Annotated in this window: 105 protein-coding genes and 1 CRISPR repeat array (2 of these 106 running past the window's edge); of the genes, 75 read left to right on the top strand and 30 right to left on the bottom strand. The window is 49.9% G+C overall.

The annotated features are described in order from the left end of the window. A protein-coding gene (locus tag V7051_RS00955; protein ID WP_333873006.1) for a TolC family protein crosses the window boundary here: on the top strand, positions 1-566 show its 3' end. It extends 1,018 nt beyond the left edge of the window; the window shows 566 of its 1,584 coding nt (coding positions 1,019-1,584); its start codon lies beyond the left edge, outside the window; it ends in the stop codon at positions 564-566. Between the two features lie 86 nt (positions 567-652). Here the strand turns inward: V7051_RS00955 and V7051_RS00950 are convergent, their stop codons facing one another. From V7051_RS00950 to V7051_RS00940, 3 genes are read right to left on the bottom strand one after another with little or no spacing between them, the layout of a single operon-like run. Beyond that, positions 653-814 carry a hypothetical protein gene (locus tag V7051_RS00950; protein ID WP_333873005.1) on the bottom strand — a complete coding sequence of 54 codons (162 nt, stop codon included), beginning with the start codon at positions 812-814 and terminating at the stop codon, positions 653-655. Positions 815-818: 4 nt separating this feature from the next. Further along, a complete protein-coding gene (locus V7051_RS00945; RefSeq protein ID WP_333873004.1) occupies positions 819-2,006 on the bottom strand; it encodes an ABC transporter substrate-binding protein in 1,188 nt (395 codons plus the stop codon). Positions 2,007-2,011: 5 nt separating this feature from the next. Next, the gene (locus V7051_RS00940; RefSeq protein ID WP_333873003.1) at positions 2,012-2,866 is read right to left on the bottom strand and encodes a prohibitin family protein; all 855 of its coding nucleotides are present in this window, start codon (positions 2,864-2,866) and stop codon (positions 2,012-2,014) included. A gap of 645 nt (positions 2,867-3,511) precedes the next feature. On the opposite strand from V7051_RS00940, the gene V7051_RS00935 reads away from it, so the two are divergent. The 17 genes from V7051_RS00935 (at position 3,512) to cas2e (ending at position 16,037) form a co-directional block, all read left to right on the top strand. Then, complete coding sequence (locus tag V7051_RS00935) at positions 3,512-4,489, top strand: helix-turn-helix transcriptional regulator (protein ID WP_333873002.1); 978 nt, start codon at positions 3,512-3,514, stop codon at positions 4,487-4,489. A gap of 69 nt (positions 4,490-4,558) precedes the next feature. Then, positions 4,559-7,252 (top strand): CRISPR-associated helicase Cas3', encoded by a 2,694-nt coding sequence (cas3, locus tag V7051_RS00930; RefSeq protein WP_333873001.1) that lies wholly within the window; start codon positions 4,559-4,561, stop codon positions 7,250-7,252. Positions 7,253-7,638: 386 nt separating this feature from the next. Beyond that, the gene (locus V7051_RS00925) at positions 7,639-7,842 is read left to right on the top strand and encodes a type II toxin-antitoxin system HicB family antitoxin (RefSeq protein WP_333873000.1); all 204 of its coding nucleotides are present in this window, start codon (positions 7,639-7,641) and stop codon (positions 7,840-7,842) included. Next, positions 7,839-8,045, top strand: a complete 207-nt coding sequence (locus V7051_RS00920) for a type II toxin-antitoxin system HicA family toxin (RefSeq protein ID WP_333872999.1) — start codon at positions 7,839-7,841, stop codon at positions 8,043-8,045. The genes V7051_RS00925 and V7051_RS00920 overlap by 4 nt, the downstream gene beginning before the upstream one ends. Positions 8,046-8,075: 30 nt before the next feature. After that, a complete protein-coding gene (gene casA / locus V7051_RS00915) occupies positions 8,076-9,653 on the top strand; it encodes a type I-E CRISPR-associated protein Cse1/CasA (RefSeq protein ID WP_333872998.1) in 1,578 nt (525 codons plus the stop codon). Beyond that, positions 9,650-10,252, top strand: coding sequence for a type I-E CRISPR-associated protein Cse2/CasB (gene casB, locus V7051_RS00910; protein WP_333872997.1), 603 nt, complete (start codon positions 9,650-9,652; stop codon positions 10,250-10,252). The genes casA and casB overlap by 4 nt, the downstream gene beginning before the upstream one ends. An 11-nt stretch (positions 10,253-10,263) precedes the next feature. After that, the gene (gene cas7e / locus V7051_RS00905) at positions 10,264-11,328 is read left to right on the top strand and encodes a type I-E CRISPR-associated protein Cas7/Cse4/CasC (protein WP_333872996.1); all 1,065 of its coding nucleotides are present in this window, start codon (positions 10,264-10,266) and stop codon (positions 11,326-11,328) included. Positions 11,329-11,339: 11 nt separating this feature from the next. After that, complete coding sequence (cas5e, locus tag V7051_RS00900) at positions 11,340-12,119, top strand: type I-E CRISPR-associated protein Cas5/CasD (protein ID WP_333872995.1); 780 nt, start codon at positions 11,340-11,342, stop codon at positions 12,117-12,119. Further along, the gene (cas6e, locus tag V7051_RS00895) at positions 12,119-12,997 is read left to right on the top strand and encodes a type I-E CRISPR-associated protein Cas6/Cse3/CasE (protein ID WP_333872994.1); all 879 of its coding nucleotides are present in this window, start codon (positions 12,119-12,121) and stop codon (positions 12,995-12,997) included. The genes cas5e and cas6e overlap by 1 nt, the downstream gene beginning before the upstream one ends. 53 nt (positions 12,998-13,050) lie before the next feature. Then, entirely contained in the window at positions 13,051-13,287 is a 237-nt protein-coding gene (locus V7051_RS00890; RefSeq protein ID WP_333872993.1) for a DUF2442 domain-containing protein, read from the top strand. Between the two features lie 15 nt (positions 13,288-13,302). Further along, entirely contained in the window at positions 13,303-13,377 is a 75-nt protein-coding gene (locus tag V7051_RS00885) for a type I-E CRISPR-associated protein Cas6/Cse3/CasE (RefSeq protein ID WP_333873015.1), read from the top strand. 53 nt (positions 13,378-13,430) lie between these two features. Further along, positions 13,431-13,706, top strand: a complete 276-nt coding sequence (locus tag V7051_RS00880) for a type II toxin-antitoxin system Phd/YefM family antitoxin (protein ID WP_333872992.1) — start codon at positions 13,431-13,433, stop codon at positions 13,704-13,706. Continuing rightward, the gene (locus V7051_RS00875) at positions 13,703-14,029 is read left to right on the top strand and encodes a type II toxin-antitoxin system RelE/ParE family toxin (protein ID WP_333872991.1); all 327 of its coding nucleotides are present in this window, start codon (positions 13,703-13,705) and stop codon (positions 14,027-14,029) included. The genes V7051_RS00880 and V7051_RS00875 overlap by 4 nt, the downstream gene beginning before the upstream one ends. Before the next feature lie 45 nt (positions 14,030-14,074). Further along, a complete protein-coding gene (locus tag V7051_RS00870) occupies positions 14,075-14,431 on the top strand; it encodes a hypothetical protein (protein WP_333872990.1) in 357 nt (118 codons plus the stop codon). Next, a complete protein-coding gene (locus tag V7051_RS00865) occupies positions 14,418-14,837 on the top strand; it encodes a type II toxin-antitoxin system VapC family toxin (protein ID WP_333872989.1) in 420 nt (139 codons plus the stop codon). The genes V7051_RS00870 and V7051_RS00865 overlap by 14 nt, the downstream gene beginning before the upstream one ends. Positions 14,838-14,839: 2 nt before the next feature. After that, positions 14,840-15,751: a type I-E CRISPR-associated endonuclease Cas1e gene (cas1e, locus tag V7051_RS00860; RefSeq protein WP_333872988.1), complete on the top strand. Its 912-nt coding sequence runs from the start codon at positions 14,840-14,842 to the stop codon at positions 15,749-15,751. Then, positions 15,732-16,037: a type I-E CRISPR-associated endoribonuclease Cas2e gene (cas2e, locus tag V7051_RS00855; protein WP_333872987.1), complete on the top strand. Its 306-nt coding sequence runs from the start codon at positions 15,732-15,734 to the stop codon at positions 16,035-16,037. The genes cas1e and cas2e overlap by 20 nt, the downstream gene beginning before the upstream one ends. Before the next feature lie 85 nt (positions 16,038-16,122). After that, positions 16,123-20,849: a CRISPR direct-repeat array (repeat unit 29 nt; unit sequence GTGTTCCCCACAGCCGTGGGGATGAACCG). 47 nt (positions 20,850-20,896) lie between these two features. On the opposite strand, the gene V7051_RS00850 is transcribed toward cas2e, so the two are convergent. Both V7051_RS00850 and V7051_RS00845 read right to left on the bottom strand, forming a co-directional pair. Next, positions 20,897-22,201, bottom strand: a complete 1,305-nt coding sequence (locus V7051_RS00850; protein WP_333872986.1) for a DUF3422 family protein — start codon at positions 22,199-22,201, stop codon at positions 20,897-20,899. Between the two features lie 164 nt (positions 22,202-22,365). After that, the gene (locus tag V7051_RS00845) at positions 22,366-23,058 is read right to left on the bottom strand and encodes a J domain-containing protein (RefSeq protein WP_333872985.1); all 693 of its coding nucleotides are present in this window, start codon (positions 23,056-23,058) and stop codon (positions 22,366-22,368) included. A gap of 957 nt (positions 23,059-24,015) precedes the next feature. On the opposite strand from V7051_RS00845, the gene V7051_RS00840 reads away from it, so the two are divergent. From V7051_RS00840 to V7051_RS00665, 36 genes are all read left to right on the top strand, one after another. Further along, positions 24,016-24,432, top strand: coding sequence for a hypothetical protein (locus V7051_RS00840; protein ID WP_333872984.1), 417 nt, complete (start codon positions 24,016-24,018; stop codon positions 24,430-24,432). An 11-nt stretch (positions 24,433-24,443) separates the two neighbouring features. Next, a complete protein-coding gene (locus tag V7051_RS00835) occupies positions 24,444-25,001 on the top strand; it encodes a glycine zipper family protein (RefSeq protein ID WP_333872983.1) in 558 nt (185 codons plus the stop codon). A 7-nt stretch (positions 25,002-25,008) separates the two neighbouring features. Further along, positions 25,009-26,316 (top strand): hypothetical protein, encoded by a 1,308-nt coding sequence (locus V7051_RS00830; protein ID WP_333872982.1) that lies wholly within the window; start codon positions 25,009-25,011, stop codon positions 26,314-26,316. A gap of 79 nt (positions 26,317-26,395) precedes the next feature. Further along, complete coding sequence (locus V7051_RS00825; RefSeq protein WP_333873014.1) at positions 26,396-27,250, top strand: alpha/beta fold hydrolase; 855 nt, start codon at positions 26,396-26,398, stop codon at positions 27,248-27,250. Positions 27,251-27,280: 30 nt separating this feature from the next. Next, positions 27,281-28,642 carry a virulence factor family protein gene (locus V7051_RS00820; RefSeq protein ID WP_333872981.1) on the top strand — a complete coding sequence of 454 codons (1,362 nt, stop codon included), beginning with the start codon at positions 27,281-27,283 and terminating at the stop codon, positions 28,640-28,642. Positions 28,643-28,826: 184 nt separating this feature from the next. Continuing rightward, positions 28,827-31,409 (top strand): bifunctional lysylphosphatidylglycerol flippase/synthetase MprF, encoded by a 2,583-nt coding sequence (gene mprF / locus V7051_RS00815; RefSeq protein ID WP_333872980.1) that lies wholly within the window; start codon positions 28,827-28,829, stop codon positions 31,407-31,409. Between the two features lie 128 nt (positions 31,410-31,537). After that, positions 31,538-32,311: an SPFH domain-containing protein gene (locus tag V7051_RS00810; protein WP_333872979.1), complete on the top strand. Its 774-nt coding sequence runs from the start codon at positions 31,538-31,540 to the stop codon at positions 32,309-32,311. 675 nt (positions 32,312-32,986) lie between these two features. Then, positions 32,987-33,460 carry a hypothetical protein gene (locus V7051_RS00805; RefSeq protein WP_333872978.1) on the top strand — a complete coding sequence of 158 codons (474 nt, stop codon included), beginning with the start codon at positions 32,987-32,989 and terminating at the stop codon, positions 33,458-33,460. Between the two features lie 454 nt (positions 33,461-33,914). Continuing rightward, positions 33,915-34,277 (top strand): hypothetical protein, encoded by a 363-nt coding sequence (locus V7051_RS00800; protein ID WP_334168710.1) that lies wholly within the window; start codon positions 33,915-33,917, stop codon positions 34,275-34,277. Between the two features lie 94 nt (positions 34,278-34,371). Further along, positions 34,372-36,051: a WD40 repeat domain-containing protein gene (locus V7051_RS00795; protein WP_333872976.1), complete on the top strand. Its 1,680-nt coding sequence runs from the start codon at positions 34,372-34,374 to the stop codon at positions 36,049-36,051. Between the two features lie 19 nt (positions 36,052-36,070). Next, on the top strand, positions 36,071-36,661 hold the full coding sequence (locus V7051_RS00790) for an NADPH-dependent FMN reductase (protein ID WP_333872975.1): 591 nt from the start codon (positions 36,071-36,073) through the stop codon (positions 36,659-36,661). Positions 36,662-36,709: 48 nt separating this feature from the next. Beyond that, on the top strand, positions 36,710-37,726 hold the full coding sequence (locus tag V7051_RS00785) for a formylglycine-generating enzyme family protein (RefSeq protein ID WP_333872974.1): 1,017 nt from the start codon (positions 36,710-36,712) through the stop codon (positions 37,724-37,726). A gap of 35 nt (positions 37,727-37,761) precedes the next feature. Beyond that, complete coding sequence (locus V7051_RS00780) at positions 37,762-39,012, top strand: ATP-grasp domain-containing protein (protein WP_333872973.1); 1,251 nt, start codon at positions 37,762-37,764, stop codon at positions 39,010-39,012. 504 nt (positions 39,013-39,516) lie between these two features. Then, the gene (locus tag V7051_RS00775; RefSeq protein WP_333872972.1) at positions 39,517-39,702 is read left to right on the top strand and encodes a hypothetical protein; all 186 of its coding nucleotides are present in this window, start codon (positions 39,517-39,519) and stop codon (positions 39,700-39,702) included. Further along, positions 39,699-41,465: a thiamine pyrophosphate-requiring protein gene (locus V7051_RS00770; protein ID WP_333872971.1), complete on the top strand. Its 1,767-nt coding sequence runs from the start codon at positions 39,699-39,701 to the stop codon at positions 41,463-41,465. Before V7051_RS00775 ends, V7051_RS00770 begins: the two co-directional genes overlap by 4 nt. 45 nt (positions 41,466-41,510) lie before the next feature. After that, positions 41,511-41,708, top strand: coding sequence for a hypothetical protein (locus V7051_RS00765; protein WP_333872970.1), 198 nt, complete (start codon positions 41,511-41,513; stop codon positions 41,706-41,708). A gap of 494 nt (positions 41,709-42,202) precedes the next feature. Beyond that, complete coding sequence (locus V7051_RS00760; RefSeq protein WP_333872969.1) at positions 42,203-42,925, top strand: Crp/Fnr family transcriptional regulator; 723 nt, start codon at positions 42,203-42,205, stop codon at positions 42,923-42,925. Positions 42,926-43,189: 264 nt separating this feature from the next. After that, a complete protein-coding gene (locus V7051_RS00755; protein ID WP_334181104.1) occupies positions 43,190-46,714 on the top strand; it encodes a PAS domain S-box protein in 3,525 nt (1,174 codons plus the stop codon). Then, a complete protein-coding gene (locus V7051_RS00750; protein ID WP_334181103.1) occupies positions 46,711-47,550 on the top strand; it encodes a response regulator in 840 nt (279 codons plus the stop codon). The genes V7051_RS00755 and V7051_RS00750 overlap by 4 nt, the downstream gene beginning before the upstream one ends. Before the next feature lie 171 nt (positions 47,551-47,721). Next, positions 47,722-49,311, top strand: a complete 1,590-nt coding sequence (locus V7051_RS00745) for a putative bifunctional diguanylate cyclase/phosphodiesterase (protein ID WP_333872966.1) — start codon at positions 47,722-47,724, stop codon at positions 49,309-49,311. A 37-nt stretch (positions 49,312-49,348) separates the two neighbouring features. Then, on the top strand, positions 49,349-50,074 hold the full coding sequence (locus V7051_RS00740; protein WP_333872965.1) for a Crp/Fnr family transcriptional regulator: 726 nt from the start codon (positions 49,349-49,351) through the stop codon (positions 50,072-50,074). A gap of 190 nt (positions 50,075-50,264) precedes the next feature. Next, positions 50,265-50,687 (top strand): hypothetical protein, encoded by a 423-nt coding sequence (locus V7051_RS00735; protein ID WP_333872964.1) that lies wholly within the window; start codon positions 50,265-50,267, stop codon positions 50,685-50,687. Continuing rightward, positions 50,680-52,143, top strand: a complete 1,464-nt coding sequence (locus tag V7051_RS00730) for an ATPase domain-containing protein (RefSeq protein ID WP_333872963.1) — start codon at positions 50,680-50,682, stop codon at positions 52,141-52,143. The genes V7051_RS00735 and V7051_RS00730 overlap by 8 nt, the downstream gene beginning before the upstream one ends. Before the next feature lie 108 nt (positions 52,144-52,251). Then, positions 52,252-53,817, top strand: a complete 1,566-nt coding sequence (locus tag V7051_RS00725) for a hybrid sensor histidine kinase/response regulator (protein WP_334181102.1) — start codon at positions 52,252-52,254, stop codon at positions 53,815-53,817. Beyond that, the gene (locus V7051_RS00720) at positions 53,814-54,656 is read left to right on the top strand and encodes a response regulator (RefSeq protein WP_334181101.1); all 843 of its coding nucleotides are present in this window, start codon (positions 53,814-53,816) and stop codon (positions 54,654-54,656) included. The genes V7051_RS00725 and V7051_RS00720 overlap by 4 nt, the downstream gene beginning before the upstream one ends. 207 nt (positions 54,657-54,863) lie before the next feature. Further along, on the top strand, positions 54,864-55,040 hold the full coding sequence (locus V7051_RS00715) for a CsbD family protein (RefSeq protein WP_333872960.1): 177 nt from the start codon (positions 54,864-54,866) through the stop codon (positions 55,038-55,040). Between the two features lie 190 nt (positions 55,041-55,230). Next, a complete protein-coding gene (locus tag V7051_RS00710) occupies positions 55,231-55,380 on the top strand; it encodes a lmo0937 family membrane protein (RefSeq protein ID WP_333872959.1) in 150 nt (49 codons plus the stop codon). Between the two features lie 115 nt (positions 55,381-55,495). Next, positions 55,496-55,717 (top strand): hypothetical protein, encoded by a 222-nt coding sequence (locus tag V7051_RS00705; RefSeq protein ID WP_333872958.1) that lies wholly within the window; start codon positions 55,496-55,498, stop codon positions 55,715-55,717. A gap of 582 nt (positions 55,718-56,299) precedes the next feature. Continuing rightward, positions 56,300-57,385, top strand: a complete 1,086-nt coding sequence (locus V7051_RS00700; protein ID WP_442919609.1) for an OmpA family protein — start codon at positions 56,300-56,302, stop codon at positions 57,383-57,385. Between the two features lie 308 nt (positions 57,386-57,693). Beyond that, entirely contained in the window at positions 57,694-58,308 is a 615-nt protein-coding gene (locus tag V7051_RS00695; RefSeq protein ID WP_333872957.1) for a BON domain-containing protein, read from the top strand. After that, positions 58,305-59,423, top strand: a complete 1,119-nt coding sequence (locus tag V7051_RS00690) for a DUF1207 domain-containing protein (RefSeq protein ID WP_333872956.1) — start codon at positions 58,305-58,307, stop codon at positions 59,421-59,423. The genes V7051_RS00695 and V7051_RS00690 overlap by 4 nt, the downstream gene beginning before the upstream one ends. Before the next feature lie 347 nt (positions 59,424-59,770). Then, positions 59,771-60,157, top strand: a complete 387-nt coding sequence (locus tag V7051_RS00685) for a DUF4398 domain-containing protein (protein ID WP_333872955.1) — start codon at positions 59,771-59,773, stop codon at positions 60,155-60,157. Between the two features lie 18 nt (positions 60,158-60,175). Next, complete coding sequence (locus V7051_RS00680) at positions 60,176-60,979, top strand: OmpA family protein (RefSeq protein ID WP_333872954.1); 804 nt, start codon at positions 60,176-60,178, stop codon at positions 60,977-60,979. A gap of 87 nt (positions 60,980-61,066) precedes the next feature. Then, complete coding sequence (locus V7051_RS00675) at positions 61,067-61,354, top strand: hypothetical protein (protein WP_333872953.1); 288 nt, start codon at positions 61,067-61,069, stop codon at positions 61,352-61,354. A gap of 133 nt (positions 61,355-61,487) precedes the next feature. Beyond that, positions 61,488-61,634 carry a DUF3309 family protein gene (locus V7051_RS00670; protein WP_333872952.1) on the top strand — a complete coding sequence of 49 codons (147 nt, stop codon included), beginning with the start codon at positions 61,488-61,490 and terminating at the stop codon, positions 61,632-61,634. A gap of 265 nt (positions 61,635-61,899) precedes the next feature. Further along, the gene (locus V7051_RS00665; protein WP_333872951.1) at positions 61,900-70,590 is read left to right on the top strand and encodes a GH36-type glycosyl hydrolase domain-containing protein; all 8,691 of its coding nucleotides are present in this window, start codon (positions 61,900-61,902) and stop codon (positions 70,588-70,590) included. A 149-nt stretch (positions 70,591-70,739) separates the two neighbouring features. On the opposite strand, the gene V7051_RS00660 is transcribed toward V7051_RS00665, so the two are convergent. Both V7051_RS00660 and glgX read right to left on the bottom strand, forming a co-directional pair. Then, positions 70,740-71,366, bottom strand: coding sequence for a septal ring lytic transglycosylase RlpA family protein (locus V7051_RS00660; protein WP_333872950.1), 627 nt, complete (start codon positions 71,364-71,366; stop codon positions 70,740-70,742). A 320-nt stretch (positions 71,367-71,686) separates the two neighbouring features. Next, positions 71,687-73,810: a glycogen debranching protein GlgX gene (glgX, locus tag V7051_RS00655; protein ID WP_333872949.1), complete on the bottom strand. Its 2,124-nt coding sequence runs from the start codon at positions 73,808-73,810 to the stop codon at positions 71,687-71,689. A gap of 274 nt (positions 73,811-74,084) precedes the next feature. Here glgX and V7051_RS00650 point away from each other — a divergent pair, with 274 nt between their 5' ends. Then, the gene (locus V7051_RS00650) at positions 74,085-74,477 is read left to right on the top strand and encodes a hypothetical protein (RefSeq protein ID WP_333872948.1); all 393 of its coding nucleotides are present in this window, start codon (positions 74,085-74,087) and stop codon (positions 74,475-74,477) included. A 335-nt stretch (positions 74,478-74,812) separates the two neighbouring features. On the opposite strand, the gene V7051_RS00645 is transcribed toward V7051_RS00650, so the two are convergent. After that, entirely contained in the window at positions 74,813-75,631 is an 819-nt protein-coding gene (locus V7051_RS00645) for a Crp/Fnr family transcriptional regulator (protein WP_333873012.1), read from the bottom strand. Between the two features lie 842 nt (positions 75,632-76,473). Here V7051_RS00645 and shc point away from each other — a divergent pair. After that, positions 76,474-78,480 carry a squalene--hopene cyclase gene (gene shc / locus V7051_RS00640; protein ID WP_333872947.1) on the top strand — a complete coding sequence of 669 codons (2,007 nt, stop codon included), beginning with the start codon at positions 76,474-76,476 and terminating at the stop codon, positions 78,478-78,480. An 18-nt stretch (positions 78,481-78,498) separates the two neighbouring features. Here shc and V7051_RS00635 read toward each other — a convergent pair whose 3' ends face one another. Continuing rightward, positions 78,499-80,028, bottom strand: coding sequence for a sensor histidine kinase (locus tag V7051_RS00635; RefSeq protein WP_333872946.1), 1,530 nt, complete (start codon positions 80,026-80,028; stop codon positions 78,499-78,501). Between the two features lie 198 nt (positions 80,029-80,226). Between V7051_RS00635 and V7051_RS00630 the strand changes: the two genes are divergently transcribed. Further along, entirely contained in the window at positions 80,227-80,406 is a 180-nt protein-coding gene (locus V7051_RS00630; protein WP_334181100.1) for a hypothetical protein, read from the top strand. A 177-nt stretch (positions 80,407-80,583) separates the two neighbouring features. Here the strand turns inward: V7051_RS00630 and V7051_RS00625 are convergent, their stop codons facing one another. Then, entirely contained in the window at positions 80,584-81,051 is a 468-nt protein-coding gene (locus V7051_RS00625) for a Spy/CpxP family protein refolding chaperone (RefSeq protein WP_333872944.1), read from the bottom strand. 688 nt (positions 81,052-81,739) lie between these two features. On the opposite strand from V7051_RS00625, the gene V7051_RS00620 reads away from it, so the two are divergent. From V7051_RS00620 to V7051_RS00595, 6 genes are all read left to right on the top strand, one after another. Next, entirely contained in the window at positions 81,740-81,892 is a 153-nt protein-coding gene (locus V7051_RS00620; RefSeq protein ID WP_334181099.1) for a hypothetical protein, read from the top strand. 223 nt (positions 81,893-82,115) lie between these two features. Further along, positions 82,116-82,265: a lmo0937 family membrane protein gene (locus V7051_RS00615; RefSeq protein WP_333872943.1), complete on the top strand. Its 150-nt coding sequence runs from the start codon at positions 82,116-82,118 to the stop codon at positions 82,263-82,265. Positions 82,266-82,333: 68 nt separating this feature from the next. Continuing rightward, positions 82,334-82,564 carry a hypothetical protein gene (locus V7051_RS00610; RefSeq protein WP_333872942.1) on the top strand — a complete coding sequence of 77 codons (231 nt, stop codon included), beginning with the start codon at positions 82,334-82,336 and terminating at the stop codon, positions 82,562-82,564. A 155-nt stretch (positions 82,565-82,719) separates the two neighbouring features. Next, positions 82,720-82,908: a CsbD family protein gene (locus tag V7051_RS00605; protein WP_333872941.1), complete on the top strand. Its 189-nt coding sequence runs from the start codon at positions 82,720-82,722 to the stop codon at positions 82,906-82,908. 102 nt (positions 82,909-83,010) lie between these two features. Continuing rightward, positions 83,011-83,328, top strand: coding sequence for a small metal-binding protein SmbP (gene smbP / locus V7051_RS00600; RefSeq protein WP_333872940.1), 318 nt, complete (start codon positions 83,011-83,013; stop codon positions 83,326-83,328). 251 nt (positions 83,329-83,579) lie between these two features. Next, entirely contained in the window at positions 83,580-84,674 is a 1,095-nt protein-coding gene (locus V7051_RS00595; RefSeq protein ID WP_333872939.1) for an L-dopachrome tautomerase-related protein, read from the top strand. A gap of 96 nt (positions 84,675-84,770) precedes the next feature. On the opposite strand, the gene V7051_RS00590 is transcribed toward V7051_RS00595, so the two are convergent. Beyond that, positions 84,771-85,700, bottom strand: coding sequence for a LysR family transcriptional regulator (locus V7051_RS00590; RefSeq protein WP_333872938.1), 930 nt, complete (start codon positions 85,698-85,700; stop codon positions 84,771-84,773). A 260-nt stretch (positions 85,701-85,960) separates the two neighbouring features. Here V7051_RS00590 and amoA point away from each other — a divergent pair, with 260 nt between their 5' ends. The 5 genes from amoA to V7051_RS00565 all read left to right on the top strand — a co-directional run bounded on the left by amoA (position 85,961) and on the right by V7051_RS00565 (position 90,715). Then, positions 85,961-86,713 carry a bacterial ammonia monooxygenase, subunit AmoA gene (gene amoA / locus V7051_RS00585; protein WP_333872937.1) on the top strand — a complete coding sequence of 251 codons (753 nt, stop codon included), beginning with the start codon at positions 85,961-85,963 and terminating at the stop codon, positions 86,711-86,713. A gap of 14 nt (positions 86,714-86,727) precedes the next feature. Further along, the gene (gene amoB, locus V7051_RS00580; protein WP_333872936.1) at positions 86,728-87,969 is read left to right on the top strand and encodes a bacterial ammonia monooxygenase, subunit AmoB; all 1,242 of its coding nucleotides are present in this window, start codon (positions 86,728-86,730) and stop codon (positions 87,967-87,969) included. A gap of 20 nt (positions 87,970-87,989) precedes the next feature. Then, entirely contained in the window at positions 87,990-88,763 is a 774-nt protein-coding gene (gene amoC, locus V7051_RS00575) for a bacterial ammonia monooxygenase, subunit AmoC (RefSeq protein WP_333872935.1), read from the top strand. Positions 88,764-89,041: 278 nt separating this feature from the next. After that, a complete protein-coding gene (locus tag V7051_RS00570; RefSeq protein WP_333872934.1) occupies positions 89,042-90,298 on the top strand; it encodes an MFS transporter in 1,257 nt (418 codons plus the stop codon). 33 nt (positions 90,299-90,331) lie between these two features. Beyond that, positions 90,332-90,715 (top strand): tautomerase family protein, encoded by a 384-nt coding sequence (locus V7051_RS00565; protein ID WP_333872933.1) that lies wholly within the window; start codon positions 90,332-90,334, stop codon positions 90,713-90,715. Between the two features lie 31 nt (positions 90,716-90,746). Here the strand turns inward: V7051_RS00565 and V7051_RS00560 are convergent, their stop codons facing one another. From V7051_RS00560 to V7051_RS00480, 17 genes are all read right to left on the bottom strand, one after another. Continuing rightward, positions 90,747-91,220 carry a hypothetical protein gene (locus V7051_RS00560; RefSeq protein ID WP_333872932.1) on the bottom strand — a complete coding sequence of 158 codons (474 nt, stop codon included), beginning with the start codon at positions 91,218-91,220 and terminating at the stop codon, positions 90,747-90,749. Between the two features lie 2 nt (positions 91,221-91,222). Then, on the bottom strand, positions 91,223-91,666 hold the full coding sequence (locus V7051_RS00555) for a phage holin family protein (protein ID WP_333872931.1): 444 nt from the start codon (positions 91,664-91,666) through the stop codon (positions 91,223-91,225). Positions 91,667-91,676: 10 nt separating this feature from the next. Next, positions 91,677-91,898, bottom strand: a complete 222-nt coding sequence (locus V7051_RS00550; RefSeq protein ID WP_333872930.1) for a DUF883 C-terminal domain-containing protein — start codon at positions 91,896-91,898, stop codon at positions 91,677-91,679. Between the two features lie 13 nt (positions 91,899-91,911). Next, positions 91,912-92,226 carry a BON domain-containing protein gene (locus tag V7051_RS00545; RefSeq protein ID WP_333872929.1) on the bottom strand — a complete coding sequence of 105 codons (315 nt, stop codon included), beginning with the start codon at positions 92,224-92,226 and terminating at the stop codon, positions 91,912-91,914. A gap of 710 nt (positions 92,227-92,936) precedes the next feature. Further along, entirely contained in the window at positions 92,937-93,959 is a 1,023-nt protein-coding gene (locus V7051_RS00540) for a class I fructose-bisphosphate aldolase (protein WP_333872928.1), read from the bottom strand. Beyond that, positions 93,956-96,325 carry a phosphoketolase family protein gene (locus tag V7051_RS00535; protein WP_333872927.1) on the bottom strand — a complete coding sequence of 790 codons (2,370 nt, stop codon included), beginning with the start codon at positions 96,323-96,325 and terminating at the stop codon, positions 93,956-93,958. The genes V7051_RS00540 and V7051_RS00535 overlap by 4 nt, the downstream gene beginning before the upstream one ends. Before the next feature lie 274 nt (positions 96,326-96,599). Further along, positions 96,600-97,238 (bottom strand): HAD family hydrolase, encoded by a 639-nt coding sequence (locus V7051_RS00530; protein WP_333872926.1) that lies wholly within the window; start codon positions 97,236-97,238, stop codon positions 96,600-96,602. Positions 97,239-97,403: 165 nt separating this feature from the next. Then, complete coding sequence (glgP, locus tag V7051_RS00525) at positions 97,404-99,950, bottom strand: alpha-glucan family phosphorylase (protein WP_333872925.1); 2,547 nt, start codon at positions 99,948-99,950, stop codon at positions 97,404-97,406. A gap of 401 nt (positions 99,951-100,351) precedes the next feature. Next, complete coding sequence (locus tag V7051_RS00520) at positions 100,352-100,984, bottom strand: DUF502 domain-containing protein (RefSeq protein WP_333872924.1); 633 nt, start codon at positions 100,982-100,984, stop codon at positions 100,352-100,354. 207 nt (positions 100,985-101,191) lie between these two features. Then, positions 101,192-101,683 (bottom strand): hemerythrin domain-containing protein, encoded by a 492-nt coding sequence (locus tag V7051_RS00515; protein WP_333872923.1) that lies wholly within the window; start codon positions 101,681-101,683, stop codon positions 101,192-101,194. A gap of 154 nt (positions 101,684-101,837) precedes the next feature. Next, positions 101,838-102,842: a hypothetical protein gene (locus V7051_RS00510; protein WP_333872922.1), complete on the bottom strand. Its 1,005-nt coding sequence runs from the start codon at positions 102,840-102,842 to the stop codon at positions 101,838-101,840. 451 nt (positions 102,843-103,293) lie between these two features. Next, a complete protein-coding gene (locus V7051_RS00505; protein WP_333872921.1) occupies positions 103,294-103,524 on the bottom strand; it encodes a DUF883 domain-containing protein in 231 nt (76 codons plus the stop codon). A gap of 60 nt (positions 103,525-103,584) precedes the next feature. Continuing rightward, positions 103,585-103,887: a DUF883 family protein gene (locus V7051_RS00500; protein ID WP_333872920.1), complete on the bottom strand. Its 303-nt coding sequence runs from the start codon at positions 103,885-103,887 to the stop codon at positions 103,585-103,587. A 151-nt stretch (positions 103,888-104,038) separates the two neighbouring features. Beyond that, a complete protein-coding gene (locus V7051_RS00495) occupies positions 104,039-104,560 on the bottom strand; it encodes a hypothetical protein (protein WP_333872919.1) in 522 nt (173 codons plus the stop codon). A 622-nt stretch (positions 104,561-105,182) separates the two neighbouring features. Continuing rightward, complete coding sequence (locus V7051_RS00490; RefSeq protein WP_333872918.1) at positions 105,183-105,665, bottom strand: PRC-barrel domain-containing protein; 483 nt, start codon at positions 105,663-105,665, stop codon at positions 105,183-105,185. A gap of 381 nt (positions 105,666-106,046) precedes the next feature. Beyond that, positions 106,047-106,469, bottom strand: coding sequence for a KGG domain-containing protein (locus V7051_RS00485; RefSeq protein WP_333872917.1), 423 nt, complete (start codon positions 106,467-106,469; stop codon positions 106,047-106,049). 380 nt (positions 106,470-106,849) lie between these two features. Beyond that, a complete protein-coding gene (locus V7051_RS00480) occupies positions 106,850-107,062 on the bottom strand; it encodes a ChaB family protein (protein WP_333872916.1) in 213 nt (70 codons plus the stop codon). 481 nt (positions 107,063-107,543) lie between these two features. Between V7051_RS00480 and V7051_RS00475 the strand changes: the two genes are divergently transcribed. Beyond that, the gene (locus V7051_RS00475) at positions 107,544-108,413 is read left to right on the top strand and encodes an SDR family oxidoreductase (protein WP_333872915.1); all 870 of its coding nucleotides are present in this window, start codon (positions 107,544-107,546) and stop codon (positions 108,411-108,413) included. 52 nt (positions 108,414-108,465) lie between these two features. Then, positions 108,466-109,056, top strand: a complete 591-nt coding sequence (locus tag V7051_RS00470) for a YcbK family protein (protein WP_333872914.1) — start codon at positions 108,466-108,468, stop codon at positions 109,054-109,056. Between the two features lie 3 nt (positions 109,057-109,059). Here the strand turns inward: V7051_RS00470 and V7051_RS00465 are convergent, their stop codons facing one another. Together V7051_RS00465 and V7051_RS00460 are read right to left on the bottom strand one after the other, a co-directional pair. Beyond that, complete coding sequence (locus tag V7051_RS00465) at positions 109,060-110,391, bottom strand: PQQ-dependent sugar dehydrogenase (protein WP_333872913.1); 1,332 nt, start codon at positions 110,389-110,391, stop codon at positions 109,060-109,062. Between the two features lie 24 nt (positions 110,392-110,415). After that, positions 110,416-110,817 carry a four-helix bundle copper-binding protein gene (locus V7051_RS00460; protein ID WP_333872912.1) on the bottom strand — a complete coding sequence of 134 codons (402 nt, stop codon included), beginning with the start codon at positions 110,815-110,817 and terminating at the stop codon, positions 110,416-110,418. Positions 110,818-111,373: 556 nt separating this feature from the next. On the opposite strand from V7051_RS00460, the gene V7051_RS00455 reads away from it, so the two are divergent. The 5 genes from V7051_RS00455 to V7051_RS00435 form a co-directional block, all read left to right on the top strand. Then, entirely contained in the window at positions 111,374-112,438 is a 1,065-nt protein-coding gene (locus V7051_RS00455; protein WP_333872911.1) for an OmpA family protein, read from the top strand. Between the two features lie 273 nt (positions 112,439-112,711). Then, positions 112,712-113,179: a BON domain-containing protein gene (locus tag V7051_RS00450; protein ID WP_333872910.1), complete on the top strand. Its 468-nt coding sequence runs from the start codon at positions 112,712-112,714 to the stop codon at positions 113,177-113,179. Positions 113,180-113,181: 2 nt separating this feature from the next. Beyond that, complete coding sequence (locus tag V7051_RS00445; protein ID WP_333872909.1) at positions 113,182-114,312, top strand: DUF1207 domain-containing protein; 1,131 nt, start codon at positions 113,182-113,184, stop codon at positions 114,310-114,312. Between the two features lie 177 nt (positions 114,313-114,489). After that, entirely contained in the window at positions 114,490-115,077 is a 588-nt protein-coding gene (locus V7051_RS00440; RefSeq protein ID WP_333872908.1) for a transglutaminase-like domain-containing protein, read from the top strand. A 100-nt stretch (positions 115,078-115,177) separates the two neighbouring features. Further along, positions 115,178-115,343, top strand: the beginning of a protein-coding gene (locus tag V7051_RS00435; RefSeq protein WP_333872907.1) for a hypothetical protein. It continues 866 nt past the right edge of the window; 166 of the gene's 1,032 nt are visible here — the first part of the coding sequence; the start codon lies at positions 115,178-115,180; the stop codon falls past the right edge of the window.

Genomic DNA, 115,343 nt, shown 5'->3' with positions numbered 1-115,343 from the left:
TGGTCAAGAAATATACCCGCGATTTAATGCCGCAATTGGATGTTTCCCTGAATGCCGGTTATCAAGGTTTAAGCGAGGGAGCAAGCGCGAGTACGTTCGGCGACGCGGTGTACCGGAATGTACCGGGGCCGAACTTAGGGGGACAGTTATCTTTCGCCTACCCATTGGAAAATAATGTGCAGGAAGGCTTGCTGGCGCGTCAAAAAGCGCTTTCCCGGAGTACTGAAATCGGTATGGGGCAGTTGGAAAGAACGATCAGCGCACTGGTTGATGTCGATGTGTCGCTTTTAACGAGGCGCATGACTGAAAAAAATATGGCTGAAAAAGCGGTGGCCTTTTATCAGCCGGCTGTCAATGAATTGGCTGAACGAGCTTTGAAAAATGCTCCGACGATGCTGAACTTATTAGAATACGAAGATCGTCTGGTGGGGGCGAAAATCAGTCGCCTTCAAGTGGAAAGCGCTTTAGCTAAGCTCATTGCGGAAGTACGTTTCCAAACCGGTACGCTGATTATCAGTAATGATGAAAATCATGTGGTCGATATCAAGAGCCTAAACGCGTTTTAATATTGGAACAGAATGCTTTGGTGGGTATCTACAAAATATAAAGATTTGGAAGATAGTAGATACCTATATGTTTAAGACTTATATTTTTAGGTATTTCTGGCTTTTGTATCAGATGCGGCAATTAAAATAATACCCATTAAAGGGGTTAATAATAAAGAAGCAAAAAAATATCCCCAAAATCCAAACTTTCTCCTGATTCCTAAACAGGCAATTAGAACACAAATCAAGATATAACCTAAACTAAACATTTTACTACTCCGGTTTTAAAACGTTATAAAACTCGCCGTTTTTCATTTCTTTGATGAATAATTTCTTGTTTGCAATACGTCCTAAATTATCAAAATAGTTATTGCCAAGTTCATTTTTAAAGTTGTATTTTAAGGTCCCAGCTATATCAATCGGTACGATAGAGTTACTTTTTCTTATGGCGGCTGCAATAATTTTTAATCCATCATAACCTTGTCTTGCAGCAAAATTAGGCGGATAACCATATTTCTTATAGAATTTTCTATAAGCATCGGATTTTCTATCCTCACTTTTTTCAGTATCATCGTATATAGATGCGACAAAAACATTATTAGATCTTTTACCGGAGAGTTCCCATAAAGCCGTATCATCCATACTGATACCGCTGAACAAAGGCTTATTAACGCCCATTTCTCGTAATTGATTAATTACCCTTCCGGCAATTTCTCCTTTTGCCCCCAGTAAAATAGCATCAAAGGGATGCTGCTGTAAATCATAGATTAATTGCCGGTAATCCTTTTGCTTCGGGTCTAACGAATGTGAAAAAATAACGTTAGTATCTTTATTTTTTAATAAACCGCTAAAGTTAATTGCGAGATTAAGTCCGCCCATTCCTTGTCTTGAATATAGTACCGCAATATTTTTATACCCTTTAATATCACAAAAATTTACCAAGGCTTGGGCATATTCCCTGGAAGTCGGGAGTATACTGAATACGTATTTAAAACCATGATTCGTTAAATGCTGATCGGTTGCAAATGTCGATATGGATAAAATACCATGTTGTTCATAGCTGACCGAAGAAGAAATAGCCTGGTTCGATTCTGATATGCTGAGCACGGCAATAATATTCGGATCACTGACAATATCTTCTGTCATACGGTTATTATCGTTTGAAACATCATAAAACTCATGCAAAACCATTTTCTTTTGTATCAGAACGTCATCTTTTGTAAAGGTAAATCCACGCTCATTTTCTTCTTCTAAAGCTAATTCAGCTCCTCGCTTAAAATTAGCTCCCAAAAAAGGTAGATTCCATGTAACTGCAATATTAATATCGCCGGTATCCTTTCGTGCTAATTCTTCTCTTTTATGAAGCGAATATTGATAACTTGAAAGATAACCGAATAAAAAACGTGCAGGTAAAGTTCCAGCGATTATGATGAGCAGCAATGGGAGCGCATATTTTTTCATCTTGATTAGCGTTTCGGCGCGTCCGATTCGCCGCCTAAAATAATCGGCATTTCTTTTGAACTATTACCAAGCACAATGACTTTCGAATTATTTGAATTCGAAAGAGCAACAGTAGCTTGAATACCCTGCCATTTTAATATGTCCGATGTCATCGATTTACTGATGGTTTCGTTATAAGCCCTAATGCCATCCGCTTCGATCAATTTCCGTTTGGCTTCCAGTTTTTCTCCTTCTATTCGATATTGATAGGCTTCAGCCAGTTCTTTATATTCAATTTTCTTTTCCATTACAGTTTCAATTGACTTTGGCAATGTAATTCGGGTAATGACGACATCTTGAATCGTAATATAGTTTTTTTCCAGTTGATCCATGGTATCGTTTACCATAACCTGAAGAAGCGCCGGGTCAGGTGAATACATACTGTTAATATCTAAATGACCGACTTGAACCCTAATATCGGATTCTACTTCTGGAACGACTACTTTATATAGATAATCAGGACCAATGCGCTGATGCAATATTCCTATAGTTTCTAATTCAGGATAATAACGAATAGATATTTCAAGCTCGACTTTTAATCCTTCTTTAGTTAAGGCTACCATACTATGTTGATACTGCTGTATTCGAGTATCATAGATATACATGATATTCCATGGAAGTATCAACGTTATACCTTCCTGGTAAGTTTTGTCAGTAACTGTTCCTTGTCCGAATCGTCTATATAATATGCCGACTTCTCCTGATTTTATTGTTATAAAAACATATGACCAGAAAAATGCTAGAAAAAGCGCTGTGATCATAACTAAGGTTATAATAGTCGGCAAATTTCGTGTTATTAGTGACTCTGATGAATTGCTCATAGGATATTCAGGTATTATGTGGTTTTATATTATTAATCAACCGACAGGCTATCTTTATTTTAAATATCGGACGCTCACTTTAATAAATATTTTTAACAAGCTTTTTTTAAGTTAATCAGGGGTTCTCTGCAGCTCATTGGTAATTTATAAAATAATCGCTCAAAAAGGATATGCGGCACCAAGTTAGATCAATAAATTAACAGATGGTAACATGCTGCTGAAAGACATGGAAAATTTTTTTCCTTAAGTTTTCGATATTCATTTTAGGCTTTATATTCATTATTCGTTTTTTAGGATAGTCCGATAAAGTTATGTTTTATGCAGATAAAAACAAAGCAGAAATACCAGCTTTCAGTTCCAAAAATCATTGTTCTCGGATATAGAATGTAAAGCTTCTAATATCAAATCGTAATTGGATAATGGCTTGCTTTATGTAAAACGAAGGTGCCCTAAATTTTATCAACCGTTGAACCTAAATAAAGGTAGATAAAAGAGTGAGCACAACTGCATGGCTGCGACCGCTTCCGGCCGTTAATCTTGTCGTAGCCGCTAAGGGTGTGTGCTTAGATGTCTTTGTACGTCTTAAATCAGCATTATTGAGGTCGGAAAGGTCGTCCTTATTCAAATCAAGCAGGAGTAAATAAAATGAACCGTTTCGACAGAATATATCAATTACATAAACTATTGACTAACCGCCGCAACCCGATACCGTTAACAGACATCATGAAAGAACTGGAATGCGCGAAGGCAACCGCGGCGCGTTACATTGAAGACATGCGCACTTACCTTGATGCGCCGCTGGAGTATGACAGGAAACTCAACGGCTATTACTATGACCTGCAACAGGCAGACAAGCCCTACCAACTGCCCGGACTCTGGTTTAGTGCCGAAGAACTGAACGGCCTGCTGATCTGTCATCAAATCTTGCAAAACATCAGCCCCGGCATACTCAGCCAGCAGATAAGCCAACTGCAACAAAGAATCAACCAGCTGTTCAAGCTACAACCGCACACCCCGGCCGATATTTCACAGAAAATAAAAATCCTATCCATCGGTCGGCGCTTAAAAGACGACGCCCAGTTCAAAAAAATAGCCACCGCCCTGTTCAATGGCAAACGAATCGACATCCACTACACCGCCAGAGGTGAAAATGCTGCACAAAGCCAAAGAACAATCTCGCCGCAACAACTGATTTATTATCGCGACAACTGGTATATAGCCGCCCACTGCCATCACCGGGATCAACTGCGGGTATTCGCCGTAGACAACATCGGCTCAGCAAAAATACTAGATCAAATTGCCTTGTCGACCGACCCAAAACAGCTGGAGCAATTCCTCACTTCGTCCTACGGCATTTTCAGCGGGGATGCGGAACATATCGCCATGCTGGAATTTACCAAAGCCCGAGCCCAATGGGTCGCCGATGAGAACTGGCATCCCAACCAACAGGGGCAATGGCTGGACAACGGCAAGTACCAGCTGAGCATCCCGTTCAACGACAGCCGTGAATTGATCATGGACATCCTCAGACACGGCGCCGAAGTGGAAGTTAAATCGCCGCAGTTTTTGGTTGATAGTGTTAGGACGCAAATAGAGGCTATGCAAAAAATTTATAAAAAATAAAGAACAACCTCACGGAATGAGGTTGTAAGTGTGGATAATGGGAATTAAAGCAAGCGTTAGGAAGGAAACATGACAAAAAGGCTGTATTACAAATATTGGGGCAAGGCTGGTTCGGATGACAGGCGGGGTAATAACTATCACCTGTTGCCGTATCATTGTTTGGATGTGGCGGCGGTGGGCTGGCAATTATTGACGCCCGGCAAACCGCTTTGCAAACAATTAGCAAAGCAATTGGACGTAGAGCCCGAATGGCTAAGAACATTATTTGTTTTCTGTCTGGCGCTACATGATCTGGGTAAATTTGCCCGAGCTTTTCAGGGTTTGAAGCAGGATTTGTCAGTCGATTTGGTAAAAGCTAATCCCAGAATGTCTTATTCTGAACGACACGACAGTTTGGGCTTTTGTCTTTGGCAAGAAACACTGCAAACCAAACTGTTTGAGCAACCGCCAAGCAATGAGTCAGCAGGTAACGAATGGCTATTTCATTTAGAGCCTTGGCTGGAAATAGTCACCGGCCATCATGGCATGCCGCCCAAAACAAACTTACGAACGCGGAATTTCTTTGAAGTTGAAGATGAGCAAGCGGCAATGGCATTTGTACAGGATGCTATTGCACTTTTTCTTGGCGATTTCGATTTCAAACCGTTACTGGATAAGGCGCTTAAGAAACGGCTGAAACCCGTATCCTGGCAATTGGCAGGGGTCGCGGTATTGGCCGATTGGTTAGGCTCGAATCAGGATCATTTTAAATACTGCGATAAACCAAAAGATTTGGATGTGTATTGGCGTGAGATAGCTTTAAAGAAAGCGGTAGATGCCGTTAATGCTTTACCGAAAACGCCTGAAGTTACTGCATTTCAAAGTGTCAAAAGTTTATTTGATTTTATCCAAGAACCTACACCATTACAAAAATACGCAATCGCTGAACCGCTCACGGAACAACCGCAACTCTTTATTCTGGAGGATGTCACCGGCGCCGGAAAAACCGAAGCTGCCTTGATTTTGACCCAGCGCTTGATGGCGCAAGGCTTGGCGGATGGTTTATATATTGCCTTGCCCACCATGGCGACAGCCAATGCCATGTATAAAAGACTGGGCGATGTTTATCGCAAGTTTTATCAATCGGGCAGTGAACCGTCGCTGATTTTGGCTCACGGTGCCCGAGAGTTATCACAGGATTTTCAGGATTCCGTTGTTTTAGCCAAGCAGCCGATAACAGACGGCGATTATCTGAATGGAAAGAACGAGGAAGATCAGGAATTAAGCGCCACCGCTTACTGCAATGCATGGCTGGCCGACAGCCGTAAAAAAGCGCTACTGGCCGATGTCGGCGTCGGCACATTGGATCAAGCTTTGTTAGCGGTTTTGCCAGCGCGCCATCAGTCGCTACGCTTGTTGGGATTGGGCCGAAAGGTATTGTTGGTCGACGAAGTCCATGCTTATGACAGCTACATGCAAAAATTGCTGGATGCTTTGCTGGAAGCCCATGCCCGGCAAGGCGGCAGCGTGATTTTGTTATCGGCAACCTTGCCGCAAACTATGCGCGAAACCTTGGTCAATGCCTTTCATAAAGGCCTGGGGCAAACTGCTCCAACGCTGAGCGATCCGGCTGAATATCCTTTAGCCACGCATACCCCGGCAGCAACCGTTGAACAACAGATCGATACCCGTGAAGCCGTAAAACGCACCGTCAACATTCAACGCCTGAACAGCGAAGACGAAGTGATGGCGAAAATTCGGCTAGCCGTTGCTGCCGGACAATGCGTGTGCTGGATACGTAACACGGTAAAAGCCGCCAGACAGTCTTATCAAGATTTAATGGATGCCGGTACTGATGCAAATCGGTTAAGTTTGTTTCACAGCCGCTTTGCGATGATCGACCGCCAAGAAATTGAAAACCGCACGCTGCAATATTTTGGTGATGGCTCGACCCCTGAACATAGAAAAGGTCAGGTATTGATGGCCACGCAAGTGGTTGAGCAATCTCTGGATTTGGATTTCGACGTGATGATTACTGATTTGGCCCCTATCGATTTGATCATTCAGCGGGCGGGAAGATTGATGCGCCATGTCCGGGATGCGCAAGGCAACCGGATCAGACAGGAAGGCGCAAAAGACCAGCGAGGCACACCAACGCTTTACCTGTTTTCACCACACCCGATAGAAGATGCGGATGCAAATTGGCTGAAACCGGATCATGCCGGAACGCAGGCGATTTACCCGCATATCGGACAACTTTGGTTGACGGCGAAACATTTGCTTGAGCGCGGGCAATTCACCATGCCCGATGATGCGAGAGATTTAATTGAAGGCGTGTATTCGTTTGATGCCGAAGCGGACATACCGGATGTGCTGTTGGATGGTTCTATACAGGCGACAAGCAAAACCATGGTGCAAAAAAGCATGGCCGATTTGAACGTGCTCAAGCTCAATAAAGGCTATACCCGTTCCAGCGGCGACTGGGATGAGGAAACCAGAATCCCGACCCGTTTAACTGAAGAAGAAACCGTCTCTGTAGTACTGGCGATTGTAGAAAACGGCCAACTAAAACCATACGCTAAAGCGGAACCTTATGCCTGGGCGTTGAGCACCGTCAAATTACCGGAATACGAATGGAAAAAAGCGCAACAGCAGATCCCGGAAAATCTGAAAAGTTTGATCGAAACCTTGAAAGCCGAGCAAAAAGCATTGCGTTGGGTTGAGATATTGCCGTTGCAGGAGGGGCAAGTCATCTACAGTCCGCAACATGGGTTTATAGGGTAAATCCCCACGGGTGTGGGGAACGAATTAATTTATTCTATCAAGAAAGAGATAGAATCGGTTCATCCCCACGGGTGTGGGGAATGTATAGTTTAAGTGATTTTAAATTTTTTAGAAAGAGATAGAATCTTATCTTTATCGTTTACTTATTTTTGATTTGAAATTATCATTGTCCTGTCAAAACAGCAATGAGGATTTAACGTGGATCAAATTAAGGGGATTATCGATGCAATTAACTCTTTTTCGCCGGCACCGTTAGCTGTTATCGGTTTGGCACTAGTGTTAGCAATTATTCTGGCACTGAAAATGTAAATTGTTAAGAAAACTTAGGAGCTGGTAACACGAATTTGGTGGAAATGAATTGATGTATTTAGATATAGGAACCAACAATGAAACTTAAAGTAATCGTACACGAAGCAGAAGAAGGCGGTTTTTGGGCGGAAGTGCCGTCAATACCCGGATGCGTAACGCAAGGCGATACCTTCGATGAATTGCTGGGCAATATTTACGAAGCGGTAGAAGGTTGCTTGGCCGTTGATATTGATGAAGCAACTATAACCGGAAACGACCGAATCATGGAGATAGCCGTGTGAAGTCGGTCAGCGGCAAAAGGCTTTGTCGACTGTTGGAAATCAGAGGCTGGGAATTAAAGCGCATCAACGGCAGCCATCATATTTACGCCAAATCAGATTGCAATCTTCGCATTTCCGTCCCGGTACATGGCGACAATGCATTAAAAATCGGTTTGCAGAAGCAGATTATGAAAATGGCCGACATCGACGAATCCGAATTGTAATAGACGGCTTGCGAAAGCCAAGGAGAAGACATGAATTTAATCACCGATCGCTGGATACCGGTCATTCGTCAAAATGGACTACCGGACACTATCGTTCCCTGGCAAATTGTTGACGCGGATAATCCTGTTATTGAAATCAATGCGCCAAGACCGGATTTCCAGGGCGCTTTGTACCAGTTGTTAATCGGTTTGCTGCAAACTTGTTTTTCACCGGAAGATGAGGAGCAATGGTTGGAGCATTGGCAGGAAATACCAGAGCCTGAAGCATTGCAGGCAGGTTTTGAGAAAGTGGCGTTTGCGTTCGAGTTAGATGCTATCGACGGCCCTGCATTTTTGCAGGATTTCGATTTGCCCGATGGAGAAACCAAAGCGATTTCGGCATTATTGATCGAATCACCGGGCGGAAAAACACTTAAAGATAATCTCGATCACTTCGTCAAACGCGATAGGGCGAATCAGCTTTGCCCTAGTTGTACCGCAACAGCTTTATTTACATTGCAAACCAACGCGCCTTCCGGCGGCGTTGGTCATCGTGTCGGACTTCGCGGCGGCGGGCCGCTGACAACCTTGATATTTCCAAAAGCCCCATCGACTACTTTATGGCAAAAGCTTTGGCTGAATGTCTTGAATCAAGAAGAATTTGAGCCTGCTGAAAAAATTGATTCGAGCATCTTGCCTTGGCTAGGTAAAACCCGTGTTTCCGACAAAGGACAAATAACCTCGCCTAGCGAAGTTCATCCGTTACATGCTTACTGGGGTATGCCTCGTCGTATCCGTTTGACGACAAAAATAGAGGATGCCAATTGCGATCTATGCGGCAACCATGCAGAACTTTTATATCAGGCCTACCGAACCAAAAATTACGGCACCAACTACGAAGGCGCTTGGGTGCATCCTTTAACACCTTATCGTTTCGACCCGAAAAAGGTCAATCCGCCATTATCCTTGAAAGGTCAGCAAGGTGGCCTAGGTTATCGGCATTGGCTTGGGCTTACCCTGCAAGACAATGATAATGGCGATAAAGCATCAAAAATCGTGCAGCTCTATAACGAAGAGCGCGGCAAAAACTTACGGGACAATAGCGGGGCTTCGCTTTGGTGTTTCGGCTACGACATGGACAACATGAAAGCACGGTGTTGGTATGAATCGAGATTCCCCATCTATTACCTTAGCGAAATGCAACGCAACAATCTGACGGATTGGGCTGCTGAGTTCGTTAATGCCGCCAAAGAAACCGTCAAAATGCTGCGTGAAGAAGTGAAATCTGCCTGGTTTAATCGCCCGAAAGACGCCAAGGGCGATATGAGCCAAATCGACGCGCAATTTTGGCAAGCCACAGAAACAGGTTTTTATCGGTTACTGGAACAACTTGCGATGCTACCCGAGGATGCGCGGATGGCACCGAGTGAAATTTACGCAAGCTGGTTTGAAACCCTTAGGAAACAGATGTTTCAGATTTTTGAAGCGGCAACCTTGGCATCAACACCGGAAGACCTAAATTTAAAGCGGATTGTGAATGCGAAAAACGCCTTACGCATTAAGTTTTACGGCAATAAAACACTCAAAGCACTTAAAGCAAAAGCCAAACCAGAGGAGGCGGCCGGATGAGCGAAGACTACTATTTTTTAAATGCAGCGGAAAGAAAAGCGTTACAAAGTTGGCATGTATGGCTGGACGATAACCGCGGCGACCGTGCTCGGTTACGCCGAGCAGAAAGTCCGGAAGATATTTTATTAACAGATGCGTTTTTTCATTTTTTAGACAAGATGAATAAAGCGTCACCACAGTGGTCGCAAAACAAACCGATGTTGACCAGTGCCAGCATCGCTGGTGCGCTGTCCCATGTTAAAACTGACAAACAAACGCCCAGCAAGCTATACAACAGCAAAGCCACCGATGCGCCGAAGAAATCGGCTAGTTTCGCCGAACAACTGGCAACACCGTCGGAAGGCAAAAGCAAGGCTCCGATGAGCGAATTACGTTTTCAGCAATTACAAAAAAGCCCAACAACCGATGATTTTTATCGCCGGATTATCAGAGCCATAGGATTGTTGGGCGGTAACGTCAATATTATCTCGTTAGCCAACGACATTATTCATTGGCATCGTGAGTTTGAGCGCCAAGTCGACCACCGACAGCCTGCCAACCGCTTAGCTGTGCGTTGGGCTACCGATTATTTCACTGCTTTACCTAAAAATTCTGACTAAGGAGAGACTGTATGAGCCGCTTTATCCAATTACATTTATTAACCGCTTATCCGCCTGCCAATTTGAATCGTGACGATCAAGGTAGCCCAAAAACAGCCAAGATGGGCGGTTATGACCGCTTGCGAGTTTCTTCACAATGTTTGAAAAGAACATGGCGCACTTCGGATTTATTTCAAGCTGCAATGAGTGACCATTTAGGCATACGCACCAAATTATTAGGAATCGATATTTATAACCAGTTAATCGCTGGAGGGATAAAAGAAAAAGACGCCAAAGATTGGACGAAAGCCATAGCGGGGGTATTTGGCGCTTTAAAAAAAGCGGAAAAAGACAAACCGTTGGCAGATATTGAGATTGAGCAATTGGTCCATGTCAGCCCTGCCGAACAACAGACGATGAAAACGCTGACTGAAAAACTCATTGCCGAACAGCGAGCGCCGGACGTTGATGAGCTTAAGCTGCTTCGCTTGAATGAACAGGCAGTGGATATTGCCCTGTTCGGCCGTATGTTAGCTTCCAGCCCCGCTTTTAATATTGAAGCCGCTTGCCAAGTGGCTCACGCCATAAGCGTCCATCCGGTAGTCATCGAAGACGATTACTTCACCGCTGTCGATGATCTTAATAAAGGCTTGGAAGATATGGGCGCGGCTCACATTGGCGAAACCCGCTTTGCGGCAGGTTTGTTCTATTCCTACATCTGCATTAACCGAGAATTGCTGCTTAAAAATCTGGACGGCAATGAAGAATTGGCAAATAAAGCTATTCGCGCCTTGACCGAAGCGGCAGTTAAAGTCGCTCCCGAAGGCAAGCAAAACAGCTTTGCGTCCCGCGCTTATGCCTCGTATGTATTGGCGGAAAAGGGCGACCAGCAACCTCGCTCGTTGTCAGTCGCCTACCTCAAGCCGATCAACCATCGTGAAAATGAAGATTTTATCGCCGATTCGATCACGGCCATCATTAAACAAAAAGACAGCTTCGATAAGGTCTACGGTGCCTGTGCGGATACGCGCTATGAACTGAATGCGCCCAAAGAACAGGGGACGTTGGTTGAACTGCTCGATTTCGTCGGTCAATAAAAGGGTAAATTATGGACATTCTGGTATTCCGTTTATACGGACCTATGGCAAGCTGGGGTGAAATTGCCGTCGGTGAAAGTCGCCACACCGCCAGTTATCCCAGTAAATCCGCTATTATCGGCTTGCTGGGAGCCGCGTTGGGCATTGCGCGCAACGAGGAAGAAAAGCAGCAGCAACTGCAACAAGGCTATGCGTTGGCAGTGGAGCTATTGACTGCCGGACATTTGCTACGCGATTACCACACCACTCAAGTACCTGACTCAGTGGGCAAGTTTACTTATCGCACCCGACGGGATGAACTGATTTTAGGCAAAGAACGTTTGGGCACGATTTTATCCAGCCGCGAATATCGCACTGACGCTTTGGCGCTGGTTGCAGTTCGTGTTTTAGTTGATGCACCGTTTACCTTGGCTGAAATTCAGGCGGCTTTGTTACAACCCAAATATCACCTGTATCTGGGACGTAAATCCTGTCCTTTGGCAGCGCCCTTGCAACCCCAGCTAATAACCGATCAGCTGAACTATTATGACGCGTTTAAAGCCTATCAACATAAACCGATGTTGCCGACGTCGATAGCAAGCAATGGCACATTGGCTAAACGTGATTATGACTGGTTGGGTCGGCCGAATGACCGCCATTACTATTGGGAGGGGCAACCGGAAGATTTTTCCGATACCTTGGATTTAACCCTGAGGCAAACGCGCACCCGGCATGATCAGCCGTTATCTCGCAAACGCTGGCAGTTTATGCCGCGCCAAGAGCATTATCTATTCTGTTCGGGAGACGCGTAATGTATTTTTCCAGAGTGCGTATTCGTCCCACTATTTTTAAATCATCGCAATTAGGGCGAGTACTGGAAGGCAATGTTTACGGTATTCATCGTCTGTTATGGGACTTGTTTCCTGATGAAAAGCAAAGAACTTTTTTATACCGCGAAGAAATCGCACGAGAGCAGTTGGGCGCGTTGCCTGCTGTACACGGCGAACCGATTTATTATCTGGTGTCGCAAACCAAACCGATCGAAACTGATGACTCATTATTCAACGTTGATTCGAAAGACTATCAACCGCAATTGAAAACCGGGCAACGCTTTACATTTGAACTGCGAGCCAATCCTGTCGTGACAAGATTAGGCAAAAAACATGATGTAGTCATGGATGCGCAGCAGCAGCTTTTACAATTGTTGGTTAAGGAGTTAAATCTTGAAACCGAGTTGTCGGCCAAACAGGAAAAGAGCGCTTACAAAAGATTACTGCTAGAAAAGGGAGGAGAAGCATTCAGCCAACAGCTTACCGAAATACTGAAAATTAATCCTCTTTATGCTGAACGTTTACAACAGGGAGGGCTGCTTTCTGACCATTTGGAATGGGCGCTAAAAGCCGGTGTCGATAGAACTCTTGAACACTGGTTCATTAAGCAGGGCGAACGTCTGGGATTCAAGCTGGTAGCTGATGACAACAATTTAAGCAAGCTGCAAAACAGTGCTTATCAATGGCATGGTTTGTCAGCAAAAGGGGGTAAAGGCGATAAAGCAGGTTTCAGCTCGGTCGATTTTACCGGGGAACTGCAAATAACCGATATGGAGAAATTCAAGGAAGCTTTGTTTGCCGGTATTGGGCGATCAAAGGCCTTTGGCTGTGGTTTACTGTTGATACGGCGATGCGGATAAATGCGTCCAACTCCCAAGCGTTAATTTCTGGATTGTTTTCGTTGGGTATTTGAATGATTTTACAGGTAACAAGTGTTAAATATTTGCATGATTATCAATTGTGGCTAAGGTTCAAAGATGATTCGGAAGGCGTCGTCAATTTAGACGGCGAACTGTGCGGAGCTTTGTTTGATCCACTTAGGGACCTGACTTTATTCAGCCAGGCTAAATTGGATAAAGAATTGGCTACCGTGGTCTGGCCTAACGGAGCGGATTTGGCCCCTGAGTTTTTACATGCGTTATTAAAGTGATAGTCAGATGAGTTTATTGAGCAAGTCAAATACGGCATAGGCCCTGCCAAAGCCTTCGGTTGCGGCCTGCTTTCTTTAGCAAGGATTTAAATTAAACCGAATTTGGTTTATATTTAGGTTTTTGTAAAATGCGCGAGAATACTATGAATCTATCAAAAAACATTAAACCGATTAGCTATCTCAAGGCTAATGCCGCGCAGGTTGCTTTGGAATTAAAAGATTCCGGCCAAGCGATGATTATTACTCAAAACGGCGAAGCCACTATGGTGGTTCAGTCCGTTGCCGAGTATGAGCGCATGCAGGAAACCTTGGCATTGTTGAAAATGCTGGCGCAAAGCCAGCAAGCGGTCGGTTTAGGAAAAACCGTCTCCAGTGCGGATGCGTTTAGCCAATTGCGGGCGCGGCGCGGTTTGGCATGACGCTGGAGGTTGTTCTCTCGGAACCGGCGCTGGCTGATTTGCTGGATATTAATGATTATTACCTTGTGGAAGTCAGTGATCGCGTTGCGAGCAAGATCATCGATAGTTTGGAGACAGCGATAAACAACTTAGCTGAGTTTCCCGATAGAGGCAGCATCCCCAAGGAATTGTTGTCTCTGGGGATTCGGCAGTATCGGCAGGTGATTGAAAAGCTTTACCGGATTATTTACGAAACATTTGCCGATAAGATCGTGGTTCATGCAATACTCGATGGACGGCGCGATATGCAAACCCTGCTTATGCAGCGTATTTTGCGTGTTTGAGTTTGGGGCTGTTTTGAGACTGGGAAGTCGAGTCGAGTATGGGCTTTGAACATAAAGCCTTCAGCTGCGGGTTGTTATCGTTGGTCAGAGTGTGGTGCTATAGTGTGTATGACAAGTCATACAAGAGGTGATGTTATGAGAATTAATGCACGGCTCGATGAGCATAGCGAAAAAAATTTAGAGTTTATTAAGCAGGTTACAGGCGAAAACGTTACCCAGATTATTAAAGATTTGCTGGAAGAACGCGCCCAACAATTAAGGCAACAAAATAAACCGGGAAGCAAGTTAAAAGCATTGCTTGAAAGCGATTTTGTTGGCTGTGCCGAAGGACCGGAAGATTTGTCTGCCAACTATAAAGATTATCTGTATCAGGGATTAAAGGAAAAACATGGTCTTGATTGATACAGGATATTGGTGTGCTTTGGCTAACCCCAAAGATAAATACCATCAACAGGCAGTCAGTGTAGGCAAATCGCTTACAGAAGACCCGATCACCACTTGGCCGGTGATTACAGAAACATGCCATCTGCTACAAAGGGAGCTGGGGGCTACCTCTGCAAGTCATTTTATTAAAATGCTGCAAGATAATGAGATTGCTATTTTTGCCATCGAAACCCTGCATTTACCCCTGGTTCAACGGTTAATGCACAAATACGCCGATCTCCCTATGGACTTGGCCGATGCCTCATTAGTCATTCTGGCCGAAAAGTTAGGCCACGGCCGCATACTCTCAACCGATCAACGCGATTTCAAAACCTATCGCTGGAAAAACCATAAACCATTCCAAAATCTGTTATTGCCGGAATAATCATGCTTCCACCCTTAAAACCCATCACCATGAAAGAACGCGTCTCCATGGTCTTTATCGAAAAAGGCCAAGTCGATGTTAAAGACGGCGCTTTCGTCGTCATCGACGAAACCGGCATCCGCACCCATATTCCGGTCGGCAGCATCGCCTGCATCATGCTGGAGCCGGGCACCCGCGTTTCCCATCACGCCGTAGCATTGGCGGCAAGGGCGGGGACCTTGCTGGTTTGGGTCGGAGAAGCCGGAGTGCGGGTCTATGCGTCCGGCCAGCCGGGCGGGGCGCGTTCGGACCGCTTGTTGTATCAGGCCAAATTGGCATTGGACGATGCGGCGCGCTTAAAAGTGGTGCGCAAAATGTACGAAATCCGTTTCGGCGAAAAGCCGCCGGAACGGCGTAGCGTCGAACAATTGCGCGGTATAGAAGGCGCTCGGGTGAAAAAAATCTACCAGCTATTAGCCAAACAGGCCGGTGTGGAATGGAAAGGCCGTAGATACGACCAAACCGACTGGGATAACGGCGATATGCCGAACCGCTGCATCAGTTCGGCGACGGCCTGCTTGTACGGCATCAGCGAAGCGGCGGTGCTGGCGGCAGGCTACGCGCCGGCCATCGGCTTTATTCATACCGGTAAACCTTTATCGTTCGTCTACGACATCGCCGATTTGTTCAAGTTTGACGACATCATTCCTCATGCTTTTAAAATCGCCGCCAAAAACTACCACAACCCGGAACGGGAAGTGCGCCTGATGTGCCGCGATATTTTCCGGCAAACTAAAATACTCAAAAAAATCATCCCTACGATAGAAGAAGTCCTGGCCGCCGGTGAGCTTGAACTGCCGACGCCTGCCGAAGAGAATATCGCACCGGCCATTCCCAATCCTGAGAGTATCGGCGATGTTGGTCATCGTAGTTGAAAACGTCCCGCACCGGTTAAGAGGGCGATTGGCCGTTTGGCTGATTGAGATTCGGGCGGGCGTTTATGTCGGCGATTTATCGGCCAAAGTCAGGGAGATGATCTGGGCGCAAATTGTAGACGGTATTGAAGAAGGCAATGCAATTATGACCTGGAGCACCAATACCGAATCGGGATTTGATTTTCTGACGCTAGGCGAAAATCGCCGTTTGCCGGTCGAGTTTGACGGACTCAAACTGGTTTCTTTTTATCCGGTTGAAGACCAAAAGGATAAAGAAGCTCTTTAACAATTTAATGGTAAAAAACGGCTGTTTTTTCGGTGGAAAAACGGAAGTGATTATTTCGCTTTAGTAACAGTATGTTATGATCAGTGTGTTCCCCACAGCCGTGGGGATGAACCGCCCTCTAACGTGAACGTTTAAATCAAAAGCGGGTGTTCCCCACAGCCGTGGGGATGAACCGTCGCCGTGCTCGCCCGGCTAAAGCTGCCTGTAGTGTTCCCCACAGCCGTGGGGATGAACCGCGCAACTCAATCACGGAAATGACGGGGAACGGGTGTTCCCCACAGCCGTGGGGATGAACCGGCAAACTTCGCGCTGAATTGCGCATCTTTTCGTGTTCCCCACAGCCGTGGGGATGAACCGGCTTTGTCGTTGATACCCCAGCCGGGGACGGTGTGTTCCCCACAGCCGTGGGGATGAACCGCAATATTTATTAATGATGAACGCCCGTTTCCGGTGTTCCCCACAGCCGTGGGGATGAACCGGCGAGCGGCAAAACTGGCGATCACAGCGGCGGGTGTTCCCCACAGCCGTGGGGATGAACCGCCGCCATTTTTTATCAAAGAAGCGGCATAAATGTGTTCCCCACAGCCGTGGGGATGAACCGGCAGTGATGTTTTTCTGAGACAAATTTATAAAGTGTTCCCCACAGCCGTGGGGATGAACCGCTGAGGGGTGACCACTTGGATGTTGTCAATGGGTGTTCCCCACAGCCGTGGGGATGAACCGCATTACCGGAAAAACAGCACCGATAGAAATCAGTGTTCCCCACAGCCGTGGGGATGAACCGCAACATCACGAGGATAAACGGCAACCAATTTAGTGTTCCCCACAGCCGTGGGGATGAACCGCGGATTAACAGTAAACGGGGTTAAACAGCCGAGTGTTCCCCACAGCCGTGGGGATGAACCGCCTCTCTCGAATTCGATAGAGTTTGGAGTGGTGTGTTCCCCACAGCCGTGGGGATGAACCGCTCCTACGGATTAGTACAGGCATCAACCAGGGGTGTTCCCCACAGCCGTGGGGATGAACCGTTTTTCCAAAGAAAGCGGGTTACCCGTTCCATGTGTTCCCCACAGCCGTGGGGATGAACCGTCCACGACCTAAAGCCGCAAGCCAGATCACTAGTGTTCCCCACAGCCGTGGGGATGAACCGAATATTTGCAGATGATATTTCAATTTCAAGCCGTGTTCCCCACAGCCGTGGGGATGAACCGCCTCTCTCGAATTCGATAGAGTTTGGAGTGGTGTGTTCCCCACAGCCGTGGGGATGAACCGTTTTGGGATAAGGGCAAGCAGTTAGAGTTAGCGTGTTCCCCACAGCCGTGGGGATGAACCGTATCGGGCTGTATTTTACTGGTGGGACGACGAGTGTTCCCCACAGCCGTGGGGATGAACCGCTTATGACGATGCGGCGAAGTGCGCAATAAAGGTGTTCCCCACAGCCGTGGGGATGAACCGCTCAATTACTTTGGGAGGGCCTGCATTAACACGTGTTCCCCACAGCCGTGGGGATGAACCGGCACTTGGTGGGGCCAAATGGATACGCACAAAGTGTTCCCCACAGCCGTGGGGATGAACCGCGAGCGATCATGTACCAGTCTCCTGATGATGTGTGTTCCCCACAGCCGTGGGGATGAACCGGCACTTGGTGGGGCCAAATGGATACGCACAAAGTGTTCCCCACAGCCGTGGGGATGAACCGCAATAGTCGAGGATGATGATTTAGGCGTAATTGTGTTCCCCACAGCCGTGGGGATGAACCGCTTGAGGCGAGTTTACCGAGTCTTTCTTGATGGTGTTCCCCACAGCCGTGGGGATGAACCGCTTCTTAATGTCGTTTATTTCTAGCCATTTCAGTGTTCCCCACAGCCGTGGGGATGAACCGGGAATGTTTTTCTTTTGATGTTTCAAATTTCCGTGTTCCCCACAGCCGTGGGGATGAACCGCCGAATTATGCAGAAACGAAACAGCGGATGATGTGTTCCCCACAGCCGTGGGGATGAACCACCCTGAAATGCGTCGGCGGTTCGCCCGGTTGCGTGTTCCCCACAGCCGTGGGGATGAACCGTTAGGGTGCGCGTCCTTGCGCTGAGAAATGTTGTGTTCCCCACAGCCGTGGGGATGAACCGTAGGTGCCGACGAGCAAGCCTGTAAAACTTATGTGTTCCCCACAGCCGTGGGGATGAACCGCCTCTTAATTTTGCCTCGCTAATTCCGAGTCCGTGTTCCCCACAGCCGTGGGGATGAACCGTGCGCCGAGAAAAAATTGATGTTGACGATAAGGTGTTCCCCACAGCCGTGGGGATGAACCGGTATACGCTGCTTGTTACGCCGCGTGGCAAAAGTGTTCCCCACAGCCGTGGGGATGAACCGCATATCGTCATGCGCTGGAACAGGGAACGCGAGTGTTCCCCACAGCCGTGGGGATGAACCGCAACTGAGCTTTTAAACCAGCAATTGCAGCGCGTGTTCCCCACAGCCGTGGGGATGAACCGACCAAGGCAGTTATGTATTTAGTTGCCAATTTGTGTTCCCCACAGCCGTGGGGATGAACCGTTGTGATTGCTCCAGTTTCAAAACAAACAACCGTGTTCCCCACAGCCGTGGGGATGAACCGTGCATAGGTTCTTTCTTTATCATCCCTATTAAGTGTTCCCCACAGCCGTGGGGATGAACCGAGCTTATCATAATCGGGCAATTCGCACCTAAAGTGTTCCCCACAGCCGTGGGGATGAACCGGCCTTTCAGCACTTTGTCGCCACACTTATTCCGTGTTCCCCACAGCCGTGGGGATGAACCGCTTATTTCTTGCAGCTCGACGGTGACAGCCTCGTGTTCCCCACAGCCGTGGGGATGAACCGGAAATTAACTAATGAATAAACCAATACAACACGTGTTCCCCACAGCCGTGGGGATGAACCGCGACAAGCAGGCGCATAACGCTGAACTAAGGCGTGTTCCCCACAGCCGTGGGGATGAACCGATGATGTCAATCCGCCAAAAGTGCGAAGATGCGTGTTCCCCACAGCCGTGGGGATGAACCGGCTAAACTAACTTCTTCCGGTCCTGATTTTTCGTGTTCCCCACAGCCGTGGGGATGAACCGCCATTGAAAAATTCGTGGTTGATTGGCCGGGCGTGTTCCCCACAGCCGTGGGGATGAACCGGTTGTTGCACCAGAGCAGCACGGATAATCGGTGTGTTCCCCACAGCCGTGGGGATGAACCGGACAACGCGCGCGTCGCGGGTCAGACCAACATGTGTTCCCCACAGCCGTGGGGATGAACCAGGTGTTCCTGACGAAGCGTTTGCCGGGGATTTGTGTTCCCCACAGCCGTGGGGATGAACCGGCCCAGCGTGGCAATAACTCCGCGCAATCCACGTGTTCCCCACAGCCGTGGGGATGAACCGCATAGCTACGGCAAGGTGCACAGTGGATTTGAGTGTTCCCCACAGCCGTGGGGATGAACCGCCTATTTTTTGCAGCTCAACGGTGATAGCTTAGTGTTCCCCACAGCCGTGGGGATGAACCGCCGGTTAGCGTCCAGAACACGCCCTTGCATAGGTGTTCCCCACAGCCGTGGGGATGAACCGCAGCTCAGCGAAGCAAGCGCAACAATACGCCAGTGTTCCCCACAGCCGTGGGGATGAACCGATTCCGCTCAGTCGATCAAAGACACTCTAGATGTGTTCCCCACAGCCGTGGGGATGAACCGCCTTATATCGTAATACAGGCATCTGATATTGGGTGTTCCCCACAGCCGTGGGGATGAACCGCCAAGGGCGATGAGCGCGACATAATTACCGGTGTGTTCCCCACAGCCGTGGGGATGAACCGGCCCAGCATAGTACTCCCCATGCTTTTAAATACGTGTTCCCCACAGCCGTGGGGATGAACCGTACCGAGGCGGAGCCTGTAGAGTCTCAGCACTGTGTTCCCCACAGCCGTGGGGATGAACCGGTACGCGCACTGATTTGCGAACCAATTGGAAGGTGTTCCCCACAGCCGTGGGGATGAACCGGGTTCGCAATGAGATTACTGCCAATATTAATAGTGTTCCCCACAGCCGTGGGGATGAACCGCACTGTTGCCAATGCGTTTAAGAAATATCCATGTGTTCCCCACAGCCGTGGGGATGAACCGCGGCTGCTCAACACCTGAGCTGGACGACGGCTGTGTTCCCCACAGCCGTGGGGATGAACCGCTGATTCATTGCCTCCTGAGCGGACAAGGTCGGTGTTCCCCACAGCCGTGGGGATGAACCGGTCATCGATAGCACAGTGCCGTCGGCATCGTTGTGTTCCCCACAGCCGTGGGGATGAACCGTCAGATCCGCCACTGACGACTACACCGAGCTGGTGTTCCCCACAGCCGTGGGGATGAACCGGCGACAGAGCAACCTATCGACACGCACAGTGCGTGTTCCCCACAGCCGTGGGGATGAACCGTTTGACAACGACCCAGCCGTAAGGATGCTCCAGTGTTCCCCACAGCCGTGGGGATGAACCGCCGATATTGCCTTCTTTGGGCGTTCCAAGCACAGTGTTCCCCACAGCCGTGGGGATGAACCGGATTACTACTTAACAGAGTTTTCAATAAAACTGTGTTCCCCACAGCCGTGGGGATGAACCGCAAGAGTCCGCCCATCTTTCGATCAGTCCAGTGTGTTCCCCACACCCGTGGGGATGAACCGTACAAATGGCAGGTAGATTAGAGGTAAGTACAGTGTTCCCCATAGCCGTGGGGATGAACCGTTGGATCGATTAGGGCGGAGTTTGCACCACCTGTGTTCCCCACACCTGTGGGGATAAACCGCCGCCATCAATGGCATTAAGATTTTTTCAACAAGCTTCCTACACGCGTTATTCGGTCGTATTAGCAATGATTTTATGAATCCGTTTAATGCTAATTGCGATAATTATCAAAATAAACGGAATGGAGATACCTTCAATGATTTCCGGGTTAACTTTCCAGCCGATAACATGCAGCGCTTCGGCTATTTTGCCGATAAGGCTGGCCGCATAATAGGTAATGGCGACCATCGAGATGCCTTCGACCATTTGTTGCATACGCAATTGCATTTTTGCGCGTAAGTCCATTGACGTGAGCAAGCCCTGGTTTTGCCGCTCAATAATAATGTCAACACGCGTGCGTAGTAATTGGCTGGCGTTACTGACGCGCTCGGAAAGCAGGGTAAAACGATGAGAGATTGAGTCGCAGGTATTAATCGCCGGTTCCAGCCGTCGTTTAATAAATTCACCCAAAGTTTGAATGCCCTGGATTCGAACTTCGCGTAAATCGTTTACCCGTTGTTCGACCAATTGATAATAGGCGCTGGCGGCCGCAAAGCGAAAGTGGTTGCTGGAGATGTAATTTTCGACTTCAGCGGCCAGTGTGGTTAGCTCATCCAATAATTCGCCGTCATTATGGCCCGGCAGCGTCATTGCGTTGGTGATGCTATACAGTTGCCGGTCGGACTTATTGAGCGCCGGATACAGTTTGCGCGCGATCGGAAACGCCAGCAACGCCAAGATCCGGTACACTTCAATCTCAAACAGCCGTTGCAATAGGCGTCCGGCCTGTTCCTTTCTTAAACCATGGTTAATGATTAAAAAACGGCTGAAACCATCAACATGAATGCGAAAATCGGTAAAGACCGAGGCGGCGCCGCCGGTTACTTTGGAGCCGATGACTGCGTTGTTGGCAAAGTAAGTCGAGAGCGCGGCCAGGTCGGCATTCTCGTCATAATTAATATCGGCAGCGGAGACGATGGTGGCGTGGGCCGCAACTATGAGCTGGCCGGTTAATTGCGCCATCCAATCCACCGGCACTTTTTTCAGCACGGAATCTGCAAAAGGATCTTTCGGCGTATCCTGTACATAAAAGCTGTAGGTACTGAATTCGCCGTGTTGTTCCCAACGTATCTGAAAGGAATTAAAGGTGGCGCTAAAGTGATCCGCGTCTTTTTCAGGCGGGGCGACACCGAATCTTTCGCAAAGCGTTGCCAAGTGTTTGCGCTCCTGCAATTTTTCATCGGTCGTCAGCAATAACGCAAGATGGCTGGCTCTAACAGGCAAATTGAGAACAAACGGAGCCCGGGCGTGGACTTCGTTGTGAAGTACAAATCGTTGCGAGTGGTTTTCGGGGATGGGAAATAAAGTTGTCACAGGTATTTTTTTGCTAATGATGAGTTGAGCCAATTTAACCTAAAAAGCGCTGTTGCGCTTGGCTATTATCGGCGCTTTGATGGTCTCGCTTATTTTCATTCTTTCTAAAGAAACTCGATTACCTTGAAAATAAGCGATGGCGCGAAATTATTTACAGACCGGTATTATCTGGCATTACCTTCTTCTGCCGCTTTCCGGTACCAATAAGCCGCTTTGGCATCATCCTGCGCTACGCCTTGACCGATTTTATATTTAAGAGCCAAATTGTATTGCGCATTTGCATTGCCTTGTTCCGCCGCTTTTTGATACCAGGAAACGGCTTGAGCGTAGTTTTGGGTTACATGTTGACCTTGGTCATACATGACGCCTAGATTGAACTGGGCTTTTGCGTGACCTTGACCGGCCAATTGTTGGTAAATTGAAAAAGCTTCTGCATGGCGGCCTTGATCGTTCAAGTCATATGCGCGTTGAAACGTAGCTTCGCTATGGGTGTTTGACGGAGGCGGTTCCTGCTGTTGTTGCTGTTGCGTCTGTTCGCGTTGCGTCTCTTGCTTTTGGTCGGGTCGTTGCTCGGGCGCTTTGTCCGTTTCGTTGAAATGTGCCTTTTCACTATGCTGCCTGGCTTTAGCTTCTTGTTCCCGAATCCATGCATTATGTCCGGCGCGCTTAACCGGGTCTATTAATACGGCATAGGAAGCATTCACCAGCTTTATGACTCTTTCCGCTTCTTCGGTGCTACCCTGGAATTTGTCTGGGTGAAAAGTTTGGCAAAGGGCTTTATAGGCCGCTCTGATGACACTGGCGGGGGCGTCTCTTGTAACCTTTAGGTTATCGTAATGGGTACGTATGTTAGCCATAGAACTTAAGTTTTTGTTGTTTTACGTGAACGAAAATCGTGGCAATTATAACCGGTTCTGTCGAATTAACCGCAAAAACGCATGCTTTAGATGGATAAAGATGACAGTGTTAAACCGCCCGGATTGATTCACTCAGCGCATGAAATCAGCATCTGGTCTATCTGTAATGTGCATATTGAATCACTGCCATTAAGTTAAGCACAATGATTCGGTAGGAGCGGGCCATGCCCGCGAAACTTGAACGACAATTACTGAGTTGCGCTCTCTCATCGCGGGCATGGCCCGCTCCTACAACGCTTAACTTAATGGCAGTGGCATGTTGAATAGGTTCTGGGAAATAGAGACGGCGTATTTTTATTTGAAATTCTTTGCTTACGCTTTGCTATTTAAATCGATTATTGTCTGGGAGACTCTTAACCGGTTTTCCTGTTTAGAGCATCCAATAGTCAAATCGGGTCGGTACATTTCATGGTGATTGCTACCGGATGACTTGATTTTTTGGGATATGAAAGCATTAAGTAGTTGAAAAGAACCTTATTAGCAGGCTTATTTGAACCTTTAACCGCTTGCATATTTGCTTTAGATTGTTCTTGTTGAGTCGTTAGGATTGATATTGTTCATGTTATTTTGCATATTAATTTATGGCACGGAAATAGCTTGGTTCTGTAAATGTTATAAAGTTAATTGAATTCTAATTGGGAAATAATATGAACAATCGCATCATAGAAATATTCCCGATACACGGCTGTTTAGCCGGTTCCAAAAGCCATTTTTCTTGTTGAATACGGCTATTTTAAAGAAGCGATTAAGGAACAAATAATACCGGGATTGCCTTGTTGCCGCTTGCCGTTGCAAGCGCGGAGGCAAACCGGAACAGGCCGGCTGAACCGGCTTTCCGGCGTTATTTTGCCGGATTAAATTTTTAAAGAATCCCGTCAATGCGGGATGGAGACTTTTATGAAACAGATCACGTTCGCATGTTTAATCATTGTCCTGGCCGGATCACTGACCAGCAACGCTGTCTGGGCGAGAGGAGGCCATGGTGGCGGATTCGGAGGCGGACATCATGGCGGCGGCGGTTGGGGCTATGGTCATGGAGGCTACTATAGCGGCATTGGTTTAGGGTTGGGCCTAGGCTACGGTTTAGGCTATTACGGCGCGCCTTACTACTCCCCTTATTATGGCTATCCGCCCGCGGTAGTTACCGTACCGGCGGCACCGCCGGTCTACATTCAGCAAACCCCGCCGGTTATCCAGCAAAATCCGCCCGGTTACTGGTATTACTGCAATGACCCTGAAGGTTATTACCCCTATATCAAGGAATGTTTCAATAGGTGGCAGCAAGTTGAGCCTATACCGTCCGCACCTCGTTAAGGAGTTCAAGTATGTCGCGTTTTTTCATAGTATTTTTGAGCTCAGTTATGCTGGTGGTAACCGGTTGCGTCAGCTTGCCCAGCGGACCCGATGTGATGGTGCTGCCGGGTACCGGCCTGTCTTTCGAACAATTTCGTAACGACGATGCTGTCTGCCAGCAATTCGCTAGCTACCGGATTGGCGGCACTACAGCCAACCAAGCGGGGGTGAATAGCGGCGTTACCAGCGCCGCAGTGGGCACGGCGCTGGGTGCGGCAGCCGGAGCAGCAATCGGGGGAGGGAGTGGCGCGGCCATCGGCGCCGGCAGCGGTTTGGTGGGAGGCAGTCTCGTTGGTGCCGGTGCCGCGAATAGCTCGATGTATGAGACACAACAACGCTACGATACGGCTTATATTCAATGTATGTATGCCAAGGGCCATCAGGTTCCTGTATCGGGTCAATTCTCGGGTGCAACATCCCATCAAGTTGCGCCGTCCTCCCATATACCTCCACCACCGCCCGGTTCGTCACCGCCTCCGCATATTCCGCCGCCACCGCCCGGACAGCCGCCGGCGCCACCGCCACAATAACAGCGCCATGAACAAAATTTACCGAACTCAGGCGGGTTTTCTGGCGCTTATCTTCTATGCGCTTGTTCTGACCGGTTGTTCTTTTGGCCCGTCTTTGCCGACGCCGGAAGAGCAGGCTGAAAAGGTCGAACGGTTTATGACTGAAGGCGGTTACTCCGTTTCACGTGATTATCCGATCGATTCGGTCCATGAAACGTGGCGGCATGACGGTCAAGCCGTTGAAGTTTCAATGCTTGCACCGAAGGCTCCCGGTGTTTATCCGTTGATTATTTATCTGCCGGGCTTGGGCGAATCTGCCGAGGGTGGGCGGCTTTGGCGTAAAACTTGGGCCAAGGCCGGTTACGCGGTTTTCAGCATACAACCGGCCGAGATCAGTTCGGCGCTTAAAGAACTAACGCCGATGCCGGGAAAACCGGGTGATGACAAGCCCTCAGAGGACGAGGATGACTCGGATGACAGCGATAAATCCAGGCCGTCGAAGGCGGTCAGAAACAGCGAGCTGCACTATGTAGGGCATGAGTATTTCTCGCCGGCATCGCTGAAAAAACGTATCAACCACGTACTCTGGGCTTATGCACAGCTCAAACTGCGGGTTAAAGCCGGTCAGGCCCTGTTTAAATCGGCCGATGTGTCGAGAGTGATCATTGCCGGTTACGATATCGGGGCACAAACAACAGAGGAAATAATCGGCGAGAAATTTGGCGCCGATTTTCCGCAAGCTCAAGACTTCAGTCCGATTGCCGCTATGTTATTCAGCCCGTCTGTGGATATGGCGCTCGGGAACTTAACCAACCGCTACAAAAATATTGCTATCCCGTTGTTGGTCGTCACCGGCAGCGAGGACGACGATCCTTACGGGATCAGTTCGCCCTATGTGCGCACCGCAATTTGGGAGTATGCGCCGCCCGGCAATAAGTATTTGCTGGTATTGAATAAAGGCGGGCATCAATTATTGGCGGGATCTAATTTGGCGCATCGGCAAAAGTCCGATCCGGCTCAGGAATCCGAAGAAAAAACCGGACCAAGCGAGCCCATGCAGCGCTTTGGCATGGGCAATGCCGTGCGCGGCGGGGGCAGGAGAGGAGGAGGCGGTGGCGGTGGCGGTTCGTCCGCAGGGCCTTTCGGCGGCATGGGCAGGCCGTCGCACGGCGGTCGACAAAATGGCGAACAGGATGCCAGGCATATCGCGGCGGTATTCAGCGTATCGACCGCATTTTTGGACACTGTCTGTAAGTCAGACAAGTTTGCCCAATCGTGGATATCCGGAAAAGCCGGTCTATGGCTGAATAAGTCGGCAAGCCTGAAAATCAAGTAGACGGCTGAAAATCAAAGTTTAGGATTTTTTCATAACGGACTTGCTTACTATAATGAAGCGATTATTTCATATAAGTTGGATGCTTTTATTGGCAATCATTCTGTCGCTTTTTGTCTGGTTAAGGCCGGTTTCGGTTAATGCGCTAAATTACCTGATTTGGAAATGCACAACGACTACGCAGACCGAAACCGGTAATATTGTTTACCAAGGCGCTCATATCCATTATGTCTCATACGGCCATGGTGATCCCGTATTGTTATTGCATGGCGGGCTAAGCAATAAACTCAGTTGGTTTTCCCAGATACCCTGGCTGGTTGCTTCCGGGCGTCGAGTCGTGCTGATTGATACCCGCGGTCACGGCGATTCGACAGCCGGTAATTCCAAGCTCAGCTACTCAATTTTTGCAGAAGACACGCTGCTGGTGCTCGACCGGCTGGGTATCCGGCGCACCGACATCGTCGGTTGGAGCGACGGCGGGATTATTGCGTTATTGCTGGGGCTCGAAGCGCCGCAACGCGTGGGGCGAATCGTTGCAATCAGCGCTAATTTCGAACCTTCCGGAGTGATTCCTGAGACCGACCGGCCCCATGATGAAGCTCGTAACAGCTTACTGAACAAAATGATCGATTGGCTGCGTAGCTTATGGTCCGGAGCAGGAGAAAGACATGCCGTTCTGGAAGCGGAGATCAAGGAATTATGGCGAACAGCGCCGCAACTCGATCATGCTGATTTGCAGGTCATTACAGCGCCAACAATGGTGATTACAGGAGAAAACGACATTATCGATTTACGCCATTCCAGTGAATTGGCTCAAATGTTGGCAAACGGAAAGATTGAAATTGTGCCGGATGCGGGACATGCCGCACCTATTACTCATGCCGGGCAGATCAATCAATTAATCGCATCGTTCCTCAATATCGAACCGGCCATGTAACATACCGGTTCCTTGAAAATAGTTCAGCCCATGAAAATAAAAAAAACTCTGCTTGCGTGCCTGTTGCTGACTTTAACCGTGCTTGGCATTATTTGGGCAAAACATGCCCATCCGCCAATTCTGCAAGAGTCGATACACAGTGAAAACTTTGGCGATATAGCTGTTGCCCAGCCGCTATGGGGCTCTCAGGGCTTGGCGCTGGTGTTTGCCGATACGCAGAAATTTCCGGCAACCGCTTTGGGCCAGCGTCTGGCTGCAACCGGAATGACTGCGGCAGTTGTTGATCCGGGGCGGTTTTTTCAAGGCTTTAATGCCGAAAGCGGACAATGTCTTGATGATCAGCGTGTCGCTACATCTATCGACGCCCTGCTAAAAGAGTTGCCGGTCTCTTCGGTAAATCATCTGCTTGTTGCCGGTATCGCCGAAGGTGCCCTGATACCGTTTATTAACGCCCAATCCCCATCTAAAACTGAGGTCACCAATCTTTCTATTGGCTTTTCGGTCGCGCTGCCTAATGAGCTGGTCTTGTGTCCTCCGTTGCTCAGCCACTATCAGAATCAAAAACACAGTCTGGTCTCGTCTCCCAGCCTGGAAGGCAACTGGCGTTCGGTTTGGACTGATCAGCCTCCTGACGAGACTGCGGTTTTTATTAAAGCTTTGGGAAATGTCGATACCTGGATTGCGGCTTACGATACGCCGCTTGATGCGTTACTGATTGATGAAGTGAATACAGCTCTTGGCAAAAGCCATCAATTTTCTCCACCGATGCCGGTAGTCGAGGTACCTGTTACCAAGCCCGGAGATAACGTTACGATTTTTTATTCCGGCGACGGCGGCTGGCGCGACCTGGATAGAACCGTAGCCGGGGAAATGGCTGCCATAAATTATCCGGTGGTCGGCGTGGATGTGTTACGTTATTTCTGGGAGCGCAAAACCCCGGAGCAAGCGGCAGCCGATCTGGCGACAACCATGGCGTATTACCGGAAAAATTGGGCGGTAAAGTCATTTGTGTTGGCCGGTTATTCGTTCGGCGCCGATATATTGCCTGCTATTTACAATCGCCTGCCGCAGCAAGATAAGGACAGCATTAGGCTTTTGGTGTTGATAGCATTGGCGAATAGCGCTGATTTTGAAATTCATGTTTCAGGCTGGCTAGGACAAATTTCGAGTGGACGTTCCCTGGCTCCGGAACTGGCGCAGATACCCAGAAACAAGATTTTATGTATCTACGGCAAGGAAGAGAAAGCCGAAACAGCCTGCACCAAGCTGCTAAATAGCGAGGCCAATATTCTGGAATTGCCCGGCGGCCATCATTTCGACCAGGATTATCCGAAACTGACCAAGCAAATACTCGATGTATACCGGCAGCACGGCATTGGCGATGTTCGATAAAGGATCTGTTCTAGATATTTGAGTCTGTTATTCACCACGAAGGCACGAAGAGCACGAAGAAAGACATAAACTTCGTGTCCTTCGTGTCTTCGTGGTGAATAAAATGCTTAATAAAGAATGTACTTTTGCGGAAATGGCCTAACTGAGTTAAGTCTTTTTCTATCACACTTTAAATAACAAGCGCATGACCAAAGAAACATTAAGCCGATTGACTCAAAAAATCGCTCATTTATTACCGTTGGCTTTGTTTGCCTGTGCGCTTTACATCGTTCATAACGAAATCAAAGTCCACGACTTGAACGACATCCTGTCATCGTTACAAACCATGCCGATGCGGATTATGTTCGCCGCTTTTGCGTTAACCGTGATCAATTACCTGATCTTGGCGGGTTATGACTGGCTGGCATTACGTTTCACCGGGTATACCCAAATTCCTCTATCGAAAATGATTCCGGCAGCCTTATTAGGTTATGCGATCAGCAATAACACCGGTCATGCCTGGGCTGCCGGAGGTTCTATTCGTTACCGGTTTTACTCGAAATGGGGCGTGCCGGGCTGGGACATTATAAAAATTTCCTTGTTCCAAACGATCACTTATCTATTAGGCGCGCTGAGTTTGGGTTGGGTCGGCAGCTTGTTATTGCCGCACTATTTATCAAACACTGTGCAGGAGCCGCAAGCCATTCATTGGGTCAGCCTGATTTGTGCGCTTGCTTTGCTGGTCTATTGGGCCGCCGTTTTATTATGGCGCAAGCCGTTGCTGATTAAAGGTTTCGAATTAGTTTTGCCATCGCCGCGTATCGCCGTTTGGCAAACGCTGGTGTCCGGTATCGACATCGTACTGTCGTCATTGGTGTTGTGGGTACTATTGCTCGGCAAGGTCGATATTGATTTTGGCGCATTCGTCGTGGTGTTTGTGGTGGCGCAGGTCGTCGGCGTTATCAGCCAGGTACCGGGCGGTATCGGGGTGTTTGAAAGCGCATTTTTATGGCTGATGTCGGATATTGAGGTAACGGATCAGCATTTGGTTTTGATTGGCGCTTTGCTGCTGTACCGGGTCATTTATTATTTCCTGCCGTTATTGCTGGCCGGAGCCGGGCTGTTGAGCTATGAAATATACAGTCGCCGGGCGTTGTTAGCCGAAAGCAGTAGTGCTGTGAGCCGGATTTTATCCGCTGTCGTGCCGCAACTGTATTCGCTGTTATTGCTGTTTGCCGGTGGCATTTTGCTGGTTTCCGGCTCCATTCCCGCTAACTCCGAAGCTTTGGATTGGCTACGCGACCTGGTGCCTCTGCCTATCGTTGAATTATCGCATCTGGCGGGCAGCCTGATCGGTTTGCTGCTGTTGTTTTTGGCGCGGGGAATCCGTCTCAAGATCGATGCGGCTTGGTATAGCAGCCTGTTTTTGCTGGGATTGGGCATTATTACTTCATTGCTCAAGGGATTCGACTGGCGCGAAGCCTTGGTATTATTGATGATACTGACGCTGATGTTGCCCACTCGCAGCCACTTTCAACGCCGGTCGTCGTTACTGCGCATGTCTGTTTCCAGATCCTGGTGGGCAACGATTGCGATGGTGCTGGTGGGTTCGATCTGGCTGGGTTTTTTCGCTTATCGGGACGTCGAATACGTACACGAATTGTGGTGGCAGTTTTCCTATGAAGGCAATGCATCGAGATTTTTACGGACATTATTGCTGATCGGTGTCGTTATATTGTTCTATGGATTATCGCGATTATGGAGTGTCGCTCCACCGCAATTTTTGGAAAAACCCACAGCAAACGAACTTGGCGAGGCGCAACGCTTGGTGCTTCAATGCTCTGATACCCAGGGTTATTTGGCGTTGTTGGGTGATAAATACCTGCTGTGGAACACTGAGCGCAACGCCTTTATCATGTTTGCGATAACGCCCCATTTCTGGGTTGCAATGGGTGATCCCGTCGGTGATCAAGCGGCGGTTGAAAATCTGCTTTGGCAATTTCAGGAACAGGCTGACCGCTATGGTGCAAAAGCCGTGTTTTACCAGGTTGGCGCGGAATTGTTGCCGTATTATCTCGATCAGGGCTTGTCGTTATTTAAACTCGGCGAAGAAGCCCGAGTGGATTTATTAAATTTCAGTTTACAAGGCAAGCTGCGCGAGACGCAGCGAACTGCCCGCAACAAGTTCGGAAAACTGGATTATCGCTTTGAAATATTGTCGGGACCATCGGTTGATGCGGTGTTGCCGATCTTGCGACGGATTTCCGAGGCTTGGCTATCGAATAAAAACACACGGGAAAAAGGATTCTCGCTGGGTTTTTTCGATGAAGATTATTTGCGCCGTACCGATGTGGCTGTGATAAAAGACGATTCGGGACAAATCAGGGCTTTTGCCAATCTCTGGCAGACCGCTGACCGGCAGGAGCTTTCCCTCGACTTGATGCGTTACGATCCGGACAGTCCGAAAGGTATCATGGATTTCTTGTTTACCGAGCTGATGATGTGGGGCAAGGCGGAGAATTACCGATGGTTTTCGTTAGGCATGGCGCCTTTGGCCGGACTGGAACGGCGTCCTTTGGCGCCGCTGTGGCATAAAGTCGGCACGGCCATTTTCGATATGGGCGATCAATTTTATAATTTTGAAGGACTTTACGAATACAAGGCCAAATTTGCGCCACAATGGCAACCGCGCTATCTGGCTGCACCGGCGGGTTTATCGGTGCCTTTTATCCTGATGGTCATCACCCGTTTGATTTCCGGAAGCTGGCAAGGCGTTTTCAGCAAATAGCGATAATGGGGAATTACAGCAGGAATGCAAAGGGGTAGCTTGACTGAGGTACAGGCGGCCACTATAGTCCCAAACATAGCATTGGTTTTCCTGTTTTTCGATTCCGGTCAACAACAAAGGAGTAACGCATGTCTTTAGTCAGTTTCGTTATTATCATCGTCGCGCTTTTAATTGCGATGTCACTCCGGGTCGTGAAAGAGTACGACCGCGGTGTTATTTTCTTTCTCGGTAAAGTCACCGGCGTGCGCGGCCCCGGCCTGATCATTTTGATACCGTTCATTGAGCTGATGACCAAAGTCACTCTTCGCACGATTACCATGAATATCCCTTCTCAGAAGATCATCACCAAGGACAACGTGTCGATCGATATCGCGGCCGTCGCCTATTACAAGATCGTTGATCCCCAAAAGTCGGTCGTCGCGATCGAGGACATCACCAGTGCCGTGAACCAAATCAGTCAAACCACGGTACGCAACGTTGTCGGCCAGTTCTCGCTGGACCAGTTGCTTTCCCGGACCAGCGACATTAACCTGCAAATCAAGAATGTGATCGATACCCATACCGAGCCTTGGGGCGCAGAAGTGACGGCTGTCGAGATTAAGGACATCACGCTTCCCGAAAATATGCAGCGTGCGATGGCGAAAGAGGCGGAGGCCGAGCGCGAGCGGCGCGCCAAGATAGTCGCTGCTGAAGGCGAGTTTCAGGCGGCGGTGAAACTCGGCGAGGCCGCGGATATTATTGCACTGCACCCGGTCGCATTACAGCTTCGCACACTCCAGACCATGGCCGAGATTGCGACAGAGAAAAACTCAACGATTATCTTCCCGGCGCAGTTCATGACCACCGTGCAGGAGGCAATTTCGACGATCAAACAAGACTCAAGCCATAAGTCATTGCCGTAACTGAAAATCCTCAAAACAGCCGGCTGTTTGCGCTCGTTCCGAGCGCTGCGGTCGGCGAAAAGCCCCGTCCTGTCTATCCCGCTAAGATATGGATGCCCGACATGAATCCTCCACTTTATTGCTGATGCAATACTATCGATTGTTTTGCTCAAGTTTATCTTTGGAATGAGCTGCATTGCTTCAGAAAATTGCATTGCTGTTTGGTTGAAATAAACCTTTTCTACGGTTTTTTTCAACCTTTATTCATTTTATTAGTTTATTTCGACTCGCTCCTATTAGGGAATCAGGATTGATTCTTATCAGTTTATTCGATATGCACCAGTATGTGGCATGGAAATGGCTTAAAGCTATGGAGTATTCAATATTCTGCATGCTTACAGAATCCCTGGAATAAACATTTAACTGACCTTTTGAGGAATCGCGATGATATTAGATATTCTACTAATGAGTGTTTTTGGTGTAGCTGTTTTCTATGCTCATCTTTTCATCAAAGAAATAATGACTGAAGAATCAAATTCATAATTATGCAACGCCCGGCATTACGAGAAGCATTCGAAAGGCTACGAAAAACAGCGGAGCGAGGACATCCCGACTCGGCCGATCTTGGGTTGATCTACCTTCGCGGTGAAGGCGGGACAATGTCATTCGGTCTTACATTAATGATCAGGAAATAAAATGCGTCAATTAGTAACTACAGCGTTGGGCACTCTCTTGTTATCGGCGATAGCTGTAACAGTGAATGCTCAGCAATCAACAAAAGCCGGTGTTCCTGAAAAAGTGAAAGCGGATATCCTGAAAAGACATCCCACAGCTCAGGATTTGCAAGCCAGCCATGAGGTTCATTTCGGCCAGGATTTATTAGAAGTAGCATTTAAAGAAGAGGGTAAAGAGCCCAAGCTCGAACTGTTTAAAACCAATGGCAATTTGTTTACCGATGAATTGCTGTTAGAAGATTTGAATGAAGCGCCACCAGCAGTTAAAGAAGTTTTAGAAAAAAGCTTTCCCGGATATGAGCTTAAAAAAGCAGAGTTGATTGCCAATCCTAATGGAGCAGGTGAAGAGTACGAAATGTATTTAGTTGTCGGGGACGTTAATTGGAAAGTTTCGATTAATGAAAAAGGCAATATTGAAGGAAAAGACAGTTATTAATGACAGCATGAAATGTCAGTGCAATTGCATTTATTTTTTAAAACCAAGTGCGCATCACCTATGAATTTTAGGAATCTAAGTCTGCTGAAAAAAGCCATTTAATATTTCAGGTTATTTTTGAAATTCACTAAAAGTTGGCGCAATAACTGCTTATAAATCAAAGACAAGTGTTATTTTGCCGCTATGTGCTATCTATTGTGGCCGGTGAGTCACAGCTCATTATGATTTCGATTTTTTCGGCTAAATAACTAAATGGAGCTGCGGTTTCGCTGCTGATTTCGGGGTATCAATAAATTGATAACGGCAAACTATTGCCGTTTTTGCGTTATTTAATATCTGTTTCTAAATCGCAACGGCGGCTGTCGATTAAAAGGATGGAAGAGCCTGAATAAATACAACAGGCCCCTGAGCAATTAAATATTATCAATAACTTAATTTGGAGGTTTTTATGGGGATGAGCGTTTCATCATCAGCTATGTCCAGTGTCAGCGGCGCCGGCAAATGGCAACAGCAGCGACAGGATTTTAATCAACTGTCTCAAGCTTTAAAGTCCGGCAACTTGGACGCGGCTAAACAAGCTTTTTCTTCACTTTCCGCTAAATCGCCCACTGCGGCAGCCGATCCTAACAGCCCGTTGGGTAAATTAGGCCAGGCCTTGCAGTCAGGCGACATAGGCGCTGCGCAACAAGCTTTTTCTTCGCTAAGGTCAGGGCATCATCATCATGGTGCGACAAGCCAAAGTGCGACTGCTACTGCGGCGGCTCCTACGTTGGCAACATCGGGTTCCGTAGGAACTAATGTTAATACGATAGCGTAACTGCGGTTTTTTTTGCTCGTCAAATCCCTGGCGAAAGTTGCCAGGGATTTTAAGACAGCAGTCATACTGATTTTGCTTATTTAAATGCCAAGATATGAAACACTTAGGTCCCATTAGTAGTGTTGCAACATATGGTCCTTATGTTGCAACCGGCGGTTATGATAATCGGGTCATTTTGTGGGACTCAGCAACACGCAAAGCCTTGGCCCGAGGCATGCACGACCATTTGGTCAATCATTGCGCCTTTAATTCTAACGGCAAATGGTTGGTCAGCGCCGGTAGCGATTATTCGGCCCGGATTTGGGAAATCCCCACCTTACGTCTTCAGGCTGTCCTGACTGATCATGCCGACGACGTGGATATGGCCGTTTTTGCGCCGGACAATGCTTCCGTAGCTACCTGCGCCTTGGATAGAGCGGTGCGCCTATTCGATTTAACCGGTCGCTGCATCAAAACTTTCTGGGGGCATACCGGAAACATCATCTCACTGCTTTGGAGTCAGGACGGAAAACGCCTGGTTTCATCAAGTGTCGACGGAACAGTCAGGGAATGGGATATAGAGAAAGGCATTCAAGTGTCTTGCTATGATCTTGATGGCGTACGCACCGATACCATTGCAATGGATACGCAAGGACGAATCATTGCCGGTGACGACCGCGGCCGGATCGCAATCATTACAGAAGGCGAGCTTCACTATCATGCTGCGCATCAAGCAGGCATCAAGAAGATCGTTTTCTGCGAAGAGCGGCAACTTCTTGCCTCACTCAGTTATGATCGTACACTCGCCCTCTGGCATATCAGCGAGACCGGAGAACTCACGGAGCGGCAACGCACCCTCATGCCGGATATTATTTGGCCGAGAGCCGCCGCGATACTGGGTAACGATAAATTGGTTGCCGGTACCTTCGGCACGACCTACGCTGTTTATGATTGGTGCCAAGATAGCTGGAGTATCGATGGTATCGAAGCTGGGAGCGGTATCAACGCTATTGCGCTGCACCAGCAAAGTACCTACACCGTTGGCGATTCCGGCACGGTATACAAGGACGGCAAAGCTTTTTCCCATTTAGGGAGTTTATGTAATTTTTTATTACCTGCCGGTGATCATTTATTCGCAGGCGGGCAACTCGGTCAACTTTTCGATGTCAACAGCGGCAGAATTGTTTATCAACACCATTCGCCATTAAATTGCGGCGCGCTTTTTTATCGTGCCGGATCTCCCCACATCGCGATCGGCAGTTACACAGGCGAAATGATTGTATTTTCCTTGCAAGCGGACACATCTATCAGGCTGGAAAAAGAAATCCAGGTCTATGAAAATGCCATCAAGGGAATAGTCGCTAATCAGGATCAACTGTTTTCTGTTTGCGCCTCAACGGATATCGCTTGGCATAGCTGCAATGACTTAAGCCTTGTCCAAAAGATAGCTAAAGCTCATGAAAAAATTACTAACGCCTGCTGCAAAGTCGGACGGAACGGGTTTGCCAGTGTAGCGCGCGATAAGACCTTGCGCATTTGGATCGACGGCGCTGATGAAGTTTACCAAACGCCTCATGCCCATTCGGTGAAATGCATCTGCGTCAGTGCCGACGGCCAGTCATTGATGACAGGAAGCTATGGCGGCACTGTAGCGGCTTTCGACTTTCCGACAAGAACCTGGACAGCTTTCGAACGCCCGACCACAGCCGGTATCTCTTCAATAAGTTACGATCCTGTGCAACATTATTTCCTTGCTGCGTCCTATGATGGCGAAGTCTATCCACTGGCGCATTGAGCGGCCGAACGAGTTCCTTTTGAAAAAAATATTAATCTTCCCCGGCAGCCAACGAAAACAATCGTTAAATCGTCGCTTGGCTGCACATTTCGAGTCTTTATTAAAACAAGAGTTTTACGTCGAGATTCTTGAATCCGATACCGTCGATTTACCTTTGTTCAACCAGGACCTGGAAAACGATAGTCTCGTTATCGACAAAGTTAAGCAGGTTTATCAGCGTTTTTTCAACGCGGACGGTCTGATTGTGGTCAGTCCGGAATATAACGGCTCCGTCAGTCCTTACTTGAAAAACACCGTCGACTGGATATCCAGATTGCCGCGAATCATTGCGGAACAAGGCTACATTAACCCCTTTCATGGCAAACCGATGTTACTTGCAAGCGCCACTCCGGGCCAGAGCGGTGGCGTTTTAGGGCTGCAAAGCGCGCGCAACGTGTTCTCTTACCTGGGCGGCCTGATTCTGGCGGAGCAGGTAGCATTGCCATACGCTACAGACGCTTGGAAAGACGACGGATCTTTAATTGACCCCTATCTTAATGCTTACCTGCAACAAACGCTGAAACGATTCGAGGTCGTTGTCAAAAGCCTATCCATCTCTCCGCAGCAATAACCGCCAGTCAAGACAGGCTTGCTCTTTCAAATTTAACGAGAATTATCAATGATGATTGAAACCTTAAAAAAACAACACTGGCCTGAGTTTGAGACTATTTTATGCGGCGAAATGACCGATCGGGAGCGCCTGGGCTTGCCCGATTACTACGTTACCGACAGACTCACCGGACGGACTCACGCGCTATACAACGAACTGCGTTTGCTAAAAAACGACGAACTACTGGATATTGTACAAGGACGCGATCTTCCTTTGGAGGCAAGGCTGGTGGCGGGAAATCTGCTGGCTTTGATAGGGGATCCCAGAATTGAAACAACAAATCCTGCGATGATAGATATTCCCGGCGGCGCAGTCGTCATCGGGTTGGAGGATTCGGCAGTCGATGACGTGTTGGCGCGATTCGGCAAATTAGGTTTGGATGGTGCATGGATACGTAAGGAATGTCCACAGCATGAAGTCAGGCTTCAGGATTACCGGATTGGAAAATTCCCGATCACCAACCAGGAATACCGTGATTTCCTGGTCGATACGGATTATCGCGAAATACCGACGAGCTGGCTATTTAGACGGTTTCCGATCGAACGCGCCAACCATCCTGTCTATACCCTATCGGCCGAGGCTTGCGATGCGTACGCTCAGTGGTTGTCGGCTCAAACCGGCCGACGCTTTCGCTTGCCGACCGAGAGCGAATGGGAGTTTGCGGCAGCAGGGCCTGAACGTCGTGAGTTTCCATGGGGTGATGAATTCAATGAAGACTTGGCGAACACCTGCGAAACGGGGCTATTTGATACTTCGCCGGTGGGCATTTTTCATGGCGGGGAATCGTACTTTTCTGTGTATGACATGGCGGGTAATGTCGAGGAATATGTAGCCGATAATTACCAACCTTACCCCGGCGGTCCAGTGATTGACGATCATCTGAGCCAGATTCATGGTGCTTACCGCATTGCCCGCGGCGGAAGTTTTGCACGGTTTCGGGACTTGGCGAGAACACGAAGACGCCATGGACATAACCCCCGGTCTGTCACTTACGCGATGGGCTTCAGGCTCGCCGAAAGCATTTAATTCAAGCTTGATTTTATTTCCAGGAAAAAATACAAATGGCACATTTACTTTTAATCGAAGCGCCGGGCGGCAACGATTTTGATCTCTTTGAGAGCGCTTTGATGCAAGGTCATCAAGTAACATTCTTTACGGCTGATGGTGCGCATTACGCCCAAAATGGGACTTTGTCTGAATATCTTACCTTTGCAAAACGCATAGTCGAAATCAACCCTTTTGATTATGACGAATTCGAAAAACAAGCCGTTGAAATTCACGAACAAGATCCGTTCGATGCACTCCTGTGCTTGATTGATATCCGCATCACGGAAGCCGCCAGATTAGCCGAGCGGCTCAATCTCCGCTTCCTCAACCCGAAAACGGCAGTTGCCATGCGCGACAAATTTACCGTGCGGACCCTTCTGGCCGAAAAAGGGATTCGCCAACCCGAATTTGCGCTTGCCACAAATAATCAGCAACTCAGGGCCGCGATTGAAAACATGGGTTTCCCGGTTTTGGTCAAGCCGTCCGATGGTTACGGCTCGCAAAACATTGCAGCTTTCTTAACGGAAGACGATTTGAATCCTCTGCTGGATCCGTTGGATAACTATTTGCCTTGCCGTACCGATTACGGATTTGGCGTTAAAGCGAATGACCGATTGCTGGTTGAGCGGTATATTTCCGGCCAACTGGTCGGCTGCGATACGCTGACCCAGAACGGCAAACATATAATGCTGGGCATTAATGAGAAATTGATGTATCCGCAACCTTCCAGCGCGATCAAAGGGAGCTGTTTTCCGTCGGACCGGTATGAAATCAGCAAGATTGAAGACTATGTCTTTTCAATCCTGGACGCACTCGAATTTAATGATGGCGTAACGCACACGGAGATTTTGCTTTCCGAAGAAGGCCCGTTTCTGGTCGAGGTCAATCCGCGACTGGTAGGCGCCAAAATTCCCCGGTTATTGAATCTTGCATTGGGTCGGTCCATCCACGCAGACGTTATCGACCTGCATCTTGGCAAACCGTTATCGAAACTGGCCTATCGAGCGGGATACGGATATGCGGTGTCGCGATGGATCATCACTGACATTACCGGGAGCTTGGAAGAGGTCATCATTCCGCCGATATCAAGCCCAGGCATCCGACACATCGAAGTCTTGAAAAAACCGGGTGATCCGGTTTCATACCCGTATCAGAACAGTGACCGTATCGGCTATGTGATGACCTTAGGCGACACGCGGGAACAGGCTGAGCGATTAGCCGACGACTATATAGCCCAAGTGCAGGTAAAGGTATCTCCGCTGTGATTAATTGATGTTATGCATACCGGCTAAAAACTTATCAACATTCGGTAGGGTGTCAAAAGGTTTCGAAAACTCACTAATTTTTTTCAAATAAAGAGCGTCTAGAATAATAAGGCGCTTTAATTCCCGCTCAAGAAGTTCACTCAGCTATAAAATTCCATCGTCGTAATATTGAATAAGACATTATTCAATGACGAGCTTCAGGATTCAAAGCATCCGATGACTTTAAATACGTCGTCCAACACAGAAAAATTATTTTGAAAGTTACTTAGCGTACATAAGTTCAGAGAAGTTTCGCGTATATATTTTAAAAATAATTAGCAGCCCGCAGTGTTAACACATTTAGCCTGGGTCTAAAGAGGCCGGGATGAGCAAGGCTGGGTCCTGTTTCCAGCTGCTTATTAGATCGAAAGTGAATGCGCAGAGTATGTCTTTGCCAATTTTCAGGGCAGGAGATAAATAACGTACCTGTTTTTTAGTCATTAGAAATTTTTCCCGGAGAAGATTATGACAACAGTAACGAGCAACCTGAATGATCAAAATAAGCCAACCTATTGCGCTAATCCCGGCTGTCACTGCGAAGTACAGGAGGGGGAGAAATACTGTAGCGCCAGCTGTGAGAATCAGTTGGACGGTAATCTATGCTCCTGCGAACACGCAAACTGCCAAGCTGCGCAAAAGGAATTAACATGAGTAAAAACGTTAGCGATTTTTTAGTGGAGCGTTTATACGAGTGGGGGGTGAAACGCATTTTCGGCTACCCCGGAGACGGCATTAACGGCATTATGGGCGCATTAAACCGTAATCCCGATAAGCTTGAGTTTATTCAGGTAAGGCATGAAGAGATGGCGGCTTTCATGGCTTGCGCACATGCCAAATTTACCGGCGAAGTCGGTGTTTGTCTGGCTACCTCCGGCCCCGGTGCGATTCATTTACTGAACGGGTTGTATGATGCAAAACTCGATCATCAACCGGTTGTCGCTATCGTAGGACAACAGAAGCGGGCCGCATTGGGCGGCAATTATCAACAGGAAGTCGATTTGGTCTCTCTGTTTAAAGACGTCGCGCATGAATATGTGCAGATGGCGTCTACTCCGGCGCAAATGCGCCATTTGCTTGACCGGGCGATGCGCATTGCGCAATCCGAACGCACCGTGTGCTGTATCATTATTCCTAACGATATTCAGGAAATGGAGGCTCAGACACCTTCTCACGAACATGGCACTATACATTCAGGGATGGGCTTCCAGGCGCCTCGCACGGTGCCCCATAGCGAAGATTTGCAGCGTGCCGCCGATGTGCTCAACGCGGGAGACAAAGTCGCCATGCTGGTCGGTGCCGGGGCGCTGCATGCTACGGCCGAGATACTGGAAATCGCCGAGCTGCTCGGAGCCGGTATTGCCAAAGCATTGCTGGGTAAAGCCGCGGTGGCCGATGATATCCCTTATGTAACCGGCTCTATCGGGCTGCTGGGCACCAAGCCCAGCTACGACATGATGATGAATTGCGACACGCTGCTGATGGTCGGTTCCAGCTTTCCCTATTCCGAATTTTTACCGGAAGAAGGCCATGCACGTGGCGTGCAAATCGATATCAATGGCCGGATGATCGGTATTCGCTATCCGATGGAAGTGAATTTGATCGGCGACAGCGCACAAACATTAAGGTCCCTGATCCCGTTACTGCATAAAAAAGAAGATCGCCGTTGGCGGCATCGCATTGAAACGCAAGTGGCCGAGTGGTGGGAAACCTTGGAAGCGCGGGCTATGACACCGGCTCATCCGATTAATCCCCAGCGCGTGTTTTGGGAACTTTCCCCGCGTCTGCCGGATAATTGCATTATTACCTGCGATTCCGGCTCTGCGGCAAACTGGTATGCGCGCGACGTAAAAATCCGTCCCGGCATGATGGCGTCATTATCGGGCGGACTGGCCACGATGGGGCCGGGTGTGCCTTATGCGATTGCGGCAAAATTTGCCTATCCGGAGCGAGTGGCTATTGCCTTGGTCGGCGATGGCGCGATGCAAATGAACGGCATCAATGAACTGATCACGATAGGCAAATATTGGCAGCGCTGGAGCGACCCGCGTCTGGTCATTATGGTCCTGAACAACCGGGACCTGAATCAGGTTACCTGGGAACAGCGCGCGATTGAAGGCGATCCGAAATTTGAGGCCTCGCAAGATTTACCTGACTTCCCGTACGCACAGTTTGCAGAATTGATCGGCTTGGGCGGCTTTCGCATCGATCAGCCGGAGCAGCTCGGTAATGCCTGGGATCGCGCGCTCAGTGCCGATCGGCCGGTCGTGCTGGAAATCTATACCGACCCTGATGTGCCGCCGCTGCCGCCGCATATCACGTTCGCTCAGGCAAGAGCCTATGCATCGGCGATTTTGCAAGGCGATCCGGATTCGGCCGCTATCATCAAGGCATCTTTTAAACAGCTTTTTGCCTAACGCCGCAGACGATAATAATCCAAATACGCGTAGCGATTGCTATCTATGGATGTTGCTGCCGCTGATGTGCAATATATGCTTGGGTTTTATCGTGGGAAATTACCGGCGACGCCTACGGATAAAGTCATAAAATTATCATTCCAAGTCGAAAGAATATCGTTACAACTAGCCATAGCACTGGCATTTGCCACTGACAGTGCAACGCTGCCTAAAATGACTGATTTTTTTGGATTTTATTCATAATCTACGCCTAAAAAATGATCTGTTAAAAATTGCATTTTGTTATGAATTCAACCTTGAATAAGCAATCTGCCCCATTCCAGGAAATAATGTAATTTTCCAGGAATCGATTATGAAACTCTTAAAGTAATGATCAATAAATAAGTATTTGTTCGTGTTTTTATAAAACAATTAAATTTCTATCTAAAAGAAAGATATGAGATTGGAATACGGCTTTGATCATCGTAAGCCAGAAAATTTCAGAGTAATCAGATCCAGCAAACTAAAACCCACGCTCTGCCAATCGGATTGGCTTTGACAATTTTGAAATTCGGCCTGAAGAAATTGATCTCTACATTTTTGTGTCATTCGATTCAAACGTCTAAACCTTATCTACTCTACTTGGTATATTGTGTTATAAGGAAGAGCGCAATATAACTTTATAAAGTTTTGCCATTTGCTGTTTCGCTGTTTTTTTGATTTTCGCCTTCATTGCTTACTCGCTCAGAGACAAAAAAATGGTCGCCCTTATTTCCGCTCGGCATGTTCCCCATCAAAACCATCTTCTCTCCGCTCTGCCTGCGGAAATATTCGAGCGCCTTTCACCTCATCTGGAACTGATCCCGATGCCTCTCGGGGAAGTCCTCTATGAATCCGGCGGCCAATTGCAACATGTTTATTTCCCGACGACCGCTATCGTGTCCCTGCACTACGTCATGGAAAATGGCGCATCGGCCGAAGTCGCAGGCGTTGGCAATGAAGGCATGCTCGGAATTTCGCTTTTCATGGGCGGTAATACCACGCCCAGCTGCGCTACCGTACAGACCGGGGGCTACGGTTACCGATTGAAAGGACGGTTAATGATGGAGGAATTCGATCACGCAGGGCCGATGATGCGTTTGATGCTGCGCTACACTCAGGCATTGATGACACAGATGTCCCAAACTGCGGTCTGCAATCGGCATCATACGGTAGAGCAGCAATTGTGCCGCTGGTTGTTGTTAACGCTCGATCGATTGTACTCACATGAATTGACCATGACACAGGAACTGATTGCCTGCATGCTCGGCGTGCGTCGCGAAGGCATTACCGAAGCCGCCGGGAATTTGCAGCGCGCAGATTTGATCAGTTACCGCCGAGGCCATATCACGGTACTTGACCGGTTGGGATTGGAGTCGCGCTCTTGCGAATGTTACAACGTAGTCAAAAAAGAATTCCATCGTTTGCTCTACGATGAATAAACCGCTAATAGTCTTTCCAATTAATCATAAAGTTGGGTTGATCCCGGACACTAAGATTAATGATATGTTTGTTTGCGGCAGGATTAGCGTATAAGACATATAGATTGAGTTATGTGATAAAGCTTGGCCCAAACTATATGACTCCCACGGAGCGATCCGTCTCCAGATCACGTTACGATTTACATAAAGGTAAACCATGTCCGAAAAATTTTCGATTCCGCCATTATCCATTACGACGCCGACACGGCGCCGGGTGAACCTTCCTTGAAAGCAACATATAAAATTATTGCTTCGCTTGCTGGAGCGGCCCTGCTGGTTGCATTGGTGGCGGTATCGCTCGGTTTTTTCAGGCAAGCAGAGGATGCCGCCGAGGCGCGAAAGCAGACCAACGCTTTAATCATCCGTGCAAACGCCTTGCTGTCTGAATTGAGAGATGCCGAGACCGCTGAGAGCGGCTATTCGCTAACCGGTGACGAGGCATTTTTGGAACCGTACTTGGCGGTGCGCGATAGTATTCGCGGCGATCTGGAAGCATTGCGCCAACTTACCTTGGACAGTGCCGCCCGGAAACATCTGGATGCATTGGCTCCATTGGTGGATGCCAAATTGGCGGAAATGTCGCAAGTCATTGAGTTGCGCCGCCACCATGACATGACTGCGGTACTGGGGGTTGTAGGCGGCCAGGGCAGGCACTTGATGGATTCGATGCGTACCGAAATCGGTAACTTCGTCCGGATGGAAGAAGATGCGCTGGCGCTGCACGATGCAGCGTTTCAATCGAACATGCGCCATTTATTTATCATCATCGTTGCCTCCAGCTTGTTTACGCTGCTGTTGGTATTTTTGTTCGCTTATGTTTTCTATCGGAAAACACAACAGCGGATCAAGAGTTTAGTTAATCTCGAAACACAGCATTTGTTCGATATTCAAGATGAGTCGAATAAACAGCTACAGCAAGCCAACATCACCTTACAGCTCAGCGAGGAAAGGCTTGCCGTTACATTAAACTCCATCGGCGATGCAGTGATAGCCACGGATGCCGAAGCGCATGTGACGCTGATGAATCCCCTTGCCGAACAGCTCACCGGTTGGACGCAGGCTGAAGCCGCCGGTCGTTCGGTGGACGAGATTTTTCACATCATCAATCAGGAAACCCGTCAACTTGCCATCATTCCGGTCATGGACACTTTGGCGCATGGCACGATACAAGGCCTGGCCAATCATACTGTGCTGATTGCTCGCGACGGTAACGAGAGCGATATTGCCGACAGTTGCGCACCGATTCGCGACCGCGACGGCCGGGTGATCGGCGCAGTGCTGGTGTTCCGCGATGTCACCGAAGAATATGCGGCGCAGCGAGCCCTGAGCGATAGCGCCGCGCTGATCCAAACAATTCTGAATACCGTTGTGGACGGCATTATCACCCTGCATGCCCGTGGCGGCATTGTCGAGACGGTAAACCCGGCCGCCGAACAAATGTTCGGCTATAGCGCCGCAGAACTTATCGGACAAAATTTCAGCATGCTGATACCTGAGCTTGATCGGGATAAACGCAATGGTTCCCTTGAGTATTACAGTGCAAGCGATGAGGCGCGCGCCATCGGGCTTGGCCGCGAGGTTGTGGGCAAGCGCAAGGATGGCAGCACTTTCCCGATGGAAATGGCGGTAAGCGAGATGCGGCTGGGCGGGCAGCGTTACTTCACCGGTATTTTACGCGATATCACCGCGCGCAAGCAGGCGGAAGAGGCGCTACTCAAGGCAGGTGCCTTGCAGAATGCAATTTTCAACAGCGCTAATTTCTCAAGCATCGCCACCGACGCCAAGGGCGTCATCCAGATCTTCAACGTCGGAGCGGAACGCATGTTGGGCTATGCGGCCGCCGACGTGCTGAACAAGATTACGCCGGCCGATATTTCCGATTCGCGGGAAGTGATCGTACGTGCCAAGGCGTTGAGCGAGGAGCTGTCCACGCCGATTTCGCCGGGCTTCGAGGCATTGGCGTTCAAGGCCTCACGTGGCATTGAAGATATTTACGAGCTGACCTATATCCGTAAAGACGGCAGCCGGTTCCCTGCGGTCGTGTCGGTCACCGCGCTACGCGATGCTCAAAAAGCAATTATCGGCTACCTGTTGATCGGCACCGACAATACCATTCGCAAGCAGATCGAAGCAGAGCAGATGCTGCTCGACCAGCGTCTGCGGGATCAGCAGTTCTATACCCGGTCACTGATTGAGTCCAATATCGACGCGCTGATGACGACCGATCCACTCGGTATCATCACTGACGTCAACAAGCAGATGATGGCGCTCACCGGTTGCCTGCGTGACGAGTTAATCGGCGCACCGTTCAAGGATTTCTTTACCGATCCGGAGCGGGCCGAGGCGAGCATCAAGCTGGTGTTAAGTGAAAAAAAGGTCACCAACTACGAACTCACCGTGCGCGCTCGTGACGGCAAGGAAACGGTGGTGTCTTACAATGCGACCACTTTCTACGACCGGGATAGGAATCTGCAAGGCGTGGTTGCCTCTGCGCGCGATATCACCGAGCGTAATCGCCTGGATCAAGTGTTGAAAGAAAAAAATGCCGAACTGGAGAACGCCAAGTCAGTGGCTGAAAAAGCCAATCTCGCCAAATCGGATTTCCTGTCCAGGATGAGCCACGAGCTGCGCACCCCGCTCAATGCGATCCTCGGCTTCGCTCAATTGTTGGAGTCAGGTCCGCCGCCGCCATCGGCGGCCCAGATTTTAAGGCTTCAGCAGATTATCAAAGCCGGCTGGTACCTGCTGGAACTGATCAACGAGATACTCGATCTTGCGGTGATCGAGTCCGGCAAGCTCTCGCTGTCGCGAGAAGCGGTGTCGCTGATCGATGTCGTCCATGAATGTCAGGCCATGGTCGAAGCGCAGGCGCAACAGCATGACATCCGCTTGACCTTTCATCCCTTCGACCCCGGCTGGTTTGCCAACGCCGATCGGACCAGGGTCAAGCAGGTCCTGATCAACCTGCTGTCCAATGCGATCAAATACAACCGCGAGCATGGCACGGTCGACGTGTATTGCATCGAGAGCGCCCCGGACTGTCTACGCATCCGCATCAAAGACAGCGGCGCGGGATTGACGCCGGAACAGCTGGTGCAGCTGTTTCAGCCGTTCAATCGTCTCGGCCAGGAGACCGGCGCCGTGGAAGGCACCGGCATCGGCCTGGTGGTCACCAAACAGCTGGTCGAACTGATGGGCGGCGCCATCGGCGTTGACAGCACCGTCGGCGTCGGCAGCGAATTCTGGATCGACCTGGTCAAAGACGTTACCCCGCAACTGGATGCCGGCCATGCGCTGTCTTCGGACCTTGCGGCGCATGCCCAGGGCAATCCGGCACAGCGTACCCTGCTTTATGTGGAAGACAATCCGGCCAATCTGATGCTGGTCGAGCAAATCATTGCGGGCCATCCCCATGTGCGCATGCTGAGCGCGCGCGACGGCCATCTCGGCATCGCGCTGGCCCGCGCCCATCGCCCCGACGTGATCCTGATGGACATCAACCTGCCCGGCATCAGCGGCCTGCAAACCCTGAAAATCCTGCGCCAGGATCCTGCCGTCGCGCATATCCCGGTCATCGCCCTCAGCGCCAATGCGATGTTCCGCGATATTGAAAAAGGACTGGCGGCGGGATTCTTCCGCTACCTGACCAAGCCCATCAAAATAAACGAATTCATGAGCGCGTTTGACGACGCCCTGAAATTCTCTGAAACGGAATTGCCCCACGCCAATGAAACCGGACCCCTACGATGATTAGCGAACACGACATCCTGAACGCCGGCATCCTGATCGTTGACGATCAGCAATCCAACGTGCTTTTGCTGGGAGAAATGCTGCGTGATGCCGGTTATACCTGCATTACTGCGACCATCGATCCCCATGCGGTGTGCGAGCTGCATCGACAAAATCGCTACGACCTGATCCTGCTCGACCTGCAAATGCCCGATAGAGACGGATTCCAAGTCATGGAAGACCTTAAAGCCATCGAAACCGACGGTTACCTGCCGGTACTGGTGATCACCGCCCAGCCGAGCCACAAGCTGCGAGCGCTGGCCGCCGGCGCGAAAGACTTTGTCAGCAAACCGTTTAACCTGGTCGAAGTGCGGACGCGCATCCATAACCTGCTGGAAGTGCGGCTGCTGTACCGGGAACTTGAGCATTACAACAAACAGCTGGAACAAACCGTGCTGGAACGGACCGCCGAACTGCGTGAAAGCGAAGCCCGATTTCGCCGCCTGACCGAACTGTCGTCCGACTGGTATTGGGAACAGGACGAGCGCGGGCATTTCACCAAAATGTTCGGGCCGGTGCTGGATATGCTGGGAATCCGCTTCGACGAGGCGCTGGACAACATCTGGGATGACCGGGACATAGGCTGGAATGAGACCGAGCGCGACATCCTCAAGGCCAACCTGGCCGGGAGGCGGCCGTTCCTGGATTTCGTCTACAGCCGGACTAATCCGGACGGCTTGCAGCAATACTTCATGGTCAGCGGGGAACCGATGTTCGACCTGTCCGGCCGCTTTGCCGGCTACCGAGGAATCGGCAGGGACGTGACCGATACGATGCGCGCCAAAGCGGCCAATTAATTCTTTTAGATAGGCTTGTCATTCCCGCAGGGAACGTTAACATTTTAACGGACCGGGGCTTACCGGCAGACCATACAGCCCCAAGGCATCATGATTGGCGACTTTATCCGGAGTCGGGTTGACCTCTGGCGTCAGGCTGTAACCGGAACGAACAAGTGAGAGGCGACGGTAATGAACAAAAACAATAAAGACAGCATGTCTAAGGAGAGCGTTTTGCTAAGCCGGGAGAAATTAGTCACTGCGCGTGAAAAGGCGGTCGACTTGCGTGAGAATGCTGTCAATCTGCGCGAAAGTGAAGCCGACTTGCGTGAGCGAAGAATTCACGCAGCAGAGACGATACAGGCAGCGTCCGACGAGCACATGATGATGCTGCAACAAGCGAACGCAAGCTTGATTATTGCTACAATCGAAGCACAAAAACTGGCCGAACAAGTTCAAATGGCTAAAGATCAGTTGGATCATTTGGTTCATCACGATGCGCTCACCGATTTGCCCAATCGCATTTTGCTGAATGATCGGCTTGCCCAAGCGATTGCACTGGCATGCCGTGAAGGTGAACAACTTGCTGTGATGTTTATGGATCTGGATGGTTTTAAATACATCAACGATTCCTTGGGACATGGAATTGGCGACCAACTGCTGCTGTCGGTTGCACAATGCATGGCGAGTTGTGTGCGCCATTCGGACACCATCAGTCGCCAGGGAGGGGACGAATTCGTGCTGGTGCTGCACTCTATTGAGCGAGCAGAAGATGCGGCTTTTTCTGCGCAAAAAATACTCGAGGCGCTTGCGTTGCCTCACCGTATTGATCAGCACGATCTCCATATCAGCGTCAGTATCGGCATCAGCATCTACCCAGACGATGGCCGAGATGCGGAAACCCTTATCAAAAATGCAGATACCGCAATGTATTATGCCAAGGAAAACGGCCGCAACAATTACAAATTTTTCGAGCAGAATATGAATACGCTGGCTGTCGAGCGACAAGCCATCGAAGCCAATCTGCGTCGCGCACTGGAGCGGCAGGAGTTTGTGTTGTATTACCAGCCGAAAGTCAATCTTCACAACGGTGCGATTGTCGGCGTTGAAGCGCTGATTCGCTGGCAGCATCCGGAACTGGGATTGCTACTGCCAAAGCAATTTGTGCTTATCGCCGAAGATTGCGGCTTGATTCTGCCGATTGGTCGCTGGGTGCTGCGCGAAGCCTGTCTCCAGGCCCGGATTTGGCAACAAGCCGGATTGCCGCCGATTACCATCGCAGTCAACACCTCCGCTCTGGAGTTTCGCGACAAGACATTTCTTGAAAATATACGCGCGACGCTCAAGGATGCATGCCTGGAATCCCGCTATCTGCAACTCGAATTGACCGAAAGCGTCCTGATGCGGGATGCCGACACTGCCGATTCAGTGCTGCATGAGCTCGCAGAATTGGGGGTGAATCTTGCGATCGATGATTTCGGCACCGGGTATTCCAGCCTAAGTTATCTGAGGCAATTTCCGATTGATACCCTGAAGATCGACCAATCGTTTGTGAATCAGATGATCAGCAACCCCGACGATGCCACCATCGTCAGTGCCGTGATCAGCATGGGTAAAAGCCTCAAGAAACAGGTCGTTGCGGAAGGCGTGGAAACATCGGAGCAGTCGGCATTCCTTCAGGTTCAGCGTTGCGATGAGGGGCAGGGTTATTATTTCGGCCGTCCGATGGCGGCAGAAGCGTTCGCCGCCTTACTGCAAACCGGCGTTGCGCTGCCTTTTTGATTTTCAATCTACAGGCTGTAAACGCTGAGGACAAAAAATGGTGACCCTGATGTCGGCCTTGGATACCCTTAATCAAAATCATCTTCTCGCCGCTCTGCCTGCGGAAATATTCGAGCGGCTGTCTCCCCATCTGGAGCTGATCCCGATGCCGCTCGGAGAAGTTCTTTATGAATCCGGCGGCCAATTGCAATATGCTTACTTCCCGACGACCGCTATCGTGTCCCTGCACTACGTCATGGAGAATGGCGCATCGGCCGAAGTGGCAGGCGTGGGCAATGAGGGCATGCTCGGGATTTCGCTTTTCTTGGGCGGCAATACCACACCCAGCTTGGCCACCGTGCAGACCGGAGGCTACGGGTTCCGGCTGGATAGACGATTGGTTATAGAGGAATTCAATCGCGTAGGGCCGATGATGCGGTTGATGCTGCGTTACACCCAGGCATTAATGACGCAGATTTTCCAGACTGCGGTCTGCAACAGGCATCATTCGGTAGAGCAGCAACTGTGCCGCTGGTTATTGTTAACGCTCGATCGATTGCCCTCGCATGAATTGACCATGACACAGGAATTGATTGCCTGCATGCTTGGTGTACGCCGGGAAGGCATCACGGCGGCCGCCGGGAATTTGCAGCGTGCAGATTTGATCAGTTACCGCCGTGGCCATATCACGGTACTTGACCGCTTGGGATTGGAGTCGCGCTCTTGCGAGTGTTACAACGTAGTCAAAAAAGAATTCCAGCGCCTGCTCTACGATGCAGGATGAGCAGATGCATAATATTTTGAGTCTTCGCTCATCTTAAGTTCTACCTATTTACGAATAATCGAACGATAACATGGCTAAAAGAATATATCGTGCGTAGCTCAGCGAATACCTTATATACTGGCGTCGAATTGAAACGACGGTTATATATTCAACCCTCGATATTATATCGACCAATTATGGATATTTTCCTATGGAAACGAGTGAGTTGCTGCGGCACCGGATAATTAAAAATCTCGTGTTACAGCACCCTGAAAAAGTTGCGGATACCGCGATTAACTTATGGGAACAGATGGCGACCCAAATTATTTCTGTCGTCGGTGAAGGCGGTTTCAATTCACTTTACGCGAGAAGTGTATTCCTGGCCCAGTCAACATTTTCCTGGCTTGCGGTCGGCTCACTGTCAGCACAGTCTGATGACCGGTTTGCGGAATTAAAAATGAGCTTTGAAGGTCAAAAGCCTGAGCAAGTCGGCGAAGCAAACAGTCTGTTATTGATCACTTTCACTGACATCCTGGCCTCGTTAATTGGCGAGCAGTTAACAACCAGCATTTTACGTTCGGCTTGGGGCTTTGATGCTTCGAATAGAGCCGACAAGGAATTCAAAAATGAGTGAAAAGGTAAGTATACGTCGCTTGAAAACCGGTGTGCCGGGTCTGGATAACCTGTTGGGCGGAGGCCTGCCGGAGTTCTCGTTTAACCTGATCGCGGGCACGCCCGGAAGCGGCAAAACGACGCTCGCTCACCAAATGATGTTCTCATTGGCAACGCCGGATAATCGGGCGCTGTTCTTCACGGTGCTGGGTGAGCCTGCTTTGAAGATGCTGCGTTATCAGCAGCAATTTTCGTTTTTTGATATTGATAAAGTCAATGAATCGATCCGCTTCGTTAATCTATCGGCAGACCTACTGGAAGGCGATTTTGACCGGGTATTGTTACGTATTGCCAAAGAAGTGAAAGATTATGCTCCCAGCCTGGTATTTGTTGATTCGTTTCGATCGGTCGTGCAGTCGGCGAAACAGGAGGGGCAGGGGGGAGCGTCCGAGTTGCAGCATTTTGTACAGCAGCTGGGCATGCAAATGACCAGCTGGCAGGCGACAACATTTTTAATCGGCGAATATTTGCTGCCGGAATCAGAGGCGAGCCCGGTCTTTACCGTAGCTGATGGTATTTTGTGGCTTTCGCAAAATATGCACCGTAATTCAATGGTGCGTAAGATGCAAGTGGTGAAAATGCGGGGACAGGCCCAGTCACCGGGGTTGCACACTTTCCGTATTGATGATGAAGGCATTCAGGTTTTTCCACGTGCGATTATCAAAAAGGGCGTGGCGATTGAGGCAACAATCAAAGTATCTACGGGCAAAGAACGTGTGTCGATGGGAATACCCGGCCTGGATAAAATGCTGGGCGGAGGCTTGCCGGCCGGGTATTCGCTACTTGTGGTCGGGCCATCCGGCTCAGGAAAAACCATATTGGCGACGGAATTTCTTGCCGAAGGTGTACGAAACGGCGAACCCGGCGTGATTGCGGCGTTTGAGAAGAGTCCCAGCCAACTTCTGAACACTAAGCTGTACAATCTGGTCAAGGCCGGGCAGGTTGGGGTGATCGACACGCGCTCGCTGGATTTGTCGATTGATGAAACCTTGTATGATTTGATCGAGATGATTAATCGAATGAAAGCAAAGCGCCTCGTTATTGATTCTTTGTCCGGATTTGAGCTGGCATTGGCGCCCGAGTTTAGTGAGGATTTTCGTGGATCGCTGTATAGAATGGTTGCCGAACTGACCGGCATGGGCGTGACCATATTAATGACCTCGGAACTGGAGGATCGTTACACCGATTTGCGCTTTAGTCCATTTGGCAGTGCTTTTCTCGCTGATGCAATTATCGTGCAACGCTATATCGAACTCGCAGGTCAATTCAAACGGGTTTTTTCGGTGGTTAAAGTCCGTGGCAGTGATCACAATAAGGACATTCGCTTGTTTGACATTAAAGACCAAGGCATCGTTATTGGCGAAACCTTATCCGGATATGACGGCATCATGTCGGGTCGGCCCACGGTCAGTTCATAGCTAGTCAACCAGGCTTTCTACTTAACGCTGAGGACATGCGCAAGTCTTAACCTTAAACTGTCCCGTGTTAAGTTGAAAGCTAACAACCCAAGTGAAAGAGGGCTGATAATGAACAGAAAGCACAACAACGGCGTTTCGGACAGCGATGACCAGGGTCAATCGGGCATGGCTGGCCAATACAAAGACAGGCCGGTAGTTGTCCTTAAAAATAATATTATGGCCAGGAAAAACGCTGTCATTGACGATAAAGCGGATGTTCTAAGACGCGAAGAATTAGTCTCTGCACGAGAAAACGCAGCCGGTTTGCGTGAAGAAGCTGTCCATCTGCGTGAAGAGCAGGCGATCGCGCGCGAGCGGGGAATTCATACGGCCGCAACGGTACAGGCGGCATCCGATGAACACATGGTTACGTTGCAACAAGCCAATGCACACTTGGTTGTGGCGACAATTGAAGCACACAAACTGGCCGAACAAATCCAAATAGCTAAAGCTCAGCTGGAAAGTGCCAACCTAGCCAAATCGGATTTTCTTTCCAGGATGAGCCATGAACTGCGCACCCCGCTCAACGCCATCCTCGGCTTCGCTCAATTGTTGGAGGCAGGTAATCCGCCGCCAACGGACACCCAGATTTTAAGGCTGGACCAGATTATCAAAGCCGGCTGGTACCTGCTGGAACTGATCAACGAGATACTCGATCTTGCGGTGATCGAGTCCGGCAAGCTCTCGCTGTCGCGAGAAGCGGTGTCGCTGATCGATGTCGTCCATGAATGTCAGGCCATGGTCGAAGCGCAGGCGCAACAGCATGACATCCGCTTGACCTTTCATCCCTTCGACCCCGGCTGGTTTGCCAACGCCGATCGGACCAGGGTCAAGCAGGTCCTGATCAACCTGCTGTCCAATGCGATCAAATACAACCGCGAGCATGGCACGGTCGACGTGTATTGCATCGAGAGCGCCCCGGACTGTCTACGCATCCGCATCAAAGACAGCGGCGCGGGATTGACGCCGGAACAGCTGGTGCAGCTGTTTCAGCCGTTCAATCGTCTCGGCCAGGAGACCGGCGCCGTGGAAGGCACCGGCATCGGCCTGGTGGTCACCAAACAGCTGGTCGAACTGATGGGCGGCGCCATCGGCGTTGACAGCACCGTCGGCGTCGGCAGCGAATTCTGGATCGACCTGGTCAAAGACGTTACCCCGCAACTGGATGCCGGCCATGCGCTGTCTTCGGACCTTGCGGCGCATGCCCAGGGCAATCCGGCACAGCGTACCCTGCTTTATGTGGAAGACAATCCGGCCAATCTGATGCTGGTCGAGCAAATCATTGCGGGCCATCCCCATGTGCGCATGCTGAGCGCGCGCGACGGCCATCTCGGCATCGCGCTGGCCCGCGCCCATCGCCCCGACGTGATCCTGATGGACATCAACCTGCCCGGCATCAGCGGCCTGCAAACCCTGAAAATCCTGCGCCAGGATCCTGCCGTCGCGCATATCCCGGTCATCGCCCTCAGCGCCAATGCGATGTTCCGCGATATTGAAAAAGGACTGGCGGCGGGATTCTTCCGCTACCTGACCAAGCCCATCAAAATAAACGAATTCATGAGCGCGTTTGACGACGCCCTGAAATTCTCTGAAACGGAATTGCCCCACGCCAATGAAACCGGACCCCTACGATGATTAGCGAACACGACATCCTGAACGCCGGCATCCTGATCGTTGACGATCAGCAATCCAACGTGCTTTTGCTGGGAGAAATGCTGCGTGATGCCGGTTATACCTGCATTACTGCGACCATCGATCCCCATGCGGTGTGCGAGCTGCATCGACAAAATCGCTACGACCTGATCCTGCTCGACCTGCAAATGCCCGATAGAGACGGATTCCAAGTCATGGAAGACCTTAAAGCCATCGAAACCGACGGTTACCTGCCGGTACTGGTGATCACCGCCCAGCCGAGCCACAAGCTGCGAGCGCTGGCCGCCGGCGCGAAAGACTTTGTCAGCAAACCGTTTAACCTGGTCGAAGTGCGGACGCGCATCCATAACCTGCTGGAAGTGCGGCTGCTGTACCGGGAACTTGAGCATTACAACAAACAGCTGGAACAAACCGTGCTGGAACGGACCGCCGAACTGCGTGAAAGCGAAGCCCGATTTCGCCGCCTGACCGAACTGTCGTCCGACTGGTATTGGGAACAGGACGAGCGCGGGCATTTCACCAAAATGTTCGGGCCGGTGCTGGATATGCTGGGAATCCGCTTCGACGAGGCGCTGGACAACATCTGGGATGACCGGGACATAGGCTGGAATGAGACCGAGCGCGACATCCTCAAGGCCAACCTGGCCGGGAGGCGGCCGTTCCTGGATTTCGTCTACAGCCGGACTAATCCGGACGGCTTGCAGCAATACTTCATGGTCAGCGGGGAACCGATGTTCGACCTGTCCGGCCGCTTTGCCGGCTACCGCGGAATCGGCAAGGACGTGACCGAAACGATGCGCGCCAAAGAGGCCAATAATTAATTCTGCTTTGGCCGGCTCATCATGCCGGTCAAGAGCTGGACGCCTATCAATTCCGATACACTCGAAATTTTTACAATGCTTAATCTGGTGCTTTTCCTCTGTGCGCTACCGCACCGACTATTTTCGATCTTGAGTATATGATTTGAACTAAGCGATGAGAGGTTCATTTCCTCGCTTTGGTCATAATAATTAATTAAGGAAACGCTCATGAACAAAGATCAAATAAAAGGTCAAGTCGAAGAAGTCAAAGGTAAAGTCGAGGAAGCTGCCGGCGTGATACTGGATGATAAAGATATGCAAATAAAAGGCAATATCAAAAAAAATGTAGGCAAGGCCCAGTCGGTTCTCGGCGATCTTAAGGATGCAATTAACAAGGACGACTGAAACGCGCAATGCTGAGCCGTACAGCAAGGTTCTGACATAGAGAGTTACGGCGTAAATATTTTTTTCACAAGAGATGAATATGAGGCTCGTCGGTCAATAGGCAATTTTCGCTTTGGCCTTCGTTCACTCTCATATTTATCTGTAGCTTATATATTGTCATCAAGCGATGACCTCTTACGGAGAAGCACCAATGCTGGAAACTTTAGCGATCGTCTTAATTATTCTTTGGGTAGGAGGGTTGGTTACCTCTTACACGCTGGGTGGGTTTATTCACATTCTTTTGGTTATCGCGATCATCGTGATTCTGTTGCGTGTTATTCAAGGGCGACGTGTCCTGTAGCGTTTAGGCGATCCGTGACGACTACTGTAAAAGTACCAGGCATAAGCCGGGATTGTAAGCACGCCGAACCAGGCCGACTTCCAAAATGTCATTTATATAAATTAGGAAAGACAAGATGAATGTAGTCAAGCTCATGGCAATCGCGCTAATCATAGCAGGCATTTTGGGGCTGGTTTATGGTAGTTTTACCTATACCAAGGAAACTCAGGAAGCCAAATTAGGCCCCTTGGAACTGTCGGTTAAAGATGCACAGACGGTTTATATCCCGACTTGGGTCGGTGTGGGGGCGATACTGGTTGGCGGTGGACTCCTGTTTTTTACAAGCAAAAAGCTCTAGCGGCTGCGCAATGCATTTGGAACATACGATTTGGGCTCAACAAAGCTCCGGTTAATTCAGAGATTCCCCGGTTTAGAATATACGCAGGCGTTAAGCCATTGATTTTTTTTAAGTCAATAAACAACTACGTGATTTGCCGGTGGTTTCCGGAAAATCAGGGATAGACTTGCCAGAGTTTTCTTGCTGGAGAAAGAGCGGTGCGCGAAAAAATTGGGTTTTGGTACTGATGTCCGGTCTATATTAGGTTTGTTGATGCTCTGGCTAAGCATGTGATGCGTGGCGGCAAACATGTTCAGAGGGTCAACAAGGATGTAAAAAAGAAAATGCAATCTACCGATAGAACGCCATCTCAAACCGGAATGGTTTTATCTGGCGAGACTGATGCTAGAGGTTATTTTGTGCTATGTGCGGTACCGCACAGAAGAACGGTTAATGTTGCGGTTAAACTACAGATGATGTTTTTTTAGCAACACCGCTTATCGCAAGAAGTGCTTTCTTTAGAGAAGGTATTAGCATTATCACCATTCAAGATTGTCTAAATTGAATCAAAAATAACTATATCAATCCATTAAGGAACACCCCGTGAAAAATAAAAATGAATACAGAAAGGAAAATCGTGTGCTGAAAAAAAGTTTACTCGCCATTGCCTCATTAGCCAGTATAGGTTTCCTGCCGCTGGGACAGGCCGCTGATCAAGTCCAGGATGATCGTTGGTATGTAGCACCTTTCGGTTCATTTGTCAGAACCGGCGGCGATCGCAATTCAAGCGACGGCTGGGGCGGCGGTATGGGCATCGGCAAAATGCTCGATAAACATTTCAATGTCGAATTGAAAGGGTTCTACGAAGGATTCAGCGGCGCTAACGGCCCCTGGAGTTTGGCCGGCGGCACGGCTGATTTACAGTATTATTTCTTACGCGATAAATTCTCACCTTATGCTGTGGTCGCGGCGGGCGGTATGAATAGCTGTGCTTCCGCTAATTGCGGGGCAGGCTTTATTGGCGAGGCCGGTGCGGGTTTTACTTATGAGCTCCACGACAACTTTTTGCTCCGCAGTGATGTGCGCTATCGTTACAATAATAACCTCAATGCCCATGTGCAGCCCGGTACAGACGAATTTCATGATATGACGGTTAACGTCGGCTTTGTCATTCCGTTCGGCGACAAGCCGAAAGCCGTGACAAAATCCGAGGCCCCAATCGCAGTCGCCCCGGCAGCAATTGCAGATTGTTCCACTTTGGATGGAGATGCTGACGGTGTTAACGATTGTTTGGATCGCTGCCCAGGAACCATCAAAGGCAGCAAGATTGACAATAGTGGATGCCCGGTCAGGCTTGTACTCAAGGGTGAACATTTTAAGTATGATTCTGCGGAGTTAACCTTGAATGCCAAGACCATCCTTGATGAGGTTGCGAAAAGTCTTGTTAGCTATCCTCAGAAAAATGATATTGAAGTCCAGGGCCACACCAGCAGCGAAGGTTCCGATAAGTACAATATGAAGTTGTCGCAACGGCGTGCGCAGTCGGTTGTCGATTACCTCAAAATGAAAGGTGTCGCCAATAAACTGATGGCAAAAGGCTACGGCGAAAGCCAACCTGTTGCCGATAACAGAACGGAAGAAGGTAAGTCTGAAAACCGTCGCGTTGAGTTGATCTGGATAGAATATTGATTGAAAAGTCGGTCTGAATTGTTTTAAAACTAAACCCGCTTTATAGCGGGTTTTTTATGTCAGCCAGCTCTGTTATTAACATGGAACCGGACTTTAGGGGTTGGTTCAAAACTGTCAACTACACAGGACTTATTATGTGCGGTAACGTACGGACAGAGCCTGAGCTTGCCGCTAAAATTAAGCTGAATTTCCCAATCACTGCGCCTGATTCAAATTGAGATGTTTTCCCCTCTGACGTTCATTATCTATCGGGACGTCACTCTATGTCACTTGACGCATTTTAAAAAAACCTCACAAAGGAATATCCCGTGAAAACAACAAATGAATATAAGCAACAGATTTTAGCAGGTAGAGTTCTTGCGATTATCTGTATATCCGCTGCTTTTGGATTGGCCGGTTGCCAAAAAGAAGACACAGCAGAAAACGCAGGCAAAAAAATTGATAGCGCTGCCGAAAATGCCGAGCAAAAGTATGATCTGGCTACATCAAGAGCCGATCTAGAAATTAAAAAGGCGGAAGAGTTATTGGATCAGAAAGCCGACAAAGCTGGAGAATACATCAATGAATCGGCTGACGCATCTAAAGGAGCGTTAGAAAAGGCTGGAAAAAAAATGGATCAGGCAACTGAAAAAGCAGGACAAAAACTTGAGGACGTAAAAAAGTCGGCAAGCGATAAAGCGGAAACAACGGGTGAATACATTGATGACTCCGTTATTACGACGACAGTTAAAGCGGCAATTTTGAATGAACCTTTGCTTAACGCATCCCATATCGAGGTGACCACGGTCAAAGGCGTAGTGAAATTAAGCGGGAAGGTTGATTCCGAGCCAAGCATCGGCAGAGCGATGGAACTGGCCGGCAGCCAGAAACATGTGAAATCGGTTGAAACTGATTTGATTGTAAATTCAAGTGCCGGCAAATGAGCATTTATTTGCGAGGTATAGCTGTTCTTGGCGCCATGTTGATGCCTGCGTCTTTTGCTCTTGCTGCTCAGCCGGATGATGCGTATATCGCCGGTTACGCCGCCGGTGTGTTAAAGCACGATTTAAAGCTTGATATGCCGCCGTTAATGGTCCGGGATGGCGTAATTACGTTGCCGGTCAGCGGTCTGACCGATGCCGACCGCGCCAAAGCGGTACAATTATTATGGGAGATCCCAGGCGTTAATGCAGTAAAAACAGCGGAAACTGTAGACAAACAGCCGATGGACTCGACTAATGCCCGGGTTTCCGGTGATGAAGCGGAATCAACCCTGTTAGCAACAGGACTGTTGCCTAAGGGGCATCTATTCAAGCCATTATTGGCGGATACGCGTTGGGCTCATTTTTCGGCTGCATACCATAATTATCAAAGCAAAAATTTTGATGGAACGGATATAGCTTCGGTCAGCTTCGGTGAAACGATACCGTTTTACCGCAGTAACTTCGGGAAATCCACTGTGCAATGGGAAACGGGACTTCAAGCCGGCGTTTTTAGCGACTTCAATCTCGGGGCTTCATCGTCCGATCTTCTGAACACCGATTTTATTGCGTCGATTTATTCAAGTATGCGTGCCGACCGGTTTTCAGCTTTTGCCCGCCTTTATCACCAAAGCTCGCATCTTGGCGATGAGTTTCTGCTGCGCAAAATTAATACCAAATTCGAACGCGTGAACCTCAGCTACGAAGGCGTGGATCTAAAGCTCTCATATGAACTTCCGTATGGCGTGCGCGTCTATGGCGGCGGAGGCGGCCTGTTCCACAAAGAACCTACTGCGCTTAAGGTATGGTCGGCACAATACGGCATTGAGTTTCGAAGCCCTTGGCGGATAGATTTTGCCTCGATGCGGCCTATCGTTGCGGCCGATATCAAACATTATGATGAAAATAACTGGAGCACCGATGTATCTGCCAGGGCAGGTGTCGAGTTTGAAAACTTACAGGTCTTAGGCCGGAAACTCCAGATTCTTGCGGAATATTATAACGGCTACTCTCCGAGCGGGCAGTTTTACAAAGAAAAAATCGAATACATCGGCTTGGGTGCGCATTATCACTTCTAAAGCCATCAAGTTGAGTATCCGTTATCGCATGAGCGTTCCCGTTACCTGCATCTTTGATTTTTTCAAGCTTGGTTCGATAAGCCGTCTTAGCGGTTAGTAATGGGTCTTCGCGTTGACAGATTCAAAGTCGGTCTCTGTCAGCCTTCTTCGCTGTATGAATGAGGCTTATGTACGCTAACGCACGGTAGGCAACTGAGGAAAGGTATCTAATGATAGCCGATGGTTCTTAGAACAGGTTGTTTTGTAATAGGTTCATCCGGATTTCGAGATAGAAAAAGTCGCAGCTGTTGCACTGATTATTGATTGCAACGGTTGCGTTAGAGGTTTAATTCAATGGATAAAATATCATGAAAAAGTTTTACCACCCCGGATCGTACCGGATCATGCACGGTATCGGTGCAGCTGCTGCACTATTTATAGCCGGTTGCGCAAGCATCCCGGCGCCTACAGAGCAGATGGCCGTTTCCAAAATGGCGGTAAGCAACGCGGGCACTGCGGGCGGCAATGAGTTTGCACCGATACAGTTAAGGTCTGCAATGGATAAGATGGACGCCGCCGAGCGGGCTATGGCAGAGGAAAATTATCTGCAAGCAAGGCAACTGGCTGAACAAGCGCAGTTTGACGCTCAATTGGCCTCGGCAACGGCGCGTTCCGCCAAGGCGCAGAACGCGGTAGGCGCAATACAGGAAGACAATCGTGTGCTGCGCCAAGAAATCGAACGTAAAGCCCAATAATTATTACCGGAATTCACCATGCAAAATAATCGATACCTTCCTGTGACCTTAATCGCTGTCGCAGTTATTTCCGGCTGTAGTTCCATGCCGCAAAATCAATCGCTCACCGAAGCGCATAGCAATTACAACAGCGCACGAACCAACCCCGAAGTCACCAATCTGGCTGCGCTTGAATTAAAAGATGCAGGCGACACGCTGAATAAGGCGGATGACGCGTTAAACAAAGATGAAGACGATGACGAGGTCAATCAACTGGCCTATATCGCCACGCAACAAGTGGCTATTGCCCAGCAAGTCGCCAAACGAAAAACAGCTGAATTAGCGGTTACCAACGCCGGCGCCAAGCGCGATGCAATACGCCTGGATGCCAGAACGGCCGAAGCCGATGCGGCTCATGCGCTGATAGCTCAACAGGCCATGGAACTCGAAGCGTTGAATGCCAAGAAAACCGAACGCGGTATGGTAATCACCTTAAACGACGTCTTGTTCAGCACCAACAAGTCGCAGCTGGCATCGGGCGGAATGCGCAACGTACAAAAGCTGGCCGATTTTCTGACCCAATATCCGCAGCAGAAAGTATTGGTTGAAGGTTATACCGACAGCGTCGGCAGCGACAGCCACAATCAGGAGCTTTCCGACCGGCGCGCTGCTTCGGTACGGACGGCATTGATGAACATGGCGATCAGCAGCGATCGTGTTGCCGCACGAGGATATGGCGAGGGGTTTCCGGTGGCCGACAACGACACCGCCGCCAGTCGTCAATTGAATCGGCGCGTGGAAATTATCCTGTCCGACGAGAACGGCAATATTGTTCCTCGCTAGATTGGTTTCTTTCAATAACATGTTGTCGTTCTTTGAAGCTCCAATCGACAAATTAATCTAAGAAGATAATCAACAAAAGAGAGCACCATGAAAACTAAAGAAGAATATATAAACAATCTGGCGGCGGAACTGAAAGACTGGAGCGCCCAAATTGATCTTTTGACGGCCAAGACCGAGAACGCGGCGGCTCATGTAAGGGTCAAGTACATTGAAGAACTCAATGATTTACATGCCAAACAGCAAAAAGCCGTTGAAAAAATGAAAGAGCTGGAGGAAGACGGCGGCGATGCCTGGGAAACCGTCAAAGTGACTGCGGATAAAGTCTGGGATGACTTGAGGCTCGGTTTGGCAAGTGCTACGTCCAAATTCGAGTAAGTTCAAGTAAGCCATTCCCAATGGCTGGTCCCCCGTTCTTATATTCGATACGGATATCGTCGAATGTTCCAAGGCTTAAGGTCATGGTTGGAATGGTTTTCAGGTTAACGCTTTTTCCGGCAGGAGCACCGCCATGTCACTTGGCTCAATCTTACTTTTAATTCTCATCCTGATGGTCGTCGGCGTTATTCCAGCCTGGCCACATAGCCGGGAATGGGGGTATGGGCCCAGCGGCGGGCTTGGTCTGATGCTGCTGATCTTAATCATCGTCACTTTATGAGGCAGACTCCGGCCTCGAAGCGTTACCGTCGGAATGTGGGTTTTGTGTATGCACTGCGCAGTTAAGCATTGTAGGAGCGGGCCATGCCCGCGATGAAAGAGCTGCAAGTCTGCAATAGTTGTCCAAATTCGCGGGCATGGCCCGCTCCTACTGTGTCGCCTTGCTTACCGTAGCTATGCCCTGATCGACGACCTGGATAGCAAAAGAGGAATTTTGCGCTTTCGCGCCGGATAGTTACTTTTTACTGGAACCTAGAGAATCATAAATGACGTCACAACAACGAAGAAGCCATGTAAGAGTCGAACATCCGGGAGGTGAGGAACCTATCCGGTTCGAGTTGTTCAGCATCGAACGGCTCGAACAGCATGCGGTGAGTTTAGCGCAGGCGCAAAAAGTCGGTCGTCGTAAGGAAGGGCGAAAACTGCTTCCGCGGGTGCATGATAATGCCAGGGTTTTGCTTGAAGCTTATAAAGCCGTCGCCAAGGCGGTACGAGAGCAGCATGCGATCACCCCGGCGGCGGAATGGTTGCTGGATAATTTTCATGTGATCGAAGCGCAGATCAGCGACATTCAGCTCGACTTGCCGGAAAATTATTATCGTGAATTGCCTAAACTGGAGGAAGGCGCATTAGCGGGCTATCCCCGCGTTTACGGCATTGTCTGGGCATTGGTTGCCCATACCGACAGTCGTTTCGTCCCGGAGTCATTGACGCATTTCATCAAGGCTTATCAAAACGTCACCCCACTCACGTTAGGCGAACTTTGGGCGATACCGATTACGTTGCGGATGTTGCTGGTGGATAATCTTCGCCGATTGTCGGTTCGAATCATCCGCTCTCAAACCGGCCGTCGACTGGCTGACGAGTTCGTCGATAAGGTCGACCAAATTACCGCTCAGATCGATAAACCCTATTTATCGTTGCCTACGCCGGAATTACCCGATACCCCGCTACGCCAAGCTTACGCGGTTCAGATTTTGCAGCGTTTACACGACCCTCATTCGGGCGCCATGGTGTCTCTGGATTTCTTGAATGACTGGCTTCGTGAGCAAGGCGTCAGCCTTGATGAAATCGTGCATCGCGAACATGCCGACCAGATTGCCGATAACCTGACGGTGCGCAATATTATCACCAGCATGCGCGCGATCTCCGCGTTTGATTGGTCCCAGTTCGTCGAGGACGCGAGCCTGGCGGATGCCTGCCTGCGCGCTCATCACGGCTACGGCAGCATGGATTTTCCGACTCGCGACCGTTACCGCCACGCGATTGAGGATCTTGCCAAGCGCTCGCCGCATTCCGAAGTGGAGATAGCCAAGAAGGTGATTGCCAAGGTTCAACAGGCCGGCGAGTATCTCTCTGCCGACGGACGTCAGCAGGAACCCGGCTATTATTTGATCGGTGCCGGACGCTATGCGTTCGAACGGGAAGTCAATTATCGGCCTTTGCTAAAACAACGATTATTGCGTAGCTATGTTGCTCACGCGGGGTTTGCTTATGTGGGCAGCCTCAGCCTGTTGACACTGCTGTTGCTGGCGATTCCTTTGACGGCGAGTTTCGTCGCCGGGCTTGGCGGATTTGAGCTGTTTCTGCTCGCGCTGTTCGGGTTCTTTCCGGCATCGGATATCGCCGTCAGTCTGGTCAATCGGCTGATCATTATGCGCCTTCCGCCACGTCATCTGCCCAGGCTTGAGTTGAAAGACGGCGTGCCCGAGACGTTGAGCACCTTTGTCGTAGTACCCACTATGTTCGGCAGCGAGGCCGAAATCAAGGAACAGATTGAGCAGATGGAGATTCGCTATCTGGCCAATCCGGACGGTCAGGTGCGCTTTGCGTTGTTGTCGGATTGGGCTGACGCGGATCAGGAAATAATGCCGAACGATGACCGCTTGCTAAACGCAGCCGTTGCTGCGGTGGCCGCGCTTAATAGCAAGTACAAAGAACAACGGTTCTTCGTTTTCCATCGCAAACGCTTGTGGAATTCAGGCGAAGGCAAATGGATGGGCTGGGAACGCAAGCGCGGCAAGTTGCACGAGTTCAATCGTTTGTTGCGGGGCGCTGTCGATACTTCATTCCTGCCGATTGACGGCAAACCGGCTGTGGTTCCATCCGGTGTCTGTTATGTCATTACCCTGGATGCCGACACCAAATTGCCGATGGGTTCGGTGGCTCAATTAGTCGGTGTGGCCGGCCATCCGCTTAACCGGCCGGTATTCGATCCGGGTACTCAATGTGTCGTGGAAGGCTACGGTATTCTCCAGCCGCGGGTCACGGCAACGCTGCCGCAGCAGCAGGAACGCTCGATATTTCATCAGATTTTTGCCGGTGCATCCGGCACCGACGCCTATTCCAGCGAAGTTTCCGAACTTTACCAGGATTTGTTTGCGCTCGGCACATACAGCGGCAAGGGCCTGTATCACGTAGACACCTTTGAAGCCGCATTGGCCGGTCGCGTACCTGACAATACCCAGCTCAGCCACGATTTGTTCGAGAGCATATTCGTGCGCTGCGCGTTGGTCAGCGATATCGAGTTTTTCGATGAGTTTCCATCCCATACCGAGGTTGAAGCATCACGGCAACACCGTTGGACTCGCGGCGATTGGCAACTGTTGCCGTGGATTTTCGGGGCTCACGGCAAGGGTATGCCGATCATCGGACGCTGGAAGATGCTCGACAATCTGCGCCGATCCCTTTCGGCACCGGGCGCTTTCTTTGCGCTGGTTGCAACTTGGGCTATTCCGGACGCGCCGCTGTGGATGCTGGTCGGGTTTGTAATGACAGCGTTGGGTTTTCCGGTGATTCTAGCGATTATGGGAGGGTTTGCGTTACCCGCCAGAGGTATCTCGTTGGGAACCTGTCTGCGCGCAGCGGGAGAAAATATGTCATGCGCAATCGGCAACAGCGTGGTGGCGTTGGCCTTATTGGCGCAACATACCTGGCTGATGGTGCATGCGATTGTCAGCACATTGGTGCGGCTGTTTATTACTCGAAGCCAATTGCTGAAGTGGGTCACCGCCCTGCAAGCCAAAACAGCGTCGGGTCATTCTCTGAAGAATCTTATCGGTCCGCTGTGCAGCTCGTCCACGATCGTTGTCGGCACCGCTGCCGTCGTACTGATTTTTAACCCGTCCGCAATCATGGCCGCTATGCCGTTTCTGCTGTTATGGTGGCTGGCCCCGGTCGTCGCACGGGCGTTGAGCCTGCCGCCCAGGCTGGATCAAGCCGAAGCTTTACAGCCGCAGGACAGCGTGAAGTTACGCCTGATCGGAAGGCGCATCTGGCGCTTTTTTACCACGTTCGTAACTGCAGAAGAGAACCATCTGCCGCCGGATAATTTTCAGGAAGATCCGCTGCCGGTTATCGCCCATCGCAGTTCGCCGACTAATTTCGGTTTGTATCTGTTGTCCGTCGTAGCCGCGCGCGATTTCGGCTGGATCGGCTTAATCGACACCGTCGACCGGCTCGAAGCCACGCTGACCACGCTGATTGCACTGCCGCGACTGCACGGCCATTTTTATAATTGGTACGATACCCGCGATCTGCATATGCTGGAGCCGCGCTATGTCTCGACCGTGGACAGCGGCAACCTGGCGGGGCATCTGCTGGTGTTGAGCGAGGCCTGCCGGGAAATGCTGCGGCGGCCGCTCGAACTGTCCATCGCATTGGACGGTTTGACCGATACCCATCAATTGCTGATGGATTCGCTGGCTAAAATCAGCGACGACCGGCGTACGCTGATCGCCTTGAAAGAACTACGGCAAAAAGCATTAGTCTTCGGCGCTCTGTTGGAAAATCATCCTGCCGACGCGGACGGATGGAGTCTGCTATGGCGGCAGTTGACGCTCGGCGCCGACACTCTCCATGACTTGGCGCGCGCCTATGCCGCTGAGCGGGGCGATACCGACGATAATGAAGTGCTTGTCTGGTCTACGATGCTGCGCGATGACACCCGTTCTCATCTGCGCGATTTGGATAGCCTGCTTCCCTGGATTCATTTCACAACCCCGCTTGATCGGGAACCGACTGATCAGCATCCTCATTTTGCGGCGTTTGATAAAAAGCTGATGCTGAATACCTGCTTATCCGATCTTTCCGGCGGCTATGCCCAAGGCTTGGCTGGACTCAAGGTAGCGGGCGCACCGGCTTCGGGTGGACTGGAAGTCTTGTTCCAACATGCCGGAGAGCAGGCCGAAACACTCACGAAGCGTCTGGAAAACATGGTTGTGCAACTGGAAGCCTTGTTTCACGAAATGGATTTTCGCTTTCTTTACGATAAGGATTGCCATATGTTCGCGCTGGGCTACCGCGTGATGGAAGGCACGCTCGATTCCAGTTATTACGATATGTTGGCTTCCGAAGCGCGCCTGTCCAGTTTCGTTGCAATCGCCAAGCGCGACGTGCCGAGTACGCACTGGTTCCACCTAGGCCGGAGAGTGACGCGCGCCGCACACGGCACCGTCTTGCTGTCGTGGTCGGGCTCGATGTTCGAATACCTGATGCCGTCTTTGGTGACCTTTACCCCGCGTTACAGCCTGCTCGACCAGACGTGCCGCTTGGTCGTGAAGCGGCAGATCGAGTACGGCAAGGAACGCGGCGTGCCTTGGGGCGTTTCTGAGTCGGCTTTCAATGGCCGCGACCTTTACTTCACTTATCAATACGCCGCGTTTGGCGTACCCGGTCTGGGCATGAAGCGGGGACTCGGCGAAGATTTGGTGATTGCCCCTTACGCCACGGCTTTGGCTGCGATGTACCTGCCGCATGCTGCGGTGGAAAACTTCGAACATCTGGAACAGGAAGGCGCATTAGGGCGCTTCGGCTTTTATGAAGCGCTCGATTTCACGCCGGTCCGGCTTGCGGAAGGTCAGCCGGTCGCGATAGTGCGTTGTTACATGGCCCATCACCAGGGCATGTCGCTGGTGGCTTTCGCCAATGTCGTGCATGACGGGGCGATGCGTCATCGGTTTCATCGTGCGCCGCTGATCCAGGCGGCTGATTTGTTATTGCAGGAACGCATACCGCTCGGTGCGGATACGCCTTTTATACCCTTGCTTCAGGATCTTTCCGAAGTTAAGGAATCCGCGCAGCCGCCGATCCGGCGCATACCGTCACCGACATCTTCGGTGCCTTCCACGCACCTGTTGTCCAATGGCCGTTATGCGGTGATGGTGACTGCCGCCGGTTCCGGTTACAGTATGTGTCGGAACCTCGCGGTGACGCGTTGGCGCGAAGATGTGACACGCGATGCCTGGGGCAGTTATATCTACCTGCGCGATGTCGCAAGCGGCCAGGTTTGGTCTGCCGGCTATCAACCGACCACGACGGCTCCCGAGCACTACGATGTCGTTTTTGCGGAAGACCGTGTGCGCATTACCCGAACCGACGACGGCATCGTCAGCTCCCTGGAGATCGTTATCTCGCCCGAGGACGATGCCGAAATCCGTCGTTTGAGCTTGACCAATAATGGACTGCACAGCCGGGAAATCGACATTACTTCTTATGCCGAGATTGTGCTTGCCCCATCTGCCGCGGACATTGCGCATCCCGCTTTTTCCAATCTGTTCATTCAAACCGAATATCTGCCCCAAGCGCGCGGGCTGATTGCGCAACGTCGGCCGCGTACAGCCGACGAACCGGGTATCTGGGCTGCTCACGTGCTGGCCGACGGCCGAACCGACGACGGACTGCAATACGAAACCGACCGGGCCCGTTTTGTCGGGCGAGGACAAACGTTACGGGAACCGATTGCGGTGATGGACGGCCGACCGCTGACCAACACGGTTGGCGCTATTCTCGATCCGATCTTCAGCTTGCGCACACGGGTGCGCATTGCAGCGGGCGCCACCGAGCACGTGACGTTTACCACCCTGGTTGCCGCCTCACGGCAGGCGGCGGAAGAGCTGGCCGACAAATACCATAACGTGGTGGCGTTCGAGCGCGTATCAGCGATGGCCTGGACTTACGCCCATATACAGCTGCATCATCTGCGTACCCGGCCGGACGAGGCTCAGTTGTTCCAAGATCTGGCTAACCGCTTGCTCTATATCGATCCTTCATTGAGGTCGACCGGCAGATTGATGCAGATGAACAGCTTGAATGTTACCGGGCTATGGCGGTACAGCATCTCCGGAGACCGCCCGATTGTGTTGTTGCGGGTAACCGAGTTTGAAGACCGGACCATTGTCGAACAATTGTTGCGCGCTCACGAGTATTGGCGCATGAAAGGTCTTGCCGTCGATTTGGTGATCCTGAACGAAAAAGAATTGTCCTACGCCCAGGACTTGCAGATTTTATTGGAGGGCATGGTGCGCGAAAACCAGGCGCTTTCGGCCCATCACGAGCATGAAAACAAGGGTGCGATTTTTGTCATGCGCAACGACCGGCTCTCGGAAGAAGAACTGATATTGCTGCAAACAGTTGCACGCGCCGTGCTGGTCAGTAGCCGGGGTACTTTATCCGAGCAATTGTTGAGGTATTTAAGGCCTACCGCCGCTTTTGTTGCGCCGAAAGCCTTGACCGCTCACGGCGCTCATTCGCCGGCGTTGGCGGTGCCCCCGCTTGAGTTCTTTAACGGACTGGGCGGCTTTGCCGAAGACGGGCGCGAGTATGTGATTGTGCTCGACAACGGCCAGTGGACACCGGCGCCGTGGAGCAATGTGATCGCCAATGCCGAGTTCGGTTTTATGGTATCGGAGTTGGGCAGCGGCTGCACCTGGAGCGGTAACAGCCGTGAAAACCAGTTGACGCCGTGGTCGAACGATCCGGTCAGCGACTCGCCCGGAGAAGTTTTCTATTTGCGCGACGATGACACCAACGAATTATGGAGTCCGACCGCTCTGCCGATCCGGGTCGACAATGCCAGCTACGTGATACGCCACGGGCAAGGCTATAGCCGTTTCGAACATGTTTCTCACGGCATTCACAGCGAGCTTTTGCAATTTGTCAGCCCGGACGATCCGGTCAAGCTATCGTCGTTGACCTTGACCAATGTGTCCGGACGAACCCGCAGGCTGACCGTTACGGCTTACGTGGAATGGGTACTGGGCGCTTCGCGTACGGTGACTGCCGCTCATGTGATCACCGAACTCGATACGGAGACCGGCGCGCTGTTCGCTTACAACCCCAGCGATGTGGAATTCGGCCGTCGCATTGCGTTCGCCGATCTATGCGGTCTACAAACCGGATGGACCGGGAATCGGGCGGAATTCATCGGCCGCAACGGGAGCCTGTCTGCACCGGCAGCTTTGCTAGGATCAAGTGCGTTGAAAAAATCGGTTGGCGCAGGGCTTGATCCTTGCGCAGCACAGCAGAAAGTGATTGAGCTTGCGCCTAACGGGCGTATTGAAATCGTGTTTTTATTGGGACAAGGCAATGACCGACTCCATGCCCGAGAGTTGGTGCAGCGCTATCGGACCACCGAAACAGCAACGACTTTTACCCAGGTGACGCAGTTATGGGATCAAGTGCTCGGTAAGGTCCAGGTAAAAACGCCGGATCGGGAACTCGACATCCTGTTAAACCGCTGGCTGCTGTATCAAACCCTGAGTTGCCGGATGTGGGCCAGGGCCGGGTTTTATCAGGTCGGCGGGGCATTCGGCTTTCGCGATCAGTTGCAGGACAGCATGGCCTTGACCGTTGCGCGGCCCGATTTAACTCGCGCTCATCTGCTTCGTGCCGCAGCACGCCAGTTTGACGAGGGCGATGTGCAACATTGGTGGCATCCGCCTTCAGGCCGCGGCGTGCGTACCCGTTTTTCCGACGACCGTATCTGGCTGGCCTATGCAGTAGCCCACTATATCAAGGTGAGCGGCGATAGCCATGTCCTTGAGCAGGAAGTGCCGTTTTTGCAAGGCCCTGTGCTGGAGCCGGGACAAGACGACGCCTATTACCAGCCGTCGCAGTCGATGCAGCAAGCGAGTCTGTTCGAACATTGCGCGCGTGCGCTGGACCTTAGCCTTGAAACGGGTTCGCACGGTCTGCCGCTGATCGGGAGCGGCGACTGGAATGACGGCATGAACAGGGTCGGCAATCAGGGCAAAGGGGAGAGCATATGGCTGGCGTGGTTCCTGATCGCCACGCTTTCCGAATTTGCAATCGTGGCAGAGACGCAAGGCGATAACGAGCGCGCTGTCCGCTGGCGCGAGCATGCCGCCCGGCTGAAGCTTGCAGTGGAAACTGAAGGATGGGACGGAGCATGGTATAGGCGCGCCTATTTCGATGACGGCACGCCACTCGGTTCAGCGGATAATGCCGAATGCCGCATCGACTCGATTGCGCAAAGTTGGGCCGTCATTTCCGGCGGCGCCGAAACCGAGCGGGCGCAACGGGCGATGAATTCGGTGCAGGAATATCTTGTGCGCTACGGCGATGACCTGATGCTGCTATTCACGCCGCCGTTCAACAAGACCGAACGGGACCCCGGTTATATCAAGAGCTATCCGCCAGGTGTAAGGGAAAACGGCGGGCAATATACCCATGCGGCGGTCTGGTCGGTCATTGCCTATGCGATGCTCGGTGAAGGCGATCAGGCGGCGGAATTGCTGCGTATGCTGAATCCGATCAAACGCTCGTCCACCCGCACCGGCATTTACGCCTATAAAGTCGAGCCGTATGTACTGTCGGCAGATATCTATTCCGAGGGACCCCACGCCCGGCGCGGCGGATGGACTTGGTACACCGGAGCGGCAGGCTGGTATTACCGCGCAGGACTGGAATGGGTATTGGGCTTGCAGGTCCGTGCCGGACAATTGATTTTTAATCCTTGTATTCCCAGAACATGGGATAGTTACACGATTATTTACCAACACGAAAATACCCGCTATGACATCACGGTTGAAAATCCGAACAGAGCCGCGCATGGTATCGCTCTCATAGAGCTGGATGAAGAACGCCAGTCAAGCGGTAACAGCATTACATTACAAAATGACAGACAGCTGCATCGGGTGCGGGTGATCATGGGTTGAGGCTGCCGGACGACATGCTTTAGGTGTAGCTCTGCCGCGGGTCGCCGCGGCAGAGTCTCGCAATGTGGCTGGTTTCAGCCCACTCGACAGATGATTTGTTGATAGCGTGTCATGAGCTTAATAACACAACAAACTGCAGATTTAATTCATTATTGCTTAGCCTGTGGCGTGGTCATTTTTGCTGCTTGTTTTGTTTTTCGGGACGATTTAGTGCGGCTTTTTTTCTTGGCGGGTTTGGTTTCGACCTTGACCTGAGCGGTACCGTCCCCTTTCATATCAAGCTTATTAGCGGCTGCGCCGGAGAGATCGATAACGCGATTTTCGGCAAAAGGTCCACGGTCGTTGATTTTGACTTCGATCTTCTTGTCATTCTCAAGGTTAGTCACTTGGACTTTAGTGCCCATCGGCAAACTTGGATGAGCGGCTGTCATCTTTTTTTGGTCAAAAGTCTCGCCGCTAGAAGTCTCTTGGCCGTGGAATCCCGGCCCATACCATGATGCCTCGCCGACTTCTTTATGAGCAGGTTGGGTGGCGGTACTTTCTTTCTCTTGCGGGGTTTGTTTGGATTGTTCGTTTGAGTGTTCGGAGCTGCAGCCGGAAAGAGCCAGGACGCCGACCAAGATTACTTGAAAGATGCTTACAAACCATTTGCGCGGAGATAGGGTAACGGTAGGCGTTATTATGACTTTTCGGGACAAATGCTTTGAACTGGAAACCCATCGGCGTTTCTCATTGTTAGGCGAAGCGTCGGCATGTCGAACTGTTTGATAGGCCATGGTTTTCTTCTCTCTCTGGGAGGCGTTCAGGCTGCCGGAACTTTCAGGCTACCGGAACTTTCAGGTAAAGGCAGTCCGTCTACTGCAACATCATGCATACAATCCAGCTGTCCGTTATCTGATCCTGAATTACCGGGTTAAGACTGATGACTGGATACGTTCTTTGTCGCAATGTCGTACAGTAATTTTATAATATGCCAATTCCCAGCCAAGTCTGTACGCTAGCGTACTGTACGAGTGAGGAACTGAACCTGGGCATCAAAAGCTTCAGCAGGCAGCATACAAGTTCCGGAATGAATATCGTGCGCTTACCATTGAACTCAACCTTGTTTTAACAGTACCAGAGCCCGTCCATGCATAGGATAACTTTGCCCGACTTTGTAGCGGGAAAGTTCGGGTATGCCGCTGGTTTCAAAAGTGTCGAGCAATACATCCCAATAGGAACGCCCGCCGAATTCCGGCAGCATAAAGACAATATCTTGATGATCTGCATTGATCAGCAACAGCAAATTATTGTCTTTTAAACGTCGTCCGCGTCCGTCGGTTTCATTCAAGGCCTCACCGATAAAATGCACGCCAAGACAACGCGAAAACGGCTGCCCCCAGTCTGCATCACTCATTTCAGACCCATCAGGATTGAGCCAGACGATATCTTTTACTTCGCCGCCGCGAATCGGCCGTCCCAGAAAGAAATAACGTCGCCGGAACAGGGGATGCCCTTTGCGCAAATTGATAATACGTTGGGTGAATTCAAGCAGATCCTGATCCTGTTGTTTCAGTTCCCAACAGAGCCAGCTAATCTCGTTGTCCTGACAATAGGCATTGTTATTACCTTGCTGGGTATGGCCCATCTCGTCGCCTGCAAGCAGCATCGGAACGCCCTGTGAAAACAACAGGGTGGCAAGAAGATTGCGTTTCTGGCGAGCGCGTAACGCATTAATCACCGGATCGTCGGTTTCTCCCTCGACGCCGCAATTCCATGAACGGTTATTGTCGGTGCCATCGTGGTTGTCTTCCTGGTTAGCCTCGTTGTGCTTGTTGTCGTAGGTTACCACATCATGCAGAGTGAAGCCGTCATGCGCAGTGATGAAATTGATACTGGCGTGCGGCTTGCGCCCGCTGCGTTCATACAAGTCGCTAGACCCGGTCAAGCGTTGCCCCAGTTCGCCGAGCAGTCCGCCATCGCCCTTCCAATAGGCGCGAATGCTATCGCGGTACTTATCGTTCCATTCCGCCCAACCCATCGGGAATTTTCCCACTTGATAGCCGCCTTCGCCCAGATCCCAGGGCTCGGCGATCAGCTTGATGGTGCTCAGGACCGGGTCCTGATGGATGGTATTAAAGAAGGTGCCCAGCTGGTTTACTTCGTGCAACTCCCTTGCCAGCGCGGAAGCCAGATCGAAGCGGAAGCCGTCCACATGCATGTCCAATACCCAATAACGCAGGCTGTCCATGATCAACTGGAGTACGCAGACATGTTGCATGTCCAGCGTGTTGCCGCAACCGGTGTAGTCTCTGTAATAACGCGGGTTATCGGCCTCCAGGCGATAGTAGGACGCGTTGTCGATGCCGCGAAAGGACAATGTCGGCCCCAGCTGATTTCCTTCGGCGGTATGGTTGTAGACCACATCCAGAATGACTTCAATGCCCGCCTTATGCAGGGTCTTTACCATGGTCTTAAATTCGCTTACCTGGCCGCTCGCCGAATAACGGGAATCGGGCGCCAGAAAGCCAATCGAGTTATAGCCCCAATAATTGCGCAAGTCTTTTTCGAGCAAGTGGCGGTCATCGAGAAATGCATGTACCGGCATCAGCTCCAGCGTCGTCACACCCAGACGCTTGAGATGCTCGATGGCGGGTTCCATCACCAATCCGGCGTAGGTTCCCCGGAATTTCAGAGGGATGTCCGGATGTTGCATGGTAAACCCTTTGACGTGGGCCTCATAAATCACCATATCGTGCCACTGAACGTCAGGGGGTTGATCATTTCCCCAGGCGAAGCTCTGATCGATAACCCGGCACTTCGGCATGACATTGGCGTTGTCGCGGCGGCTAAAAGAAAGATCTTCGTTTTTGCTGCCGACGCTGTAACCGAAATGGGCGTCGCTCCAGAGCGGCGTTCCCACGATATCTTTTGCATAGGGTTCTATCAGCAGCTTGTGCGGATTGAAACGATGCCCTTCCTGCGGACGGTAAGGCCCATGTACGCGGAAGCCATAAAGCAGCCCTGGGCGAGCCTCAGGCAGATAGCAGTGCCAGACCATATCGCTACAGTCTTTCAGCTCGATGCGCTGGACTTCGTTCTTTCCCTTCGCATCGAACAGGCACAATTCGATTTTTTCGGCATGTTCGGAAAAAACGGCAAAATTCACCCCTTCGCCATCCCAATGTGCGCCCCGGGGATAGGGACGGCCGGGCCAGACTGCAGTGATCGGTTTAGTCATGTTGAGTTATCCCTTTTGAATAAAGTCGCGTTAAATTCAGCGGCTTTGTACAGTTATGTTGATAAACCCTGCCGAGGAAAGCCGGCAATGCATTCTAGTAATTCCGGCCGCGGCTTTATGTACGCTACCGTACTGACGGCGCTTAAATGTTGAGTTTAAGCTGCACTAAAGAATTAAAAACACAAAAACGATTTTCTGCAAAAGATGTTCGATGATATTGCCGTCGTCCGAATCTTTATTCTTATATCCCTGATTGCGGTTAAACGGAGGTCTTATGAAATACATCACGTTGCATTCCAAATTAAGCCTGATAGCTGTATCGTTTATTTTGGTTCTTTCGGGCTGTTCGCAAATCCTGGTTAAGGATGACACTCTTTATCCCCGCGACGGCACCGCCCATTGCTCAGGGTCCGAGTGGACGGATGACTCTAGCTTGGCTGTGGTGCCGATTCCTATCGTCGCGTTTTTTATGCCCCATGCCGATCTTAATGACATCAAGGCCGATGATTACCTGAAGCGGTGCGGAGACAGTTCCAAGTTAGTTAACCGGGAAGTGGACATCGGGCATGGCGCCTGTATACCTGCCTCTCTGTCAATGATATTGACATTGGGGATCTGGCAATGGTGTCCGGCAACTGTTTCCTGGGAAGCTGATGTTCGGCCTTAAGTATCGGGTAAAGGCAGCAGGAGAATAGGCAGGTGATCCATAAAACGGCAGGCTGGCGTTTTGCCTGCCATTCACTTGGCCGCAAGAGCCGGGCAAATGGATTGATATTCCGATATGTCGTTTATTGAAAGCGATTTCTGCCGACCCGCTTTAAAGCTCCAAACAAGCTTTATCTGAAAATCTTGGATATTGTGTGCATACCGGACGTTTCAATAAAGCGAGAGGACAGGGTTTATAAATTAACGGATCAAAATTAACTACCAATATGTACGGGTGGCTGATAAGCCCGAAAGGATAACCGACAGAAAGACGCTAAGGATGATTGTGCATCATCCTTAGCGTCTTTGATGGCGAATGTGTAATGATTCATTGTTAATCAGTCCTGATTTTTGTATTTGTATAGGAATGTGTGGTGTCAATGAAGCAAGCTGGAGGGGCGGAAACAGGCGATCGGATTCGGCTTTAATCACCCGATAGCATTCGCAGGCTCGCTTTTCCAATCCGGGTCGATCCAGCACAGTGATGTGCCCACGGCGGCAATTAATCAATCCCGCTTGCTGCAATTTTCCGGCGGCTTCAGTAATGCCTTCACGGCGGACACCGAGCATATTGGCAATCAATTCCTGAGTCGTGGTCAGTTCGTTCGAATGGAGCCGGTCGAGACTCAGCAACAGCCAGCGACAGAGTTGCTGATCCACGAAGTGATGCCTGTTGCAGGCCGCCGTCTGCGCTATTTGAGTCAGCAGTGTCTGGGTATAACGCAGTAACATATCGTGCAGCGCTCCGTTACGGTATCCCCCAAAGCGGTTGAATTCCTGCATAAGCAGATGCGCCCGTAGCCGATAAGCGTAGCCTGCGCTCCGCACCACGGCTCGGTTAGGCATGGTGCCACCGCCCATGAACAGGGAAACGCCGATCATTCCGTCGTCGCCGACTACGGCGATTTCGGATGGTGCGCCGCTTTCCATTACGTAAACCAGCGATACGATGCACGACGTCGGGAAATAAGCGTAACGCACCTCGTCCCCGGACTCGTACAGAACATTGCCCAGCGGCATTGCCACTAATTCCAGATGGGGAAAAAAACGGTCATATTTGGCGGAAGACAGGGCGTTGAGAAGATAGTTTTGCCAGAGGCTATTTGGGTTAGTCATAGTCATAAGCAATATCATATTTTGGAGTTAAAATTGAAAAGCTCAATTAACCTAAATAATTGGTTGTATTGCATGAGTAACTGGTAGGATAAATAGATCAATCTCTTCAATCAATAAGTGCTATTACCTAAATAAAGCTTTTTTATTCGGGATGACTTTTTGTGATCGAACATGGTTGTGATCGAACGGGGTTGCGGAAAAACCGGGATATGGGCTAAAAATCCTGTAAGACCCAGGTCAGCTATGAATGCGCTGAATAAATCGATTCCGCTTATGGTTCGACAAGCTCGCTACGAACGGAATCAACAACTTACCGTTCGTCCTGAGCCTGCCGAAGGATTTTATCAGCGCTTCCCTATAGACCTAAATCGTTTTGCGACTAATCATTCTTATATATACCAAAGACTTGGCCGTTGTCAGTGGCCTTATGTGCGTTACCGCACCGACGGCGTCCAATGGTTGAGGTTAATCTGTTCTCGTAACAGGAATGATGAGCATATGACTTGCCGAAAAACAGATTCTTTAGCGGGATAACATGGATTCTGTGCATGAGATTGCCTTGCGTAAATTATATGTAGACCTTGGGGCATGATCATGCTGACTCTGCTCAAGTTTAACCGGACTGGGAGCGTTAGCGATTCATTCCGGGTTAAGTCACTTGCTGTAGCGTCAAGGTTGGATCATGACTTCAAGTTTCACTTGCGGCAGTAATGTTCTTGTGCGACTTGTTTATTATCCGGCAAACCTGAGTTCGTACGCGGTCGACAGGCAATTGCAGTTATCAATCTTAATGTGCAGACCTAAAGCCCTGACAGTAAAGTGAACCGAGAGAAAACTATACGATGCGAACAGACATATCTTCATTTACCGGTTTTGATTCCGCCTACGCTGGTTCCTGCTATCTTCCGAACACGCTGGACAGCGCGATTGACCGGGCTAAAGATCAACTTATAGGTCTGCAAAACCAGGAAGGTTATTGGGTATTCGAACTTGAAGCCGATTGTACGATTCCCTCTGAGTACATCCTGATGATGCACTACATGGACGAAATCGATACACCGCTTCAGGTCAAAATTGTTAATTTTCTTCGGTCTCAACAAAACGCGGACGGCAGTTATCCGCTTTATAAAGGCGGTGCGGGCGACATCAGCGGCACGATCAAAGCTTATTACGCGATGAAAATGGCCGGCGACTCTATCCAGGCAGCGCATATGGTCAAGGCTCGCGACTGGATACTGGCACAGGGCGGCGCCGCCAGGGCCAATGTCTTCACTCGCATCATGCTGGCCATGTTCGAGCAGATTCCCTGGCGCGGCGTACCTTTCATGCCTGTTGAAATCATGCTGTTGCCCAAGTGGTTCCCGTTTCATCTGGATAAAGTCTCTTACTGGTCGCGTACCGTCATGGTCCCGTTATTCATCCTCTGCACTTACAGGGTCAAGGCCCGCAATCCCCATAAGATCGATGTCGCAGAGCTGTTTGTTACCCCGCCTGATGAGGAAAAAAATTATTTTGCCCATGTCAAAACCCCGCTGGGTAAAGCCATACTGGCCGTCGAGCGCATGGGCCGCCAGATGGAGCCTCTGATTCCCGGCTTCATACGGCGCAAGGCTACCGCTAAAGCGCAGGACTGGTTCATGGAAAGATTGAATGGTTATGATGGCCTGGGAGCGATTTTCACGGCCATGGTCAATGCCTATGAAGCGATGGATTACCTGGGTATTCCTCCCGATAACGAGCAACGTCGCATTGCCAGAGAAGCCATCAATCGCTTGTTGGTCGTCAATGATGATATGGCTTACTGCCAGCCCTGCGTTTCTCCGGTTTGGGATACCGGCTTGGTCAGCCTGGCCTTGCAGGAAGTCGGCCGCCACCAACATGATCCACACTCCCGGCAAGCGCTTAAATCCGCGTTGCATTGGCTGGCCGGTAAGCAGTTAAGGGATGAACCGGGCGACTGGCGAATCCAGCGGCCTAATTTACCGGGCGGCGGTTGGGCCTTTCAGTTCGGCAACAGCTATTACCCCGACGTTGACGATACTGCGGTAGCGGCTCTGGCCATGGTTCAGGCCGAGGATCAAGAGTTTGCAGAGAATATCGATCGGGCCGGCATCTGGATTGCAGGCATGCAATCCGGCAATGGCGGCTATGGCGCTTTTGATGCCGACAATACCCATTACTACCTGAACCACATTCCATTTGCCGACCACGGCGCCTTGCTGGATCCGCCAACCGCCGATGTCAGCGCTCGCTGCATCATGTTTCTGGGCAAGCTTGTTGATCTCCACCCTGAATATAGAGCGGTCATCGATAACTGCATTGATTACTTGCGTAATGAGCAGGAGTCGGACGGCTGCTGGTTCGGCCGCTGGGGCACTAATTACATTTACGGCACTTGGTCGGTGCTGGTTGGTTTTGAAGTCGCAGGCGTTGCCAAATGTGATCCCAGTATTCTTAAAGCCATCATTTGGCTGAAATCCAGGCAAAGACCCGACGGTGGCTGGGGCGAGGGCAACGTAAGCTATCACGATGCCAATAGGCGCGGCGAATTCGATACCAGTACGGCATTCCAGACCGCGCTCGCACTATTGGCGTTGCTGTCGGCCGGTGAAGTTGGCTGTGCCGAGGTCGAAGCCGGGGTGGATTATTTACTGAAAACCCAACAGGCTGACGGGTTCTGGAATGACGAATGCTTCAATGCTCCCGGATTCCCGAAAGTTTTTTACCTGAAATACCACGGCTACGATAAATTTTTCCCGCTCTGGGCGCTGGGCCGTTACCGCAACGAGCGTCTCGCCGCTTTCGATTATGGCAATTTGCAAAGATCAACGTCCCATATTGTCAACTAAATGAGCCATTAACGCCCATCAGATTTTCTGTATCGGCAGGGTGAAATAAAAAGTAGTGCCGTTTCCAGGTTCGCTAGTGAAATTCAATATACCGTCATGGGCTTCGATAAGCGAGCGGCTAATGGATAGTCCCATACCCATGCCGCCCGCTTTGGTTGTGTAAAAAGGCGTTAATATTTTCTGTTGTTGGGCCGCATCAAGTCCCGGTCCGTTGTCATGAATTTTGACCTGTATTTCATTTTTGGGCGTTAATCGACTTTGGATGGTTACTCGGCGTTGCTGTTTTGTGGGTAAGTGCAGTAAGGCATCAGTGCTGTTTCGGATCAGGTTTATCAGAATCTGTTCAATTTGTATTTGATCGACATGGACCGGCGGCAGGTGGTTTTCCAGTTCATAGGTCAGTTTTATGTTGTTTTGTTTAACTTCTGCAATACATAGGCTGACAGCGTCACGAATCAACGTATTAAGGTCGGTGATGGAGCGGTGCTGTGCATGAGATTTGATAAATCTTCTCATGCCATGAATAATCCGTCCGGCTCTTAGAGCCTGTTGCTGAGTTTTATATAAGATCTCGGAGAGTTTTGCCAGATCAGGGTTTTCAGTGTTAATAAGGTTTAAACTGACTTGGGCATAACTGGAAATCGCAGTCAGGGGTTGGTTGACTTCATGAGCAATACCGGAAGCCATTTCCCCCATCAGCCCAAGGCGAGTGACATGGGCCAGTTCGTCCAGATGTTTCTTGTCTTGTTGTTCCCGCCGTTTGCGCTCGCTGATATCGGTAGAAATGCCGCACAAGCCGTAAATACTGCCGTCTTCGCGACGTAACGGATGATTAACGGTAAAATAGACATGAGTGATAACCTTATCCTTGTTGGTGCAAATATTCTCGGTGGCTATACGCTCGCCCAGCTCAATAACACGGCGATCATCTTCGCGTAATTTTACCGCCATAGACTCATCAAAAAGATCATAGTCTGATTTACCGATGGTTTCTGTTAGCGTTTTGCCAAGCAGTTCCAGTGCTGACTGGTTGGCGTACTGGTATTGATAGTTGCAATCCTTGATATAAATAAAAGCTTCGACATTATCGAGAACGGTCGCGAGTTTATTTTCGGTTTCGAGCAATTTATCTTCTACTGTTTTTCTTTGTTGCATCTCACTTTGCAACTGTGCAACCACTGGGTAACGAGAACGTGCAAGGATAACCCATGACATTAGCACCGCGGTGGTGACCGAAATAAGCGCCGTGAAGGCTTTAAGCGAATCGCCCAGCCAAAAATATAGAGGTACCCAGGTCGTGGTAGCCGACAGTAAATGCGTAGTGCCGCTGGCAATAATAAATCCGGAAAACATGACGGTCGGCCATGGATAAGCAAAATCTTTGTGCTGTCGGATAAAATAAATAAGTATTAGCGGAACAGCGTAATAGGCAAAAGTGATCAGCACATCTGCTGCAAGGTGTAGCCGAAGTAATGCGAGGCTCCACGAGAAGCGATAGTCATGGGGAATGAGGTCTTGAATGTTAAAAAAGTTAAGCAGTGGTTGCATTTGTCAGGCATAGGATAGTATGGGGCAACCTGAACTGGCCTTTTGACCGGTTCAGGTTACTCTCTGACCGGAAATAGACCAATTTCCAGAACATTTGAGCGGATTACTGCTTTATGCGCGAACCCTTTCAGTCGGCATCCTGTATTTACCGATGACGAATATTAAGCGGGAAAAACAAACTGATGCCGGGCGATTGCTGTGGCGGATAATATACGGGTGGCGGAATGTAGACAGGCTGTGCATAAAGATAGGGTTGCCGAAATCCAGGCCGATATCTATAGCCATCGCGCCCGTCATGCCATCCCCGATTGCCGTAACCGCCGTGTTGATGACCCCGCCCAGGGCCGTGGTCACGATCTGCGAGCGCCGACGATATAGAGCAAACGCTGATTGCCGAAGTAAAGATAAGTGCGATCACGACCTTATTGAAGATTGATCTGTGGCACTTAACGTGTTGTATTGAAAATTTCATATTGACTTGCCTTTTTTAGAATGCTTGATGCGACTATGAACCACAGGCTGGAATGCCTGATTCAGGCATAACCGTACTTGTAATTATTTGGCAACGGACTTCTTGGGGCTATGCTTGCGTTCACCATGACGGAACAAAGTATCCGCTTCCTTTTTTTGTGTATCCGACATGCCGGCATAGAGATCGGCAAACAGCGGGGTCAACTTTTTGATTCCGGCTGCGTGGGCATCAGCGATCTCGCCGTAGGATTTGAGATCGTCGACAGCGTTCATGTCCTTGGCGTGATCCACTCTTGCCTGAGTAAGAGCATCCATGGTTTTGGCATCATCGAGCATTGCCTGAGTGACCTTGCCCCATTGCTCTTCCTGTTCCGGCGTGATTTTGAGCTTGGCGTGCATATCTTTGATGCGTAACTCGACGCGATCTTGGTGATGAGCTTCTTTATCGATAGCGAGAGCCACTCCCGGCGCAAAAGCTAAAACGGCGGCTAGAGCCGTTGCGGCAATAAGGCGAGCGCTTGTATAAGTAAATTGATTGCCGCTTAATTTCATATTTATTCTCCGGATGGGTTCAAGTTTTAGCGCACGTATAAATTATTTTTAAGTTGTGTGCCGTTAGAATAATTATATTCACTCATCCGGAGATGCTCCGTTCGCTAGCACACATAAAGATGGCATCGTTTAAAAACTATCCCCAGTTGCTCTAGCGCCGTTCAATTCGACTTCTGTACGCTAGGGCACAGTGAGCGTCTACGAAGAAGACATAATTATCGCTGATGGTTCCCAGAACCGGTTTTAACAGGCTTAAGGTTTTGGTATAAAAAAGTTGAAGAGCACTGCAAGCGCCATATGTATTCATGGCAGCGGCTGTGTTCGACGTTTAGCTCAAAAGATAAAAAATTTTACCAGCTCAGGTTTTTTCGGATGATGTGCGGCGTTGGTGTGACCATCGCTTTGCAGCCGTTATATCCGCTTGTGCAGGTATTCCGGCTCTAGCGGATAAATAACCCTTTCACAGAAAAGCCGTAGTACTGTTCCGCAATAAGACACTGACCGATTCGGTCATTTAAAAGTTAGACATTTTGGGATCAAATGGAGACTTACGTTAACCCGTATTTGTTCGTTACCGCACCGACCAAGCTCATCTTTGAGTGTATGATTTTAAGCGGATAAGAGGAATATATTCAGCGCATTGGCCGCGATACACGGTCATGGCTAAGTTAAATATCTGGAGGTACGCATGCACAAAAATCAAACAAAAGACCGGGCCGAAGCAGCCAAAGGTAAAGTCGGGGAAGTCACCGGAATGATGGTGAGCAATAAAGGGCACGGAGATAGAAGAAGATGTCCAAAAGAACGTCGGCAAGATAGACGGGGATTTGTAATAACTTAAAGGAAGATGAGGACGTCGATAGTGCTGAGTTACGCAGCCGAATTCGGATAGATCGGCTAGCTGCACGGTAGTAACGAAATGTTCTGAATCATCTTTTTCCACAGGAGACGAACATCGAACTTGCCGGTTTATGGACAGATATCGCGTTGACCTTCGGCCGTTTCACATGTTTGTCTTTAGTTTATATCGCCGTTAATTGACGGCCTCTTACGGAGAAGCACACATGCTTGAAACTTTAGCGATTCTTTTAATTATTCTCTGGATAATGGGTTTGGTGTCCTCATACACAATGGGCGGGCTCATCCACATTCTCCTGGTTGTTGCAGTTATTATAATTTTGCTGCGGGTCATTCAAGGCCGACGTATTGTTTAGCGCACTGGAACAGGCTTGTATATAACGAAGTATGGATTGATAAATGCCGTTTTGATAAGGGGGATAAGATGAGCGCAGTCAAGGTTATAGCGATTGTACTGATCATGGCAGGCCTATGGGGCTTGATAGACGGCAGTTTCAGCTATAGCCGGGAAACGCAGAAAACCCAGCAAACCAAGTCAGGCGCGTTGGCACTGTCTGTTAAAGACACACAGACGGTGTATGTCCCGGTCTGGGTAGGTATCGGGGCGATAATAGCCGGCGGCTTGCTTTTGATTTTGGACAATAAGAAGGACTAGCGGCTGAGTCAATTAACGTCGATGATGGAAAAGGAAAGTCGTCTATGTTCGTTGCCGCACTGACTGAGTCTGGTTTTGAGTATATTGTTTAGCTAAGTGTTGGGAAATACTTTCCACGCTTTATCCATAATTTAACTAATTATCAGGAGACGCTCATGAACAAAGATCAAGTAAAAGGCCGAGTTGAAGAAGCCAAAGGCAAAGTCAAGGAAGTCACCGGAAAGATGATCAATGACGAGGAAATGGAAGTAAAAGGCAAAGTCCAAAAAAACGTCGGCAAAGGCCAGGCAGGCTATGGTGACGCTAAGGAAAAGGTTAAGGATGAGATTAAAAAAGGACATTAAGCTCGGATATTGTTGTGCTATGCAGACCGGCCGGAACAGGCCGGTCTGATGATTGATAGTGTAAGCAGATACGCTCAAATATTTTTTTCACAGGGGACGACTATGAAATTCAACAAAATTAAATTCACAGGATTATGTGCAGGTATCATTTTGGCCTTATGTTCGTTGGGTGCCTATGCCGCCGAAGAACACATAGAGCAAGCGCTTAAACATGCGAAAGAGGCCGCCAAAGCCGACGATGCGAAGACTATTGTCGAACATGCGGAAAAAGCCCAATCCCATGCGAAAACCGCGGATGAGCATCTGGATGCAGGCATCACAAGCCTGGATAACGCTATCGCTCAGGGCAAGCAAGGAAAGGCCGATATGGCGAAGAAAGCCGCCGAAGAGGCTGTAACACATCTGAAAGCTGCGGAATAAACGCCCGTCAGCTTAGGTAGCTGTAAAGAACGGCGGGCGAATAGCCCGCCTTTTTTATGTGCGTTGCAAAATCACAGCGGCGATGATCGTTAACCCGGAAAAGTAAAAATACCAAAATATTTGCCGCACGTGGCGGATTGAAATCCAGCCGCCCACAAAATTTATAAATACCGCCATGAATAAAGATCATTTAACAGCCTTGACTCGACGGAGTAATGTTTTCAATGAATCTTTTTCCATTGGAGCTATTTATGAATATCCTCGTTAAAGTCGCCGCCCTTTTATTGCTGTTCGCATTTGAAGCGGCGGCAAAACCCGATTCAAACTTCGACATCATGGCCAATCTCGATAACGGTCCGGGGAATGTAACCGTTACCGATAACGGCCGCATCATCATGAGCATGCATCAGTTTTATCAGCCTAAATACACGGTGGTTGAATATAAAAATAATGCACTGCTGCCGTTTCCCAACAAAGAACTGGCGGATTCCGATTCAATATCGAGTCTGAAACTGGATTCCGTGCTGGGCATCCGCTCGGATGCCAACGGCATCGTGTGGATGCTGGATAACGGCATGCGCAGCGGCATCACGCCTAAGCTGGTGGGCTGGGACACCCGCAGCAATAAACTGCATCAGGTCATCCATTTGCCGACACCGATAGCGCCCAAGGATGCTTTTGTTAACGATTTTGCGGTCGATACCCGGCACAATCATATTTTTATCAGCGATCCGGCCGGTGGCGCAAATGCGGCGCTGATTGTCGTCAACCTGGGCACTGGAACGGCAAGACGCGTACTGGAAGGACATCACAGCGTTATTCCTGAAGAGGTCGATTTGATTATTGATAATGTGCCGGTTCAAGTTAAAGATAAAGCCGGGAAACTGGTTCGGCCTCATATCGGCGTCAACCCGATCACCGAAGACCTGAGCAACGAATGGGTTTATTTCGGCCCGATGCATGGATTCAGCCTTTATCGGATAAAGGCGGATGATCTGGTCGATGAAAGTTTGGATACCGGGATGTTAGCAAGCCGCGTTCAACGCTACAGCGATAAGCCGATTTCGGACGGCATCACAATCGACAAGGATAACAACATCTATCTGGGCGAGTTGGCGGCCAATGCGATCGGCGTTATTTCGGCCGATAAAAAATACCAACGATTAGCCCAGTGCCCGCGCCTTTCGTGGGTGGATTCGTTCAGCTTCGGTCCTGATGGGCAACTGTTTGCGGTAGTCAATCGACTGCATCAGTCAAGTACACTTAATGGCGGCGTGTCGGCATCAAAACCTCCGTATTACCTGTTACAGATAAAAACCCTGGCTGCCGGATTGCCCGGACGGTAAGCAGCTTATCTATTTAAATCTTTTATTCACCACGAAGACACGAAGAACACGAAGAAATAAAACTTCGTGTTCTTCGTGTCTTCGTGGTGAATTGTTTTAAGCTAATAAGCCGTTAATGTTCCGCCCTATCGCTGTTATTTTGTCCCGCAGCCAAAGATGGGCCGGATCTTTGTCATGCAATGGATGCCAAATCATGACTAACTGGTAATAAGGAAGCTCGATAGGCACCGGAAAAATTTCCAGCGGCGCAAATTTTTTAAACTGCTCGGCAATTCGATAAGGCAGCGACAATATCATATCGGTTTCGGCAACGATCAGCGGTGCGGAGAGAAAGTGCGGCACGATCAGCTTGATGCGCCGCTCCAATCCCTGTTCCGTCAATTTTTGATCGATTAAGCCGACGTTGCTGCCGGTTCGGGAAATCAACATATGGGGAGCAGCCAGATACTCTTCCAACGAAGGCGGTTTTGTTATCAGCGGATGATCCTGCCTGACCACGCACGCCATCTGGTCGCTAAATAAATGTTCGCAGTGTAAATGTGGAGGCGGATTGAGTACCGATTCGAAACCGAGCACGACATCGAGGCTGCCGTTTTCCAATTGTGCGGCCGGGAATGACGATTCGGTGCGCTTAATATGAATATCAATACCGGGGGCGATTTGGCCGATCAATCCCAATAGCTCAGGTATTAACAGCAATTCCATATAATCCGTGGCCGCAAGCACAAATCGCCGTTGACTCGTTCCGGCTTCAAATTCCAACGGCGGCTGAATCAGTTGCTCCATCTCATTCAGTAAGCTTCTGACCGGTTCAATCAAGGTTAGCGCTCTTTCCGTGGGCTTCATTCCGGTCGGCGTTTTAACCAGCAGAGGATCATCCAGCTGTTGCCGTAGTCTTTGCAAAATATGGCTCATCGCCGATTGCGTGATAAACATCTGTTCCGCAGCACGGGTAACGTTCAACTCTCGCATCAGTACATCGAAGGCCACCAATAAGTTCAAGTCAAAGGTTCTTAAATTAGACATAGGAGTACTTTTCAATGTTGGTTCGGGTCAGGATAACAAAAACACAGCATGCCTCGACCATGAATTGTGTCAATGACGGGATGAAATATAAACATTTAACAAAGCCGTTCTTTCAACCTACTGTATCACTCAAGCGTGTTGTTTAGCTTGCGTCGGCTCAGTTCCCCCCTCAATGAGCTGCCGATAAAACTTACGACACGCTGACTCTTTTGGATAAGCGAATCAGCCTTATCTATCGCTATTTGGTAGGAGAAGCAATTATGTCAGTAAATATTTCAAACCGGTCATTTCGACCTTACACAGGAGAAAAAGCGCGGATTACCCGCGCTTACGATTACCTGATCCTGGTATTGGCTCTTTTTCTGTTTATCGGTTCGTTCCATCTTCATTTTGCGCTGACTGTCGGCGACTGGGATTTCTGGGTGGACTGGAAAGACAGGCAATGGTGGCCGCTGGTGACGCCGCTGATGGGTATTACTTTTCCTGCGGCGGTGCAGTCGGTCATGTGGACGAAGTTTCGCCTGCCTCTGGGCGCTACCTTGTGCGTGGCTGCGTTATTGATAGGCACCTGGATCACCCGCATATTCGCCTATCACTATTGGAATTATTTCCCCATTAACATGGTCTTGCCCGCCACCATGTTACCCGGTGCGCTGGTGCTGGACGCGATCCTGATGTTGAGCAACAGCTTGACCGTCACTGCGGTTTTAGGCGGAGCGTCTTTTGCGTTGCTGTTCTACCCCAGTAACTGGCCCCTGTTCGGCATGTTTCATGTGCCTGTCGAATACGGCAACGGCCAATTGACGGTCGCTGACTTGTTCGGCTTCGAATACATACGCACCGGCATGCCGGAATATTTACGCATCATCGAACGGGGTACCTTACGCACTTACGGTCAATACGCAGCGCCGTTAGCGGCATTTTGTTCGGCGCTGTTATGCATCCTGATGTACACCTTATGGTGGTTTATCGGAAAGTGGTTCGCAACCGTTCGTTACCTTAACAAAATCTAACAGGAGGGCGGTTTATGAAACAGCTATTAATCAAGTGCATGGTGTCTCTCGGGTTTATTCTTTCGCTGTACACGTTGAATATCGCAACTGTGATGGCGCACGGGGAAAAGGCTTTGGAGCCGTTTATCAGAATGCGCACGATACAGTGGTACGACGTGCAATGGGACAAACAAAAATTTAATGTCAACGAAGAAGTCAGCGTTAGCGGCAAATTCCATGTCGCCGAGGATTGGCCGGTCAGCGTACCCAAGCCTGAAGCGGCGTTTTTGAATATATCCACGCCCGGCCCGGTGCTGATCAGGACCGAACGCTATCTGAACGGTAAACCTTTCATGAATTCGGTGGCCTTGCAGCCCGGAGGCGATTACAACTTCAAGATTGTACTCAAAGGGCGGTTGCCGGGCCGTTACCACATCCATCCGTTTTTTAACCTGAAAGATGCCGGGCAGGTGATGGGGCCCGGCGTATGGCTGGAAGTTACCGGAAATGCGTCGGATTTTTCCAACGAGGTCAAAACCATCAACGGCGAGGTGATCGATATGGAAAGCTATGGCCTGGGCAACGGTATATTCTGGCATCTGTTCTGGGGCTTATTGGCAGCGGCCTGGCTGCTCTGGTGGCTGCGACGGCCGTTGTTTATTTCACGCTACAGAATGCTGCAAGCCGGTGGTTTGGAAGATGAACTGATCACGCCGAACGACCGTTTAATTGCAAAAGCGATGCTGGTCGGGGTGCCCTTGTTGGTGTTGGCCATCAATGCAATGACGATAAGCGAATATCCGAAGGCGATACCGTTGCAGGCTTCGCTGGACCAGATTTTGCCGCTATCCGCCCAGGTCAATGCCGGCGTGGTCGATGTAGAGACTTTAAAAGCCGAATACCGGATACCGGAACGTTCAATGGAGTTCACTGTAAAGGTCAATAATCGCAGCGAAAATCCTGTTCAAATCGGCGAGTTTTCTACCGCTAATGTGCATTTTTTGAACCAGGATCTGCAAGCGGCGTATCAAGGCGATTCAACAACTATGACAGCGATTGAAGGCTTGAGCCTGGAGAATGCCGCACCGATACAACCCGGCGAACAGCGCACGATGACGATAACCGCCAGGGATGGATTCTGGGAATCCGAAAAACTGAACGGGCTGATTCGGGATGCCGACAGCCGGATCGGCGGCCTGCTGTTTTTGTACGATTCGGAAACGGCCGCGCGTTATATCTCCAGCATCACCGCCGCAGTGATTCCGAAATTCAATTAAACCGTTAAGAGGCTTACATCATGGCTACAACATCCGAACAATTACCTTTAATGGTAGAAAATAAAAACGCAGCACCCTGGTATATCAAGGATTTACCGATGTACCTGAAAGGCTTTGCCATGCTAACGGTTATCTATATCGGGCTACGCTCATATCAAGGCGCTTTTGCCGTAGCGTCTGGGCTGGACTCGTCCGAACCGGCGTTCGAGCAGTACTGGATGCAGCTATTTTACGTTGAATTAGGCATTCTTGCCGTGTTCGTGACCGGTGTCTGGGGCTATTTATGGCTTTCCCGCGATCGTAACCTGGACAAGCTGGAACCGAAGGAGGAAATCAGCCGTTATTTCACCCTGACCATGTGGATCAGTATTTACACCTTTGCGGTGTATTGGGCCGGTAGTTACTTTGCCGAACAGGATAATTCCTGGCATCAGGTCGCAATCCGCGACACGCCTTTTACGGCCAATCATATTATCGAGTTTTATTTTAACTTTCCTCTGTATGTGATTCTAGGCGGCTGCGCCTGGCTATACGCCAGAACCCGGTTGCCGCTTTATGCCAAAGGCATTTCGTTGCCGTTGACATTGGCTGTATTCGGGCCGTTTATGATCCTGGTTAGCGTCGGTTTCAATGAGTGGGGGCATACCTTCTGGTTCAGGGAGGAGTTTTTCGCCGCGCCCATTCATTGGGGTTTTGTGATCGGCGTCTGGTTTGCGCTGGGCGTAGGCGGCATATTGCTTCAGGGCGTAACCCGTTTGATTGAGTTACTTGATGAGTTGGAAGACGCGCCATGATTTATGGATAACGGAGTGGTCAAAGCGACACAGAATCGTCTCTCCCTCCGAGCCTAGATGTTACCACCCTTGTTCCACGCGTTGCGTCACTGCCATTAAGTTAAGCACATTGACACTCCGTAGGAGCGGGCCGTGCCCGCGACATTTGGACAGCGATTGAAGGCTTTAGCTCATTCATCGCGGGCACGGCCCGCTCCTACAATGCTTAACTTAATGGCAGTGACGCGTTGCGTGGGAACGAGATAATTATTTTAACCATTTCGAATATGTCGCTAATCATGACAACCATTAAACGCACCGGCATTCATTATGCCTGGGTCGTACTCGCTGTTACCTTTACCTGTTTGTTTGTTGCATCTACGCTTCGATCTGTTCCGGGCATCATTATGCTGTCGCTGGAGCATGAATTTCATTGGAGTCGGGAAACAATCAGCGGCGCCGTTTCGGTCAATCTACTTTTATTCGGGCTTGCCGGTCCTTTTTTAGGCAGATTGATGGATTTATACGGTACTAAAGCCATCACCCTGATCATGCTGACTCTGGTCACTTCAGGGGCGGGCGGCAGCATCTTCATGCAGGAACCCTGGCAACTGTATTTGTTTTGGGGCGTGATCATTGGCGCAGGTTCGGGAGGAACCTCCATAGTGATGGGATCGACCGTTGTCAATCGCTGGTTTCGGCAACGGCGCGGTCTGGCTTTGGGGATTTTGGGCGCCGCCTTTTCGTCGGGCCAGTTAATTTTCACCCCTATTATCATGAACCTGAACATTCAGTTCGGCTGGCGGGCGGTAACGCTGTTTATCACGTTGATGCTGGGCCTGGTCGTATTGCCACTGGTTATGATATTTATGGCTAATAATCCCGGCATAAAGGGATTGCAGCCTTATGGCGACAATGGGGACGCTGCACCTGAGGTTCGTCCTGACCCGAACCCGATGCGTTCGGCAATGGCCAACCCTCAGTTCTGGTTGCTGGCTTTCAGTTTCGGTATCTGCGGTTTTACCACCTCAGGCCTGTTTCAGACGCACTTGATTAGTCACGGCATCGAACACGGTTTTCCGGAAATGACAATGGCGGTGTCATTAGGCGTAATGGGCGCGACCGATATTGCCGGTACTGTTTTTTCCGGTTGGCTATGCGACCGTTTTGGTAAGTGCTGGCCGCTGGCGATTTATTACGCGCTACGGGGCGTTTCATTAATGTTACTGCCTTATGTTGAATCGACCGGGCAACTGATGGCCTTTTCCGTTGTCTATGGGCTTAATTGGCTATCGACGGTTCCTGCGACTTCAGCGCTCACGGCGGATCTGTTCGGCAAACAAAATGTCGGGGTCGTATTCGGATGGATTTGTTTTGCCCACCAAGTTGGTGCAGCGTTAGCCAGTTACGGTGCCGGTTATTTGCATGGTTTGTTCGGGAATTACACCTTGGCTTTTATGACGTCAGGCCTTTTTGCGTTAGTCGCTACCGGGCTTGTCGTTAATATACGGGAATATCAATTTATTGCCGGTTCGAGTCGTATTTCACGCAGTTAAACTGCTTCAATAATAAAACCAGGAGATATAAAAATGCCGTTAGTTCGCATCTCGTTAATGAAAGGCAAGCCGAATGGCTTTGGAAAAAAGGTGGGTGCGATCATCTATCAAGCGATGGTCGAGACAATCCATGTTCCAGTTAAAGACAATTTCCAAATTATCACCGAACACGATAGCAATACGCTGATCTATGATCCGACTTATCTCGACATTCGACGAAGCGATGAAATTATCGTAATACAAATAACGCTGAATGAAGGACGAGCGCCCGACTTAAAGAAAGCGCTCTTCAATACGATCGCCGATCGGCTCCATCGGGAGCTCGGCGTCCGAATGGAAGACGTTATGATCAATCTGGTCGAAGTAAAAAAGGAAAATTGGTCTTTCGGGAATGGAATAGCGCAGTATGGGCAATAAAGCATCATAAATATCTGTTGACCGTGATGCGCTATGCTAGTGGTTTTCGACGAGTATATCGCCGGCGGTTCTGTTTTGCTTCAGAACTCGGCACAGGGTGGGGTTTTCGTTTAGCCGCTTCAGCCGACGTGTCTTGCCGTTGATAGCGGGACTTCATCAGCCATACCAGAGGCAAGGCCGTATATAAAGTTTGAGCCGAAGTTATCAAATTCATGGCAACTTTCAAAGGGCTGGTTTCGGTACTGATTGTCTTATCGGTCTTTTCTGTCTTATCGACAGTGCTACGAACTTTGGCAGGTCGGCGTTTAGTGATCTCGCTGACAATAAAACCGATCCCGGCCGCCAGCAGCAAAGAGCCGGGGTCGGTCAGCTGTTGGTATATTTTTCGGACCAATAGATTGGTCCGAAAATCGATCAGTTGTTGACGGTTCAACACCTGCCACTCGGCGGCTTTGATTTCATCCGTCAGCAGCTTGGATTGATCCTGATTGGCACGATTGCGCATCTTCAAAACTCCTCTTTGTTATTGCGCTGTGGAGAGGGCATTGACTGAAGGCTGTGGACGGTTGCCGGAAATTGCAGATAACGGCTCTTGCGGTGTATGGCCACCACAAGAATCAATGTGAGCAGCAGATTGAAAACCACGGCAAGCAGTATGGCACTGCTTGCTATGATGCCATGTTCAATCATCCACATGACGGCGGCAGCGAGAAGTCCCACCCATGCGCCGATCAGCAAGACTGCAACCATCACTCCGGCGATGATCATGAATACCAGGTTCTGTCCGGCCCGCCGCGCTTCCAGCGCTACCAGATGGAAGTAATCGTGGCCGAAGCCATATATCTCCAGCCATAACGCTTGGGCATTTTCCAGCAAACCGGAAGTTTTTACCGGATCGCCATCTGTTGCAGATTGCCCAAGCGTTTCGTTATTTACCGCGTTTCTATCCATGACGCCCGCCTTAACGATTGACCAGAAAACGGCTAAGAATAAATCCTGCCGTTACTGCGATACCCATCGACATGATCGGATTGTCATGAATATAATTACGGAAATCATTGATCATTTGCTGTTCGGCATCGTCCAGTTGCTCTCCATCGCTGCCAAATACTTTTTTTGCTGCATCGGCTATCTTGTCGATAGTCCCATGTGCAAGATCAGATGCTATATCGATGGTTTCCATAAGTTTTCCTCACTTATTTAAGCCGCATGTCATTTTTGACTGATTTAACACCTTTGACGCCACGTGCAAGTTCTATCGCTTTATTCATATCGGCGCGCGAATTAACAAAGCCGCTTAACTGAACCACGCCTTTGAAAGTTTCAACATTGACTTCGGCGGCGCTTACATTAGGATCGTTTACCAGCGCGGCCTTAACTTTGGTGGTGACAACGCTGTCGTCAACATATTCCCCGGTTCCTTCAGTTTTGGGCGTTGATGCACAACCGGCGGCAGTCAATAAGGTCAGTGTCAAAAAAAATGCGGAAAAAATTCGAATAAGATATTTCATGGTTAAATCTCCTTTTAAATGCCTAATGAAGTAAACCGAAGAAACCCTTTGAAGCCTTCATGGCTTTAAAGTGAACGGTCTACCGAGAAAAATTTTAAATACAAAGCGACTAAGACTGAGTTAATGGTCAGGTGCTGTTCCTAAGCCTGACAGGTTGTGACGGATGAGCCAAAAACCTTAACAACACTTTAATTGCAAGACTAAGATCAGTCTGTACGGTAGAACACATACAGCAGAGTTTGTGTACTGTGGGTGCCTTAATTTCTTTGGATGCCGGAGTGCAACCTCACCGCCATTTAACATTATTGTAGGCGCGAATTTACTTGTGCCCTATTGGGTATTCGCGTCCACTTTATTATCAAAAGTGTCGCTACCGCGACGGTTATTTGAATCGGGTTCTCGCACCCGAAAGCGAGTTACTTTCTTTTGCTTCGCCTCGGCAACTGCTCCATGCGTTGCTCTACCTCCTGCATCCGTGCAGTCGAAAAGAAAGTAACCAAAGAAAAGGCGACCCGGTTGCCGCTTGCTTCCTGCGCTCCTCGCTTTTATCGAGGGTCAGCAGAAGGGGCTCCTGCCCCCTCGATAAAAGCTCCGGTGCTCGGCGTGGCAAACGGGAGGAATACGGTCCGTACGTAACATCAGTTCTTAAAACTTTAACAACCTAAAAAATCGAAAATAAAATCGCTGCAAATATATAAACAGCGGCATACTCACGACTGTTCCATCGCAGCATTGTATTCGCCGCGGCGCGCAGCTTTATTGCATTTTGCACGATGATACAAAGCCTGCTGCGCCGCCAGTACATTAGCTTCATCGCCTTGCCATATGTCTAATGCCGGTTGCTGGATCGCGCGGGCGAACGAAAATGACAAGGCCCAAGGCAACCGCGACTTAAGGCTGCCGTTCATCGCATTCAGGCGGGCCGAGGCCAGCTCGGAAGATTGGCCGCCCGATAAAAATGTAATTCCCGGAACGGCAGCGGGGACGGCCCGCAAAAGACAAATTACTGTAGCGTCGGCCACCTCATCCACCGTTTCCTGTTTGGGGCAGGACAATCCCGGAAGCACCATGTTTGGCTTCAGCAACACGCCTTCCAGCATAACCCGTTGCCGGTAAAGCTGGTCGAAAACCGTATGCAGGACTTCTTCAGTGACCTGGAAACATCGTTCCAGCGTATGACCTCCGTCCATCAATACTTCCGGTTCGACCACGGGGACCAGTCCGGCTTCCTGGCAGAGCCCAGCGTAGCGGGCCAGCGCTTGCGCGTTGGCCTCAATGCAACCCCGGCTCGGGATGCTGTCGCCTATGACAATCACTGCGCGCCATTTGGCAAAGCGCGCGCCTAATTGAACATATTCAAGCAAGCGTTCGCGCAATCCGTCCAGGCCTTCGGTTATCTTCTCTTCGGGATGGCCGGCCATGTCTTTTGCCCCGGCGTCGACCTTGATGCCGGGCATGATGCCGCTAGCGGCGATGACCTCAACAAAAGGCGTGCCGTCTTTTTTTTGCTGGTGGATCGTTTCGTCGGACAGAATCGCACCGCTGATGCTTTCATTCAATCCGGGCGTGGTGATGATCAGCTCCCGGTAAGTGCGCCGCATTTCTTCGGTTTGGGGGATTCCGACCTTGGCAAAGCGTTTGTTGCAGGTTGGGGTGCTTTCGTCCATCGCCAGCAGGCCCTTGTCGCTTGCGACCAGCTTCTTGGCAGTGTCTATCAGTTCTTGTGCATTCATTGGGGAGTGCTCCATTTCCAGTTGCGGATTTCCGGCAGGTCTTGGCCGTGCTTGTTGATGTACTGCTTGTGTTCGATCAACTTATCCTTGAGTTGCTGTTTCAGGTAAACACCTTTATCGCCGGTCTGAGGCAGGCGGTCGATGCTGTCCATGACCAAATGAAAGCGGTCCAGATCGTTCAGCACCGTCATGTCGAAAGGCGTGGTGATGGTGCCTTCCTCCTTGTAACCGCGGACATGGATATTGTCGTGGTTGGTGCGGCGGTAAGTCAGCCGGTGGATCAGCCACGGGTAGGCGTGGAACGCGAAAATAACCGGCTTGTCCTTGGTGAACAGATCGTCGAAATCGGTATCGCTCAAGCCGTGCGGATGCTCGGATTGCGGTTGCAGCTTCATCAGGTTGACGACGTTGACAACCCGGATTTTCAGCTCGGGTAACTGTTCGCGCATGATCGAGACCGCGGCCAGGGTTTCCAGCGTCGGCACGTCGCCGCAGCAGGCCATGACCACGTCCGGCGCAAGGTCATGGTCGTTACTCGCCCATTGCCAGATGCCGATGCCCTTGGTGCAATGCTTGACCGCGGCGTCCATGCTCAGCCATTGCGGGGCAGGGTGCTTGCCTGCAATGACCACGTTGACGTAATGACGGCTGCGCAGGCAGTGGTCCATGACCGACAGCAGGCAGTTGGCGTCCGGCGGCAGGTAAACACGGACGATCTCGGCCTTTTTATTGACGACATGATCAATGAAACCGGGATCCTGGTGGGTAAAGCCATTGTGATCCTGACGCCAGACATGCGAAGCCAGTAGGTAATTCAATGAGGCGATTTTATGCCGCCACGGCAGTCGCGCGGTCACTTTCAGCCATTTGGCATGCTGGTTGAACATCGAATCGACAATATGAATAAACGCTTCATAGCAGTTGAATAGTCCATGCCGCCCGGTCAGCAGGTAGCCTTCGAGCCAGCCTTCGCATTGGTGTTCGCTGAGCATTTCCATTACCCGCCCGCTGGGTGCGAGAAATTCATCGTTCGGCACGGTCGAGACATCCCACTGGCGATTGGTGGTTTCAAACAGGGCTTTGAGACCGTTGGAAATGGTTTCGTCAGGGCCGAAAATACGGAAGTTGCGCTGTTCATCGTTCAGCTTGACCACATCTCGCAGAAAATTTCCCAGAACACGGGTATCGCCGGTACCGGCTACTCCCGGCGACGGCACATCGACTGAATAATCCCGAAAATCCGGCAGCCGCAGGTCGCGCAGTAAAATGCCGCCGTTGGCATGCGGATTTGCGCCCATGCGCCGCTCGCCTTTGGGCGCAAGTTCGGCCAGCTCCGGTTTCAGGCGGCCCTGTTCATCGAATAGCTCCTCCGGCCGGTAGCTTTTCAGCCAGTCTTCCAATTGCTTGAGATGCTCGGGATGTTCGGCGGGGTCGGACAGCGGCACTTGGTGCGAACGGAAAGTGCCTTCAACCTGCAAGCCATCGACTAACTTCGGACCGGTCCAGCCTTTCGGCGAGACCAGCACTATCATCGGCCAGCGTGGACGCTCAGGGTTATTATTGACGCGGGCATCCTGCTGGATAAGCCTGATCTGCTCTATCACGGTGTCGAGCGTTGCAGCCATAGCTTGATGCATCGGTTCGGGTTCGTGGCCCTCAACGAAATAAGGCGTCCAGCCGCAACCGCGCAGCAATTGTTCCAACTCCTCACGCTCGATGCGGGCGAGCAGGCTCGGGTTGGCAATTTTGTAACCGTTCAGGTGCAGGATCGGCAGCACCGCGCCATCGGTGACAGGGTCGAGAAATTTGTTCGAATGCCATGAGGTGGCCAGCGGCCCGGTTTCCGCTTCGCCGTCGCCGACCACGCAGGCGACGACCAGGTCGGGGTTGTCGAACACCGCACCGAATGCATGGCTCAGCGAATAGCCCAGCTCGCCGCCTTCGTGGATCGAGCCCGGACATTCCGGCGATGCGTGACTCGGAATGCCTCCCGGAAACGAGAACTGCAAGAACAGTTTTTGCAATCCGGCTTCATCCTGACTGATGTTCGGATAGATTTCGCTATAGCTGCCTTCAAGATATGTATTGCTGACAACGGTCGCGCCGCCGTGTCCGGGGCCAGAGATGTAAATCATGTCGAGGTCGTACTTAACAATGACCCGGTTCAGGTGTGCGTAAATGAAGTTTTGTCCGGGGATCGTACCCCAGTGTCCCAGCAGCAGGTGTTTCACGTCCTCGATTGCCAACGGCCGCTTCAGTAGCGGATTGTCGTAAAGATAAATCTGGCCGACCGACAGGTAATTGGCGGCGCGCCAGTAAGCATCTATTTTCTTCAGCGACTCAGGGTCGAGGGACTGTGTATTCATGGTTTAGTTCCTTATGATTAAGTCCGCGATAATTCAGGAAAAACAGTGAGATTACGAAAAACACTAACAAATTCACCACGAAGGCACGAAGAACACGAAGAAAAAACTTAAACTTCGTGTCGTCGACAATTGCTCCGTGCATTGCTAAACCAGATGGATGTGGCGAAGGCAGAAAATGCAGGAGCAATTTTCTGCCTATCTCCTGCATCCATGCAGTCGTTCGTGCCTTCGTGGTGAATAAAAATTCTTACTGTGGGTAATGGGAAGTTACGCTTCATGGGATGATTTCTTCTCCATTTTCCAAGCCTAACACGGCCAGTTTCGCGCAAGTGGATCGGTAATCCGTATGCAGGATGCTCCGGATTCCCAAGCTTTCCGCGACCTGAACGAATAATTCGGTGTTTTCGATATAGACTATCCGCTCCACCGGCACTTGGGCGATGTCCAGCGCAAGCCGGAAAATATCCTTGTCGGGTTTACGGAGATGGACGTAACAGGAAGAAATGAAAAAATCGACAAATTCGTCCAGCTTGAATTTCCTAATCCTGTAATCGTTTATCTCCCGCGCTTCGTTGCTGACCACGACGATCTTCAGGCCGTACCGGATCTTGAGTTGTGAAACCAACTCGATCATTTCCGGGTAAGGCTGCGATTGCGCGAACATGAAGTCCCTAAACTGGGTCGGCGTAAACGGCCGTTGCTGATGGAACACGACCCGATCCAGGTATTCATCCAGTGTCAGCTTGTCTTCCTCATAAATATTGAGGTTCAGGTAATGCCGCCCTTCCATTTCGCCCGGATCGAGCTTGAAATCCGTCTCTGCCTGTTTACGGATATTGTGATCCCAGCCGTTGCTGAGCAGGACGCCGCCGATATCCACAAACAGGCAGGTAATTGCAGTCGTTTTGTTCATTTTAAAAACACCTATTGATTCACGAACTTTAATCATTCACTTTAGGGGGACAGCGATATTTAGCACACCACTTCGCGGCTCCATGCAGACAACTTGTTGTATTTTTTCGTGCCTTTTGCGGACAGATTGGTTTATCTACATTCATCGGCTATGCCTGGTTAAGAATCATTGTTGCCATAAAATCCGTGCGTCTTCGAGCGGAATCGCCATGCCCTCGCAGCAAGGAATCAAGCGCACCGTATAATCTGTTGCGGGACGCGCCGCAGATACAGCAATGCAGTAAACATAGCCGCCCGATGAGCCGACCAGTTGACGAAGGAGCGTCATTTCCTCGCGCATGGCAGGATTGTTTATGAGGCCTTCCGCATAAACTTCTACCCGTACTGCGTTGGGATCGAGGTTATGGAAATAAACCTGGACTTCAAATAGATGATATTCACCGCGAGTCTCAATTTTTGTTTTGCCGAAGTGCAGGGCGGGCCATTTCTGGTCCAGGCTATGCTGCCAATCGACGATTTGTTTGCCGAGTGCGCCTTTATTGACGGCACGTAAATGGTAAGCGCTAGCGGCCGGAATATAATGCTGCTCGGTATATTCGCGCACCGTGCGGTTGACCGAAAAGCGCGGCGTCAGTTGCGCCATGCTTTCCCTCATTCGTGCTATCCATGCGCTGGGAATGCCGTTTTCGTCCCGGTTATAAAATTCCGGTATCACTTCGTGTTCGAGCAGGTCATAGAGCGCCTCGGCGTCGAATGCGTCCCCTGAGGAATCGTCGCCATAGCACTGACCGTCGCCCAGCGCCCAGCCCAGCTCGGGCTTATAGGCTTCCGCCCACCAGCCGTCCAAGACCGAGAGATTGAGGCCGCCATTGACCAGTACTTTCATGCCGCTGGTGCCGCAGGCTTCCCAAGGCCTCCGGGGTGTGTTTATCCAGACGTCGACTCCTTGCACCAGGCGCTCGGTCAAATACATGTCGTAGTCGCTGAGGAAAATCACTTGCGCCCTGGCTTCGGTACGCCGGATAAAATTCATCCATTCCCTGATCAGGTCTTTTCCCGCCTGGTCGGCCGGATGGGCTTTACCGGCAATGATAAGCTGCACCGGCCTCTGCTCATTGGTTAATAGACGAATCAGCCGCTCAGGGTCGTGCAGCAGCAGATTCGGCCGCTTGTAGCTTGCAAAACGCCTTGCAAAACCCAATGTCAACGCGTTCGGATCAAGCAGATGTTTCGCGGTTTCAATCGCTTCGAGCGGTTCGCCTAAGACGGCCAGTTGTCTTGATAATCGCTCGCAAGCGTATTCGATAAGCGACTTGCTGGCGGCCGTGCGAAATTGCCAGATTCTGGCGTCCGGGACGCGGCGAATATCCTGATCCAGGTTTTCCATGGTTCCGAGCCAACGATCTTTTCCTGAAACCTCCGTCCATAAATCGTCGGCCGCTGCCGAGTCCCAAGTCGGCATATGGACGCCATTGGTGATATGCCCGACCGGTACTTCGGCCAACGGCCAATGAGGAAAAAGAGGGGAAAAGAGTTGTCGGCTAACTTCTCCATGCAAACGGCTGACGCCATTGACGGCGCCGCTACCGCGGATTGCCAGATAAGCCATGTTAAAGTTTTCCTCCGGATCGTTCGGGTCAAGGCGGCCCAAAGCCAGAAAATCCTGGATTGTTATGCCCAGCCTATGCTCGGCATAGCGGCAGAGATATTGATTAATCAGGCTCGGAGAGAAGCGGTCAAACCCTGCCTCTACTGCGGTATGAGTCGTGAACAGATTTCCCGCACGCGTGGCAGCCAGGGCGGCATCAAAAGGCTGTCCTGTTTTTTCCATGAAATTGCGTGCGCGTTCCAATACCGCAAAGGCCGCATGCCCTTCATTCAGATGGCAGACTTCCGGTTCAATGCCAAGCTTGTTCAGCAAACGCCAGCCGCCGATGCCCAGCAGCATTTCCTGCTTAAGGCGCAGTTCAGGTCCGCCGCCATACAGCTCGCTGGTGATGCCCCGGTCAGCAGGGAAGTTCGCCGGATCATTGCTGTCCAGTAAGTAAAGCTTCAATTTGCCGACCCGAACCTGCCAGATGCGCAGCCAGATCGAATAGCGGGGTAAGGGAATTTCAAGGCGTAACCACTCGCCGTTATCTTGACGCACCGGCGTAATCGGCAATTGTCCGGGGTCGTTATACGGGAACAGGGCTTGTTGGACGCCATCCTTGTCAATGACCTGGCGAAAATAGCCTTGTTGGTAGAGCAGCCCGACAGCGACTACCGGCACGCCCAGATCGCTTGCTGCCTTGAGCTGATCGCCCGCGACATTGCCAAGCCCGCCCGAGTAGATGGGCAAGGCTTCGCTGAGCATGAATTCCATACTGAAATAAGCGACGCAGCTCAGGGGGCTCTGCGGATGGTTCTGCTGGAACCAGGCGGGCGCTTCGGCGACCTGGGATTTGGTCTGCAATAAATCCTCAACGTCTTTGCGAAAAGCGGGATCGGCTAACACATGCTCGATCCGGTCGCGCGAGGCTGTTTGCAAGACAACCCAAGGGTTACGGGTGATTTCCCATAGTTCAGGGTCAAGCCGTCGCCAGATTTCGTCGGTCGCGTGATTCCATGACCAGTGGATATTCAGCGCAAGTTCGGCCAATGCATCGAACCCTTCGATTTGAGCAGGTAGAAGGCTGTAAATAGGACTACAAACGCGTGTTTTTTTGCTCATGGTTGCTCCGTTCGTCACGAAAACACTCTAGCCGCTAGACCTGCCGCAGTCGGTACGGTAGAGCACATACCGCAGAAAGCGGTAACAAAAGAATACTGTCTGTGATTAGGAGAAGTTACATTTCGGCTATCCGTTCAAGCCGGAGAGCAGGCTTTGGTCTGTCGCAAGCAGGGACTTCACTGCCAGCTAAAACAAACTGTCAGTCGAGTAGGGGGCGCCGCGCACACCAAAAGGGATAGGAGGATTTGTCAGGCATCCGAAAAGGCGCGCACGGCAAGCTCTACGACTATAAGAACCTTGTTCAATTTTACCCATATAAAAAGCATTGCTTTTATTGGCTGAAAAGCAGGAGCGGAACGATCCAATAATAAAACTTCGTCCTGAAGTTGTTAATCGAACGCTTACATTTTTTCATCATTAACAGTGCCTACAATGCCGGCTGTTGCGATAAACCTTAGCGCATCTTCTACAGATATATCTATTTCCACTACATTTTCCCGAGACATGATGACCGTGTATCCGCCTAGCTGATAACTGAATGGCATAAATACCGCAATCTGATCTTCGGCAATAAAACTATGCGAAGTCTCTTCATAATCCGAGACAGTAATAAAACCTATCTGCTGGCTATTCCCGGGAGCTGTCTTGACTAAAACGACTTGTTTAAATTGGCCTTTCTTTTCGTTGGAAAACAGAGAACTGAAATCGCGGATTGCTGTGTAGATGCTTTTAACAAAGGGGATCTGGATTACAAGTTCTTCAAAGCGTTGGAACAGCTTGCGAAAAGTTTGAGACTCAAGAAAGCCTCCGAAAAAAAACACCACAACAAGGCCTAATACAAACCCCATGCCTTTTATATACCAACTTTCGGGAAAGAAAAATGTGAATATCTTTCCCAACGCCAATTCTGCTGTACTGGCCAGCCAGAACAGCAAGTAAACGGTGAGGGTAATTGGGATAATAGCGATTAAACCTTTAAAGAAGGTTCTACTGATCGGCCTCATTTTTAATTGCCAATTATTGAAATCTGACATTCCGTACCCCCTACTATAATGAAAATTTATATTTAAAAAATTCTTTGTTGCCGCTGTTCCCTATGGGATACAGGTGGAACGGGGTTTGCAGCCCCGTTCCAAATGTTTTGCGATAGCTGAGCGGTAAATTGGCTTGCATTGGCAGCGGTCGTGCTTTTTTTATTGATGTTGTCTTTCAGGTGTTGACCTTGGCGATCGCCCCGATGGTTAACCCGCTGAGCGTGCGGCGAGCAGTTCCTCTTTACGCTCTGAGAGCATGGCGCCAAGCTTGATCATATCCAGGTCGGTAGACTTCGCTTTTGGGAAAATCTCATTCTGCTCTTCTTTGACATGGTGCTTCACATACTCGCTCATCACTTTGATCGTGGCGTCAAACATCTCGCCATCGGGTTCCGCTCCCTCGACCTGAGCAATCAGTGATTTCAGCGTTGCATGCTCGACTTGGGCTTCAGGAATTAATTCTTTATCTTTCAACGCCTTTTTGACTGCCGGATAAAAAATCTCCTCTTCAATCTGGGCATGCACAGTCAATTCATTGCAGATTTGTGCGACGATCTTCTTTTTTTTGGCGGCCGAATGCGTTTCCTCATATTCGGCAAACAGGTCTCTGACCAGCTTGTGGTCGCTTTTCAATAATACTGTTGCATCCTGAGCTTTGGATGAAGCGGACTTTTTTTTCTGATTCATTGCAGTTGTCATGATGTCTTCTCCATTTCAAGCATGGTGAGGATTGAATACATTTAGTGCCAAAATATCGCGAGCAAAATAATGATGGGAATGGGAACTCCCAGTAGATATAAAAGTATTGAGCGCATTGCTTGTCTCCTGTTGAGTTGTTGTTAGTGTCATTGCATCACGCTAAATCGCGCTGCTGTCCGCCGTAAGTAGCCGCATAGCTGGCTGCGAAGGCGCCGATAAGCAGTGAGATGAAGAACCACAATGAGGCATAGACGGAAGTCTTACGTGCTGTGTCGACCGCTTGTTTGGCTGCGGTTTCCGCTTCACCCAGCTTGGCCTGAACACGGGCATAGGTATCAACCACTCGTTTCTCAGCTTCCTGCTGTGGCAGGCCGGTGTGTTGCGCAACAACCTGGCCGGCATAGCGGATGTCTTCCGGAGGCAATGGTCCGGTGCGCACGGTATTCATGAAGATGCGGGTGATTTCCGATTCGGAGTCAGCCGTGTTTTGCACAGGGTTTTCCTGCATAGCACCGCTTTCGCCGAGAGTCGAACCGGCGGCTGGAACCGCATTGATGTCTCTTCGGAACAAAGAATCCATGAAGTATTTTGTAGCTTCATTGTTGTTGCCGGATTTCGCCATCTCGGCTCCGGCCGCAGCTGCACTGCCCGCGGTGGCCGCAACGGCTGTGCCTCCGGCTTGAATTCCACCGCTTACAATCGACCCGATGATCGAAGAGAGTAGGGCGGCGGTAATAAGCGCCGAGATAGCCCAGGCCAGGAAACCGTGTGCGGTATCGCGGAAGTAAACTTCGTCGGCATTTGCCATAGCCCACTTTGTTCTTAGTCTACCGGCAAGATATCCGCCCAGCCCTGAGGCAATCAGTTGGGTAAAGGTCAGCCACAAGATGGTCGATACTCCGAAAGTTGTTGCAGAGATACCGCTCGAGGCCCACGGCGACACCGAAGACAGGCCCAAGCCCGTTCCCAGCATTGTAAGGATCAGGGCCATTGCAGCCGCTGCGGTGGCTCCGGCCAGGATAGAACCCCACGATACTGCACTGGCTTGGACAGGTAGAGATCCCGGCTGAATACCTGGCGAAGCGCCTCTGCGTCCGAATTCGTCAGAGGCGCGTCTGGGGCCTAGCTCGTCGGTAGCTGAAATATTAGGAACGTTCATAATTTTAAGTCTCCTTAGGGTTTAAGTCAGGAAAATTATGGTACGGAGTACCTTTACGCATCTGTACGATATCGCACATAGAGGCGAATAAATTGTTGAGTTAGCCGTGTTCAGCTTGTAGCCGTTCGCATCACATCTGTATCCGTAGAGTCCGGAGCAAAATAGATGATTAGCAGGCTGCGGAAGTTGCAGCTCGTTTTAAGTGCTTAAGGGGTTAATGATCGCTCAACAGGCTTCAGCATAAAATCGGCTGTTAACGAGATAGCCGGCGCTGCGATAGGATGAGAGTCTGACGAAACCTTTATCACCAAACGCTTTTGCTGCCAGGGCGGTTGAATTGGCGACGGTGCCGGCAGTCAGTCGGGCGTAATCAGATGTTGTCGAATCGTTGGCTCTTTATTTGAACCGCACGTCATTTACGACGTACGGGTTCAAAATAATATCTGACGGTCTAGCGATGGCCCATCAGGCCGCGCAGCACAAAGCCGACCGCTACCGCGATACCCAGGGATTTCATAGGATGTTCGCTGGTATATTTGCAGCACTGTTTCACCAATTTTTGTTCGGCATTTAGCAGTTGCTCTCCTTTTTCGCCAAGCGCTTTCGCGGCTTGATTGGTCGCATCGGCGATCTTGTCTCCGGCTTCATGTGCATAATCGGATGCTTTGTCTATAGTACTCATAATCGTTTCCTCTTGAATTTGAGCCGCATGTGTCATTAACAGCATGCGGGCGGATAATATTTAATGCTCGTTTTGGCAACTACCCATCAGACGGCTCAGTAAAAATCCGGCCGCCACGGCGATGCCTACGGACTTTATAGGGCATTCACGGATATATTCCCGGTAATGTTCTATCATTTCCTGTTCAGCCGTTCTCAGCTGTTCTCCTTTTTCGCCAATCACTTCCGCAGCCTGGTAGCTCATACCGGCAATCTTGTCGACAGCTCCGTGTGCATAACCGGATGCTTTGTCTATGGTCTCCTTAATGTTTTCTTCCACATCTCCGGGTTCGTTAATCTTTTCTTCTGGGTTTGATTTTTCCATAATGATTTCCTCTGGTTAAGCTATATGCCATTTATCGCATTGGTTAGGGTTTATGATGATTGATAGTTGGTCTCGCATTGGCTCGGATTGAGTTTAAATACAAATCCACGCCGGTTAATAATCAGCTGTATTTACAAAGCGCTGAGTACCGTTAAGCGTTGACGCTGCTCTCGCTGGTTGAAGAAATATCTTCCGCTTGAGCCTGCTCAAAAATGTCTTTTGCTTTTGAAAGCTCTTCGGAGCTTTCCGCGTGCACGGAAATTAAAGCACTTCCTCCCCTGATTTTTCCTTCATAGCGCTTGGCCTCATACTCAGGAATACCCAGTCCGACCAAGCCACCGATTAAACTACCGGTAGCGGCGCCCACTGCCGCACCGCTCAAGGCGCCCACGATCGGCCCGGCGGCAATGAATGCCCCGACTCCGGGAATAGCCAAGCTGCCAATACCCGCCAACCATCCCAGTACCGCACCTACGCTGATACCTGTGGTTCCCCCGATAGCAGCGCCTTCGGGCATCTTGGTATGCTTTTCATGGGCGAAGTCCTGGGTACTGGTTTTGTCCGGCAACAGTACGGAAATATCATTATTCGAAAAGCCGGAGTTCCTTAATTCGCTGACAATATGCTCTGTCTGTTCGATACTTTGGGTAATACAAAAAGCAGATTTTTTCATGGCAACTCTCCAGTTTAGGATGACGATTTATTGTTTGCTCCGGTACTCTTGCGTTCAACTATTACTAATAGCTATAGGTTTACTATTTACTGCGGAATTAACGGAAACGGATAACAACGTTGTTTAGCAATCTGAGTATGAGGTTACCGGTAAAATCAAGCTCAGTCGGTACGGTTGCGCACATTGGCCGATAAAAACTCCGGTAGTCAAAATGATGCGGGTCTGTGGTGCTAAGCCGTCCCATTTACTTTGATTCAGGTGCGCAAGGTTTTTTAAAGATGATAAATAAGCATTGATTCGATGCGACTGTGGAAAGCTTGATACTATCGCTTTAGGGGATTGTTCGCCGCAGTCCGGCACGAATGTTACGCGGGGAAAGGGTTTAATCTTAAAAAAAACCTTTTTGTGCCCGGTAATGGGCATTTTTCTGTCCGGTATCGGGCACAAAAAGCGCGACTATTAGGCTTCCTGCCATTTAGCGTCAACTTGTTCACTTGACCACAAGGTAGGGAACACACTACATCTTCATCGTTGCAAATATTCTTACAGGCCAATGCGACAAGCGGGAACGACCAGTCTTGTCGTTATCACTGCTTATTGGACATGCTCCGGATCATTGGTTTTAGTGGGTCTGGGACTGATGGGACTGCCGCTCCATGGGGGTCTGCCGCTCGTTCATGGATTCGATGCTTTGCTGTTCCGTTGGCGGTTGAGTTTCATAGTAAGAACTGATTTGATCCCGCCAAGACTGGTCGGCCATATCGGGCCAATGGTCTTTATCGAATCCCGGCGCATTCTCGAGATGCTCTTTGGCTACGTTGAGCACGAAGCGTTTGTTCTCCGGGTCGAGTTTCAATGCGTCCCAAGGTACCGCAAACAGCCTTTCTCCCATTCCGAGAAAGCCGCCGAAGGACAACACCGCATAAGATACTTGACCGCTAGTCATATCCAACATAATTTCTTTGATGCTACCCAAATCTTCGTTATTTTGATTATAGACATCGTTTCCAAGAAGGGTGTCGGCTCCCATCAGGCGGGGGCCGGGTCCTTCGCCGCCGTCCTGGCCTTTGTAAATACCATAAGTATCACGTTCTTCAAAGTTCATGTTTATCTCCTGTCAAAGATGATTAGGAGGGCTTTTTACGATCATTTTTACGGTCGCCGAAGCCCCGTTACCTGAGCATGAATGAGGGATTTTTCATTCATAAAAAATAATACCCGCTAAACTGAATACAGTCGGTACGGTAAAGCACATAGATTCAGGCAATGTTCTTAAAAAACGCTGAATCCGTGCCGGTGAATGGGCTTGAGTAACAATCGTCGGTCATGTGCAAGTCTTACAAAATATATCGTTGTATTTGAGCGTCTTGCAGCCCATCTTTTGCCGGCGTTTAACTTTGTCGGAATACCCCGACCCCTACGTAAGCGCAGGGGTCGACGCACTCATCATAAGCTAAGGGCTTATGAGCGTTTTTCGCCCTCTTCCTTACCGGTGCCTGGACTCTCCTGAGCTACTGTCTTTTCTTTTACGGCTTTGTCCGGTTTCTCCTGATGCGCTTTTTCCATGTGAAGCCTGACCACCTTTACGGCCTGCTTCCCTGGCTTCTTCTGAAGTAAACTCATGAGCGGTGCCTTTTTCATGAGCAGCCTGACCACCTTTTTGACCGGCTTCTCTGGCTTCTGCCGGAGTAAATTCGTGTGCCGTGCCTTTTTGGTGAGCGGCTTGACCGCCTTTATGGCCTGCTTCCCTGGCTTCTTCCGGAGTAAATTCGTGAGCAGTACCTTTTTCATGAGCGGCACGCCCGCCTTTACTTGCAATTTCTCTTTGTTTGGCTTCGTCCATTGAAGCAAAGCCACGATTTTGGGTGGAACTTTTTTCACTGGTATGGGACTGTTTATGTTGATCCATGATCTTCACCTCAAACATATCACTTAAACTAAATGAGTACCTTCTGTAGTTAGATCAAAAGGCATTTCTTCTTTTATATTTAAAGAAGTGCGTCAAGAATATTCCAAAACAGCATCTTGTTTCTGTACGCAAGCGTACTGAAACAGCATTAAAAATTTTTAAATTCTAAATAATCAGTATTTTATGTGTTGTTCAGGCTCTTTATATATAGCAAATATTTCTAATTTTAGCGGGTGACAGGGGCTGATTATAAAAGCCTGCTAAAGGCGGTTAAGGTTTTTTACGATCAAAACAGCAACTATTTACTTTTCAATCGGGCATACCCTGCTGCTACCGATGAAAGTTCTTCGGTTTGAAAACTGACTTGAAGCCGGCTCGTCTCAGGCTTTATCTATTGCTTTCCATTGTCCGCCGGCTTCATCCTTTTCGTATTTCTTTTTGACGGCACCCCAGGCGACACGGTGCGCCCGCTCTTCGTCGTGGGCGTATTCTTTCCAGGCATTGTTATAGGCGGCCTGGTAAATTTCCTGGGCATGTTTGGGCAAATGGTCCCGCACACTTGAGGGTAAGTCGTTTAAATTTCTATAAGGCATGGTTTACCTCCGGCCGGATGGCTGTCATATGTTGCCTCGGCAGGGCGAGATGCCAAGGTTATTGTTAATAAGCTGATCGATTTTGCTTATTCTGTTCTTCTAATAATTTTGAATTATTACCTTGAAATCACTTTAGGCTAAAAAGCCGCCTTAATCAGTGCGGCTGCACACATATAGACAAGCGGGGATTGTTGAGCGCTTTCTTCGGGATGAAGTGGTTCCGGAAGCGTCTGTCATGGAATATGAAAAACCGCCGTTTCCGTTACCTCGGAAAGTTTCTTTTTAAGTACGTTGTCGCACAGAGAAATTTATTCTAAACCAATATTTTATCAAAAAATCGAGAGCGGTATTTTTGCTGAAACAGCTGTGTCACAGGCGGCCGAACTTGATTCATACTAAATTGCAGCAAGGTTGTACTAAAGCCCTAGCATTTTTATATCAACGAAAACTTCCCGTGAAATAAATTTTCCAAGGAGACGTCATGGCCGATATACAGCACCCTCACCCCCCTTATCCGCCTCAACATCAGGAGCGTCAGCCGGGACTGGAAAAAGACATGAAGCCCCTGCCTCAATCTCATGATCCTCACTATCGGGGAAGCGGAAAGCTTAAAGGTAAAGTGGCCTTAATTACCGGCGGAGATTCCGGTATTGGCCGGGCCATTGCAGTGTCTTTTGCAAAAGAAGGCGCCGATTCGGCTGTTATCTATCTCAATGAGCATGAAGATGCTGAAGAGACTAAGCGCTTAGTCAGCGAGTACGGCCAAAAGTGTCTGCTTATTGCCGGGGATATTGGTCAAGAACGCTTTTGCCGGCAAGCGGTCGAGCAAACCGTCAATGAATTGGGCCGGCTGGATAGCCTGATTAATAATGCGGCCGAACAGCATCCCCAGGAAAGTATTGAAGATATAACCCCGGAGCAGCTTGAAAAGACTTTTCGTACCAATATTTTTTCGATGTTCTATTTAACCAAGGCGGCGCTTAAACACCTTCAGCCCGGAAGTACCATCATCAATACGACCTCGGTGACTACTTATAAAGGCAGTCCCAAGTTGCTCGATTACTCGGCTACCAAGGGCGCTATTGTCGGTTTTACCCGGTCTTTGTCTCTTGCCTTGGCCGAACAAAAAATCAGGGTTAATGGCGTTGCTCCCGGCCCTATTTGGACGCCGCTTATTCCGTCGACATTTCCGTCCGAGCGCGTGGAATCTTTTGGCAAGGACGTGCCGATGGGCCGAGCCGGTCAGCCGGAAGAAGTCGCCAACTGCTTTGTGTTTTTAGCGTCGGACGATGCGTCATATATGTCCGGACAAATCCTTCATCCGAATGGAGGAACGGTAGTGAATGGTTAGTTGATGTGACTGATTATTTAACAGAGTTATAGCGTTATATAAAGGTAAAAACATGAATAAATATCTATCGAAAAGCCCGGAACTTGATGCAGTTGGTTTTCAAGCATCAAGACGCAGTTTTCTGAAGATGACGGCAGGCGGTTCCTTGTTGGCGCTGAGTGGGGCAGCTGTTGCAAATGCGCCAGTCAAAATACCCACTTCGCGTAAAACGCTTGCCTTAGAGCATATCTATACCGGGGATAAGCTAAAGTTAACCTATTTTCAACAGGGCCGTTATATTGAAGATGCGCTGCAAGAAATCAGTTACCTGCTGCGCGATTATCATACCAACGATATTCATCCTATTGATCCGGCTTTGCTGGATCAGTTGCATGACCTGAAACTGATGCTTGGAATCAATCAACCTTTCTATTTTTCTTCAGCTTATCGATCACCACACACCAATACCAGTTTACGTAAGAAGTGCCGATGCGCCGCAAGACACAGTTTGCATATGCAAGGCCGGGCTATCGACTTTCAAGTGGATGGACTGGCGGCGCGCAAGATCAGAAACGCCGCATTGTTTATGAACCGTGGCGGGGTCGGTTATTATAAACGCTCTGATTATATACACCTGGACACAGGCGATTTCAGGTACTGGTAGTCATTAGTTAGGGGCTGAAACCGTAGTCGACGCAGTCACGCGCCAGATGCTGTTGCCTACATCATCGGCAACCAGCAGTCCCGACTTTTTGTCGATGGCGACACCTACAGGCCGCCCTAACGCATTGCCGTCGGGGCTAACAAAGCCGGTCAGCACATCAACCGGATCACCGAAAGGCATGCCTTCTTTGAAAGGAACAAAAATTACCTTGTAGCCGCTGCGCGGATCACGGTTCCAGGAACCATGCTGACCGATGAAAGCGCCGTTATTGAACGGTGCCGGCCAAGCGCTGGTTTTGGAAAAAACCAAACCCAGAGAAGCGGTATGCGAGCCGGTGGCATAATCCGGCACCCTGGCCGTGGCGACCAAGTCGGGCCGCTGAGGCTGCACACGATCGTCCAAATGTTGACCATAGTAACTGTAGGGCCAGCCGAAGAAACTGCCGTCGGGCACCGAGGTCAGGTAATCGGGAACCAGATCACTGCCAAGCTCGTCCCGTTCATTGACGACCGTCCAAAGCGCCCCGCTATCCGGTTCCCAGGCCAGTCCGTTCGGATTTCGAAGGCCACCGGCATAAATGCGGTGATTGCCTGTTTTTATATCCACTTCCCAGATAGCGGCACGACCTTGCTCTTTATCGATGCCGTTCTCGGCTACATTACTGTTTGATCCCACTGTTACATAAAGTCGCGCCCCGTCCGGGCCGGCAAGAATATTCTTGGTCCAATGATGATTGATCGGTCCGGCAGGCAAGTCGACCACTTTAGTCCCAGGCTGAGCGATCCGAATGTCGCCTTCGCTATAAGGAAATTTCATCACAGCATCCGAGTTGGCGACATAGAAATCATTGCCTACCAGGGCCATCCCGAACGGCGAGTGTAGACCTTCTAAGAATACCGAGCGCATTTCCGCTACGCCGTCGTTATTGGTATCACGCAGTAAAGTGATGCGATTAGCGCTGGGTACCCCGGCGCCCGCATCACTCATGATCTGTTTGCGGAACCAGCCTTGAATGCCGTTGCTATCCTCGGGCTTCGGCGGTGCATTAGTTTCGGCGACCAATACGTCGCCGTTAGGCAGCACATAAAGCCACCGGGGATGGTCGAGCCCGGTGGCAAAAGCCGTTACAGTCATCCCTGATGCCGCGGTCGGTTTCCCATGCGCAGGCCAGCCCACTGCGGGGGCAATGTTTACGGTGGGAAATAATGTCTGGTTGGGCGGCGGCAGTTGCGGGTGCGGGCCAATGCCCGCGGCTACCGGCAACTGCGCCACGTCACCACATGCTGTTAAAATTATTGATACCGCCGCGAGCAATAATGAACATCTGGGTTTCATGAGCATCGAATCCATTTTTTTCTATTAGTGTTGAGCACTCGCACTTGCCATTTGCCGGCAACTTTCAGCGCATCTTTCACAGGCTTCGACGCATTCATCCATCCCGCCGATCCTTTTGCAATCTACAGCGCAGGCTTCGCAGACTTCGGCGCAAACTGCGCAAAGACGATTAGAAAATGAAGAGCCGCTGAGCTGGAAATTGGCCGATGTCTGGCATATTTCGGCGCAGCTCATCATCAGCCGGAAATGTTCCGGTTCAACGTGCTTTCCGCCGGTCTGGAGGCAGTGGTTCATAGCGGTTTGCAGACAGACCTGATAGCAATTGGTACAGGCTTCTATGCAACTTTTCATGGAACCCATTGATTGTTCACGATGCTTCGCATGTTCAGGACGCATGGATTGTTCGGAGTGAGTTTGCTGAGTCATATTATTCTCCTGAGCTAAAGGACGAACATGACCAAGGATGAATCAATTATCCCGGCCAAGTACCAAGCTTCGAGCGAGGCATGAACCTCGTCAAAACTATGCTAAGACTTTAGCCGTAAATCAGGCCGCAGTCGGTACGTTATCGCACATACAGGCAGAATGGATATTACGGGCTGCGTAGCCCATGGCACCGGCTTCATGACTGAAATGCATAGCGACGGGCAGCGAATGTGATCGATGAATCGGGCATGCTTTAATACATTATTTTGCACTTGTATGTGGGCTATCGTACAGACGATCTGGGAATGTTGCCGTTAAGCTATATTATGAGATTTTTTTACAACATTCAGGGACCAAAAAAGAATAGCTATCACCATGGATATGTTTAAAACCTACAAATTGCATCAAACAATTGTCTTAAATGAAGCTTTGTAATTGTCTATAAATATCAGTTTCAGTGTTCTCTTTCTATTTTGAATGGATTGACTGAGTAAAAGGTTAAATTTAACTATGTATTTTATAAATTTCTATTTTTATTACAGAGAGGGAAAATATTATGCTGAAGAAAAATTTACTCACTATAGTTTCACTAGCCGGCTTAGGTTTCCTGCCGCTGGCACAGGCCGCCGATCGGTTTCATGATGACCGTCGGGTCGATGATGATCGTTGGTATGTCGCGCCGTTCGGTACATTTGTCAGAACCGGCGGCGATAGGAATGCCAGCGACGGCTGGGGCGGCGGCATGGGCATCGGCAAGATGCTCGATAAGCATTTCAACGTCGAGCTGAAAGGATTTTACGAAGAATTCAGCGGTACTAACGGTCCCTGGAGTTTGGCCGGCGGTACGGCCGATCTACAGTATTATTTTATTCGCGATAAATTCTCGCCTTATGCGGTGATCGGGGCAGGCGCTATGAACAGCTGCGCTTCCGCTAATTGCGGCATAGGCGTTATTGGCGAGGCGGGTGCAGGTTTTACCTACGAGCTGCACGACAACTTCCTGCTCCGCAGCGATGTGCGCTATCGTTACAATAACAATCTTAATGCTAACGTACAGCCCGGTACCGAGCAATTTCACGATATGACAGTGAATGTCGGCTTTGTCATTCCGTTCGGCGACAAGCCGAAACCTGCGCCAAGGCCCGAACCTGTTGTTGCAGCCGCCCCCGAACCGGTTAGAGACTGTTCCACCCAGGATGCGGATGCCGACGGTGTTAACGATTGTCTGGACCGTTGTCCCGGCACCGTTAAAGGTAGTAAGGTCGATAATAGCGGATGTCCGGTCAGGCTTGTGCTCAAAGGCCAACACTTCAAATATGACTCAGCCGAGTTGACACTGAATGCCAAGATCATTCTTGACGACGTTGCGCAAAGCGTTATTTCTAATCCTCAGAAAAATGATATTGAAGTTCAGGGCCACACCAGTAGCGAAGGCTCCAATGCCTATAATATGAGGTTGTCGCAACGGCGTGCGCAGTCAGTGGTTAATTATCTTAAAATGAAAGGCGTTACCAATAGATTGATTGCCAAAGGCTTTGGCGAGACTCAACCGATTGCGGATAACAAGACCGAAGAAGGACGTTCTGAAAACCGTCGCGTCGAATTGATCTGGATTGAATAACGACCCGGTTTTTCTTCAATACTATCAATACTAAAAAACCCGCCTGAAGGCGGGTTTTTTATGTCAGTCAGCCGGGTTTTGAATGTTCTTCACGTAGCTTTTGTGTACGGTACCGAACAGACCGTGCTTGATCTTGTCGCTTAAAGTTTAGCTGAATTTGAAGTTCAATGCGCTTGATCTAATAGAGGTTTATTGCTGACGTTTTTGTCTAACGGGAATACCGCTCTGTCATTTGGCGTCTTTTTAAAAATATTACATATAAAGGAATAACAGATGAAAATAACAAATGAGTACAAGCAAAATATTTTAGCCAATAAAGTTCTTGTGATGATTTGTTTAACCGCTGTTTTCGGACTGGCGGGTTGCCAGAAAGAGGGCTCAGCAGAAAAAGCAGGGAAGCAAATCGACCGAGCGGCTGAAAATGCCGAGCAAAAGATAGAGCAAACAACACAACAAGCTGAGGAAAAAATTGAAGCCGCCAAAGAATCGGTCAGCGATAAGACTCAAGCCGCTGGAGAGTATATTGATGATTCGGCTATTACCGCCAAGGTTAAGGCGACACTTTTAAGCGACCCTTTGCTTAGCGGAGCCAATATTGAAGTGACTACAACTCAAGGCGTAGTGACACTGAACGGCATGGTCAATTCAGAGCCTGCCATCGACAGGGCAATAGAAGTGGCCAAGACCCAGAAGGATGTAAAATCGGTGCAGAGTAAGCTGATTGTGAAAATAGGAAAATAATAATGGCTTGTCTACGCGTTATAGCTGTTCTGGGCGTCCTGCTGCCGGCATCCATAGTTCATGCTACAACTGCGGATGACACTTATATTGCCGGTTACGCCGCAGGCGTGTTAAAGAGTGGTTTAAAGCTTGATATGCGCTCATTAATCGTGCGGGATGGCGTCATTACGTTGCCGGGAGGCAGCCTGACAGCCGATGACCGGAATAAAGCGGTGCAGCTGTTAGCGGAAATCCCCGGCGTTAATGCGGTAAAAATATCGGAAGCCACGAACCAGCAATTGGTCAACGACTCATCAAAGACTGCCAGAGTGCCCGCTAATGAAGCGGTATCGGAAACCGAGTCAATAATTTTACCCACCGGAATTCTACCGACAGGACATTTATTCAAGTCCTTATTGGCGGACCCGCGCTGGGCTCATTTTTCGGCCGCTTACCGCAATTATCAGAACACCAATTATGATGGAAGAGATATAGCCGCGGTCAGTTTCGGTGAAACGATACCGTTTTACCGCGGCACCTTCGGACACTCTACTGTGCAGTGGGAAGCCGGAGTTCAAGCCGGAGTTTTTAGCGACTTCAATCTGGACGGCCCATCGAGCGACCTGATCAATACCGATTTCGTTGTATCAGCCTATTCAAGCCTGCGTGCCGGTCAATTTTCAGCCTTTGGCCGCATTTATCATCAGAGTTCACATCTTGGCGACGAGTTCTTGTTGAGCAAGATAGGGACTAATTTCCAGCGCGTGAACCTTAGCTATGAAGGCGTGGACCTGAAACTTTCTTATGAGTTTCCTTACGGCATACGGTTATATGGCGGCGGGGAAGGTTTATTCGACAGGGATCCTAATGCGCTCAAGATATGGTCGGTGCAATACGGCGCTGAATTCCGAAGCCCTTGGCGCATGCAGCTGGCATCAATGCGGCCTATTGCTGCAGTCGATGTCAAGAATCATGAAGAAAATGACTGGAATTACGATGTGTCGGCTAGGGCAGGCGTTGAATTTGAAAACTTGCAGGTAATAGGCCGCAAGCTTCAGATTCTTGCGGAATACTATAACGGCTATTCGCCAAGCGGACAGTTTTATAGAGAAAAAATCGAATATATCGGCTTGGGCGCGCATTTTTACTTTTAACGAAAAATACATCAGTGTTTCGGCATTGGATCGAATTTTCTAAGTCGGGGACAGGAACAATTAGATGCGGTGTGTAGACAGCGATGTAATGTCAGTCAATCCAGGCAGGATAAGCGGCTCTCTATCGACAGTTCTCTGACCCTTCGGCATTCCGATAGCCAGCCATTGGATCTCATAGTGTCCGATGCTGCAATGTTATTTCCTTTCCAGTACGAAGCCGCAGAATATACGGGTTTGAAGCCTTACCTGTCAGTGATCTTCGTGCAGGACATACCGCTATTGAGCGCCTGGTTGCGGCAATTCTGGCACTTCGGCCAAGTGCTGGAAACTTATCTTCTGCTGGAACGGATTAATAAGGCGATTGCTAACGGATTCACCTATCAACAACGGGAAGAGCCGGGTGTTCAGACGCCTGCGACGACATTAGCCCGACGCGCAGGCTCCTGCCGTGATTTTGCGACTTTGTTCATTGAGGCCTGCCGTTTTTTGGGGCTGGCGGCGCGCTTCGTCAGCGGCTACCTGTATTCGCCGATAGTTTTGTCGGGGCAGGGAGCAACCCATGCCTGGTCGGAAGTTTATTTACCCGGTACCGGTTGGAAAGGGTTTGATTCCACCTCCGGCCAAGTTGTCGGCCATGACCATATCGCCGTGGCTGTGAGTCGCCATTCTGAATGGGTGCCTCCGGTATCCGGTTCGTTTATTGCTGAAAGCCGCCAGTCACCGTTAATGCACGTGGAGGTGAATGTCGCCGAAATTCCGGCTTAGCGCCGTCAAACGAAGTGCGTCACCCTATTGCTCACCATTAAGAGCAAACTGTTAAAGCAAGACAAAGTTATCAATCTTAAATCAACGCACCGGAGTCCTTATGATGTTCAATAAACGCTCAATCCTGCTTGTTCTGCTGACCGGCGCGTTATTCGATTATCCTGTTTTCGCCCAAGAGAAAATGCCCGATCCGCAACAGACGCTGCATGATTTCGGTATCGGCGCAGATAAGGTTGCCGAACTTGAACGCGGCGGAATTATCGATT

It is taken from the genome of Methylobacter sp. (genome assembly GCF_036845245.1).
GTDB lineage: Bacteria > Pseudomonadota > Gammaproteobacteria > Methylococcales > Methylomonadaceae > Methylobacter_A.
The sequence above is the reverse complement of the archived record's forward strand: the minus strand, read 5'-3'. Positions and strand labels throughout refer to the sequence as shown.

Excerpts from the sequence above, each read along its gene's own strand:
- V7051_RS00610 (WP_333872942.1), top strand. The coding sequence starts at position 82,334 with ATGAGCGCAGTCAAGGTTATAGCGATTGTACTGATCATGGCAGGCCTA.
- V7051_RS00450 (WP_333872910.1), top strand. The coding sequence starts at position 112,712 with ATGAAAATAACAAATGAGTACAAGCAAAATATTTTAGCCAATAAAGTT.
- V7051_RS00710 (WP_333872959.1), top strand. The coding sequence starts at position 55,231 with ATGCTGGAAACTTTAGCGATCGTCTTAATTATTCTTTGGGTAGGAGGG.
- V7051_RS00460 (WP_333872912.1), bottom strand. The coding sequence starts at position 110,817 with ATGACTCAGCAAACTCACTCCGAACAATCCATGCGTCCTGAACATGCG.
- V7051_RS00620 (WP_334181099.1), top strand. The coding sequence starts at position 81,740 with ATGCACAAAAATCAAACAAAAGACCGGGCCGAAGCAGCCAAAGGTAAA.
- V7051_RS00660 (WP_333872950.1), bottom strand. The coding sequence starts at position 71,366 with ATGGCCTATCAAACAGTTCGACATGCCGACGCTTCGCCTAACAATGAG.
- V7051_RS00945 (WP_333873004.1), bottom strand. The coding sequence starts at position 2,006 with ATGAAAAAATATGCGCTCCCATTGCTGCTCATCATAATCGCTGGAACT.
- V7051_RS00865 (WP_333872989.1), top strand. The coding sequence starts at position 14,418 with ATGGTCTTGATTGATACAGGATATTGGTGTGCTTTGGCTAACCCCAAA.
- V7051_RS00555 (WP_333872931.1), bottom strand. The coding sequence starts at position 91,666 with ATGGATAGAAACGCGGTAAATAACGAAACGCTTGGGCAATCTGCAACA.
- V7051_RS00750 (WP_334181103.1), top strand. The coding sequence starts at position 46,711 with ATGATTAGCGAACACGACATCCTGAACGCCGGCATCCTGATCGTTGAC.
- V7051_RS00935 (WP_333873002.1), top strand. The coding sequence starts at position 3,512 with ATGAACCGTTTCGACAGAATATATCAATTACATAAACTATTGACTAAC.
- cas5e (WP_333872995.1), top strand. The coding sequence starts at position 11,340 with ATGGACATTCTGGTATTCCGTTTATACGGACCTATGGCAAGCTGGGGT.
- V7051_RS00845 (WP_333872985.1), bottom strand. The coding sequence starts at position 23,058 with ATGGCTAACATACGTACCCATTACGATAACCTAAAGGTTACAAGAGAC.
- V7051_RS00645 (WP_333873012.1), bottom strand. The coding sequence starts at position 75,631 with ATGACTAACCCAAATAGCCTCTGGCAAAACTATCTTCTCAACGCCCTG.
- cas3 (WP_333873001.1), top strand. The coding sequence starts at position 4,559 with ATGACAAAAAGGCTGTATTACAAATATTGGGGCAAGGCTGGTTCGGAT.
- casA (WP_333872998.1), top strand. The coding sequence starts at position 8,076 with ATGAATTTAATCACCGATCGCTGGATACCGGTCATTCGTCAAAATGGA.
- V7051_RS00680 (WP_333872954.1), top strand. The coding sequence starts at position 60,176 with ATGCAAAATAATCGATACCTTCCTGTGACCTTAATCGCTGTCGCAGTT.
- V7051_RS00765 (WP_333872970.1), top strand. The coding sequence starts at position 41,511 with ATGGATGTTGCTGCCGCTGATGTGCAATATATGCTTGGGTTTTATCGT.
- V7051_RS00590 (WP_333872938.1), bottom strand. The coding sequence starts at position 85,700 with ATGTCTAATTTAAGAACCTTTGACTTGAACTTATTGGTGGCCTTCGAT.
- V7051_RS00540 (WP_333872928.1), bottom strand. The coding sequence starts at position 93,959 with ATGAATGCACAAGAACTGATAGACACTGCCAAGAAGCTGGTCGCAAGC.
- V7051_RS00760 (WP_333872969.1), top strand. The coding sequence starts at position 42,203 with ATGGTCGCCCTTATTTCCGCTCGGCATGTTCCCCATCAAAACCATCTT.
- V7051_RS00665 (WP_333872951.1), top strand. The coding sequence starts at position 61,900 with ATGACGTCACAACAACGAAGAAGCCATGTAAGAGTCGAACATCCGGGA.
- V7051_RS00800 (WP_334168710.1), top strand. The coding sequence starts at position 33,915 with ATGAGCGTTTCATCATCAGCTATGTCCAGTGTCAGCGGCGCCGGCAAA.
- V7051_RS00560 (WP_333872932.1), bottom strand. The coding sequence starts at position 91,220 with ATGCGCAATCGTGCCAATCAGGATCAATCCAAGCTGCTGACGGATGAA.
- V7051_RS00805 (WP_333872978.1), top strand. The coding sequence starts at position 32,987 with ATGCGTCAATTAGTAACTACAGCGTTGGGCACTCTCTTGTTATCGGCG.
- smbP (WP_333872940.1), top strand. The coding sequence starts at position 83,011 with ATGAAATTCAACAAAATTAAATTCACAGGATTATGTGCAGGTATCATT.
- shc (WP_333872947.1), top strand. The coding sequence starts at position 76,474 with ATGCGAACAGACATATCTTCATTTACCGGTTTTGATTCCGCCTACGCT.
- V7051_RS00950 (WP_333873005.1), bottom strand. The coding sequence starts at position 814 with ATGTTTAGTTTAGGTTATATCTTGATTTGTGTTCTAATTGCCTGTTTA.
- V7051_RS00775 (WP_333872972.1), top strand. The coding sequence starts at position 39,517 with ATGACAACAGTAACGAGCAACCTGAATGATCAAAATAAGCCAACCTAT.
- V7051_RS00675 (WP_333872953.1), top strand. The coding sequence starts at position 61,067 with ATGAAAACTAAAGAAGAATATATAAACAATCTGGCGGCGGAACTGAAA.
- mprF (WP_333872980.1), top strand. The coding sequence starts at position 28,827 with ATGACCAAAGAAACATTAAGCCGATTGACTCAAAAAATCGCTCATTTA.
- V7051_RS00615 (WP_333872943.1), top strand. The coding sequence starts at position 82,116 with ATGCTTGAAACTTTAGCGATTCTTTTAATTATTCTCTGGATAATGGGT.
- casB (WP_333872997.1), top strand. The coding sequence starts at position 9,650 with ATGAGCGAAGACTACTATTTTTTAAATGCAGCGGAAAGAAAAGCGTTA.
- V7051_RS00625 (WP_333872944.1), bottom strand. The coding sequence starts at position 81,051 with ATGAAATTAAGCGGCAATCAATTTACTTATACAAGCGCTCGCCTTATT.
- V7051_RS00565 (WP_333872933.1), top strand. The coding sequence starts at position 90,332 with ATGCCGTTAGTTCGCATCTCGTTAATGAAAGGCAAGCCGAATGGCTTT.
- V7051_RS00820 (WP_333872981.1), top strand. The coding sequence starts at position 27,281 with ATGAAAATAAAAAAAACTCTGCTTGCGTGCCTGTTGCTGACTTTAACC.
- V7051_RS00500 (WP_333872920.1), bottom strand. The coding sequence starts at position 103,887 with ATGGAAAAATCAAACCCAGAAGAAAAGATTAACGAACCCGGAGATGTG.
- V7051_RS00795 (WP_333872976.1), top strand. The coding sequence starts at position 34,372 with ATGAAACACTTAGGTCCCATTAGTAGTGTTGCAACATATGGTCCTTAT.
- V7051_RS00445 (WP_333872909.1), top strand. The coding sequence starts at position 113,182 with ATGGCTTGTCTACGCGTTATAGCTGTTCTGGGCGTCCTGCTGCCGGCA.
- V7051_RS00520 (WP_333872924.1), bottom strand. The coding sequence starts at position 100,984 with ATGTCAGATTTCAATAATTGGCAATTAAAAATGAGGCCGATCAGTAGA.
- V7051_RS00455 (WP_333872911.1), top strand. The coding sequence starts at position 111,374 with ATGCTGAAGAAAAATTTACTCACTATAGTTTCACTAGCCGGCTTAGGT.
- V7051_RS00470 (WP_333872914.1), top strand. The coding sequence starts at position 108,466 with ATGAATAAATATCTATCGAAAAGCCCGGAACTTGATGCAGTTGGTTTT.
- V7051_RS00670 (WP_333872952.1), top strand. The coding sequence starts at position 61,488 with ATGTCACTTGGCTCAATCTTACTTTTAATTCTCATCCTGATGGTCGTC.
- cas1e (WP_333872988.1), top strand. The coding sequence starts at position 14,840 with ATGCTTCCACCCTTAAAACCCATCACCATGAAAGAACGCGTCTCCATG.
- V7051_RS00745 (WP_333872966.1), top strand. The coding sequence starts at position 47,722 with ATGAACAAAAACAATAAAGACAGCATGTCTAAGGAGAGCGTTTTGCTA.
- V7051_RS00890 (WP_333872993.1), top strand. The coding sequence starts at position 13,051 with ATGATTTTACAGGTAACAAGTGTTAAATATTTGCATGATTATCAATTG.
- V7051_RS00515 (WP_333872923.1), bottom strand. The coding sequence starts at position 101,683 with ATGACAACTGCAATGAATCAGAAAAAAAAGTCCGCTTCATCCAAAGCT.
- V7051_RS00735 (WP_333872964.1), top strand. The coding sequence starts at position 50,265 with ATGGAAACGAGTGAGTTGCTGCGGCACCGGATAATTAAAAATCTCGTG.
- V7051_RS00830 (WP_333872982.1), top strand. The coding sequence starts at position 25,009 with ATGAACAAAATTTACCGAACTCAGGCGGGTTTTCTGGCGCTTATCTTC.
- glgX (WP_333872949.1), bottom strand. The coding sequence starts at position 73,810 with ATGACTAAACCGATCACTGCAGTCTGGCCCGGCCGTCCCTATCCCCGG.
- V7051_RS00650 (WP_333872948.1), top strand. The coding sequence starts at position 74,085 with ATGAAATACATCACGTTGCATTCCAAATTAAGCCTGATAGCTGTATCG.
- cas6e (WP_333872994.1), top strand. The coding sequence starts at position 12,119 with ATGTATTTTTCCAGAGTGCGTATTCGTCCCACTATTTTTAAATCATCG.
- amoB (WP_333872936.1), top strand. The coding sequence starts at position 86,728 with ATGAAACAGCTATTAATCAAGTGCATGGTGTCTCTCGGGTTTATTCTT.
- V7051_RS00725 (WP_334181102.1), top strand. The coding sequence starts at position 52,252 with ATGAACAGAAAGCACAACAACGGCGTTTCGGACAGCGATGACCAGGGT.
- V7051_RS00465 (WP_333872913.1), bottom strand. The coding sequence starts at position 110,391 with ATGAAACCCAGATGTTCATTATTGCTCGCGGCGGTATCAATAATTTTA.
- V7051_RS00545 (WP_333872929.1), bottom strand. The coding sequence starts at position 92,226 with ATGAAATATCTTATTCGAATTTTTTCCGCATTTTTTTTGACACTGACC.
- V7051_RS00510 (WP_333872922.1), bottom strand. The coding sequence starts at position 102,842 with ATGAACGTTCCTAATATTTCAGCTACCGACGAGCTAGGCCCCAGACGC.
- V7051_RS00770 (WP_333872971.1), top strand. The coding sequence starts at position 39,699 with ATGAGTAAAAACGTTAGCGATTTTTTAGTGGAGCGTTTATACGAGTGG.
- V7051_RS00685 (WP_333872955.1), top strand. The coding sequence starts at position 59,771 with ATGAAAAAGTTTTACCACCCCGGATCGTACCGGATCATGCACGGTATC.
- V7051_RS00550 (WP_333872930.1), bottom strand. The coding sequence starts at position 91,898 with ATGGAAACCATCGATATAGCATCTGATCTTGCACATGGGACTATCGAC.
- V7051_RS00490 (WP_333872918.1), bottom strand. The coding sequence starts at position 105,665 with ATGAACTTTGAAGAACGTGATACTTATGGTATTTACAAAGGCCAGGAC.
- V7051_RS00570 (WP_333872934.1), top strand. The coding sequence starts at position 89,042 with ATGACAACCATTAAACGCACCGGCATTCATTATGCCTGGGTCGTACTC.
- cas2e (WP_333872987.1), top strand. The coding sequence starts at position 15,732 with ATGTTGGTCATCGTAGTTGAAAACGTCCCGCACCGGTTAAGAGGGCGA.
- V7051_RS00595 (WP_333872939.1), top strand. The coding sequence starts at position 83,580 with ATGAATATCCTCGTTAAAGTCGCCGCCCTTTTATTGCTGTTCGCATTT.
- V7051_RS00810 (WP_333872979.1), top strand. The coding sequence starts at position 31,538 with ATGTCTTTAGTCAGTTTCGTTATTATCATCGTCGCGCTTTTAATTGCG.
- V7051_RS00740 (WP_333872965.1), top strand. The coding sequence starts at position 49,349 with ATGGTGACCCTGATGTCGGCCTTGGATACCCTTAATCAAAATCATCTT.
- V7051_RS00690 (WP_333872956.1), top strand. The coding sequence starts at position 58,305 with ATGAGCATTTATTTGCGAGGTATAGCTGTTCTTGGCGCCATGTTGATG.
- V7051_RS00780 (WP_333872973.1), top strand. The coding sequence starts at position 37,762 with ATGGCACATTTACTTTTAATCGAAGCGCCGGGCGGCAACGATTTTGAT.
- V7051_RS00835 (WP_333872983.1), top strand. The coding sequence starts at position 24,444 with ATGTCGCGTTTTTTCATAGTATTTTTGAGCTCAGTTATGCTGGTGGTA.
- V7051_RS00840 (WP_333872984.1), top strand. The coding sequence starts at position 24,016 with ATGAAACAGATCACGTTCGCATGTTTAATCATTGTCCTGGCCGGATCA.
- V7051_RS00530 (WP_333872926.1), bottom strand. The coding sequence starts at position 97,238 with ATGAACAAAACGACTGCAATTACCTGCCTGTTTGTGGATATCGGCGGC.
- V7051_RS00825 (WP_333873014.1), top strand. The coding sequence starts at position 26,396 with ATGCTTTTATTGGCAATCATTCTGTCGCTTTTTGTCTGGTTAAGGCCG.
- V7051_RS00940 (WP_333873003.1), bottom strand. The coding sequence starts at position 2,866 with ATGAGCAATTCATCAGAGTCACTAATAACACGAAATTTGCCGACTATT.
- amoC (WP_333872935.1), top strand. The coding sequence starts at position 87,990 with ATGGCTACAACATCCGAACAATTACCTTTAATGGTAGAAAATAAAAAC.
- amoA (WP_333872937.1), top strand. The coding sequence starts at position 85,961 with ATGTCAGTAAATATTTCAAACCGGTCATTTCGACCTTACACAGGAGAA.
- V7051_RS00875 (WP_333872991.1), top strand. The coding sequence starts at position 13,703 with ATGACGCTGGAGGTTGTTCTCTCGGAACCGGCGCTGGCTGATTTGCTG.
- cas7e (WP_333872996.1), top strand. The coding sequence starts at position 10,264 with ATGAGCCGCTTTATCCAATTACATTTATTAACCGCTTATCCGCCTGCC.
- V7051_RS00705 (WP_333872958.1), top strand. The coding sequence starts at position 55,496 with ATGAATGTAGTCAAGCTCATGGCAATCGCGCTAATCATAGCAGGCATT.
- V7051_RS00720 (WP_334181101.1), top strand. The coding sequence starts at position 53,814 with ATGATTAGCGAACACGACATCCTGAACGCCGGCATCCTGATCGTTGAC.
- V7051_RS00730 (WP_333872963.1), top strand. The coding sequence starts at position 50,680 with ATGAGTGAAAAGGTAAGTATACGTCGCTTGAAAACCGGTGTGCCGGGT.
- V7051_RS00785 (WP_333872974.1), top strand. The coding sequence starts at position 36,710 with ATGATGATTGAAACCTTAAAAAAACAACACTGGCCTGAGTTTGAGACT.
- V7051_RS00535 (WP_333872927.1), bottom strand. The coding sequence starts at position 96,325 with ATGAATACACAGTCCCTCGACCCTGAGTCGCTGAAGAAAATAGATGCT.
- V7051_RS00485 (WP_333872917.1), bottom strand. The coding sequence starts at position 106,469 with ATGGATCAACATAAACAGTCCCATACCAGTGAAAAAAGTTCCACCCAA.
- V7051_RS00605 (WP_333872941.1), top strand. The coding sequence starts at position 82,720 with ATGAACAAAGATCAAGTAAAAGGCCGAGTTGAAGAAGCCAAAGGCAAA.
- V7051_RS00880 (WP_333872992.1), top strand. The coding sequence starts at position 13,431 with ATGAATCTATCAAAAAACATTAAACCGATTAGCTATCTCAAGGCTAAT.
- V7051_RS00505 (WP_333872921.1), bottom strand. The coding sequence starts at position 103,524 with ATGAGTACTATAGACAAAGCATCCGATTATGCACATGAAGCCGGAGAC.
- V7051_RS00925 (WP_333873000.1), top strand. The coding sequence starts at position 7,639 with ATGAAACTTAAAGTAATCGTACACGAAGCAGAAGAAGGCGGTTTTTGG.
- V7051_RS00715 (WP_333872960.1), top strand. The coding sequence starts at position 54,864 with ATGAACAAAGATCAAATAAAAGGTCAAGTCGAAGAAGTCAAAGGTAAA.
- V7051_RS00480 (WP_333872916.1), bottom strand. The coding sequence starts at position 107,062 with ATGCCTTATAGAAATTTAAACGACTTACCCTCAAGTGTGCGGGACCAT.
- glgP (WP_333872925.1), bottom strand. The coding sequence starts at position 99,950 with ATGAGCAAAAAAACACGCGTTTGTAGTCCTATTTACAGCCTTCTACCT.
- V7051_RS00475 (WP_333872915.1), top strand. The coding sequence starts at position 107,544 with ATGGCCGATATACAGCACCCTCACCCCCCTTATCCGCCTCAACATCAG.
- V7051_RS00495 (WP_333872919.1), bottom strand. The coding sequence starts at position 104,560 with ATGAAAAAATCTGCTTTTTGTATTACCCAAAGTATCGAACAGACAGAG.
- V7051_RS00635 (WP_333872946.1), bottom strand. The coding sequence starts at position 80,028 with ATGCAACCACTGCTTAACTTTTTTAACATTCAAGACCTCATTCCCCAT.